115 protein-coding genes, 2 tRNA genes, 1 other RNA gene, 1 pseudogene and 1 riboswitch (2 of these 120 only partly in view) are annotated in these 110666 nt (G+C 70.4%); of the genes and pseudogenes, 54 read left to right on the forward strand and 65 right to left on the reverse strand.

The genetic code is table 11. The features are described from left to right. Positions 1-50 carry the final stretch of a hypothetical protein gene (locus AB1046_RS14695; RefSeq protein ID WP_369370049.1) on the forward strand. 1438 nt of this gene lie to the left of the window's left edge, so only the last 50 of its 1488 coding nucleotides appear in the window; the start codon falls outside the window, past its left edge; its stop codon occupies positions 48-50. A 101-nt stretch (positions 51-151) separates the two neighbouring features. Here AB1046_RS14695 and AB1046_RS14700 read toward each other — a convergent pair whose 3' ends face one another. The 11 genes from AB1046_RS14700 to AB1046_RS14750 all read right to left on the reverse strand — a co-directional run bounded on the left by AB1046_RS14700 (position 152) and on the right by AB1046_RS14750 (position 10399). Then, a complete protein-coding gene (locus AB1046_RS14700) occupies positions 152-1261 on the reverse strand; it encodes a 3-deoxy-7-phosphoheptulonate synthase (RefSeq protein ID WP_369370050.1) in 1110 nt (369 codons plus the stop codon). Positions 1262-1531: 270 nt separating this feature from the next. Further along, positions 1532-2266, reverse strand: coding sequence for a glutamine amidotransferase (locus AB1046_RS14705; RefSeq protein WP_369370052.1), 735 nt, complete (start codon positions 2264-2266; stop codon positions 1532-1534). Between the two features lie 19 nt (positions 2267-2285). Continuing rightward, positions 2286-3050 (reverse strand): ABC transporter permease, encoded by a 765-nt coding sequence (locus AB1046_RS14710; RefSeq protein WP_369370054.1) that lies wholly within the window; start codon positions 3048-3050, stop codon positions 2286-2288. Then, positions 3047-4030: an ABC transporter ATP-binding protein gene (locus AB1046_RS14715; protein WP_369370056.1), complete on the reverse strand. Its 984-nt coding sequence runs from the start codon at positions 4028-4030 to the stop codon at positions 3047-3049. The genes AB1046_RS14710 and AB1046_RS14715 overlap by 4 nt, the downstream gene beginning before the upstream one ends. 27 nt (positions 4031-4057) lie before the next feature. Next, on the reverse strand, positions 4058-4864 hold the full coding sequence (locus AB1046_RS14720; protein WP_369370057.1) for a hypothetical protein: 807 nt from the start codon (positions 4862-4864) through the stop codon (positions 4058-4060). 11 nt (positions 4865-4875) lie between these two features. Beyond that, a complete protein-coding gene (locus AB1046_RS14725) occupies positions 4876-5667 on the reverse strand; it encodes a hypothetical protein (protein WP_369370058.1) in 792 nt (263 codons plus the stop codon). After that, complete coding sequence (locus tag AB1046_RS14730) at positions 5664-6611, reverse strand: ATP-binding cassette domain-containing protein (protein WP_369370059.1); 948 nt, start codon at positions 6609-6611, stop codon at positions 5664-5666. Before AB1046_RS14730 ends, AB1046_RS14725 begins: the two co-directional genes overlap by 4 nt. Beyond that, the gene (locus AB1046_RS14735) at positions 6608-6976 is read right to left on the reverse strand and encodes a GntR family transcriptional regulator (RefSeq protein WP_369370060.1); all 369 of its coding nucleotides are present in this window, start codon (positions 6974-6976) and stop codon (positions 6608-6610) included. Before AB1046_RS14735 ends, AB1046_RS14730 begins: the two co-directional genes overlap by 4 nt. 145 nt (positions 6977-7121) lie before the next feature. Beyond that, on the reverse strand, positions 7122-8222 hold the full coding sequence (locus AB1046_RS14740) for an aspartate-semialdehyde dehydrogenase (protein ID WP_369370061.1): 1101 nt from the start codon (positions 8220-8222) through the stop codon (positions 7122-7124). Position 8223: 1 nt separating this feature from the next. Continuing rightward, positions 8224-9501, reverse strand: coding sequence for an aspartate kinase (locus tag AB1046_RS14745; RefSeq protein ID WP_369370062.1), 1278 nt, complete (start codon positions 9499-9501; stop codon positions 8224-8226). Between the two features lie 124 nt (positions 9502-9625). After that, positions 9626-10399 carry a TSUP family transporter gene (locus AB1046_RS14750; RefSeq protein WP_369370063.1) on the reverse strand — a complete coding sequence of 258 codons (774 nt, stop codon included), beginning with the start codon at positions 10397-10399 and terminating at the stop codon, positions 9626-9628. A gap of 77 nt (positions 10400-10476) precedes the next feature. On the opposite strand from AB1046_RS14750, the gene recR reads away from it, so the two are divergent. Continuing rightward, positions 10477-11100, forward strand: coding sequence for a recombination mediator RecR (gene recR, locus AB1046_RS14755; RefSeq protein ID WP_369370064.1), 624 nt, complete (start codon positions 10477-10479; stop codon positions 11098-11100). An 11-nt stretch (positions 11101-11111) separates the two neighbouring features. Beyond that, entirely contained in the window at positions 11112-11681 is a 570-nt protein-coding gene (locus AB1046_RS14760; RefSeq protein ID WP_369370065.1) for a DUF5063 domain-containing protein, read from the forward strand. A gap of 15 nt (positions 11682-11696) precedes the next feature. On the opposite strand, the gene AB1046_RS14765 is transcribed toward AB1046_RS14760, so the two are convergent. From AB1046_RS14765 to AB1046_RS14775, 3 genes are read right to left on the reverse strand one after another with little or no spacing between them, the layout of a single operon-like run. Further along, the gene (locus tag AB1046_RS14765; protein ID WP_369370066.1) at positions 11697-12845 is read right to left on the reverse strand and encodes an ABC transporter permease; all 1149 of its coding nucleotides are present in this window, start codon (positions 12843-12845) and stop codon (positions 11697-11699) included. Beyond that, on the reverse strand, positions 12842-13762 hold the full coding sequence (locus AB1046_RS14770) for an ABC transporter ATP-binding protein (protein WP_369370067.1): 921 nt from the start codon (positions 13760-13762) through the stop codon (positions 12842-12844). Before AB1046_RS14770 ends, AB1046_RS14765 begins: the two co-directional genes overlap by 4 nt. A gap of 58 nt (positions 13763-13820) precedes the next feature. Next, the gene (locus AB1046_RS14775; RefSeq protein WP_369370068.1) at positions 13821-14951 is read right to left on the reverse strand and encodes a phosphotransferase enzyme family protein; all 1131 of its coding nucleotides are present in this window, start codon (positions 14949-14951) and stop codon (positions 13821-13823) included. 289 nt (positions 14952-15240) lie between these two features. On the opposite strand from AB1046_RS14775, the gene AB1046_RS14780 reads away from it, so the two are divergent. From AB1046_RS14780 to add, 3 genes are read left to right on the forward strand one after another with little or no spacing between them, the layout of a single operon-like run. Then, positions 15241-16587 carry an aspartate aminotransferase family protein gene (locus AB1046_RS14780; RefSeq protein ID WP_369370069.1) on the forward strand — a complete coding sequence of 449 codons (1347 nt, stop codon included), beginning with the start codon at positions 15241-15243 and terminating at the stop codon, positions 16585-16587. A gap of 32 nt (positions 16588-16619) precedes the next feature. Further along, positions 16620-18176 (forward strand): amino acid permease, encoded by a 1557-nt coding sequence (locus AB1046_RS14785; RefSeq protein ID WP_369370070.1) that lies wholly within the window; start codon positions 16620-16622, stop codon positions 18174-18176. Positions 18177-18207: 31 nt separating this feature from the next. Next, entirely contained in the window at positions 18208-19173 is a 966-nt protein-coding gene (gene add / locus AB1046_RS14790; protein ID WP_369370071.1) for an adenosine deaminase, read from the forward strand. A 27-nt stretch (positions 19174-19200) separates the two neighbouring features. On the opposite strand, the gene AB1046_RS14795 is transcribed toward add, so the two are convergent. The 3 genes from AB1046_RS14795 to AB1046_RS14805 all read right to left on the reverse strand — a co-directional run bounded on the left by AB1046_RS14795 (position 19201) and on the right by AB1046_RS14805 (position 20604). Then, positions 19201-19650: a GNAT family N-acetyltransferase gene (locus tag AB1046_RS14795; protein WP_369370072.1), complete on the reverse strand. Its 450-nt coding sequence runs from the start codon at positions 19648-19650 to the stop codon at positions 19201-19203. Positions 19651-19735: 85 nt separating this feature from the next. After that, complete coding sequence (locus tag AB1046_RS14800) at positions 19736-20128, reverse strand: VOC family protein (RefSeq protein WP_369370073.1); 393 nt, start codon at positions 20126-20128, stop codon at positions 19736-19738. Then, complete coding sequence (locus AB1046_RS14805) at positions 20125-20604, reverse strand: MarR family winged helix-turn-helix transcriptional regulator (RefSeq protein ID WP_369370074.1); 480 nt, start codon at positions 20602-20604, stop codon at positions 20125-20127. Before AB1046_RS14805 ends, AB1046_RS14800 begins: the two co-directional genes overlap by 4 nt. Positions 20605-20681: 77 nt before the next feature. Here AB1046_RS14805 and AB1046_RS14810 point away from each other — a divergent pair, with 77 nt between their 5' ends. Then, on the forward strand, positions 20682-20858 hold the full coding sequence (locus AB1046_RS14810; RefSeq protein ID WP_369370075.1) for a hypothetical protein: 177 nt from the start codon (positions 20682-20684) through the stop codon (positions 20856-20858). 22 nt (positions 20859-20880) lie between these two features. On the opposite strand, the gene AB1046_RS14815 is transcribed toward AB1046_RS14810, so the two are convergent. Both AB1046_RS14815 and AB1046_RS14820 read right to left on the reverse strand, forming a co-directional pair. Next, entirely contained in the window at positions 20881-21306 is a 426-nt protein-coding gene (locus AB1046_RS14815; RefSeq protein WP_369370076.1) for an NUDIX domain-containing protein, read from the reverse strand. Further along, entirely contained in the window at positions 21303-23900 is a 2598-nt protein-coding gene (locus tag AB1046_RS14820) for a DNA polymerase III subunit gamma and tau (protein ID WP_369370077.1), read from the reverse strand. Before AB1046_RS14820 ends, AB1046_RS14815 begins: the two co-directional genes overlap by 4 nt. Before the next feature lie 130 nt (positions 23901-24030). Between AB1046_RS14820 and AB1046_RS14825 the strand changes: the two genes are divergently transcribed. Then, entirely contained in the window at positions 24031-25497 is a 1467-nt protein-coding gene (locus AB1046_RS14825; RefSeq protein WP_369370078.1) for a DUF222 domain-containing protein, read from the forward strand. Between the two features lie 402 nt (positions 25498-25899). Here the strand turns inward: AB1046_RS14825 and AB1046_RS14830 are convergent, their stop codons facing one another. From AB1046_RS14830 to ffs, 4 genes are all read right to left on the reverse strand, one after another. Beyond that, positions 25900-26556, reverse strand: a complete 657-nt coding sequence (locus AB1046_RS14830; protein WP_369370079.1) for a methionine ABC transporter permease — start codon at positions 26554-26556, stop codon at positions 25900-25902. Then, the gene (locus tag AB1046_RS14835; RefSeq protein WP_369370080.1) at positions 26553-27680 is read right to left on the reverse strand and encodes a methionine ABC transporter ATP-binding protein; all 1128 of its coding nucleotides are present in this window, start codon (positions 27678-27680) and stop codon (positions 26553-26555) included. The genes AB1046_RS14830 and AB1046_RS14835 overlap by 4 nt, the downstream gene beginning before the upstream one ends. Further along, positions 27680-28564, reverse strand: coding sequence for a MetQ/NlpA family ABC transporter substrate-binding protein (locus AB1046_RS14840; protein WP_369370081.1), 885 nt, complete (start codon positions 28562-28564; stop codon positions 27680-27682). The genes AB1046_RS14835 and AB1046_RS14840 overlap by 1 nt, the downstream gene beginning before the upstream one ends. Positions 28565-28812: 248 nt before the next feature. After that, an RNA gene (gene ffs / locus AB1046_RS14845) (signal recognition particle sRNA small type) lies at positions 28813-28909 on the reverse strand. A 174-nt stretch (positions 28910-29083) separates the two neighbouring features. Here ffs and AB1046_RS14850 point away from each other — a divergent pair. Then, positions 29084-29168, forward strand: a tRNA-Ser gene (locus AB1046_RS14850). Positions 29169-29272: 104 nt separating this feature from the next. Here the strand turns inward: AB1046_RS14850 and AB1046_RS14855 are convergent. From AB1046_RS14855 to AB1046_RS14920, 14 genes are all read right to left on the reverse strand, one after another. After that, positions 29273-29764: an SRPBCC domain-containing protein gene (locus tag AB1046_RS14855; RefSeq protein WP_369370082.1), complete on the reverse strand. Its 492-nt coding sequence runs from the start codon at positions 29762-29764 to the stop codon at positions 29273-29275. Next, entirely contained in the window at positions 29761-30759 is a 999-nt protein-coding gene (locus tag AB1046_RS14860; RefSeq protein ID WP_369370083.1) for an NADP-dependent oxidoreductase, read from the reverse strand. The genes AB1046_RS14855 and AB1046_RS14860 overlap by 4 nt, the downstream gene beginning before the upstream one ends. An 83-nt stretch (positions 30760-30842) precedes the next feature. Continuing rightward, on the reverse strand, positions 30843-31253 hold the full coding sequence (locus AB1046_RS14865; protein ID WP_369370084.1) for a winged helix-turn-helix transcriptional regulator: 411 nt from the start codon (positions 31251-31253) through the stop codon (positions 30843-30845). Between the two features lie 166 nt (positions 31254-31419). Next, positions 31420-32136: a YcnI family protein gene (locus AB1046_RS14870; protein WP_369370085.1), complete on the reverse strand. Its 717-nt coding sequence runs from the start codon at positions 32134-32136 to the stop codon at positions 31420-31422. A 64-nt stretch (positions 32137-32200) separates the two neighbouring features. After that, entirely contained in the window at positions 32201-32836 is a 636-nt protein-coding gene (locus AB1046_RS14875; RefSeq protein ID WP_369370086.1) for a hypothetical protein, read from the reverse strand. Between the two features lie 73 nt (positions 32837-32909). Then, positions 32910-33587 carry a LytR C-terminal domain-containing protein gene (locus tag AB1046_RS14880; protein WP_369370087.1) on the reverse strand — a complete coding sequence of 226 codons (678 nt, stop codon included), beginning with the start codon at positions 33585-33587 and terminating at the stop codon, positions 32910-32912. 19 nt (positions 33588-33606) lie between these two features. Further along, positions 33607-33903: a type II toxin-antitoxin system VapB family antitoxin gene (locus tag AB1046_RS14885; protein ID WP_129786236.1), complete on the reverse strand. Its 297-nt coding sequence runs from the start codon at positions 33901-33903 to the stop codon at positions 33607-33609. A gap of 128 nt (positions 33904-34031) precedes the next feature. Next, positions 34032-35690, reverse strand: a complete 1659-nt coding sequence (locus AB1046_RS14890; protein ID WP_369370088.1) for an ABC transporter permease — start codon at positions 35688-35690, stop codon at positions 34032-34034. Next, positions 35687-36694, reverse strand: a complete 1008-nt coding sequence (locus AB1046_RS14895) for an ATP-binding cassette domain-containing protein (RefSeq protein WP_369370089.1) — start codon at positions 36692-36694, stop codon at positions 35687-35689. The genes AB1046_RS14890 and AB1046_RS14895 overlap by 4 nt, the downstream gene beginning before the upstream one ends. Further along, complete coding sequence (locus AB1046_RS14900) at positions 36691-37389, reverse strand: TetR family transcriptional regulator (RefSeq protein ID WP_369370090.1); 699 nt, start codon at positions 37387-37389, stop codon at positions 36691-36693. The genes AB1046_RS14895 and AB1046_RS14900 overlap by 4 nt, the downstream gene beginning before the upstream one ends. 50 nt (positions 37390-37439) lie before the next feature. Continuing rightward, positions 37440-38702, reverse strand: coding sequence for a uracil-xanthine permease family protein (locus AB1046_RS14905; RefSeq protein WP_369370091.1), 1263 nt, complete (start codon positions 38700-38702; stop codon positions 37440-37442). 51 nt (positions 38703-38753) lie between these two features. Continuing rightward, on the reverse strand, positions 38754-39620 hold the full coding sequence (locus AB1046_RS14910) for an alpha/beta hydrolase (RefSeq protein ID WP_369370092.1): 867 nt from the start codon (positions 39618-39620) through the stop codon (positions 38754-38756). Positions 39621-39710: 90 nt separating this feature from the next. Further along, positions 39711-40637 (reverse strand): LLM class F420-dependent oxidoreductase, encoded by a 927-nt coding sequence (locus tag AB1046_RS14915; RefSeq protein WP_369370093.1) that lies wholly within the window; start codon positions 40635-40637, stop codon positions 39711-39713. 28 nt (positions 40638-40665) lie between these two features. Beyond that, positions 40666-41283 (reverse strand): disulfide bond formation protein DsbA, encoded by a 618-nt coding sequence (locus AB1046_RS14920; protein ID WP_369370094.1) that lies wholly within the window; start codon positions 41281-41283, stop codon positions 40666-40668. A 23-nt stretch (positions 41284-41306) separates the two neighbouring features. Here AB1046_RS14920 and AB1046_RS14925 point away from each other — a divergent pair, with 23 nt between their 5' ends. The 11 genes from AB1046_RS14925 (at position 41307) to AB1046_RS14975 (ending at position 52534) form a co-directional block, all read left to right on the forward strand. Continuing rightward, positions 41307-41561, forward strand: coding sequence for a hypothetical protein (locus AB1046_RS14925; RefSeq protein WP_369370095.1), 255 nt, complete (start codon positions 41307-41309; stop codon positions 41559-41561). A gap of 10 nt (positions 41562-41571) precedes the next feature. Next, positions 41572-42321 (forward strand): helix-turn-helix domain-containing protein, encoded by a 750-nt coding sequence (locus tag AB1046_RS14930; protein ID WP_369370096.1) that lies wholly within the window; start codon positions 41572-41574, stop codon positions 42319-42321. Between the two features lie 62 nt (positions 42322-42383). Then, positions 42384-42522: riboswitch (FMN riboswitch) on the forward strand. 116 nt (positions 42523-42638) lie between these two features. After that, positions 42639-43325: a nicotinamide riboside transporter PnuC gene (pnuC, locus tag AB1046_RS14935; protein WP_369370097.1), complete on the forward strand. Its 687-nt coding sequence runs from the start codon at positions 42639-42641 to the stop codon at positions 43323-43325. 49 nt (positions 43326-43374) lie between these two features. Then, on the forward strand, positions 43375-44607 hold the full coding sequence (locus AB1046_RS14940; protein WP_369370098.1) for an acyl-CoA dehydrogenase family protein: 1233 nt from the start codon (positions 43375-43377) through the stop codon (positions 44605-44607). Positions 44608-44692: 85 nt separating this feature from the next. Next, positions 44693-46093: a sensor histidine kinase gene (locus tag AB1046_RS14945; RefSeq protein WP_369370099.1), complete on the forward strand. Its 1401-nt coding sequence runs from the start codon at positions 44693-44695 to the stop codon at positions 46091-46093. Beyond that, the gene (locus AB1046_RS14950; RefSeq protein WP_369370100.1) at positions 46081-46740 is read left to right on the forward strand and encodes a response regulator; all 660 of its coding nucleotides are present in this window, start codon (positions 46081-46083) and stop codon (positions 46738-46740) included. The genes AB1046_RS14945 and AB1046_RS14950 overlap by 13 nt, the downstream gene beginning before the upstream one ends. Continuing rightward, positions 46740-47609 (forward strand): DUF4097 domain-containing protein, encoded by an 870-nt coding sequence (locus AB1046_RS14955; RefSeq protein ID WP_369370101.1) that lies wholly within the window; start codon positions 46740-46742, stop codon positions 47607-47609. The genes AB1046_RS14950 and AB1046_RS14955 overlap by 1 nt, the downstream gene beginning before the upstream one ends. Positions 47610-47716: 107 nt before the next feature. Further along, positions 47717-48976, forward strand: coding sequence for a hypothetical protein (locus AB1046_RS14960; protein WP_369370102.1), 1260 nt, complete (start codon positions 47717-47719; stop codon positions 48974-48976). A gap of 166 nt (positions 48977-49142) precedes the next feature. Beyond that, entirely contained in the window at positions 49143-50288 is a 1146-nt protein-coding gene (locus AB1046_RS14965) for a glycosyltransferase family 4 protein (protein ID WP_369370103.1), read from the forward strand. A 1-nt stretch (position 50289) separates the two neighbouring features. Next, positions 50290-51507 carry a glycosyltransferase gene (locus AB1046_RS14970; RefSeq protein ID WP_369370104.1) on the forward strand — a complete coding sequence of 406 codons (1218 nt, stop codon included), beginning with the start codon at positions 50290-50292 and terminating at the stop codon, positions 51505-51507. A 1-nt stretch (position 51508) separates the two neighbouring features. Beyond that, the gene (locus AB1046_RS14975) at positions 51509-52534 is read left to right on the forward strand and encodes an SGNH/GDSL hydrolase family protein (RefSeq protein ID WP_369370105.1); all 1026 of its coding nucleotides are present in this window, start codon (positions 51509-51511) and stop codon (positions 52532-52534) included. 24 nt (positions 52535-52558) lie between these two features. Here AB1046_RS14975 and AB1046_RS14980 read toward each other — a convergent pair whose 3' ends face one another. After that, the gene (locus AB1046_RS14980) at positions 52559-52966 is read right to left on the reverse strand and encodes a carboxymuconolactone decarboxylase family protein (RefSeq protein WP_369370106.1); all 408 of its coding nucleotides are present in this window, start codon (positions 52964-52966) and stop codon (positions 52559-52561) included. 246 nt (positions 52967-53212) lie between these two features. Between AB1046_RS14980 and AB1046_RS14985 the strand changes: the two genes are divergently transcribed. Next, positions 53213-53623, forward strand: coding sequence for a hypothetical protein (locus AB1046_RS14985; RefSeq protein ID WP_369370107.1), 411 nt, complete (start codon positions 53213-53215; stop codon positions 53621-53623). A gap of 69 nt (positions 53624-53692) precedes the next feature. On the opposite strand, the gene AB1046_RS14990 is transcribed toward AB1046_RS14985, so the two are convergent. Together AB1046_RS14990 and AB1046_RS14995 are read right to left on the reverse strand one after the other, a co-directional pair. Further along, positions 53693-54004 (reverse strand): type II toxin-antitoxin system PemK/MazF family toxin, encoded by a 312-nt coding sequence (locus AB1046_RS14990; RefSeq protein ID WP_369370108.1) that lies wholly within the window; start codon positions 54002-54004, stop codon positions 53693-53695. Then, positions 54001-54267 (reverse strand): hypothetical protein, encoded by a 267-nt coding sequence (locus AB1046_RS14995; RefSeq protein WP_369370109.1) that lies wholly within the window; start codon positions 54265-54267, stop codon positions 54001-54003. The genes AB1046_RS14990 and AB1046_RS14995 overlap by 4 nt, the downstream gene beginning before the upstream one ends. A 201-nt stretch (positions 54268-54468) precedes the next feature. Between AB1046_RS14995 and AB1046_RS15000 the strand changes: the two genes are divergently transcribed. After that, on the forward strand, positions 54469-54948 hold the full coding sequence (locus tag AB1046_RS15000) for a DUF402 domain-containing protein (protein ID WP_369370110.1): 480 nt from the start codon (positions 54469-54471) through the stop codon (positions 54946-54948). 415 nt (positions 54949-55363) lie between these two features. Here AB1046_RS15000 and AB1046_RS15005 read toward each other — a convergent pair whose 3' ends face one another. After that, on the reverse strand, positions 55364-56260 hold the full coding sequence (locus AB1046_RS15005; protein WP_369370111.1) for an O-methyltransferase: 897 nt from the start codon (positions 56258-56260) through the stop codon (positions 55364-55366). Further along, complete coding sequence (locus AB1046_RS15010; RefSeq protein WP_369370112.1) at positions 56260-57666, reverse strand: ATP-binding protein; 1407 nt, start codon at positions 57664-57666, stop codon at positions 56260-56262. Before AB1046_RS15010 ends, AB1046_RS15005 begins: the two co-directional genes overlap by 1 nt. 6 nt (positions 57667-57672) lie before the next feature. Between AB1046_RS15010 and AB1046_RS15015 the strand changes: the two genes are divergently transcribed. Beyond that, on the forward strand, positions 57673-59112 hold the full coding sequence (locus tag AB1046_RS15015) for a DNA cytosine methyltransferase (RefSeq protein WP_369370113.1): 1440 nt from the start codon (positions 57673-57675) through the stop codon (positions 59110-59112). 27 nt (positions 59113-59139) lie between these two features. Here the strand turns inward: AB1046_RS15015 and AB1046_RS15020 are convergent, their stop codons facing one another. The 3 genes from AB1046_RS15020 to AB1046_RS15030 form a co-directional block, all read right to left on the reverse strand. Then, entirely contained in the window at positions 59140-59616 is a 477-nt protein-coding gene (locus AB1046_RS15020) for a hypothetical protein (protein WP_369370114.1), read from the reverse strand. 202 nt (positions 59617-59818) lie between these two features. Beyond that, positions 59819-60463, reverse strand: a complete 645-nt coding sequence (locus AB1046_RS15025) for a bifunctional 4-hydroxy-2-oxoglutarate aldolase/2-dehydro-3-deoxy-phosphogluconate aldolase (RefSeq protein WP_369370115.1) — start codon at positions 60461-60463, stop codon at positions 59819-59821. Then, a complete protein-coding gene (locus AB1046_RS15030) occupies positions 60460-61305 on the reverse strand; it encodes a GntR family transcriptional regulator (protein WP_369370116.1) in 846 nt (281 codons plus the stop codon). Before AB1046_RS15030 ends, AB1046_RS15025 begins: the two co-directional genes overlap by 4 nt. Positions 61306-61553: 248 nt before the next feature. Between AB1046_RS15030 and AB1046_RS15035 the strand changes: the two genes are divergently transcribed. The 17 genes and pseudogenes from AB1046_RS15035 (at position 61554) to xerC (ending at position 72798) form a co-directional block, all read left to right on the forward strand. Then, the gene (locus AB1046_RS15035; RefSeq protein WP_369370117.1) at positions 61554-61811 is read left to right on the forward strand and encodes a hypothetical protein; all 258 of its coding nucleotides are present in this window, start codon (positions 61554-61556) and stop codon (positions 61809-61811) included. Between the two features lie 67 nt (positions 61812-61878). Beyond that, positions 61879-62202, forward strand: a complete 324-nt coding sequence (locus AB1046_RS15040; protein WP_369370118.1) for a DUF6284 family protein — start codon at positions 61879-61881, stop codon at positions 62200-62202. A 12-nt stretch (positions 62203-62214) separates the two neighbouring features. Then, positions 62215-62424 carry a hypothetical protein gene (locus AB1046_RS15045; RefSeq protein WP_369370119.1) on the forward strand — a complete coding sequence of 70 codons (210 nt, stop codon included), beginning with the start codon at positions 62215-62217 and terminating at the stop codon, positions 62422-62424. 2 nt (positions 62425-62426) lie between these two features. After that, positions 62427-64676 carry a hypothetical protein gene (locus AB1046_RS15050; RefSeq protein WP_369370120.1) on the forward strand — a complete coding sequence of 750 codons (2250 nt, stop codon included), beginning with the start codon at positions 62427-62429 and terminating at the stop codon, positions 64674-64676. Positions 64677-64679: 3 nt separating this feature from the next. Beyond that, positions 64680-64880, forward strand: coding sequence for a hypothetical protein (locus AB1046_RS15055; protein ID WP_369370121.1), 201 nt, complete (start codon positions 64680-64682; stop codon positions 64878-64880). 51 nt (positions 64881-64931) lie between these two features. Then, positions 64932-66062 carry a hypothetical protein gene (locus AB1046_RS15060; RefSeq protein ID WP_369370122.1) on the forward strand — a complete coding sequence of 377 codons (1131 nt, stop codon included), beginning with the start codon at positions 64932-64934 and terminating at the stop codon, positions 66060-66062. Between the two features lie 66 nt (positions 66063-66128). Then, a complete protein-coding gene (locus AB1046_RS15065) occupies positions 66129-66491 on the forward strand; it encodes a hypothetical protein (protein ID WP_369370123.1) in 363 nt (120 codons plus the stop codon). 140 nt (positions 66492-66631) lie between these two features. Next, positions 66632-67201, forward strand: coding sequence for a hypothetical protein (locus AB1046_RS15070; protein WP_369370124.1), 570 nt, complete (start codon positions 66632-66634; stop codon positions 67199-67201). Beyond that, a complete protein-coding gene (locus AB1046_RS15075) occupies positions 67198-67635 on the forward strand; it encodes a hypothetical protein (RefSeq protein WP_369370125.1) in 438 nt (145 codons plus the stop codon). Before AB1046_RS15070 ends, AB1046_RS15075 begins: the two co-directional genes overlap by 4 nt. Before the next feature lie 56 nt (positions 67636-67691). Then, complete coding sequence (locus AB1046_RS15080) at positions 67692-68204, forward strand: hypothetical protein (protein ID WP_369370126.1); 513 nt, start codon at positions 67692-67694, stop codon at positions 68202-68204. Next, a pseudogene (locus tag AB1046_RS15085) lies at positions 68201-68569 on the forward strand (DNA cytosine methyltransferase); the annotation flags it as partial. The gene AB1046_RS15080 and the pseudogene AB1046_RS15085, both read left to right, overlap by 4 nt. An 88-nt stretch (positions 68570-68657) precedes the next feature. Next, positions 68658-69050, forward strand: coding sequence for a hypothetical protein (locus AB1046_RS15090; RefSeq protein ID WP_369375843.1), 393 nt, complete (start codon positions 68658-68660; stop codon positions 69048-69050). A gap of 74 nt (positions 69051-69124) precedes the next feature. Beyond that, the gene (locus tag AB1046_RS15095) at positions 69125-69583 is read left to right on the forward strand and encodes a hypothetical protein (RefSeq protein WP_369375845.1); all 459 of its coding nucleotides are present in this window, start codon (positions 69125-69127) and stop codon (positions 69581-69583) included. A gap of 14 nt (positions 69584-69597) precedes the next feature. Continuing rightward, a complete protein-coding gene (locus tag AB1046_RS15100; RefSeq protein WP_369370127.1) occupies positions 69598-69918 on the forward strand; it encodes a WhiB family transcriptional regulator in 321 nt (106 codons plus the stop codon). Between the two features lie 11 nt (positions 69919-69929). After that, on the forward strand, positions 69930-71120 hold the full coding sequence (locus AB1046_RS15105; protein WP_369370128.1) for a DUF3631 domain-containing protein: 1191 nt from the start codon (positions 69930-69932) through the stop codon (positions 71118-71120). Positions 71121-71326: 206 nt separating this feature from the next. After that, positions 71327-71542 (forward strand): helix-turn-helix transcriptional regulator, encoded by a 216-nt coding sequence (locus AB1046_RS15110; protein ID WP_369370129.1) that lies wholly within the window; start codon positions 71327-71329, stop codon positions 71540-71542. Beyond that, positions 71542-72798 carry a tyrosine recombinase XerC gene (gene xerC / locus AB1046_RS15115; RefSeq protein ID WP_369370130.1) on the forward strand — a complete coding sequence of 419 codons (1257 nt, stop codon included), beginning with the start codon at positions 71542-71544 and terminating at the stop codon, positions 72796-72798. Before AB1046_RS15110 ends, xerC begins: the two co-directional genes overlap by 1 nt. Positions 72799-72875: 77 nt before the next feature. On the opposite strand, the gene AB1046_RS15120 is transcribed toward xerC, so the two are convergent. Next, positions 72876-72962, reverse strand: a tRNA-Ser gene (locus tag AB1046_RS15120). 173 nt (positions 72963-73135) lie between these two features. Between AB1046_RS15120 and AB1046_RS15125 the strand changes: the two genes are divergently transcribed. After that, positions 73136-73897: a GntR family transcriptional regulator gene (locus AB1046_RS15125; protein WP_369370131.1), complete on the forward strand. Its 762-nt coding sequence runs from the start codon at positions 73136-73138 to the stop codon at positions 73895-73897. A gap of 9 nt (positions 73898-73906) precedes the next feature. Here AB1046_RS15125 and AB1046_RS15130 read toward each other — a convergent pair whose 3' ends face one another. Both AB1046_RS15130 and AB1046_RS15135 read right to left on the reverse strand, forming a co-directional pair. Beyond that, positions 73907-74509, reverse strand: coding sequence for a hypothetical protein (locus AB1046_RS15130; protein ID WP_369370132.1), 603 nt, complete (start codon positions 74507-74509; stop codon positions 73907-73909). 2 nt (positions 74510-74511) lie between these two features. Next, complete coding sequence (locus AB1046_RS15135) at positions 74512-74814, reverse strand: hypothetical protein (protein ID WP_369370133.1); 303 nt, start codon at positions 74812-74814, stop codon at positions 74512-74514. 238 nt (positions 74815-75052) lie between these two features. On the opposite strand from AB1046_RS15135, the gene AB1046_RS15140 reads away from it, so the two are divergent. The 4 genes from AB1046_RS15140 (at position 75053) to AB1046_RS15155 (ending at position 79172) form a co-directional block, all read left to right on the forward strand. Beyond that, a complete protein-coding gene (locus tag AB1046_RS15140; RefSeq protein ID WP_369370134.1) occupies positions 75053-75694 on the forward strand; it encodes a DUF4956 domain-containing protein in 642 nt (213 codons plus the stop codon). Continuing rightward, positions 75691-76530, forward strand: coding sequence for a polyphosphate polymerase domain-containing protein (locus AB1046_RS15145; protein ID WP_369370135.1), 840 nt, complete (start codon positions 75691-75693; stop codon positions 76528-76530). The genes AB1046_RS15140 and AB1046_RS15145 overlap by 4 nt, the downstream gene beginning before the upstream one ends. After that, the gene (locus tag AB1046_RS15150; RefSeq protein WP_369370136.1) at positions 76527-78107 is read left to right on the forward strand and encodes a carbohydrate-binding domain-containing protein; all 1581 of its coding nucleotides are present in this window, start codon (positions 76527-76529) and stop codon (positions 78105-78107) included. Before AB1046_RS15145 ends, AB1046_RS15150 begins: the two co-directional genes overlap by 4 nt. Positions 78108-78215: 108 nt before the next feature. Beyond that, positions 78216-79172: a transglutaminase domain-containing protein gene (locus AB1046_RS15155; protein WP_369370137.1), complete on the forward strand. Its 957-nt coding sequence runs from the start codon at positions 78216-78218 to the stop codon at positions 79170-79172. 4 nt (positions 79173-79176) lie between these two features. Here AB1046_RS15155 and AB1046_RS15160 read toward each other — a convergent pair whose 3' ends face one another. Further along, entirely contained in the window at positions 79177-79986 is an 810-nt protein-coding gene (locus AB1046_RS15160; RefSeq protein ID WP_369375724.1) for a Sir2 family NAD-dependent protein deacetylase, read from the reverse strand. A 445-nt stretch (positions 79987-80431) separates the two neighbouring features. Between AB1046_RS15160 and AB1046_RS15165 the strand changes: the two genes are divergently transcribed. Both AB1046_RS15165 and AB1046_RS15170 read left to right on the forward strand, forming a co-directional pair. Continuing rightward, positions 80432-81298, forward strand: coding sequence for an L-histidine N(alpha)-methyltransferase (locus tag AB1046_RS15165; protein WP_369370138.1), 867 nt, complete (start codon positions 80432-80434; stop codon positions 81296-81298). Beyond that, entirely contained in the window at positions 81289-81933 is a 645-nt protein-coding gene (locus tag AB1046_RS15170; protein ID WP_369370139.1) for a hypothetical protein, read from the forward strand. Before AB1046_RS15165 ends, AB1046_RS15170 begins: the two co-directional genes overlap by 10 nt. 25 nt (positions 81934-81958) lie before the next feature. Here the strand turns inward: AB1046_RS15170 and AB1046_RS15175 are convergent, their stop codons facing one another. Then, a complete protein-coding gene (locus AB1046_RS15175) occupies positions 81959-82450 on the reverse strand; it encodes a nucleoside deaminase (RefSeq protein WP_369375726.1) in 492 nt (163 codons plus the stop codon). A 70-nt stretch (positions 82451-82520) separates the two neighbouring features. Between AB1046_RS15175 and upp the strand changes: the two genes are divergently transcribed. Next, positions 82521-83156, forward strand: coding sequence for a uracil phosphoribosyltransferase (gene upp, locus AB1046_RS15180; RefSeq protein WP_369370140.1), 636 nt, complete (start codon positions 82521-82523; stop codon positions 83154-83156). Positions 83157-83205: 49 nt separating this feature from the next. On the opposite strand, the gene AB1046_RS15185 is transcribed toward upp, so the two are convergent. Next, the gene (locus AB1046_RS15185; protein ID WP_369370141.1) at positions 83206-86730 is read right to left on the reverse strand and encodes an RNA polymerase sigma factor; all 3525 of its coding nucleotides are present in this window, start codon (positions 86728-86730) and stop codon (positions 83206-83208) included. A gap of 150 nt (positions 86731-86880) precedes the next feature. Here AB1046_RS15185 and AB1046_RS15190 point away from each other — a divergent pair, with 150 nt between their 5' ends. Then, entirely contained in the window at positions 86881-87678 is a 798-nt protein-coding gene (locus AB1046_RS15190) for a hypothetical protein (protein WP_369370142.1), read from the forward strand. Between the two features lie 107 nt (positions 87679-87785). Here AB1046_RS15190 and AB1046_RS15195 read toward each other — a convergent pair whose 3' ends face one another. The 5 genes from AB1046_RS15195 to dnaK all read right to left on the reverse strand — a co-directional run bounded on the left by AB1046_RS15195 (position 87786) and on the right by dnaK (position 92363). Beyond that, on the reverse strand, positions 87786-88094 hold the full coding sequence (locus AB1046_RS15195; RefSeq protein ID WP_369370143.1) for a DUF1540 domain-containing protein: 309 nt from the start codon (positions 88092-88094) through the stop codon (positions 87786-87788). 167 nt (positions 88095-88261) lie between these two features. Beyond that, positions 88262-88714, reverse strand: a complete 453-nt coding sequence (locus tag AB1046_RS15200) for a MerR family transcriptional regulator (RefSeq protein ID WP_369370144.1) — start codon at positions 88712-88714, stop codon at positions 88262-88264. A 93-nt stretch (positions 88715-88807) separates the two neighbouring features. Beyond that, positions 88808-89827, reverse strand: coding sequence for a DnaJ C-terminal domain-containing protein (locus AB1046_RS15205; protein ID WP_369370145.1), 1020 nt, complete (start codon positions 89825-89827; stop codon positions 88808-88810). Between the two features lie 80 nt (positions 89828-89907). Further along, on the reverse strand, positions 89908-90501 hold the full coding sequence (grpE, locus tag AB1046_RS15210) for a nucleotide exchange factor GrpE (protein WP_369370146.1): 594 nt from the start codon (positions 90499-90501) through the stop codon (positions 89908-89910). Continuing rightward, the gene (gene dnaK / locus AB1046_RS15215; protein ID WP_369370147.1) at positions 90498-92363 is read right to left on the reverse strand and encodes a molecular chaperone DnaK; all 1866 of its coding nucleotides are present in this window, start codon (positions 92361-92363) and stop codon (positions 90498-90500) included. Before dnaK ends, grpE begins: the two co-directional genes overlap by 4 nt. Before the next feature lie 310 nt (positions 92364-92673). On the opposite strand from dnaK, the gene AB1046_RS15220 reads away from it, so the two are divergent. After that, the gene (locus tag AB1046_RS15220) at positions 92674-92949 is read left to right on the forward strand and encodes a hypothetical protein (RefSeq protein WP_369370148.1); all 276 of its coding nucleotides are present in this window, start codon (positions 92674-92676) and stop codon (positions 92947-92949) included. A 1-nt stretch (position 92950) separates the two neighbouring features. Here the strand turns inward: AB1046_RS15220 and AB1046_RS15225 are convergent, their stop codons facing one another. The 8 genes from AB1046_RS15225 to AB1046_RS15260 all read right to left on the reverse strand — a co-directional run bounded on the left by AB1046_RS15225 (position 92951) and on the right by AB1046_RS15260 (position 104830). Then, complete coding sequence (locus AB1046_RS15225; protein ID WP_369370149.1) at positions 92951-94012, reverse strand: dipeptidase; 1062 nt, start codon at positions 94010-94012, stop codon at positions 92951-92953. Positions 94013-94099: 87 nt separating this feature from the next. Further along, positions 94100-97165 carry a S8 family serine peptidase gene (locus AB1046_RS15230; protein ID WP_369370150.1) on the reverse strand — a complete coding sequence of 1022 codons (3066 nt, stop codon included), beginning with the start codon at positions 97163-97165 and terminating at the stop codon, positions 94100-94102. 129 nt (positions 97166-97294) lie between these two features. Next, the gene (locus AB1046_RS15235; protein ID WP_369370151.1) at positions 97295-97657 is read right to left on the reverse strand and encodes an RNA-binding S4 domain-containing protein; all 363 of its coding nucleotides are present in this window, start codon (positions 97655-97657) and stop codon (positions 97295-97297) included. A gap of 16 nt (positions 97658-97673) precedes the next feature. Next, complete coding sequence (locus AB1046_RS15240) at positions 97674-99260, reverse strand: family 43 glycosylhydrolase (RefSeq protein ID WP_369370152.1); 1587 nt, start codon at positions 99258-99260, stop codon at positions 97674-97676. Then, positions 99257-101698, reverse strand: a complete 2442-nt coding sequence (locus AB1046_RS15245; protein ID WP_369370153.1) for a beta-glucosidase — start codon at positions 101696-101698, stop codon at positions 99257-99259. Before AB1046_RS15245 ends, AB1046_RS15240 begins: the two co-directional genes overlap by 4 nt. A 20-nt stretch (positions 101699-101718) precedes the next feature. Then, a complete protein-coding gene (locus tag AB1046_RS15250; protein WP_369370154.1) occupies positions 101719-102594 on the reverse strand; it encodes a carbohydrate ABC transporter permease in 876 nt (291 codons plus the stop codon). Continuing rightward, positions 102594-103529: a carbohydrate ABC transporter permease gene (locus AB1046_RS15255; RefSeq protein WP_369370155.1), complete on the reverse strand. Its 936-nt coding sequence runs from the start codon at positions 103527-103529 to the stop codon at positions 102594-102596. Before AB1046_RS15255 ends, AB1046_RS15250 begins: the two co-directional genes overlap by 1 nt. An 8-nt stretch (positions 103530-103537) precedes the next feature. Further along, positions 103538-104830, reverse strand: a complete 1293-nt coding sequence (locus AB1046_RS15260) for an extracellular solute-binding protein (RefSeq protein ID WP_369370156.1) — start codon at positions 104828-104830, stop codon at positions 103538-103540. 180 nt (positions 104831-105010) lie between these two features. Between AB1046_RS15260 and AB1046_RS15265 the strand changes: the two genes are divergently transcribed. From AB1046_RS15265 to AB1046_RS15275, 3 genes are all read left to right on the forward strand, one after another. After that, entirely contained in the window at positions 105011-106117 is a 1107-nt protein-coding gene (locus AB1046_RS15265) for a LacI family DNA-binding transcriptional regulator (protein ID WP_369370157.1), read from the forward strand. Between the two features lie 110 nt (positions 106118-106227). After that, on the forward strand, positions 106228-106938 hold the full coding sequence (locus AB1046_RS15270; protein ID WP_369370158.1) for a GNAT family N-acetyltransferase: 711 nt from the start codon (positions 106228-106230) through the stop codon (positions 106936-106938). Continuing rightward, a complete protein-coding gene (locus tag AB1046_RS15275; protein ID WP_369370159.1) occupies positions 106935-107354 on the forward strand; it encodes a hypothetical protein in 420 nt (139 codons plus the stop codon). The genes AB1046_RS15270 and AB1046_RS15275 overlap by 4 nt, the downstream gene beginning before the upstream one ends. Positions 107355-107356: 2 nt before the next feature. On the opposite strand, the gene AB1046_RS15280 is transcribed toward AB1046_RS15275, so the two are convergent. Next, entirely contained in the window at positions 107357-109807 is a 2451-nt protein-coding gene (locus tag AB1046_RS15280) for a glycoside hydrolase family 3 C-terminal domain-containing protein (RefSeq protein WP_369370160.1), read from the reverse strand. A 66-nt stretch (positions 109808-109873) separates the two neighbouring features. Between AB1046_RS15280 and AB1046_RS15285 the strand changes: the two genes are divergently transcribed. Next, positions 109874-110666, forward strand: the 5' portion of a protein-coding gene (locus tag AB1046_RS15285; protein ID WP_369370161.1) for a GNAT family N-acetyltransferase. It continues 332 nt past the right edge of the window; the window shows 793 of its 1125 coding nt (coding positions 1-793); the start codon lies at positions 109874-109876; the stop codon falls past the right edge of the window.

The raw sequence follows: 110666 nt of genomic DNA on the forward strand, positions 1-110666 counted from the left end.
CCGAGCCTGAGCCCGAGCCTGAGGCGGAGCTGGAGCCGGCGGTGGCCTGAGCCGTACTCCGGGTCAGCCGCGCCGGCGGAGCGCTGACCCGGAGGCTCAGCCCCGACCGTCCACGAAAGGACGGGGTGAAACAGAGACGGGCCGGGTCGCGTCAGCCGCGGCGCTCGCGCACGGCCTTCGCCAGCTCGCGCAGGAGGTCCTCGGTCGTGTCCCAGTCCATGCACTTGTCGGTGACCGACTGGCCGTAGGTGAGCTCGGACAGCGGGCCCGGCTGCTGCGCGCCGGCCTCGATGAAGCTCTCCATCATCAGGCCCGTGATCCCGCGCTCGCCGTCCGCGAGGCGGTTGGCGATCTCGTGCACCACGCCGGCCTGGCGCACGTGGTCCTTGCCCGAGTTGCCGTGGCTCGCGTCCACGATCACGCCGTTCACGACGGCGCCGCTCAGCCCGGAGTTGCGGGCCACGCGCAGCGCGGCGGCGACGTCCTCGGCCGAGTAGTTGGGACCGGAGCGTCCGCCGCGCAGGATCACGTGGCAGTCGGGGTTACCGGTGGTCTCGACGGCGGCGGCCCGCCCCTGACCGTCGGCTCCGAAGAAGGTGTGCTCGCTCGCGGCGGTGATGCAGCCGTCGACGGCGGTCTGGACGTCACCGTCGGTCGCGTTCTTGAACCCGACGGGCATCGAGAGGCCGGAGGCGAGCTGCCGGTGCACCTGCGACTCCACGTTGCGGGCCCCGATGGCACCCCAGGTCACGGCGTCGGCGATGTACTGCGGGCTGGTCGGCTCCAGGAACTCGGCCGCGGCGGGCACGCCGGCGTCGAGCACCCCGAGCAGCACCTCGCGGGCCAGGTTCAGGCCGTGCCGCACGTCGTGCGAACCGTCCAGGTGCGGGTCGTTGATCAGACCCTTCCAACCCACGGTGGTGCGCGGCTTCTCGAAGTACACGCGCATGACGACGACGAGGTCGTCGGACAGCTCACGCCGGAGCGTGGCGAGCCGTGCGGCGTAGTCGAGCGCGGCCGCCGGGTCGTGCACCGAGCACGGGCCGACAATCGTCAGCAGGCGGTCGTCCTCGCCGGTCAGGACGTCACGCACCTCGCGGCGGGACGTGGTGACGAGGTCGCTGCGCGCGGTGCCGAGCGGCATCGCCTCAAGCAGGCTGTTGGGGGCCGGCAGCGGGTCGAGGGCGCGAATGCGCAGGTCGGAGGTGCGAGTACCGAGGTCGGAGGCCTCGGTGCTGGGTTCCGCGGGGGTGATGCTCATCGGGATCGGGGCTCCTGGTAGGCGGATCTGGTTCGAGGAACCGGACGGCCCGCCACCGACTCCTGGTCCGGAGCGGCCCGTCTCGGTCAAGACGAAGGGCCTGGACGCGATCTGCGTCCCAGGCCCTGGCTCCGGGTGGAAGGTTGGTCAGGCGTGCGCCCGCCGGGCTCCACCAGGAGCCGACGTAAAGCGCCAATACCAACGAATGTCCACATGAAAAAGGTAGCCCCCGCCCCGCGGGCTGTCCACCGGATCCCGGGATGCGGTTGGTCACTCTCTTGCGTAGCGCACCACGAACGCCCGCAGGATGCGCATGGGCTCGACGATCGGCACGGCGACGCAGCGCTCCCGCACCAGCTCCGCCTCCTCTGGCGGAAAGTAGCCGTAGTCCCGGTAGACGGCGATCCGCTGCACGATGCCCTCGACGTCCAGCTCGGGGTGGAACTGGGTGGCGTACAGGTTCTGCTTGATCCGGAACATCTGCACCGGGCACTCGGCCGACGAGGCGAGCAGCACTGCGCCGTCGGGCAGCTTGCGTACCGCCTCCTTGTGCCCCACGTAGGCCGCGAAGGTCTGCGGCAGGCCCGCGAGCAGCGGGTCCGCCGCCGCGTCCGGCGTGAGCTCGACCTCGATGGGTCCCACCGGCTCCCCGAACGTCCCGTCGATCACCGCGCCCTGGTGCGCGCCCAATGTGCCGACGCCGTAGCAGGCGCCGAGGAACGGGAAGTCGCGGGCGACTATCTGATCGAGCAGCCCCGCGAGCTCCGACTCGACGCGTCGCTGCACCGGGCTCTTCTGCTCCGCGGGGTCGGAGGAGTTGAACGGGCCCCCGCCCACGAGCACACCCGAGTAGTCGTCGAGGTCAACCGCCGGCAGGGGGCCTTGCTCCAGGCGCACCCGGTGGAGCTGCTCCGGTTCCAGGCCCCCGTACCGGCAGAACGCCGCGTACTCGGCGTCCGCAGCGACGTCCTCGGCGCGCGTCGCCACCAGGAGAAACGGCTTCATGACAAGAGGGTAGGTGAGATCAGGTCCAGCGGAAGAGCCGTACGCCGAGGGGGAACAGAACGGCGGTCCACGCGACCAGCACGAGCACCTGCGCGAGCGGAAAACCTTCGTTGCCGAACCAGCCGATCGTCAGCCCCTGGGCCGCCGCACCGAGCGGCAGGTAGAGGCCGATCTGCTCCATCCAGTCGGGCATGATCGGCAGCGGCACCCACACCCCGGAGAACATCAGGGACGGGAAGTAGATCAGCATGCCCAGGCCCGACGCCGTAGTCCCCTTCTCGGCGCGCGCGGCAACGAGCAGCCCGAGGGAGAACATGGCGGTGGTCGAGAGCACGAGGACGAGCAGGACGATCAGCGGGTCGGCCGCGAACGGGACGCCCAGGATCAGCATGCCGCCCACCACCGCTGCGCTGGCCGACACGATCAGCGCCAGCACGTTGATCACCATGTGCGCGCCGATCAGGTTCTGCGGCGGCATCGGCGTGGTCGCAAGCCGCTTCAGGATGCCCTTCTCCCGGAACGTGGCGAACTGCACGGGCATGGTGGTCAGCGCGATCGTCCCGACGGCCAGGGCGATGACCGTGGGCAGGTAGCTGGTGATGCCCGGAGCCTCGTTCCACGGCGGCGGGGCGTCGATCATCGGCTCCTGGAAGCCGGGGATGGCGAGCCCGAGGCCGAGCAGCAGCACGCTCGGGAAGATCAGCGCGAAGAACACGGCGCTCGGCTCCCGCAGCCACACCTTGAGCTCGGTGCCAAGCAGCGTGCCGAATCCACGGGACCTCATGCCGCCACCTCCTCGTTCTCCGTTGCGCGGTACTGGCGGCCGGTAACCTGCACGAACACGTCTTCCAGGGTCCGTTCGACGGTGCGTACGTCGTCTGGCACGAGGTCGGCGGCGGCGAGCGCCTGCACAACGGCGAACAGGACCTTGGCCGTGCCCGTCACCTCGATCTCGTCCCCTGCCTGCACGACGGCGGTGACGTTGTCGTCGGTGGCGGCGAGGGCGGTGAGCAGCTGGGTGGCCCGCCCGCGGGCGCCGGCGTCGGCGAACCGGAGACGGACGCCGCGGTCGTCGTCGAGCCCCGCGATCAGGGCGGACGGCGTTCCCTCGGCGACCACGTAGCCGCCGTCGATCACGACGAGCCGGTCGCAGAGCCGTTCGGCCTCGTCCATGAAGTGGGTGACCAGCAGCACGGTGACCCCGGAGTCCCGGACCCGCTCCACGAGGTCCCAGGTCGCACGCCGGGCGGCCGGGTCGAGGCCCGTGGTCAGCTCGTCGAGGATCGCGACCTGCGGTTTGCCGACCAGCGCGAGCGCGATGGACAGCCGCTGCTTCTGCCCGCCGGACAGCTTGCCGAACTGCTGGTTGCGGTGCGGGGTCAGGTCGAGCAGGTCCAGGAGCTCTTTCGCGTCCGCGCGGCGGGCGTAGAACGAGCCGAAGACGTCGAGCGCCTCGGCGACGGTGATCCTGTCGTGCAGCGCGGCTTCCTGGAGCTGCACGCCGATGTCCTCGCGGACGGAGGTGGGGTCGGCCTGCGGGTCGTGTCCGAGGACGCGGACCGAGCCGCCGTCGGCGTGCCGCAGCCCCGCGAGGCACTCGACGGTGGTGGTCTTGCCGGCCCCGTTGGGGCCGAGGATCCCGAAGATCTCACCGGCCGCGATCTGGAAGGACACGTCGGCTACCGCGTTCTTGGGGGGTGCGCCGCGACCGGCGCCGGGGTAGGTCTTGCGGAGGTGGCTCACCTCCACGACTGGGGAAGTCATGGGTGCTCCTTCTGGGGGTAGGTCGGGTCAGGTGGGACGCACGGGGGCGTTGCGCAGCAGGGCATGAAGCACTACGGCGGCCAGGAGGACGGCAAGCGCCGCTCCGCCGACGCCGAGGAGTGTGGTCATGAGCCCCTCGGACGGGGGCACTTCCGCGTGGTCGATGTCGGGGCGGAGCTCGACGTTGGCGAGGGCGCCCAGCACGCCGGTACGGGTAGCGACGTCGACGAGCGCGGCGGGCAGCAGGAGCGGGATCATCAGGAGCGTGCCCCAGGCCCTGGTTCGCAGGTACCCGGCGGCGACACATGCCCCGACCAGGATGTACGTGGTGATCACGAGGGACTCGGCGACCGCCGTGCCGAGCACGGCCACGGGCGAGTCGAACGGGAGGGCGCCCAGCCTGCGCCAGGTCATCCCGAGCGCCGTGCTCAGCTCGCGCTCGCCCAGCAGGGCGAGCGTGGTCACGACGCCGAAACCCGCGCCGACGACGAGCGAGCCGCGCAGCGTCCCCTCGAACAGGGAGCGGCGGCTGCCGCCGGCCGCCACATGGAGCGCCAGGATCGCGACCGACGCGGCGACGCCGAGCCAGATCACGGGCCAGCGCGACGAGCCGATGGTGGCGTCGAAGGCGCTGATCTCCAGGTCGTTGCCCGTGGCGGCGTTCCCGACGGTGATCGCGACGGCGTACACCGCGTAGACGGCCCAGAACCAGACCCCGACGACGACGCCGGCCCGGCGCAGCCTCCGGTCCACGGCGGCGACGCCGCGCAGGTGTCTGGTCCGGACGTGCTCGGCGCGGCTCATCGCTGTCTCCTCGACGGTCGGTGTTGTCATCGTCATCACCCTCAGACCGCCGGCCGCAGCGGGATCGAGCGCAGCGGCGTGCCGAACAGCCAGCCCGCCAGCGCTACCGTCGCGAGCCCGCCGGCCAGGCCCAGCACGATGCCCAGGGCGCCGCCGGGCAGGTTCTCAGGCCCTACGACCGCGGCCGTGACGCCGGAGTGCATCACCAGGTCGACCAGCGCCGCCGGGACCAGCGCGACGACGACGTACGCCGTGCCCCGCAGCGTGCCGAGGCGGTAGTAGCCGGCCGCGATCGCAGCGCCCACCAGGTAGTAGGTGGCCACGACCAGCGTGTCGGTCACGACCCCCAGCGCGATACCCGCGAAGCCGTCCACCGGCAGCCCGAAAGCACGCGACCAGGACAGGCCGAGCGCACCGAACAGGGCACGCTCACCGACCAGGTAGACCGCGGACACCAGGGCCATCAGCACGCCACCAACCAGGGCGCCGCGCACCGTGCCGATCGCGAACGCCCTGCGTGTGCCGCCCGCGGCGACGTGCAGCCGCAGGTACGTGGCCGGGACGACGATGCCCAGCACCAGCACGAACCAGCGTGAGCTTCCGCCCATCTGCGCGTCGAGCACACCCTCGTCCATCCCGGAGCCGAACCGCACCTGGGCCAGGATGATCGTCACGGCCACGACCGTGAAGATCACCCAGTACCAGACGCCGATCGTGCGGACGACCCGGATCGTGACCCCGGCCGCCCGCCGGACGGCACGCGCATCGGCCTCACGGACCAGGTTCTCCCGGCCGGCGACCGCGGCGACCGCACTGGTGGTCGTGGCACTCATGACTGCACGCTCCGCGGGCCGGTCAGTCGAACGAAGAGGTCCTGTACCGGCACGGAGCCCACCTCGACGCCGGCCCCTCGAGCCGCGGCCAGCTCGTCGTCGTCGAGCGCGCCCTCCAGCGTGACCTGGACGGTCGCGCCGAGCTGCTGGCGGTGCAGCACCCGGCGGCCGGCCGCGATCTGCTCCACGGCGTCCTTCGGCCCGGTGAGGCTGAAACCGCGGGCCCGCATCTCGTCGGCGGGCTCCGCCAGGAGCACCCGGCCGCGGTCGATGACGATGACGTCCTCGAAGAGCCGCTCGACCTCCTCGACCAGGTGGCTGGAGAGCAGGATCGTGCGCGGGTGCTCGGCGTAGTCGGCGAGAAGCTCGTCGTAGAACGCGTACCGCGTGGGTGCGTCCATGCCGAGGTACACCTCGTCGAAGATGGTCAGCGGCGCACGCGTGGCCAGGCCGATGGTGGCCCCGACCGCTGACCGCTTGCCGCGCGACAGCGCCGACGGGTTCTTGCGGACGTCGACCTCGAACAGGTCCAGCAGGCGCTCCGCCGTCTCGGCGCTCCAGTCGGGCCGCATGTCGGCGTAGTACTTGAGCGAGGTGGAGACCTTCTCGTCGTTCATCAGGTCGCCGCTCTCCCGCACGAGCTGGGTGCCCGAGGTGATCCACGGGTTCTCCCACGGATCCTCCTGCGCGCCCTCCGGCCCGACGACGACGGTTCCGCTCGTTGGGCGCGTGAACGCCGCGAGCAGCGAGAGCATCGTCGTCTTGCCCGCGCCGTTGCGGCCGAGCACCCCGGTGATGGCTCCGGGCCGGATAGCGACCGTGGCACCGTCGAGCGCGGTGCTGGCGTCGTCCTTGACCAGGGTGCCGTTGGGCAGCATCCTGCGGCCCTTGCCGAAGCGGACTACGACGTCGTCCAGCCGGGCTCCGAATGGTGCGGTCGTCATGACTCCTCCTCGGTTCTCGTGCCCACGACGTAGGCGATGACCTCGTCGGTGGAGATGCCGAGGATGTCCGCCTGCTGCAGAGCCGGGGCCAGGACCTCCTCGAAGTAGCTCTTGCGGTGTTCGTCCAGGAGACGTTCCCTGGCGCCCGGTGCCACGAACATCCCCAGACCGCGGCGCTTGTAGAGCACGCCCTCGTCGACCAGCCCCGCGAACGCCTTCTGCGCGGTGGCCGGGTTGATGCGGAACGTCGTCGCGAACTGCGTGGTGGACATGACCTGCTCCTCCTCCTTCAGCTCACCGGCGAGCACCTGCGCGCGGATCATCTGCGCGATCTGGAGGTAGATCGGCTCGGGTCCGTCGAACACAGGCTCACCCCCTTCGTTGGTTCGTTACTTGACTAATGAACCATACCAAGGACCGGATGCGCAAGCACTTTGTCGAGACAGAACGAGGGGCGGGGCAGCGTGCGTGATGCGCACACTCCCCCGCCCCTCGTGGCGGACGGCCAGGTCAGGCGTCGTCGGCCGCCTCCAGGGTGGCCAGCTCCGCCAGGTCAGCCGCTATCAGCTCCGCGATCTGGATCGTGTTCAGGGCTGCGCCCTTGCGGAGGTTGTCGTTGCTGACGAACAGGACGAGGCCGCGGCCGTCCGGGACCGACTGGTCCTGCCGGATCCGGCCCACCAGCGACGGGTCGATGCCCGCCGCCGCGAGCGGGGTCGGCACATCCGCGAGCTGGACGCCGGGAGCGTCGGCCAGGAGCTTGCGGGCCTCGTCCGGGGAGATGGGCCGCGCGAACTCCGCGTGGATCGACAGGGAGTGGCCCGTGAACACGGGCACCCGTACGCAGGTGCCGGCCACGGCCAGGTCAGGTAGACCAAGGATCTTGCGGGACTCGTTGCGGAGCTTCTGCTCCTCGTCGGTCTCGCCCGAGCCGTCGTCGACCAGGTTGCCGGCCAGCGGCAGCACGTTGAACGCGATGGGGGCCACATACACCTTGGGATCGGGCAGGTCGACGGCTCCGCCGTCGTGCACCAGGCCTTCCAGGTCCTGCCCGACGGCGGAGCGCGCCTGCCCGGCCAGCTCCGCCACCCCGGCCAGGCCGGAACCGGACACCGCCTGGTACGTGGCCACCTTCAGCCGCTCCAGCCCGGCCGCCTGCGCCAGCGGCGAGAGCACCGGCATCGCGGCCATCGTGGTGCAGTTCGGGTTGGCCACGATGCCCTTGGCCGCCTCCCCGATCGCCTCCGGGTTCACCTCGGACACCACGAGCGGCACCTCGGGGTCGAGCCGCCAGGCCGACGAGTTGTCGACGACGACGGCGCCCGCCTCCGCGAACCGCGGCGCGTGCTCGCGCGACGTGCCACCACCCGCGGAGAAGAGCGCGATGTCGATGTCGGCGAGGTCCTCGACCGGGGTCGCGGCCAGGTCCTCCACCGGGACGTCCACCCCGGCAAACGGCAGCGTGCTGCCCGCCGAACGGGCGGACGCGAAGAACCGCACCGCCGCCACGGGGAACTCCCGTTCCTCCAGCAGACGGCGCAGCACCGCACCCACCTGGCCGGTCGCGCCGACGACGGCTACGTGCACACCGTGCTCTGCGATCTCGACCATGTCAGCGCCCCGTTCCCGCGTAGACGACTGCCTCGCCGTCGACGCCGTCGAGCTCAAAAGCGGTGTGCACGGCGCGCACGGCGTCGTCCAGGGTGTCCGCGCGGGTGACCACCGAGATCCGGATCTCCGACGTGGAGATCATCTCGATGTTGATGCCCGCGTCGCGAAGCGCGCCGAAGAGCCGCGCCGAGACCCCCGGGTGCGACTTCATGCCCGCGCCCACGAGCGACAGCTTGCCGATCTGGTCGTCGAACTGCAGGGAGCTGAAGCCGATCTCGGTCTGCACCGCGGTGAGGGCCGCCATGGTGGCGGGGCCGTCGCCGTCGGGCAGCGTGAACGAGATGTCGGTGAGGCCCGTGGCCGCTGCCGACACGTTCTGCACGATCATGTCGATGTTCGCGCCCGCGCCGGCCACCACCTCGAAGATGCGGGCGGCCATACCGGGGACGTCCGGCACGCCGATCACGGTGATCTTCGACTCGGAACGGTCGTGCGCGACACCGGAGATGATCGGGGCTTCCATGGGGTTCTCCTTCGACTTCTTGTCTGCCGCGACCACGCGTGTTCCGTCGTGGGCGCTGAACGAGCTGCGTACGTGCACCTGCACGTTGTACCGGCGCGCGTACTCGACGCTGCGCAGCGCGAGCACCTTGGCACCGCAGGCCGCGAGCTCCAGCATCTCCTCGTAGGAGACCCGGTCGATCTTCCGGGCGGCGGGGACGATCCGCGGGTCGGCCGTGAACACGCCGTCGACGTCGGTATAGATCTCGCAGACGTCGGCGTCCAGGCCCGCCGCGAGCGCCACCGCGGTGGTGTCGGAGCCGCCGCGACCGAGGGTGGTGACGTCGTTGGTGACCCGGGTGACGCCCTGGAAACCGGCCACGATCGCGACCTGTCCCTTGTTGAGCGTCTCGCGGATGCGGTGCGGCACGACGTCGACGATGCGCGCCCGCCCGTGCACCGCGTCCGTGATGACGCCCGCCTGCTGACCCGTGTAGGACTTGGCCTTCACGCCCAGGTTGGTGATCGCCATCGCCAGGAGCGACATGGAGATGCGCTCGCCTGCGGTCAGGAGGATGTCGAGCTCCCGCTGCGGCGGGAGCGGGGTGATCTGCTGGGCGAGGTCGAGGAGCTCGTCGGTGGTGTCGCCCATGGCGCTCACCACGACCACTACGTCGTTGCCCGCTCGCTTTGCTTCGGCGATCCGCTTGGCGACGCGCTTTACGCTGCGCGCGTCGCTGACCGATGATCCGCCGTACTTCTGCACGACAAGTGCCATGCGCCTGCCTTCCGTTGCCGGCCTCCGTCTGTCTCAACGGCCCGCCGGATGGTTGGGTTTGCGGCTCGATCGTACGCCGGGGCCTGGCCGCTCCCCAGGGCGTTCCGCGGAGTGAGAGTGAGGGTCAGGCGAAGAACACGTCCCAGGCCAGGCGGGCGATCAGGGCGCCGACCACGATCACGAAGACCACGCGGACGAACTTCGAGCCCTTGGCCACCGCCATCCGTGCGCCGATGTAGGCGCCGATCAGGTTGGCGACGCCCAGACCGAGGCCGAGCGTCCAGATGACGGCGCCGCTCGGGACGAAGAAGATGAGCGCGCCCAGGTTGGTCGCGAAGTTGACGATCTTCGCTATGGCCGACGCCGGGAGGAACGAGTACCCGAGGGCGCTCACCAGGCTGATCACCAGGAACGTGCCCGTGCCGGGGCCGAGCAGCCCGTCGTACGCGCCGATGAGCAGGCCGATCACGGCGGCGATCCGCTTGTGCCCGTTGCCGACCCAGCGCAGGTTGTCGTGGCTGCCGACGTTGGGCTTGAGCAGCGTCCAGGTCAGCACACCGACGAGCACCAGAAGGATGATCGGCCTGAAAAGCTGGTCCGGAATGTGTGATGCGCCTATCGCGCCGCCGAACGCGCCGCCCAGGGCGGCGAGCGCCATCCAGCCCGCGGTGCGCAGGTCCGGCTGGACCCGCCGGTAGTAGGTGATGGCGCTGGTGGAGGTGCCCATGATGCTGCCGAGCTTGTTCGTGGCCAGGGCCTGCACGGGGCTGATCCCGGGGACGAGCAGCAGTGCGGGCAGCTGGATCAGGCCTCCGCCGCCGACGACGGCGTCGACCCACCCTGCCGCGAGACCGGCGAGCAGGAGCAGAACGATGGTGAGCAGATCAAGTTCGGGCACTGGTGCATTGTGCTTGAACCGCGCGAGCGTGCTGGCGCCCGCCCGGATGTCGGTGTCGACCCGTAGGGTGATCTCTTGTGTACGAAGGCGCTGTCCAAGACCTGATCGACGAGCTCGGCCGGCTTCCCGGCGTCGGGCCCAAGAGCGCGCAACGCATCGCGTTCCACCTGCTCGCGACCGACAACCATGAGGTCAAGCGGCTGGTCGACGCGCTCACCGAGGTGAAGCTGCGCGTGCGGTTCTGCGACCTCTGCGGCAACGTGGCCGAGGCCGAGCGCTGCCGCATCTGCCTCGACCCGCGGCGTAGCGACGACGTGATCTGTGTGGTGGAGGAGCCCAAGGACGTGGTCGCCATCGAGCGCACCCGGGAGTTCCGCGGTCGGTATCACGTGCTCGGCGGGGCCATCAATCCCATCGAGAACATCGGCCCGGACGACCTGCGCATCAGCGAGCTCCTGGCCCGCCTCGCGGACGGGAGGGTGCAGGAGGTCATCCTCGCTACCGACCCCAACGTCGAGGGAGAGGCCACGGCGACCTATCTTTCCCGACTGATGGGTCACATGGAAATTACTGTCTCGCGGCTGGCCTCGGGTCTCCCCGTTGGGGGAGACTTGGAGTACGCGGACGAGGTGACGCTCGGTCGCGCGTTCGAAGGCCGCCGCGTCGTCGCCAACAACAAGAGCCTCGGCAACAACAAGTAGGTGGGATCACGATGAGTGAGATAGCCCCCGGTTCGGACCTCAGCGAGGTCGCAGACCAGGTGTCCGCACAGGCACGGACGTTCCTGTCGACGGTGACCCAGGTGGCGTCCGGAGGGATGCCGGGAGCGGAGCTGTCGCTGCTGGTCCTCGCGTCGTCCGACCTGCTCGCCGCGGGGGCGCGGCTCGCCGCGATCGTGGATGTGGTGCCGAAGGAGCGCTACGAGCCCGACGCCGGCCCCGACACCGACCTGGACCCGCTGCGCGAGGCCCTGTCCAAGATGTTCGACGGGTTCGACGACTACACCGAGGTAGTGGACCCGGTGCTGGGCGAGGATGTGGGCTCGGCGTCGCTGTCGGGTGACCTCGCGTGTGTCGCCGAAGCGCTGGCCAAGGGCCTGCAGCACTACGACAGCGGCCACGAGGTCGAGGCCCTGTGGTGGTGGCAGTTCTCCTACTTCTCGCTGTGGGGCGAGCGCGCGGCGTCGGCCCTGCGCGTGCTGCAGGTGCTGCTGGCGCACGTACGCCTGGACGTGGAGGACGACGTCGCCGCCGAGGCGGAGTACGACGCCCTCCACTCCTGACCGGACCGACCCGGGTCAGGCGACCCGGGTGCCCTGCGCGAGGTCCCGGGTCGGGACCCGCAGGCGGTTCACCGCGATGACCACGCCGGCCGCACCGAGCAGCAGGTCGAACCCGAGGCCCCAGGGCCACACGAGCTGGTCGGTGACGACCACGGGTTCCACCGGGGACTCGGCGGCGGCGCTGCCGTCACCCATGACGTACCCGCTGCACCAGTCCTGCGGACCGGTGTCGCCCGTCCGGGCGTACCGGACGCCGTACTGCAGCATCGCGAGCATGTTGCCGTCGTCGGCGAGCAGCTCCGGGTCCCCGGTGAGCGGCTGGGCATCAGCCACCACCACGAACGGGTTCGGGGCCAGGAGCCACCAGGTGCGCTCGCTATGCCAGACCTCGATCTCCTGGGTCTGCCACTCGCACTCGGGCGCCGTCGTCTCCTCCCAGGTGTACCCCGGCTCGACGTCCCAGACCCGCACGCTCTCCAGCGTGGAGGTGACCGGCACGAGGAGGCCGAACAGGATCGGCAGCACCGCGGTGATCCCGCCGATGGTGAGGTAGGTCAGCACTGCCGACCCCGACGTCTTGCCCACCAGAGCCGAGAAGCCGAGCCCGATGGCGCAGACGACGCCGAGCACCAGGGCCAGCATGAGCACGGTGGTGAGCAGCGCCAGCCAGTGCACACCGCCGCCGACCAGCGCCCGTGCGAGGAACGGGATGCTCACCACGAGGAATCCGAGCGCCGCGATCCAGGCCGCGGCAAGCTTGCCGAGCACTATCTCCGCGGGCGAGAGCAGCGTGACCTGCAGCGTCGCGAGCGTGCCTGCGTTCCGGTCACCGTTGATGGCCCCCGAGGACAGGGTGGGCGCCACCAGCAGCCCGAGGAATAGCACAAAGCCGACGACGATGCTGTAGACGGTCCCGCCGAACGACGTGTCGGGGCTGCTGCCCGCCAGAAGGCTGAACGCCCCGGTCGTCAGCAGGGTGATCAGGCCGACCATCAGGAACCACACGATCAGCGCGGTCTTCCACCGCGTGGACCGGACCCGCTGCCGCAGCTCCAGCACCGCTACCGTGCGCAGGCCGTGCCAGGACAGGGACCACGCGCCGCGCTCGGCGGGCACACTGCCGGCGGACGGCGCGGGCTCGACGACTTCCACGTCCATGCTCATCGTCGCTCCTCCTCAAGGGCCAGGTAGGCCTGCTCCAGCACTCCGCCCGCGGGGGCGAGGCTGGAGACGTCGATGCCCGCCTCGATCGCGGACCTCAGCAGCGCCGCTGCTGCGGTGTCACCGGTCAGCTCGACAAGCACGCCGGAGCCCTCGGCCTCCTTGCGGTAGGCAGAGCCGTTGTTGTCCAGCCAGGCGGCGAGCGCCTCGGGGTCCAGGCCGGTCAGGCGCCACTCGCGCGGCCGGTCGGCGTCGAGGACCGACTGCGTGGCGACCGTGCGCCCGCGCGAGATGAACACCGCGTCGTCGGCCATCTCGTCGAGCTCGGTGAGCACGTGCGAGGAGACCAGGACGGTCTTGCCCTCGGCCGCGAGCCGACGGACGAGCACCCGCAGGTCCACCCGGGAGCGCGGGTCCAGGCCGGAGGCGGGCTCGTCGAGGAGCAGGACGTCGGGGTCGTGCACCAGGGCGCGGGCCAGCCCGAGGCGCTGCTTCTGACCGCGGGACAGGACGTGCGCAGGCTGGTCGGCGAGCTCGGAGAGGTGCACGAGCTCAAGCAGCTCGCCCGCGCGGGCGGCGCCGGCCGCGGCATCGAGCCGGTACGCGGCCGCGACCGTGGTCAAGACCTCGCGCGCCGTCAGCGAGTCCCACGTGCCGAAGACGTCGGGCATCCAGCCGGTCCGGGAGCGCGTCACGTAGTTCTGGGTCACCGGGTCGGCCCCGGCGATGCGGATCGTGCCCGCGTCGGGCGCCAGCAGCCCCGCAAGCATGAGCAGGAGGGTCGTCTTGCCGGACCCGTTGGGGCCGATGAGGGCGGTGACCCGGCCTGGCGCGGCGACCAGGTCGACGTCGGCCACGGCGTGCACCGGACCGAACGAACGCCGCACGCCCTGGGCGTGAATACCACCGTCTGGTGTCATGCGGGGACAGTAGCGTGCCGCGCGGGCCTGCGCCGTCGCCCCCCGGGATGACGTTTGCTCAGTCCAGCAGCCAGGTCGGGTTGCGGAGGTACGCCTGGGCCACGGCGATCGTCCCGGGCACCTGCGCCGACCAGAGGTCGGGCGGCAGGGCGTCTGCGCGGTGGGTGGTGGTCCAGCCGAGCATCTGCAGGCGGCGCACCATGGACAGGGCGCACCCGAGCTCGACGGCGTCCCGCGCCAGCGGCCGCACCGACGTGTACCCGGCCAGCCACTCCAGGGCCATCGTGGGCGCCTCCGGCGTGTGCTCCAGGAAGGTCAGCGCGGCCGCGAAGTCGTACTGGAACCAGGTGTGGCCGCAGTCGTCGAAGTCGATGACGGTGAGCTGGTCCCCATTGATCATGATGTTCGACGGCCGCAGGTCCGCGTGCACCAGCCCCCAGGCTGCATCGTCGCGCGGGGCCTGGCCGACAACCGCGAGGGCCGCCGCCTGAGCCTCCTCCAGCAGTCCGCGCTCCGCGCCGTCGACCGCGTCCTCCCAGCGTCCCCAGCGCGCCGTCGGCCCGAGCATGTCCGGGACGTCCCAGGAGTGGCGGGCGAACCCTGCCGGCGGGGTCCAGCTCAGGGCGTGCTCGTGCAGCCGGGCGTTGATGGCGCCGATCTCGCGGTAGTACGACGTCGGGTCGACGGCGTCGCCAGCGTCTGCCTCGCTGAAGATGTCCTCCAGGATGCGCCCGGCGACGAAACCGTAGGCCACGCACCACCAGACCGTGCCCGCCTCGTCGGTCAACGCCGCGCAGAACGTGTCTGACCTGGTCCGTAGTGCGTCGGGCACCTGGCAGACGCCGTCCGCGGCGAGCGCCGCCACCCAGGCGACCTCGGACTCGAACGCGTCCGCCCCGGCCAGATACCCAGGGCGAGCGACCCGCACGACGGCGACCGGGACGCCGTCGGCCGTCACCAGGAACGTCGCGTTCTCCGAGACGGTGATGAGGCGCATCGCGACGTCGCCGGTGGCTGATTGTGTGGCCGCCTGTGTGACCGAGCCGAGCGGCCAGGACGCGGCGACGCCGTCGCGGAGCCAGCCGGGCGCCTGGTCCCCGGGGACGAGCGCGTCGAAGGCCGCGAGCGACGCCGACGAGGTGGGCGGCTGCGGACCGGACGCGGACTGCGCTGCGGCAGTGACGGGCATGTCGATGCTCCTCATGACTGGGAGTCAGGGCTGGGAGCGGAGGCGGGCGGCCGCTGCCATGGTGCGTCGCACGTCAGGGGCACACAAGGGGCGCAACGGGAAATTCACGCAAGTCACCGGACGGAAATAACCCGAGCCCGCAGCGCACCGAACGGTTACCCGACCGTCATCGCCAGGCTGCTCCAGGGGATACACGCCGCCTCCACTATGGGACCGTCCTGCGGACGGCCGGGCGGCCGTGGATCCCTCCCGGGACGCAAGGTGGACGCGAGCGTGAGGAGCACTGCCCATGGTTACCCGGTCGACGATCATGGACACCAACGCCTTCCGGCCCGGTGACCCCACCGGCGGCCTGCCACCCCGGACCGCGGAGCTGGTGGACCGCCGGTCGGGCGTCCTGGGCTCCGCCTACCGGCTCTTCTACCGCGAGCCCGTGCACCTGGTGCGCGGTAGCGGCGCCCACGTCTTCGACGCCGACGGCAACGACTACCTCGACGTGTACAACAACGTGGCCTCGGTGGGCCACGCTCACCCGCGCGTGGTGGCGGCGATCGCCGAGCAGGCAGCCGCCCTCAACACGCACACCCGGTACCTGCACGAGCGGATCGTCGACTACTCCGAGGCGCTGCTGCGCACCATGCCGGACGAGATCGACCGCGTCATGTACCTGTGCACCGGGTCGGAAGCCAACGACCTGGCCGTCCGCGTCGCCCGCGCGCACACGGGCGGCACCGGCGTCATCGTCAGCGCCGAGGCCTACCACGGCAACACCGAGCTGACGTCGGCGCTGTCGCCCGCCCTCGGCTCCGCGCAAGACCTGGCGCTCGACGTACGCACGGTCGCGGCCCCGGACCCGTACCGGGCGCCCGTTCCCGCCGAGGACCTGGGCCGCTGGTTCGCCGACCAGGTCGCCCGTCAGGTGGCCGACCTGGAGCGGCACGGCGTGCGCCTGGCCGCGTTCCTCGCCGACTCGATCTTCTCGTCCGACGGCGTCTACCCCGACCCGGCAGGCTTTCTCGCGCCCGCGATCGAGGTGGTGCGGCGGGCCGGCGGTGTGTTCATCGCCGACGAGGTGCAGCCGGGCTTCGGCCGCACGGGCGACGCGATGTGGGGGTTCGCCCGCCACGGCGTCGTGCCCGAGCTCGTCACCCTGGGCAAGCCGATGGCCGCCGGCATCCCGGTCAGCGCGGTGGCCGCCCAGGCGGACGTGCTGGCCGCGTTCGGCGACCACATCCCGTACTTCAACACCTACGGCGGCAACCCTGTGTCGATGGCGGCCGCGCAGGCCGTGCTCGACATCCTCCAGGAGGACAGGCTCCAGGAGCAGGCCGCCGACGTCGGGGCGCGAATGCTCGCCGCGCTGCGCGACGTCGCCGCCGACCACCCACGGGTGGGCGACGTGCGCGGCGCCGGGCTCTATGTCGGCGTCGACATGGTGGCCGACCCCAAGACCAAGGCGCCCGACGTCGCCGCGGCCCTCGACGTCGTCGAGGCGCTGCGCGAGCGCCGGATCCTCACCTCGGTGTGCGGGCCCGGAAACGTGCTCAAGCTGCGCCCGCCCCTCGTGTTCGACGACCAGGACCTCGACCGCCTGATCGACGGCTTCACCGACGCGCTCACGGCGCTCGGCCACTGACTCATCGGCCACTGACTTACTTGGAGGACGGTATGGCAACTACCGAAACGGCGTCCGGCACGGCGCCCGGCACGCCGCCCGGCACCGCGGGCGTCACCTACACGCAGGCCGACGGCCAGTACTTCGAGAAGCGACAGCTGCGGCGGAGCGCCGGTTTCTGGGGCCTGTGGGGCATCGGGATCGCCGCGGTGATCTCCGGCCAGTTCTCCGGCTGGAACGTTGGCCTGGGCACCACGGGCTGGGTCCCGATGCTGATCGCCATGGTCTTCGTCACGATCATGTACTTCACGATGATCTTCTCGATCGGCGAGATGTCCGCGGCCATGCCGCACACCGGCGGCGCCTACTCGTTCGCGCGAGCCTCGATGGGGCCGTGGGGCGGGTTCGTCACCGGGCTCGCCGAGACCATCGAGTACGTGGTGACCACCGCCGTCATCGTCTGGTTCTCCGGCGTCTACGCGGACTCCGCGCTGGGTGCGTTCACCGGGCAGTCGCTGCCGCAGTGGGTGTGGTGGATCGTGCTGTACGTGGCCTTCGTGGCGATCAACACGCTCGGGGCGCACGTGGGCTTCCGCCTGGCCCTGGTGGTTGCGGTGATCTCGCTCGTGGTGCTGGCGTTCTTCGCGGTGGCCGCCGTCGCGTTCGGGGCCGTCGACTTCTCGCGCCTCAACGACATCGTGCCCGCCGACGGCGGTACCGAGCTCATGCCGTTCGGGCCGGTCGGCATCCTCTACGCCCTGCCGTTCGCGATCTGGTTCTTCCTCGGCATCGAGGAGCTGCCGCTCGCCGCCGAGGAGGCGCACAACCCCGCCCGCGACATCCCCCGGGCCGCGGTGTGGGGCGTCGTCACGCTCGCGATCTTCGGGCTGGCCGTGCTGTTCCTCAACCCCGCGGTGACGGGCACCGCCGCCATCACCGTGTCGCCCGGCGACGGCGACGAGCCGCTGCTGGCCGGGTTCCGCGCGTTCCTCCCCGAGGAAGCGGCCGGTGTGCTGGCCCTGCTCGCCCTCGTGGCGCTGCTCGCCTCGCTCCAGGGCATCCTGTTCGCCGCCGGCCGCAACATGTACTCGCTCTCCCGGGCGGGCTACTACCCCACGTTCCTGTCACTCACCGGCGCCAAGCACAAGACGCCGTGGGTGGCGCTGGTCGCGACCGCGGTGCTCGGGCTCGTGATCCTCACCCTCGTGCTCCTCGTGGTCCCGGCGGTCAGCCCGGACGCGGCGGGGGCGGCGGCGGGCGTGATCCTCTTCATCGCGGTGTTCGGCGCGGTGATCTCGTACGTGATGCAGATGGTGTCGTTCGTGCTGTTGCGCCGAAAGTTCCCCGACGCCGTGCGGCCCTATCGGAGCCCGACCGGCGTCTGGGGCGCGGTGGTGGCCGGCGTGATCTCCGTAGCGGCCTTCCTCGGGATCGTCCTGAACACCGCGTTCCAGGTGGCGGTGGTGACGTTCCTGGTCGTCTTCGTGGTGGGGCTGGCGCTGTTCGCCCTGATTGGCCGCAACCGCCTGGTGATGTCCCCGGAGGAGGAGTACGCCCAGTCGGGCGGCCTCTCAACCGAGGCGGGCGCCGACGCCGACGCCGACGCATGAGATGACCACTCTCGCGTGCCAGACTCCTGGCATGCCCCGCGACCTGCGCGCGCTGCCCAAGGCCAACCTGCACCTGCACCTGACGGGATCGATGCGGCCGTCGACCGCGGCCGAGCTCGCCGCGCACTACGACCTGCCGCCGCTCCCCGCCGTACCGATCGAGCCCGGCGTCGTCCACGGCTGGGACGCGTTCCAGGCGCGGTACGACACGGCCCGCGCGGCGGTGCGTTCTTCCGACGACATCGCGCGGGTGGTCCGGGAGGCAGTGGAACAGGACGGCGCCGACGGCGTCGGCTGGACCGAGCTGCAGGTGGACCCGACGGCGTACGCGGGGTGGCTCGGGTCGCTCGAAGCCGTGGTCGAGGCGCTGCTCGACGCCGCACGCGACCTGCCGGTGGGAGTGATCCTCGCGGCGAGCTGGGGCGCCGACCCGGAGCACGCGGAGCGGATCGCCCGGATCGCGGTGAAGTACGCGCCGGAGGGTGTGCTGGGGTTCGGGCTGTCCAACGACGAGCGGCGCGGGCAGGTCCGCGCCTTCGTCCCGGCTTTCCGGCTCGTGGCCGAAGCCGGGCTGGCGCGGGTACCGCACGCCGGGTTCTACGCGGGCGCCTGGCACGTCCGCGAGTGCGTCGAGCTGCTGGGCGCCACACGCATCGGGCATGGGCTGACGGCGATCCAGGACCCGTCGGTGGTGGCGCTCCTGGCGGAGCGCCAGGTAGCGCTCGAGGTATGCCCGACGTCGTACCCGCCGTTCGGCGTCACGCCCGCTCCGGAGGTGCTGCCGGCGCTGCTGGCCGACGGTGTGCCCGTGGCCCTCGCGACCGACGATCCGCTGCTGTTCGGCGTCGGGATGGTGGGGCAGTACGAGGTCGCGCGGCAGGTCTGCTCTGACGCTGGGCTTGCCGCGATCGCGGCGACGTCGGTCCGGGCTTCGAACGCGCCGGACCTGCTGAAACGGCGGCTGCTCGATGGGATCCAGAGCTGGCTGGGTGAGTAGCTCACTCGCCCCTCGACCGGCCTCGCGTCACAGGAGCAGCTCGCCCACCAACTCGTCGAACAGTAGATTCCCCGTCTTGCGGAAGCCGCAGCGCAGGTAGAACTCCTCGGGTCCATCAGGTCCGGGGACCCACAGGGCCGTGATGCGGTCGACCCCGCGCCGCCGGGCCTCCTCGGCCGCCTGCTCCACGGCGAACCGGCCGATCCCGCGCCTACGCACATCGCGGGCCACGTTGAGGCGCCAGATCCCGGCGCGGAACTCCGGGATCTCCTCGTCCGGGTCCCAGTTCGCCATGACGAAGCCGACCACCTCATCGCCGTCGAGAACCACTCGTGGCCACGCGGTGGGATTGACGTAGGCCTCAGCGATCGACCAGGCGACCGGGGCTACCGGTTCCTTGTCGTCTGCCTGCGGGGGCAGGCGGAGGGCCCCGAAGAGATTGTCCGTGGTGAGCTCTGCCAGCTGCAGGTTGGCCATGGACCCGACTCTTCCACGAGGCACTGACATCTGCCGCCGAGCGCTCAATCCGGGGAAGACGCCAGCAGCCACCGACCAACGCCCATCAGTCTGCGATGACCTCGGTCTCGTAGCCGTCCTCGTTCTCCAGGTAGGCCGCGTAGTGGTCGGGCCCGCCCGCGTGCGGGTGCTTGTCGGGGAAGAGAAGCGCCCAGCCGTGCGCAGGTGCGGCCTCGACGAGCCGATCCACCTCGTCGCTCGTGCCACCGTGGAACGCCAGGTGGTTGAGCCCGGGCGCAAGGCGGTCGTGGGCGCCGTCGGCCAGCGCTGGGCTCTGCTCGACGACGACGTAGGTGCCGTCGAGGATCCAGCTCACCCCGGCGCTCCAGCGCTGGTGCTCGGTGTAACCGAGCGTGGTGAGGAGCCAGCCCCACGACTCTTCGGCGCGATCGAGGGCCGGGACCCACAGCTCGACGTGGTGGAGGCGCCCGCGGGTCACGGGGCGGCCGCCGCGATGACGCGGGTGAGGCTGCGATGGAGCACTTCGAGCTCCTCGACGGACATACCCAGGCGCTCCATGATGGCGGGCGGAACCCGCAGCGCCTGCTCGCGCAGCGCGCGGCCGTCCTTGGTGAGCTCGACGGCGAGGGCCCGCTCGTCGCGCGGGTCGCGGCGCCGCGTCACGTACCCGATCGCCTCCAGCCGCTTGAGCAGCGGGGACAGCGTGCCGGGGTCGAGCTGCAGCAGCCCGCTGAGCTGCTTGACCGAGAGCGGCGACTGCTCCCACAGGGCGAGCAGCACGAGGTACTGCGGGTGCGTGATGCCCATTGCGTCGAGCAGCGGCCGGTACAGCGCGATGACGCTGCGCGAGGCGACGGCCAGGGCGAAGCACACCTGACGGTCGAGGGCCAGGAGGTCCTCGGGGTCGGTAACGACGGGGTCGGGCGCGGCGCCGTCGCGCGAAGTGGCAGTCATGCGACTCCTCTCGGATCTTGACCAGACTAACAGTTGGTGTGCAAACTATTGGTACACCAACTAAATGGAGGTAGGGCATGCGAAACCGCGACGGCCTGACCTTGGGCTACCGCATCCTGTGGCGGCTCAACTGGCTGCTCCTGCACGTGGCCGGACCCGCCGAGCAGTCGGACGACCGGGACCCGCGCCGCCGGATGGAGCGCGAGCGCGCCGAACGGGTAGCGCGGTACCGGGCGGAGCACGCCGAGCACTAACGCCTTCAATGCCCGGCCGCGCTCAGTGCCCGGCCGCGACCAGCAGGTCCCGGGACAACGGAGCGAGCGGGTAGTTCGCGACCGGGTCCGCCGGGTCGATCCACACGAGCTCCTCCAGCTCGGCACGAACCGCGATGTCCGTGCCGGGCCGCAACCGCACCCGGTAGGCGTGCGCATCGACGATGTGGTCGGGCTCGTTCGCGGCGGGCGCCCCGAACCGGCCAAGGCTCTCGACGTCGGACGGGTCGAGCCGCACCCCGATCTCCTCTTCGAACTCGCGCAGGAGTGCCGCCAGCGGCTCCTCGCCGGGCTCGATCTTGCCGCCGACCTGCATGAACGACCTTGTGCCTCGCTTGCGGACAAGCAGGTGCCGGCCGTCCGCACGCTCCACGACGGCAGCGACGATCCGCAGTGTCGTGATCGGGCCGATGGCGCCGTCCGCGCTCATGACTGCTCCACGATCTCGTCGATCACCGTGCCGCCCAGCACCTGCACCACGAGCTGCACCCCGACCAGCCCGGCCGCCGCGATGTCCGGGTCGTCGGCGGACTGCTCGTCGTAGAACTCGGTCCCGTCGCCCGACGGCGCCGCCCCGGGGGCCCGGGCCGCCGAGGCCGCTGCCCGCGGCTCGTCGGAGGCGGCGGCCGCCTTTGCGCGGCGCTCGTTCGCCTGCCGCAGTGCCTCGCGAGCGCCGACGGCCCCCGACATCGGGGGCGTTGCCGGGGCGGCGGCCTCCTCCTCGTAGACGGGCTCGGGCTCAGGCAGGTCGTAGTCCGACGGCGGCTCGCTCGCGCTGGCGCCCGACAGCCAGGCCTCGTCCGCCGCGCTCGCGACTGACGGTGGCCGGGCGGTGGACCTCGACGGGTCCGGGCGGCCGACCTCGGGGCCGGTCGGTTCGGGACGTGATGGTTCGGGGCGCTCGGCGACCGCCACGCTCCCCTGGGCCACCACGCCCAGCCTGGCGGCATCCGCGGTGGACGCCGTGGCCGCTGTGCCCACCGCGGATGCCGTAGCCACGGGAACCGACGGCGCGGACACCGTGGCGCCGCCACCCGGCGGAGCCACGTCAGGCCAGTCCGGCTCGGGAGCGTCGGCGGGTGCAGGTGCCTCATGCCGTGGCTCGCCCGCAGACGCCGCCGGCCCGGCGCCGCCACCCAACGGGCCGCCACCCGGGGCGCCACCGCCGCCGGACGGGCCCTCGTCGAGGGTTGCCTCGACCCGTACGCGGATGCCGAGCGTCTGGTAGACCGCCTCTTCAACAGCGCTCGTGTGCCGCGCGTTCGAGAACGCACGGGCCAGGCCAGGGGCCGCGAAGCCGAGCTTCAGCGTGCCCCCCTCGAGTGCTGAGACCTGTGCGTTCGGGCTGACGAGCGACCACGTCACACGAGCGGCGGCGAGGGCCCCGAGCACCTCCGGCCAGCGCCGTCGGACGGTCTCGGTGGTGATCTCGGCCTCGGCGCCCTGCGCGGCGACCGGGACGGCCGGAGCGGATGCCTCGGTCGCGGATGATGCAGCAGCCGCGTCGGGCCCTGACGGGGCGGCCGCTGATTTCGGCTCGACGGGCGCAGACTCGACCCGCGCGGCCGGCGCGGGTTCGCTCCGTACGGCAGGCGCAGCTCCAGCCGACGCGCCGGGAGCTGGCTCGTCGGCCGGCGCCTCGACCTCGGGTCCGCCCGGCGCCTCGGCCGCGGCAGACTCAGGAGCAACCTCCGCCGTCGGCCCGGACTCCCCGGCTGTCTTTCGCGCGCCGAGCGCCGCGCGCGCCGCGGCAGCCCCGGCGCGGCCACCCGTAGCCGACTCCTGAGCCGGCGCACGGCTCGGCGCACCGCCGCCGCCGCCCGCCCCGGACGCCACCGGCGCTCCGGACGCGACGATGCCGCCCCGTTCGAGGCGGTCGATACGCGCGGCGAAGCCAGCGACGCCGTCGTCGGCCCCGGGCAGGAGCAGGCGGGCACAGAGCAGCTCCAGGTGCAGGCGCGGTGACGTGGCGCCGGTCATCTCGGTGAGGGCCGCGTTCACGAGGTCCGCCGCACGGGACAGCTCCGCCACCCCGAGCCGCCCGGCCTGGGCGCGCATGCGTTCGAGCTGGTCGGTGGGTATGCCCCGCAGCACGGCGCTGGCGGCATCACCCGAGACGCCGATGACGATGAGGTCGCGCAACCGCTCCAGGACGTCCTCGACGAACCGGCGCGGCTCGTGGCCCGTCGCGATGATCTGGTCGACCACCCGGAAGATCGAGCCGCCGTCGCGCGCGGCGAGCGCGTCCACGACGTCGTCCAGCAGGGTCGCGTGGGTGAAGCCGAGCAGACCCACGGAGAGGTCGTAGTCCACGACGCCGCCCGTGGCGCCGGCGATGAGCTGGTCCAGCACGGACAGGGAATCGCGCACCGAACCGCCGCCCGCGCGCGTGACCAGCGGGAGCACACCCCCGCCCACCTCGATCCCCTCGGCGCTGGAGAGCTGCTCGAGGTAGGGCGACAGCACGTCCGGCGGCACGAGCCGGAACGGGTAGTGGTGCGTCCGGGACCGGATGGTGCCGATCACCTTCTCCGGCTCCGTCGTCGCGAAGATGAACTTGATGTGCGGCGGCGGCTCCTCGACGATCTTCAGCAGCGCGTTGAAGCCCTGCGGCGTCACCATGTGCGCCTCGTCGAGGATGAAGATCTTGTACCGGTCGCGGGCCGGGGCGAACGTGGCGCGTTCGCGCAGGTCACGCGCGTCGTCGACACCGTTGTGCGACGCCGCGTCGATCTCCACCACGTCGAGCGACCCGCTACCCCCGCGGGCCAGCTCGACGCACGAGTGGCACTCGCCGCACGGGGTGTCGATCGGCGACTCGGGTGTGTTCTTCGCGCAGTTCAACGTCCGCGCGAGGATGCGCGCCGACGTCGTCTTGCCACAGCCCCTAGGACCGCTGAAGAGATAGGCGTGATTCACCCGCCCGCTGCGCAGGGCCTGCATGAGGGGGCCCGTGACGTGGTCTTGGCCGATCACCTCGGCGAACGTCTCGGGCCGGTAGCGGCGGTACAGGGCGGTGGTCACGCCAGCAACGATAGACGGCCTCACCGACACTCGGGAGACGACCATCCACAGGTTAGGATTCGACTCGCAAATAGAACACATGTGCCATACGATGGATGCAGATCCCGAACCGAAGGAGAGGCGGCCAGACATGCAGAACAGCAACCTTGCCCTGCGCTCCGTGCCGAGCCTGCCACCCGCCACCGACACCACCCACGACGACTCGGCATTGGCCCTCGGGGACGTCAGCGCGGAGCGGATCGCAGCCCTGCACGGCTGGCTCCTCGCAGCGGCGAAGCCAGGGGACAACGCGGCTCGGGTCGACGCTCTGCGCGCCCTGGAAGAGGTCAAGGCCGCCTGCGTGGCGGTGCAGGCCCAGGTCCTGATCGAGCTGCAAGACGACGCCCTGCGAGCCGCGCGCGAGCACGCCGCGGACCCGTCAGGGCATCACGACTCGGCCGGGCGGCAGATCCCGGTCACTGTCAGGTCCGCCGAACGTGAGGCCACTGCCAGTGCGGCACAGCAGGCAGCCCGCGCACTGCGCCTGTCACCCAATCGCACCCGAACCTTGCTCGGTGCAGCCCGCGTCTGGCACGAGGAGATGCCGCACACGCTGGCGGCACTGCGGGCGGGCCGGCTTTCCGAAGAGCGGGCGTTGCTGCTGGTCAAGGAGACTGCGTGCCTCACCCTGGAGGACCGCAGGCAGATCGACGCCGACCTGTGCGCAGACCCGGACACCCTGCGAGGGGTGGGCACTCGGCGGCTGGTTGGCCTGATCACCGACCGCGCCAACCAGATCGACCCTGCGGCACTGGTCAAGCGGGCCGCGAAGGCCACCAGCGAACGTTGCGTGACGATCCGGCCCGCCCCGGACACCATGTCGTACGTGACGGCGCTACTGCCCGTCGCACAAGGGGTGCAGGTCTACGCGGCGCTGAAGCTCGTCGCAGAGTCCGCTCGGTACACGGGCGGCGACGAACGGTCCACCGGCCAGATCATGGCCGACACCCTTGTCGAACGGGTCACGGGCCAAGAACACGCCGCGGACGTGCCGGTCACGGTGAACCTCGTCGTGTCCGACGCGGCCCTGCTGGGCGGCGGGCACGAGCCCGCACTCATCCTGGACGCGACCGGCGCCGGACACGGCACAATTCCCGCAGCCATCGCACGCAACCTCACCGCCGGCGCCCTGGACCTCGGCGCCGCCTGGCTGCGAACCGTCTACGCGACCACTCAGGGCGACCTGATCGGCGCGACCAGCAAACGCCGGCTCTTCGCCGACGGGCTGGCCGACCTGCTGCGGATCAGGGACCAGGGCATCTGCCGCACCTCCTGGTGCGACGCCCCGATCCGCCACCTCGACCACATCCAGCCAGCAGCCAACGGCGGCGACACCAGCCTGGCCAACGGGCAAGGCCTCTGCGCTGCCTGCAACCAGGCCAAGGAGGCCCCAGGCTGGCGATCGGCCCCCGGAACCGACCCCGCCACCAGGCGGCACGTCGTCGTCACCACCACACCAACCGGGCACACGTACCGGTCGGTCGCTCCGCAACCCCCGACGCCGGCCCACCCGAAATACAGCAACAGGGTCGCCTGGTTCGACCAGTACGCCGCGTGACCGCGACGACCTCGCCTCGGTACCGCCACCGAACGCCTGAGCCTGCCGCTGCTGCAGCCGCACGCGCTGCTTCATGACAAGACCGGGGATGCCCACGGCGAGCAGGACCGGGATCGCCGCGACGATCCCGAACCAGATGAAGATTGCGAGGTAGCCGAGGGCACCGCTGCCTCCGCTACCTCCGCCCGCGTCCGCCTGCGCGAGGAGGACAAGGCTCGCCACGAACCCGACCACCACGAGGACAGCGATGGCCGCCGCGACCCAGACGAGGATGTTTGCCCATCGCCGGTATCCGGCGCCGACCGCGAGGGCCTGCGGCGGCACGTACGCCTGGGGCGCACCGAGCGGCTGGACGGGGTACTGGGTTGGCTGCTGGTCCGTCATGCGACCCACCCTTGCACCTCATCGCCGCAGCGCCCGCCTCGCCAAGCCGTTGCCCAGCCACTGCACCGCCTGGACGATCACCACGATCAGCACCACGACGACGGCGGTAACCGCCCAGTCGTACTGCCGGTAGCCCTGCACGATCGCGAAGTCACCCAGCCCGCCCGCGCCCAGGTACCCGCCGATCGCGGACATGTCGAGCACACCGACGAACAGGAACGTGTAGCCCAGGATCAGGGGCGCGAGCGCCTCGGGAACCAGCACGGTGCGCACGATCCGGAACGGTGACGCACCCATGGCTCGGGCCGCCTCGACCACACCGGGGTCGATCGAGACGAGGTTCTGCTCCACGAGCCGCGCGAAGACGAACGTCGCCATGAAGCACATCGCGAACGTGAACGCCTCGATGCCGATCGTCGAGCCGATGACGGCACGGGTCAGCGGGCCGAGCGCCACCAGGAAGATGATGAACGGTATGGGCCGCACCACGTTCACGGCGAGGTTCAGCACGGCGAACACAACCCGGTTCGCCAGCAGGTTTCCCGGCCGCGCCAGGTAGAGCCCGAGCCCGAGCGCGAGGCCCAGGAAGCCGCCCACCAGCAGGGTGATCAGCACCATGTACGCCGTCTGGCCCGCGGCTTCCCAGAGCAGCGGCGTCAGCAGGTCCCAGCTCATAGCTCGTTCCCTTCCGTGTATCCGGTCGGTCCGCCGAACAGTCCCCCACCCAGCCGGAGGCTCACCTCGCGCGGGCGGGCTGCAGTCCCGTGGTCGTCCACCGCCGTGACGTCACGCAGTGCCGCCACCGCCGCCTCGACCGCAGCCGGATCGCCGACCAGCTCGACGGTCAGCGACCCGTACGGCCGCTCGGCGACCTCGGTGATCCCGCCGAAGACGACGGTCCCGTCGACGCCGTGCTCGCGCAGGGTGCGCGTCAGCACCGCTGACGATCCGGCCACCTCGTCCACGCCCACCGTCACGATGTGCCCGGCGTGCCGGGCCCGCAGTCGCTTCAGCACCTCGGGCGAGGGACGGTCGCGCAGCGCGGTGGCGACGAACCGCCGGGTGATGTCGTGCGCTGGCGCGCTGAACACCTGATACGCCTCGCCCACCTCGACGACGCGCCCCCGGTCCATCACGGCGACCCGATGACAGATCGAGCGCACCACGTCCATCTCGTGCGTGATCACTACGACGGTGACGCCGAGCTCCCGGTTGACCCGCTGCAGCAGGTTCAGCACGTCGCGCGTGGTCTCGGGATCAAGGGCCGACGTCGCCTCGTCCGCCAGCAGGATGCGCGGGTTCGTAGCAAGCGCCCGGGCGATGCCGACGCGCTGCTTCTGCCCGCCGGACAGCGCGGAGGGATGCACGCCCGCCTTGTCCGCGAGCCCGACGAAGTCGAGCAGCTCCGCTACCCGCGCCTCACGACGCGCACGGGTCCAGCCCGCGACTTCGAGCGGGTAGGCGACGTTCCCGGTCACGGTCCGGGAGGCAAGCAGGTTGAACTGCTGGAACACCATCCCGATCCCGGCTCGGACCGGCCGCAGCCGCGCCTCGGTCAGGGCGCCGAGGGCGACGCCGTCGACCACCACGTCGCCGCCAGTGGTGCGCTCGAGCGCGTTGATCAGGCGCACCAGGGTGGACTTGCCGGCACCCGACTGCCCGATCACGCCAAAGATCTCGCCCTCGCGGATGTCGAGGGTGACGTTGTCGACGGCGCGCACCTCGGCGCCTTTCCCGCGGCTCGGGAAGACCTTCGAGGCGCCGTCGAACCGGATGATGCTGCTGGTCGCCGCAGACATCAGGAGGCGTCCTCCTGGATGCCCGCCAGGATCTCCTGCAGCTCGGCAGCCGAGTTGTCCTTGATGACGCCGGTGCCGCCTGAGGCCTCGATCACGCCCTCCTCGACCTCCGGGGTGTGGTAGATCTCGACGAGCTGCTGAAACACCTCGTTGTCCGCATCGGCCGCACGGGCGACCCACACGTTGATGTACGGCGCGGCGGCATCGGAGTCCGGGTCGTCCGAGAAGATCGCGTCCTCGGAGGTCAGGCCGGCGTCGCCCACGAAGTCGTTGTTGATGATCGAGGCGTCGACGTCCTGCAGGGCCAGTGCCGTCTGGGTGGCGTCGACCGGGGTAACGGTCACGCGAGACTCGTCCTCGAGCACGTCGGCGAGCGTCGAGAACGCGCTGCCGCCGTCGCGCAGCGTGACCAGACCGGCGTCCTGCAGCACGAGCAGCGCGCGGGCCTGGTTGGTGTCGTCGTTGGGGATGGCGATCTCGCCGCCGTCGGGGATGTCCTCGACGCTGTCGTGCGTCTGGGAGTAGAGGCCCAGCGGGTAGACGGCGGTGGCCGCGATCGGGGTGAGGTCCGACTCCGTGGCCGTGTTGTAGTTCGCGAGGAACTGCAGGTGCTGGAACTGGTTCAGGTCGAGGTCGCCGTCGGTCAGGCCCTGGTTGGGCAGCTGGTAGTCGCTGAAGTTCACCAGCTCGACCGTGATGCCCTCCTCCTCGGCCAGGTCGCTGAACGTGGTCCAGTAGTCGTCGCCGGAGTTGACGACGCCGATGCGTACCGGGTCCTCGGCGGAACCGGTGGCCGGCGTGATCTCCTCGGCGCCGCAGGCGCTCAGGGCGAGCGTGGTGACGATCGCGAGGCCAGTGGCCAGGACAGGGGAGAAACGAGACATGGGTGGTCCTCTCAGGGGCGCACGGGCGCGGGTATACCTGTGCTCAGGATGCGGGGAGCCGGCGTCTGGCGCAGGCCGGAGTACAACGGCTACAACGGCGGCGGGCCACGGCCATCAGCAACGTGGCGAGCTCGGGACTTCCGACATCGTGCGGCACTGCACGGCGTCGAGGCCAATCCCTTCGGGGAAATCCCACGATGCGGACGAAAATCCGTCCACATGGTGGCGGACCCGCGGAATCCCGGGAACTAAAGGACCCCTCGCACACCCACCAGAGCTCACTTACCCTTGCTGCCTTCCGGCCCTGGGGGAGTTCGGCGAGGTGGTGCCGCACGAGGGGTCTGCCTTCAGCCTAACCGATCTCGGCGGCCCGGCCGAACCGCGTGGCGCCCGCTGTACGCGACCTCACAGCCCAGCCTCGGATTCCGATTCGTTGTCCGAGCACGGCGTCCGGTATCCTCGTCAGGCCGCGCCAGACTCCGGTCCGTGGTCGCGCGCCTGCCCTGTTGCAGGGCGCGAGGAGGATTCGCCTAGTGGCCTATGGCGCACGCTTGGAAAGCGTGTTGGGTTAACGCCCTCGGGGGTTCGAATCCCCCATCCTCCGCAGTGTGATGACGCGGGACATCGTTGATAGATTTCCCGCGTCATCGTTTACATCTGGGAGCCCGGCCATCGGCCGGGTTCTCGTTCGGCAGCTCAACGACTTCGTCAGCCGGACAGCCTCTCCACGCGTGCGTTCAGAGCGGCGCCGTGCCGGGAGTACTGCTTGCTGAGCTGGCCGAGTATCGGAATGAGTTCGGCAGCAGCAGCGCCGAAGAACTCCTCGGAGTCGGTGAGCTCGGTGGTGCCGTCCGGCTGAGGGGTGAGCACGAACGAGTGCCTGCCGAGGATCGCGTCAAGCGATCCGCCTTCCCAGACCAGCCGACGGGGAGCCTGCACATCGACGATCCTCATCGTGACGTCCTGCCCGGCGGCGTCGTCGCCCGAGATGTGGCCCGGAACTTCCGCCCCGACCACGACCTGCTCGGGTTTCGCGTCGAGGGACAGAACCGGGTGCCACTGCGCGTACTGGTCGAACGCAACGAGCACGCGCCACACGTCTTGCGCCGGAGCGGAGATCCTGGTCACCGCGGTGACGACAGGGGCCTCGTTCATGATCGGCTCGTTTGTGGTGCCCTCGGTGCCGGTCTCGACGTTCACGGCACAAGTACGATCCGGCCGCGTTGGCCGCCTCGGGCAAGCTGGGCGTGGGCTTCAGCTGCCTGCGACAGGTGGTAGATCTGAGCAACCCGCGGGGTCAGTACGCCAACCTCGGCGAGCGCTGAGAGATACGACAGACGGGTCGCTTCGGGACCGGCAGTGGTGAGCCGCACCACCACGCCTCGCTGCGACGGCGGCAGGATGTCACCCCGCACGCTCACGAAGATCCCGCCGTCGCGGACAGCCGCCAGCGAAGGGGCGCCCAGCGCCGCCGCGTCGAGGACGCCGTCCACGCCCTGCGGCACGAACCGGCGCACCGCCTCGCTCAGTTCCTCGTCACGTGACACGAACCAGGTGGCGCCCAGACTGCGGAGAAACTCCTCGTCCTCAGGCCGTCCCTGCGCGACGATCCGCACCCCGCGTGTCCGGGCCAACTCGACGGCGTAACCGCCAACGGCCCCGGCGGCGCCCGTAACAAGCAAGCTGTCGCGGGGGCGTAGCGGGAGGTGGTCCAGGGCCAGCGAGGCGGTCATCGCGTTGAGCGGGATCGTCGCCGCGAGCGTCAGATCCATCCCCTCCGGCGCGGGGGCTATGGAGTTGAGGTTGGTCACAAGGTATTCGGCCTGGGCCTTCGTCGGACGGAACACGGGGGCATCGAACGCGATCACCGGTGTTCCGACCGTCAGGTCGACACCAGGGCCGACCGCGTCGATCGTCCCCGCAGCGTCCAGGCCGAGACCGGTGTAGTCGACCTCCTCCAAGGGTGTGAAGGCCCCCGTCCACACCGCGGCGTCGGCGGGATTGAGCGCGGAGGCCGCGACCTTGATGCGGACCTCGAAGGGACCCGGTTGCGGGAGGGGAACCTCCACGACCTCGACGGCCTCGGGTCCACCGATCTTCCTCACGACTGCTGCGCGCATGATTTTCACTCTTCCCGTTGCGTACTTGAACGATACGAACGCTAGGAGAGTTACGATCGATTCGTAAGTAGGCACTTTGAAGTGCGTTACACCCTGATCGGCGGCGGTCGTCCTGGTCGAGCGAAGGCAGGCAGCCCGCGCGGGCACTTCCGTTGTCGTTACCGGTCGGTCGCCCCGGTGTCGTAACGTGCACGCGCCTCGTCGACCTCATCGGTCTTGTCGACGGCCCAGTCGCGTACTTGGGACAGCAGGCCGTACAAGCCTTGCCCGAGCTGGGTCAGCTCGTAGTCGACACGCAAGGGCACAGTCGGCGTGACCGTACGTCTTACGATGCCGTCGCGCTCGAGCATGCGCAGGGTTTGGGTGAGCATCTTCTGGCTGACACCGGGGATCTCTCGGCTGATGTGGCTGTATCGCATCACATCGCCGTGTGACCCGAGGGTGCACATCGTCAGGCTGACCCACCGATTGCTGATCGTCGAGAGCAACGCCACCGCGGGACAGTCACGCATGTACGCCTCGTAGGTGCCGGGCTCGATCTGACGTGCCTGCTTCGCTGTGGTGGCCATCCGTCCATCCCGTCGGGAGTGCAACGCACTAGAGAGTACCTACTTCCGAATCGATCGTAACCCACCTGTGGTTCGCGGCTCTGCTGAAGATCTGACGACGAGCGGGTCTCGACCGAACCGGTCAAGACCCGCTCTGGATCAGCCTGACGGCAGGGCTAGCGGAACGTCACGCCTTGCGACGAGTGACGAACACCGCGCCGAGCGCCGCGGCCCCGAGCACCAGCCCGGCGCCCCCGAGCCAGCGGCCCACGGTGTCGACGGCGGGTCCGTCGTCGGCCACCGCACCCTCCTCGGCTGCCGCCTCCGCAGGTGCGGCGCCGTGCGCGCCCTCGGCCGAGGCCGCGGTCGTCGTGAACGCGGGCGCGGGAGCCTCCGGCTCCCCGCCGTCGTCCGTGGCGAGGTCGTCCCAGTCGACGACGGCTCCGTCGCTGTACGTCTGGTGGGCGGGGAGCACCACCTCGGTGCCTTCCTCGGGCAGCGCGCCGGCATAGATGGTGAAGTCCTGGTACTCGTCCGGCGGGACCTCGTAGCCCTCCTGGGCCGTCCAGGTCACCCGCGCGGGCGCCTCGTCGACCGTCGCGCCCTCGACCTCGAACGGCTCGTCGAGGTCCTCGATCTCGACCTCGACGTCCCAGCCGGGCAGGCTGCGCGGCATCACGAAGAGGAGCGGGGTGTCGGTGGGCAGGTCCACGACGAGCTGCGTGGTGGACTCGGTGTCGGACTCCGTCGGTACCCGGAACGTCAGTGGGGTGTAGCTCTCGGCGGCGGTCGAGTCGGGGGTCACGCTGACGTGGGCGTACGCCACGGTGGGCAGCAGTACCAGGACTGCGGTTGCGGGGACTGCCGCGAGAAGGCGGCGGGCGGGCAGGCTGAAGCGAGTCATGTGTGCTCGGTCCTTTGATTCGAGGGGTGGTGGGCGTACGACGACGCACCCCCGCCCAAATCCGTCAGGCCGCGAGGCGCATCACCAGGGCCGACGACGGCGGCCCGCGCTCCGGCGCGACGTGCACGTCCACGGAGACCACCGGCACGTCGAGTGCCGCCGACGCCGGGACGCGGCCAATCACGGGGAGCCACAGCGGCGCAACCGCGAAGGTCCGGACCAGCCACGCCGCGAGCAGCCAGACCCCACGCTCGACCCCGACTAGCAGCGCCACGGTCACCACGGTCGCCAGGACGTGCCAAGCGAGCATGCCCAGGTCGATCGCAGCAGCCTCGGCCCCGGCGCACGTCTCGTACGCGAGCGGCCCGGCGGCGGGATAGCCCAGGTGCGCGTGCGCCCCGGTGCGCGCCCCGCCGTCGGACAGGAGCGGTGCGGCACAGCCGCCACCCAAGAATGAGAATGCCCGGTGCAGGGCGTACTGGCCGAGGCCGACGAGGGCGAGGCCGCCCGGCCAGCGGATCTGCCGCCGCACGGCGACCGCGGTGACCACGAGCAGCAGGGCGCCGAGCAGCGCTACCGCCTCGGCCGGCGGTACGTGCCCGCCCGCCTCGAGGTGCGCGCCCAGGGCGAGCCCGAGCACGACCGCCGCCCAGAGGAGCGCGCGGCCGAAGCCCACAGCTCCCGAGGACGGCGTCAGCACAGGACAGACCCTAGCGCCGCAGGCACCCGAACGGACCACCCCTGCGCCCCTTGCACTGAGGGCCGAGCCAGTTCTATCCGGACGCTTCCTCGGACGCGACCGAGGGCGACTCCACCGGCTGCGGCGTCACGTCGGCGACGGGAACGCACCCCTCACGGTTCTGAAGCGGCTGGTCCTCGCTGAGGACCACCTGGTCCGCCGGGTAGGGCGCCTCGTAGTCCTCGCCCACGAGCAGGTCGACAGACGTGCCGGTGCGCGCGTCCAGCACGAACCGCACGTTCGGAAGATGCTGGGCGAGCGTGTACGCCGCGACGACACCCCGCGTACCGAACCGCAGCTCCGAGACGACCACCTGCGCGCCCTCGAAGTTGTCAAGGTCGATCACCACGAACCCGCGCTCGGTCAGGTCCGTCGCGAAGGCGGCCGCGGCGCCGACCTCGCCGCCCACCGTGGACACCGCGCTGGCGTTGAACACTCGTACCTGGATGTCCGAGTAGGCGATCGGGAGGGCGCCGTCGGGCTGCCCCTCGACCTCTGGCAGGCAGGGCACCGGGTAGGTCTCCTGCTCGGCCGCACCCACCGTGGTGAACGGCCGGTTGAACGGGGAGCTGATCGCGCCGGAGTAGACCGCCAGCGCGAAGATCCCGCAGACCGCCAGGAACGCGATGAGCACACCGAAGACCACGGCCTGGCGCTCGTGCTCGCGGCGCCGGCGCTCTACGCGCGCCTGGTCGTATCCGGGGGATGTCACGCGACGAACCTACCTGAGGTCAACGGATGATGAGCACGCGTGCGTGCAGGACTGGACGTTGCTGGAGGGCGGCGCGCACAGCGCGGTGCAGCCCGTCCTCAAGGTAAAGAGTGCCCTCGTACTCGACGACGTGTGCGAATAAGTCACCGTAGAACGTGGAGTCTTCCGCCAGGAGCGTATCGAGGTCGAGCGTGCGCTTTGTTGTCACCAGCTCGTCGAGCCGTACCTGGCGGGGCGGCACGTCGACCCAGTCGCGCGTGCGCGACCGTCCGTGCTCGGGGTACGGGCGGCCGTCCCCTACGGCCTTGAAGATCATCGGTCCATCCTCACTGGACTCGGCGGTGCACGGCCCGGGAGCGGCGGTGAGAACCCTGCCTGCTGACACCGGACGGCGTCCCGAACCCTACCGGAACGCGCGGATGGAAGACAGTCGGGACAAACGGGTCAGACGCCCGGTACGTCCCGCCGCCGGAACCCCACAAAGGCGAGCGCGAACAGCACGACGGCAACCCCGCCCAGGCCCCACATGTGTGACACCTCGACCGACTCAAGCATTGGGTTGCCGACCCACCAGAACGGCGAGATGCCGCGCGCCCAGTCCGGCAGGTCGAACAGGTCGGCGAACATGCCCACGACGAACATGTAGCCGAACAGCACCCAGGTGATTCCGGTAGCCCTCGGCACCCAGGCATAGAGCGCGGCCGCTACCGCGACGACCACCGCGAGCGCCGGCAGGTACGCGAGGCTCAGCTCGAGATACTCGCGGAACGCGATGTCGTCGTATCCGGTCGACGCCGCGCCGAGCCACAGCGCGAGCGGACCGCTGACCTGGACCAGCAGGGTCCCCAGCAGCGTGATGGCCAGGGAGGATCCGAGCCAGCGCCGCCGGGACACCGGTGCCGCCAGTGCGAGCTCGGTCAGCCCGGCCTCCTCCTCGCCCTTGACCCGGAGCGACGACGCGATCGCGTAGGCCGCGGCGCCCGCCGCGATGTACAGGCCGAAGATCCCGAGGAAGGTCCGCACCAGGTCCTCGCCGCTGCCGAGGAGAGCGGCGTACATGGGGTTGCTCTCGACTGCCTCCAGCATGTTCGGCACCTCCCGGATGATGGTGCCGGAGGCGAGCCACATCACGCCGAGGCCGAACCCGGTCCAGAGCAGGGCGCTCCGCTGCTGCACCAGGGCGAGCGAGACGGGGCCGGTGAGCGTGGGCCGGGCGTCTGCGCGACCCTTGCGCACCGCTACCAGCCCGGAGGCGTAGTCGCGGCGAGACCCCAGGAAGGCCGCCAGGAGGATCAGCAGGATCACCGCCGCCAGGCACAGGCCGAGCGGCCATAGCCGCAGGTCGACGAAGACCCGTGTCTGCTGGACCCATGCGATCGGCGAGAGCCAGGACAGGGCGCTGCCGTGCAGTTCCTGGATGTCGCCCAGGGCGCGCAGCAGGAAGGCTGCGCCGAGCACGGCGAACGAGAGACCGATGGCGCCCCGCCCGTGCTCGTAGGCCTGCGCGGCGACGAGTGCCACGGCCCCGAAGACGAGCGCCCCGAGCGCGATCGAGAACGTCATCGCGAAGGACTGGGTGGCGTCGAGGTCCTGCGCGGCGAGCACGGCCCCGGTCGTCAGGGCGATCACGACGTTCATGATCAGGACGAGGAGCAGCGCCGCCACGGACGGCGCGTGCCGGCCCACGATGCCGGCCCGGACCAGCTCGGACCGGCTGCTCTCCTCCTCGGACCGCGTGTGGCGCACGATCTGCAGGATGCTCATCACGGCCAGGGTGAGCACTATCCAGAGGCTGAGCTCGTTGGCCACCGCCGGACCGGGCTGGTAGTTGTCGAGGCCGTATCCCGGCCCCGACATCGAGATCATGGCGGGCGACGAGAGGAGGACGGACCGCGCCTCGCGCGCCTGGGCGTCGTCGGCGAGCACGAGGTACTCACCGAGCCCGCCCGCGTAGAGCAGCGTGACGCCGACGGTCCACCAGAGGATCCGCATGCGGTCCCGGCGGAGCATGAACCGCAGCAGCTTTCCTGTCCCGGCGAGGGTTGAGCCGAACGCCGGACGAGCCAGGACCGGGTCCGACGGCGTCGCGACGGCCGCGCTCATCGCGCACCGGCCTTCTTGGCCGGCGCGCCGTTCGCCGACGACGACGCGGCCTCGGCGGCCACGACGTCGGCGTCGAGCACGTCGCCGTAGTGGCGCATGAACAGCTCCTCCAGCGACGGCGGGGTCGCGGTGAAGCTGCGCACGTCCAGCACGGTGACGGCGGACAGCACGGCGCCGATCTGCGCGTTGTCGGCGTCGAACGTGATCCGCGTGCCGCCGTCGGAAGCCGTGGTGACCAGGTCGTGGACGCCGGGCAGGGCCGCGACCGCCGACGGGTCGCCGCCCACCAGCGCCGTCACGTTCGTGCGGGTGAGGTGCCGCAGCTCGTCGAGCGTGCCCGACTCGACGTCGGTCCCGTTGCGGATGATGGTCACGGTGTCGCACACCTTCTCGACCTCGGACAGGATGTGGCTGCTCAGCAGCACGGACTTGCCGGCGTCCTTGGCCTCGCGGATGTACTCCGTGAACACCGCCTCCATGAGGGGGTCCAGGCCGGAGGTGGGCTCATCGAGGATGTACAGCTCGGCATCGGACAGGAATGCCGCGACCAGCGCAACCTTCTGCCGGTTGCCCTTGGAGTAGGTGCGTGCCTTCTTGCGCGGGTCCAGCTCGAACCGCTCCAGCAGCTCGGCCTTGCGCGCCCTGAGCCGCGCCTTGTCGCTGCCGTCGTTCAGCCGGATCAGATAGTCGATGCACTCGCCGCCGGTCAGGTTGGGCCACAGGCTCACGTCGCCGGGGACGTAGGTGATCCGTCCGTGCAGCGCGACGGCGTCCCGCCACACGTCGCCGCCGAACAGTCGCGCAGAGCCCGAGCTTGCGCGCAGCAGCCCGAGCAGCACGCGGATGGCCGTGGACTTGCCGGCTCCGTTCGGGCCCAGGAAGCCGCGGACCTCGCCCGGCTGGACGGTCAGGTTCAGGCCGTCGAGCGCCTTGACGGTGCCGAACGACTTGTGCAGGTCACGGATCTCGATCGCGGGTACCGCGGTCGGCGTAGTGCTGGTCATGGGTCGGTTCGCTCTCTGGCGTCGGGGTCCGGCACGTACGTGAGGTATTCGTCGAGCATGCGTCGGGACGTGAGGTATCCCTCGGTGAACAGCTCCATCATTGGCAGGTAGGCGTTTGTGAAGTAGCCGCGGACGATCCCCACGAGGTCGGCGGGGTCCGACGGCGGGCTGAGGGTCACCTCGAGCAGCAGCGCACCGAGCGAGGAGAGCGTGAGGTAGCGCGCCCGCGCGGCCTCGTCGCGGCTGGGCACGATCAGGCCCGCGGCGACGCCGTCCCGGCTGTAGCCCTCCGCGTCGGCGAGCATGTGGCTGATGAACTCCCGGGCCAGCGGGCCGCCGTCCTGCATGGACCGCAGGATGTACCCGACCAGCGGTGCGTTCTCCTCGACGGCCGCGAACCGGTGGAAGAAGCTCTGGTCCGCCGCGGCGGCAGCGATGTTCTCCTGCTTGAGCCGGCGGATCGTGGCCAGCAGGTACTCGTCGCACTCGGCACGGAGCTTGTCCTTGGAGCCGAAGTGGTGCATCACCAGGCCGGCGCTCACCCCGGCGTCGGACGCGATGGCGCGCACCGGGGCGCCGAAGCCGTCTACCGCGAACCGGCGCACCGCGGCGTCGCGGATCCGGGCGCGCGCGGTGCGGTCGGCATCCTCGTCGCCGGCAGTGCCGGCACTGCCTGGACCCCGGGCTGAACGCATGTTCAACATGCTAACCACGTGTTCAGCCCGGCGTCCACACCTGTGTGGGGTCAGCCCTCCGCGGTGCCGCGCCAGCGGCCGATAGTGCCCATGACGTGGTAGATCACCAGCGCCGCGGCCGTACCCAGGGCGATGCCGCCGAACTGCAGGTCGCCGGCGGTCCAGGTGAAGTTCGCGATGCCGATGACGAGCGGCACGGCCGCCGTCGTCAGGTTCACCGGGTCGGAGAAGTTGACCTTGCCCTGCACCCAGATGCGCGCGCCGAGAATGCCGATCATCCCGTAGAGCAGGGTCGTGACGCCGCCGAGCACACCCGCCGGAACGGTGTTGATCAGCGCGCCGAACTTGGGCGAGAGGCTGAGCACCAGCGCGCCGAAGGCGGCCACCCAGTACGCCGCCGTCGAGTACACGCGGGATGCCGCCATGACGCCGATGTTCTCCGCGTACGTCGTCGTGCCGGAACCGCCGCCCAGACCGGCGAGGGTGGTCGCGACGCCGTCGGCCAGGAGGGCACGGCCCGTCAGCGGGTCGTAGTTGCGCCCCGTCATCGCGGCGACGGACTTCACGTGGCCCACGTTCTCCGCGATGAGCACCAGCACCACCGGGAGGAACAGCCCGAGCACCGCCGGGTCGAACGTGGGCGTGGTGAACTGCGGCAGGCCCACCCAGTCGGCCTGCTCGACGGCGGTGAGGTCGATCTCGCCGCGCAGGCTCGCGAACGCGTACCCGACAACAACCCCGAGCAGGATCGCCAGCCGGCCCACGATGCCCCGGAACAGGACCTGGATCAGGATGATCGAGGCGAGGGTGACCACCGCCGTCAGCGGGGACTCCTGGAAGTTGGTCCACGCCACCGGCGCCAGGTTGAGGCCGATCAGCGCCACGATCACACCCGTGACCACGGGCGGCATGACGATCTCGATCCAGCGCGACCCCGCGAAGTGCACCACCGCGCCGACGATCGCCAGCAGCACGCCCGTGGCGAGGATTCCGCCCAGGGCAACGGACTGCCCGCCCGACGCCGTGGCCGCGAGGATCGGCGCGATGAACGCGAAGCTCGACCCCAGGTAGCTAGGCAGCCGGTTGCCCGTGATGAGCAGGAAGGCGACGGTGCCGATCGCCGAGAAGAACAGCGTGGTACTGGGGTCGAAGTCCGTGAGGACCGGCACCAGGAACGTGGCGCTGAACATCGCGACGATGTGCTGCAGGCCGATCCCGATCGTGCGCGGCCAGCTCAACCGCTCGTCGGGGGCGACCACCTCACCGGGAGTGATCCGCGCACCATTGCCGTGCAGCTTCCAGCCGAGTCGCATGTGCTTTCCTTCAGATCGCAACGGGACCGAGTGTCGCGCGGATCATAGCGGTCAGCAGGTGCTGCGGTACTCGCTGATCTCGGGGCTCGCGACCGGCGGCGGGCAGAGGAACTGCGCGTACCGCACGTCGTCGTCCACGTAGAGCTTCAGCCAGGAGAGGCTGTACCGGGCGACCGTCGTGCTGGCCAGGGTCGGCGCGGAGTGCGAGGCGCCACGGAGCTCCAGGTACGCCTTGTCGCCGTCCGCCGGGAGCGACTCGTAGAACCGCTCGGAGTGCGACCGCACGGGTGCGATGTAGTCGTCCTCCGCCCCGATGATCAGGGCCGGCGTCGTCACCTCGGGGAAGGTCTTGTCCGTGTTCCACCCGGTCAGCGGGATGATCGCCTGGAGCGCCGGATCGTCCTTGGCCGCCTCCAGGCTGCCGCCGCCGCCCATCGAGTGGCCCATCACGGCGAGCCGCTCAGGGTCGATCCGGCTCGCGACGTCAGTGGTCAGGAGAAAGTCCAGCGCGGCGAGGAGCTGGTCACCGCGGCGGTCAGGCGAGTCGCCGGTCCGGATCGTGTCGATGGTGAAGACCACAAAGCCCTGGGAGGCCAGCCGCGGCCCGAACCAGGCGATGCTGCTCTGCGTGCCCGAGTAGCCCGGAACGATGGCGACGGCGCCGAAGGTGCCCTGGGAGGTGTCGGTCGGGTAGTAGACGGTGCCGCCGCCGAACCCTACGGCGTTGGCACGCGGGACGATGGCGGTCGCGATGGCGAAGGACCCCAGGGGCGCCTCGATGCTCGCCACGGTCGGATCGGGGCCGCGCTGATAGCTGTCGGCTGCGGCGGCGGCGGCGGCCGGCACGACGACGAGGGCTCCGGCGGCGAGCACCGAAGCCGCCAGGGAGGCAAGGGCGGCACGAGAAAAACTCTTCATGGTCTTCTCCTGTGGTGCGACGCGACGAGCGGCCACCACGACCATAAGAAGGTTTCCCGGTTCCGGCCCGCCGAAACCGGGAAACTTGCGTCAGCCGAGCTGCGGGCGCACCTCGCGGGCAATCAGGTCCAGGTGGTCCAGGTCCGAAAGGTCCAGGACCTGCAGGTAGACCCGCTGGACGCCGTCTGCCTCCAGGGCCTTCAGGCGGTCCACCACCTCGGGAACGGTTCCGGCGATGCCGTGCCCGCGCAGCTCGGCAGGCTCGCGGCCGATCGCCGCGGCTCGCCTGGCGAGCTCCGCCTCGTCCTGCCCGACGGCGGCCACCAGCGCCACCGACTGCACCAGCGACTCGGGCGCGCGCCCGGCGTCGGCCAGCGCCTTGTTGATGACCCCGATCCGCGGGCCGATCGCGTCGAGAGCCGGGAAGGACTGGTTGTACTCGTCGCCGTACTTCGCCGCCAGGGCGGGCGTGCGGCGTGCGCCGCTGCCACCGACGAGCACGGGGATCCTCGCCTGCGTGGGCTTGGGCAGGGCCGGCGAGTCGACGACCTGGTAGTGCTCGCCCGAGAAGGAGAACGTCTCCCCCACCGGGGTTTCCCACAGGCCGGTGACGACCGCGAGCTGCTCCTCGAGGATGCCGAACCGCTTGTCGGGGAACGGGATGCCGTAGGCACGGTGCTCGGCGGCAAACCAGCCGGTGCCGAGGCCGAGCTCGACGCGGCCGCCCGACATCTGGTCCACCTGCGCCACCTGGATGGCGAGCACCCCGGGGTGCCGGAACGTCGCCGAGGACACGAGCGTGCCGAGCCGGACGGTCGAGGTCTCGCGGGCGAGGCCCGCGAGCGTGATCCAGGAGTCGGTGGGGCCGGGCAGCCCGTCACGGCCCATGGCGAGGTAGTGGTCGGAGCGGAAGAACGCGCTGAACCCGAGCTTCTCGGTCGCCTGGGCGACGGCGAGCTGGTCGTCGTACGTCGCGCCCTGCTGGGGCTCGGTGAAGATACGCAGGTCGAGAGTCATGTTTCCTCTGGTGCTAGTGCGTGGTCGATCAGTCGAACTGGGGCGAGGTGGTGCGCGACCGTTTGATCTCGTAGAAGTACGGGTACCGCGCGAGCGCCACGGAGGCGTCGAACAGGGCGCCCGCCTCCTCGCCGCGCGGGATGCGCGTGAGCACGGGGCCGAAGAATCCGACACCGTCGACGTGGATGATCGGCGTGCCGACGTCGTCCCCGACGGGCTTCATGCCCGCCTCGTGGGAGGCCGCGAGCGCCGCGTCGTAGTCCTCGGACGTCGCCGCCTGGGCGAGGCTGGCGGGCAGCCCGGCCTCGGCGAGCGCCGCGACCGCCACGGCGCCGAAGTCCTTGTCGCGCTGGTTGTGGATCCGGGTGCCGGCCGCGGTGTAGAACGCGGAGAACGCCTCGGGGCCGTGGTCCGTCTGGACGGCGGCGGCGACCCGGCCGATCCCGCGCGACTTCTCGATGTCCGCTCGGTAGTCGCCGTCGATGTCCCGGTCCTTGTTCAGCAGGTACAGGCTCAGGAGCTTGAAGGTGAGCTCGACGTCGCGGACCTGGACGACCTCGAGGGCCCAGCGGGACGTGATCCAGGCGAAGGGGCACATGGGGTCGACGTAGACGTCGACGACGGGCTTGGCGGCGGGGTCGGTCACGCGCAGCAGACTACGCTCACTGCGTGACCGGGATCCGCTGGGGAAGTCTCGCCGCCGTCGTCGCCGGCGGGGTGATCTTTCTGGTGTGTCTCGTGGGCGTTGTGCTCGGTCATCCGTGGTCTGCGGTGCCTGGTGTGCTCGGCCTGCTCACGGCCGTGCGCGAGGTGCGATATCTGCGCAGGCTGCACTCAGGCAAGATCTCCGCACGGGAAAATTGGCATCGTGAACCCCACGCTCCGCCCAAGGACTCTTCACGCGGTCATGGGGGCACGCGGTAACCTGCCTGGCATGACCGCCGTTCGTACCCACACGCACGCGCAGGCAGTAGACGCTGCGGTGGACCTGTTCACCCGGCAGGGGTACGAGGGAACCACCGTCGAGGAGATCGCCGACGCCGCGCAGGTCAGTCGCGCCACGTTCTTCCGCCGGTTCCGCTCGAAGGAGGACGTGGTCTTCGCCGATCACGAGCTGCTGCTCGAGGAGGTGGTGGTCATGCTGGCCGCCACCCGCCCCGACGCCCGGTCCAGCGAGGAGTCCGGGCACGACCTCGGCCGCGCCTGGGACCCCGACATCGACCCGTACCTCGAGGTGTGCCGCGCCGCACGCATGGTGTTCGACCACCACGTGGGCCAGCGCGACACCTCGCTGGCCCGGTACGCCCTGCTGCAGCAGGTCCCTGCCCTGCGGGACCGGGAGCTGATCACCACGCACCGCTACGAGCGGGCGTTCACGCACTACCTGCGCGACACCCTGCCGCCGGAGCGGTCGGTGTCCACGGCGTCGATCGCGTTCGCGGCGTCGGTGGTCGCGGTGCACAACGCGATCCTGCGCCGCTGGCTGCGCACGCCGTCGCGCGAGCTGCGGCCGGAGCTTGAGGAGGCGTTCGCCGACCTGCGCCGCGCCGCGGTCCTGGGTACGGCGGGCCACCCGCTGTCCGACGACGGCGCCCCTGCCTCCCGCCGCGTGATCGTCACCGTCGTGGAGGGACTGGCGGGGCCCGACGAGGTGGCTCGCGCCGTCCGGGACGCGCTCGTCTAGCTTTCCCGCGGGAACAAGGCCGTGGCATCCTGGGTTCCGCTAAACAAATGTGCAGCAGATGCACACGTGCTCCGGGGTCGGTGAAATTCCGAGCCGGCGGTGATAGTCCGCGACCCGGGTCGCTCCTTGTAGGAGAGTCCCGGTTGACCTGGTGAAACTCCAGGACCGACGGTTAAAGTCCGGATGGGAGGAAGCACGTGCGGCGCGCGCCGTCGACCCCTCGGGGCCGCGGCGGAGCGCCGTCGTCGGCGCCCTCGTGGCGCGTCGGCCCTCACCCCGGAGTCCCCGTGTGCGGACTTTCGAAAGAGGGCAGAGACATGGACTGGTTCCGCGCGGCGTACGAGGCGACGTTCCTGTTGGGCGACCAGCAGATCTACTGGCGCGAGGTCATCGGCAACCTGTTCGGGCTGGCGTCCGCGCTGGGCGGGCTGCGCCGCAAGGTGTGGGCGTGGCCGGTCGGCGTTGTCGGGAACATCGTGCTCTTCACGGTCTTCATGGGCTCGTGGTTCGGGGAGACCGGGCGCGCCGACATGCTGGGCCAGGCCGCCCGGCAGATCATGTTCATCGCGGTCTCGATCTACGGCTGGTACCGCTGGCGGCAGACCCAGCGTCTGGGCGGCATCGGCACGGTGGCCGTGCACCCCACCTGGGCGTCGTGGCGGGCTCGCCTGGGTCTGGTCGTCGCGATGATCGTCGGCACGCTGGCCCTGACCCCGCTCTTCCGCGCCCTGGGCTCGTTCGAGCCGGTGTGGGCCGACGCCTGGATCTTCATGGGCTCCGTGCTCGCCACCTACGGCATGGCCAAGGGCTGGGTCGAGTTCTGGCTGATCTGGGTGGCGGTCGACCTGGTGGGTGTGCCCCTGCTGTTCTCCGCCGGGTACTGGGCCACCGCCCTGATGTACGTGATCTACGGGGCGTTCACGCTGTTCGGGTTCTTCGCGTGGTGGCGGATCAGCCGGCGCGAGCGCGCCTCCGCCGGTCCCGCCGCCGCCGTCGCGCAATGAGACCTAGTCTCGCTTGACCTGATATCCGGTACCAGCGCACCATGGATGCATGACTCAGACCCCAGGAGTGACGGCGCCCGCATACGACCTCACCCAACCGCTCGACATCGACTTCGCGGGCGCGTTCGCCGACGTACCTGAGGACGCGCGAGCGCACCAGCTCGCGGTCCGCCAGTTCGTGCAGGACGAGGTTCTCCCCGTGATCGACGGCTACTGGGAGCGGTACGAGGTCCCCATGGACCTGGTCAAGCGCATGGCCGAGCTCGACTTCCTGCGCGACGGCGTGGATGTGCCCGGCTTCCCGAAGGTCTCCAAGCTGGCCGAGGGCCTGGCCGCGATGGAGATGGCCCGCGGTGATGCCTCGGTCTCGACCATCTGCGGCGTGCAGGGCGGCCTCGCACTGCGCTCGATCGTGATGCTGGGCTCGGACGAGCAGATCGAGAAGTACGCCGGGCCCATGGCCCGCGGCGAGATCCTCGGTGCGTTCGCGCTCACCGAGCCCACACACGGCTCGGACTCCGTGGGCCTGGAGACCACCGCGGTACGCGAGACGCGCGACGGCGTCGAGGGCTACGTCATCAACGGCGAGAAGAAGTGGATCGGCTTCGGCTCGATGGGCGACATCTCGGTGGTGTGGGCCAGACACGTCGGGGACGGCGGCGACAACGCGGTCCACGGCTACATCGTGCCGCAGGATGCCCCCGGCTACGCCGCGACGACCATCCAGGGCAAGATCTCGCTGCGCGCCATCCACCAGGCGCACATCGTGCTGACCGACGTCTTTGTCCCGGCCGAGAACCTCCTGCCGAAGTCCCGCTCCTTCAAGGACACGGGCCGGGTCCTGTTCGCGACCCGGCTCGGCGTCGCCTGGGAGGCCGTCGGCCAGGCCGTCGCCTGCTACGAGGCCGCCGTCGCGTACTCCAAGCAGCGGGTGCAGTTCGGCCGGCCGCTCGCAGCGAGCCAGATGGTGCAGGAGCGCCTGACGAAGATGCTGTCGATCCTGACGCAGCTGCAGCTCCTGGTGAAGCAGATGACCCTCCTGGACGAGCAGGACAAGCTCACCGGCCCCCAGGCCTCGCTCGCCAAGTACACGTGCACGCGCGGTGCGCGCGAGATCGCCGCGATCGCCCGCGACCTGCTCGGGGGCAACGGCATCCTGCTGGAGAACCGCGTGGCTCGGCACTTCGCCGACATCGAGGCCCTGCACACCTACGAGGGCACCGAGAGCGTCCAGGCGCTGATCATCGGTCGCGAGATCACGGGCACCAGCGCGTTCGCCTGATCGCTCAGGGGTGGGGGAAACCCCACCCCGGTCCGGTGGGGCCACCTCATTTCCGTGGGGCACCTGCCCGCCTAGGGTCGTGTCCATGACCAGCGATGACGGCCCGACGACGGCGCCCCGGCCCCGCAGCATCGAGGACGGCGTGGCACCCGCGCTCACCTCGGGTGCGGGTTTTCTCCGCGCGCCGTACGACCCGGCGACCGGACGCGCCTTCGCTGCGCTGGCCGTCGGGTGGATCTGGCACCTGACGGGCGGGCTGGTCCTGTGGATCCTCGTGCTGGTGTCGGCCGCCCTGGTGCCGGCGCTCGGCATCGGGGTGCCGCTCCTGGCCGGCTGCCTGATCGCCGCCCGCTGGTTCGGCGCCGCCGAGCGTTCCCGCATCAACACCCAGACCGGGGTCACGATCCCCGCGCCGCACGCTCCCGCGCACACTCCCGGAGGCTTCTGGTCGCGGCTGTGGGCACCGGTCCGGGACGGCCGCGCCTGGGCCGCCGCGCTCTACGCCTTCCTCGCGATGCTGGTGAGCACCGTGTTCTTCCCGGTCGCGGCGGCCCTGGCGGCGGCCGCAGCCGCGGCGGTGGTGTTCGCGCTGGTGGGTAGGGACAGCGCCCTGGCCCAGTGGCCCGGCCTGCCGTGGCCGGCTACGGCAGCCGGCGCGGTCGCCGGTGCGGTTGTGCTCGTGTGGGTGGCATCTAGCTTTGCGCAGTACGGATCGTTCCTCGTGGTGCGGCTCGCGCACAACCTGCTGGGTCCGTCCGAGACCGAGGTGGCGCGTGCGCGCGCCGTCGTCGCCGAGCAGGGGACGCGCCTCGCCGAGGCCGAGGCGCACATCGCCCGCGAGCGGGCGGTGGTCCTCACCGAGTCGCGCACGGCAGCGGTCTCCGCGGCCGACACCGAGCGCCGCCGGATCGAGCGCGACCTGCACGACGGCGCCCAGCAGCGCCTCGTCGCCCTCGGGGTCGAGCTCGGCGTGGCCCGCCGGCTGGCCGACCGGAATCCCGAGCACGCGGTGGCAGCCCTGGAGCTCGCCCACCGCGAGATCAAGGAGACCCTCGCCGAGCTGCGCGACCTGGTGCGGGGCATCCACCCCGCCGTGCTGGCCGACCGCGGGCTGGACGCCGCGCTCTCGGCCCTTGCGGGACGCAGCCCGATCCCGGTCCGGGTGGAGGTAGTGGGCGACCTCGCGCCCGCGAGCTCCGCTGCGCAGGCGGCCGCCTACTTCGTGGTGGCCGAGGCGCTGACCAACGCCGCCAAGCACGCCGGCGCTCAGTCGATCCGGGTGCGGGCCAGCCTGGTCCCCGACGACCACCCGCTCCGGCTGCGCATCGTGGTGTCCGACGACGGCCGCGGCGGCGCGCAGCCCTACCCCGGCAGCGGGCTGGACGGCCTGCGTGGCCGCGTCGCCGCCCTGGACGGAACCTTCGAGCTCGACAGCCCGCCCAGCGAGGGCACCAGTCTGACCGTGGAGGTCCCGTGCGCATCGTGATCGCTGAGGACTCCGTCCTCCTCCTGGACGGCCTCACCCGGTTGCTCGCCGCGGAGGGGCACACCGTGACGGGCCACGGCACGGCGGACGACCTGGTCCGGGCACTCTCGACCCCCGGCGCCGAGCTGCCCGACCTGCTCGTCACGGACGTCCGGATGCCGCCGTCGCACACCGACGAGGGGCTGCGCGCCGCGGTGCACCTGCGCAGCCTGCACCCGGACCTGCCGGTCCTCGTGCTGTCCCAGTACGTGGAGCAGAGCTACGCGAGCGAGCTGTTCGCGCGCGGCGCGCGCGGCCTGGGCTACGTGCTCAAGGACCGCGTGGCCGACGTCGACGAGTTCCTCGACGCCGTCGCCCGGGTGTCCTCTGGCGGAACCGTCGTGGACCCAGAGGTGGTCACCCAGATCATCGCCCGCCACCCCGGGTCCGGCCTCGACGTCCTGACCCGGCGCGAGCGCGAGGTGCTCGCGCTCATGGCCGAGGGGCGGTCCAACGCCGCCATCGCGGACCGCCTCGTCGTGGGGCTGGCCGCCGTCGAGAAGCACGTCACCAACATCCTGACCAAGCTCGGCCTACCGCCCGCCACCGACGACCACCGCCGGGTGCTCGCCGTGCTGCGCTGGCTCGACCAGAACGGATCCCGCTGATGAACCAGTCCCATCCCCGCGGCCCCACCGCCCGCGTGCTGACGACCGTCGGCGTCGTGCTGGCTGCCGCGGTCGTCGCCCTCGGCGCGCTGTTCCTCGTCGACCTGATGATGTCCGAGACCACCACCTCCCACGAGTCGTACGACGCCGTCGAGACGGTGGAGCTCGTGTCCGACGGCGACGTCACCGTCCAGGCCGCCGAGGGTGACGTCGAGGTGGACGCCATCGCCCACAGCGGCCTGCGAGGGCCCACCTACACGGCGGACGAGTCGGCGAGCCGGCTGGTGGTCACGCACCTGTGCGGGTGGACCCTCGGCCTGCCCCGCTGCTCGGGCGAGCTCGACGTGACCCTGCCCGCCGGCACCCAGGTGGTGGTCCGCACGGACAACGGCGACGTCGTCGCGAGCGGCCTGGCCGGCGAGGTCTCGCTGACCTCGAGCAACGGCCAGATCGAGGCCACCGACATCGGCGGGCCGCTGGCAGCGCACACCAGCAACGGCGACGTCGACGTCCGGGATGTCCGGGCCGACGTCGAGACCACCACCTCCAACGGCGAGATCGGCGTCGTCGACGTGGCGGGCTCGGTCACCGCGGACTCCAGCAACGGCGACATCACCATCAACGCGGTGACCGGCGACGCGTGGGCCAGCACCAGCAACGGGACGGTCGAGGTCTCGGCGGGCGGCGGTAACGTCTTTGCCGAGTCCAGCAACGGCGAGGTCACCGTGGTCGGTGACGGCGAGGCGGTGGCCCTGACGATCGAGACCTCGAACGGCGACGAGATCATCGAGGGCCCGACCGACCCGGATGCCGAGCGCACCGTTGAGATCCGCAGCTCGAACGGGGACGTCGCGTACCTCGGCGAGTAGCGACCCGAAGGGCCATATGTCACGAACGTGCAAGGATGTGGCCCGTGCCGAGCGCGTCAGACATTTCGACAACGCCCAGGACCGTAGGCAAAGACGTCCTGGGGTCCGTGACCCGTGTGCTCTCGTCCTGGCCGGCCCTGTGGGTCGCGTTCGCCCTGGTGCACGGCTGGATCATCCTGCAGGCCTGGGTCTTCGACGGGCAGATCCTCGGCGACGTCAACCTGTACGAGTGGTGGGTCCGCAACGGCATGAACGCTGGGTCGTGGCCAGTCTTCGACTACGACTGGGTTTACCCGCTCGGCGCCCTGGCGCCGATGTGGGTCCCGGCCCTGTTCACCGAGTCGACGCACGCCTACTACTGGGTGTGGATGGGCATGGTGACGGCCGCGAACGCCTGCGCCGTGATCGTGCTCGGCCAGGCCCGCCCGCGTGGCCGCGTCGCCGTCTGGTACTGGCTCGCCTTCCTCGTGGCGCTCGGCCCCATCTGGATCGGCCGGCTCGACGGCCTGCTCGCGCCGATCATCCTCGTTGCTCTCCTCGTGGCGGCCAAGCGGCCGGCCCTCGCGATGGCGCTGGCCACCGTGGGCGCGTGGATCAAGATCGCCCCGGGCGCGGTGGCCCTCGCCCTGGCCGCGACGGCGTCGAGCGCCAAGGGATTCCTCCGGAACGTGGTGCTGCCCGGCGCAGCGGTGTGCGCCGTCGTGATCGGCGTGGCCTTCGCGGGCGGGGCCCAGGACAACGTGCTCGACGTGTTCGGCGAGCAGGGCGAGCGCCAGCTGCAGGTAGAGGCCGTCGCCGCCACGCCGTTCACCGTGGCGCGGCTCTGGGACTCCTCGATCCAGGTCGAGTACGACGACGTCATCTACACCTACGAGGTGCTCGGCGAGAGGGCCGACGCCGTCGCACAAGCGCTCGACGTCGCCCTCCCCATCGCCGCGATCGGGATCGCGCTGCTCATGTGGTGGGCGGCCCGACCTCGTCCAGACCGCGTCGGGGACATCCTGCTGATCGGCGCGGCCGCGGAGCTGCTGGCCCTCATGGTCTTCAACAAGGTGGGCTCGCCGCAGTTCATCGCGTGGATCGGCCCGCCGATCGCGGCGGCGATCGCGCTCGGCACTCGCAGCCAGGGCACGCGCCGCACGTGGTTCCTGCCCGCGCTCGGCACCGTGATCGTCGCGCGGCTGACCATGGAGATCTACCCGCTGCAGTACCCCGAGTTCCTCGGCGGCTGGCCGCTGGCCACCAGCATCGGCGCCCTGCGCAACGCGCTGCTCGTGGCGCTCCTGGTCGGCGCGATCGTCCGGCTCGTCCAGGTCGCCCGCTCTCGGATGCACACCCCCAAGCGCGTCGAGGGCCCGCACAGCTAGTTGAAGGCTGTTGCCGCACGTTCTTCCCCGAGCCAGGTGCCTGATGGCTCCGATACGGTCAGGAACGTGACATCGTGCGCAGCGGTTACCGTCTCGACGCCACCCGTTCCCCGACTCGCCGCACGGAAGACGTCGTCTGGACATCGACGACCGGCAGGTTCGTAGGGTGCGAGTAGCCATCGTTGCGGAGAGTTTCCTCCCGCAGGTCAACGGAGTCACCAACTCCGTCCTGCGGGTCCTTGAGCACCTCCACGAACGGGGGGACCAGGCAATGGTCCTCGCGCCGGACGCCGACGCCTCCATCGGTCACGTCCCGCCGTTCGTCAGCGGTGCCCCGGTGGTCGAGCTCGGCTCGATCGGCTTTCCCGGGTACCCGGACGTGCGGGTCGTCGTCGGCAAGAAGTGGCGCACCGAGCGCACGCTGGCGACCTTCGCGCCCGACGTCGTCCATCTCGCGTCGCCGTTCATCCTCGGCTGGCGCGGCATCCTCGCCGCCGAGCGCCTGCGCCTGCCGAGCGTCGCCGTCTACCAGACCGAGGTGCCCGGTTATGCGGCGCGCTACGGCCTGGGCGGCTTCGAGCCGCTGCTCTGGAAGCGGGTCAAGGACATCCACGAGCGCGCGACGATGACGCTCGCGCCGTCGAGCGCGACCATGCGCCAGCTGGAGAACCACGGCATCCCCAACCTGCGCCTGTGGGGGCGGGGCGTCGACACGAAGGTGTTCCACCCGAGGTTCCGGGACGAGGCCTGGCGCCGCAGGATCGGCGCCGGCCGGGACATCCTTGTGGGCTACGTGGGCCGCCTGGCCGCGGAGAAGCAGGTCGAGGCGCTGCGTGTGCTGCAGGACGTGCCGAACGTGCGCCTGGTGATCGTCGGTGACGGGCCCGAGCGGGAGGACCTGCAGCACGACCTGCCCGGCGCCTACTTCACGGGCCTGCTGCGCGGGGCCGAGCTGTCCCGGGCCATGGCGAGCCTCGACGTTTTTGTGCACCCGGGCGAGCTGGAGACCTTCGGCCAGACGCTGCAGGAGGCGCACGCCAGCGGCGTCCCGGTCGTGGCGCCGGCCGCTGGTGGCCCGCTGGACATCGTCCGGCACTCCCATGACGGCTGGCTGTACCCTCCAGGTGATCACAAGGCGCTCCGCGCTCACGTCGTCGACCTGGTGGGCGACGAACGCAAGCGGCGCGCCTTCGGGACTGCGGCCCGAGAGCGCGCCGAGGGCCGCACGTGGCACGACATCTGCTCCGAGCTCGTGGGGCACTACGACGACGCGATCCGGGTGCACGCGAGAGCCGGCTCAGCGGAGGTATAACTTGCGAATCGTCCACGTCGCGAACTTCTACAGCCCTCGTTCCGGGGGCATCCGAACTGCGATGCACGCGATGGCCGGGCAGTATCTGTCCCGGGGGCACGAACCCGTGCTCGTCGTGCCGGGCAAGCGGGACGGGGTTTCCGTAGTGGACGGTGTCAGGCTCGTCAGCCTCGCGGCGCCGCGCGTGCCGTTCTCGGGCGGGTACCGCGCCGTGGTGCAGCCCGGCAAGATGCGGGGCCTGCTCGAGACGATCGCGCCGGACCGGCTCGAGGTCAGCGACCGCACCACGCTCGCGGGGCTCGGCGACTGGGCCCGGGAGGCCGGCGTCCCGTCCCTGATGATGCTCCACGAGCGGGTCGACGGCGTGCTGCGCTCCTGGATTCCCGGCGCAGCCGAGGGCGGTCACGTGGCGGCGTTCGGCGCGACGGTGACACCCGCTCTGGCCGACCGGTACAACCGCGCCACGCTCACCCGGTTCGACCGGCTCGTGGCCACCACCCAGTTCGCCGCCGGCGAGGTGGAACGCCTGGCCGCCCGCACCCGGGGCGCCGCGCTCCCGCCCCTGTACCGCGTGCCGCTGGGTGTGGACCTGGAGCAGTTCCGGCCCGACCGGTACTCCGACGAGGCGCGCGCCGAGTACGCGCCGCCCGGGACCGCGCTGATCGTGCTCGCGAGCCGCCAGTCCGCGGAGAAGCGGCCGGACCTCGCGGTCGACGCCGCCGCGCAGCTCCTGCGGGACGGCCGCCCAGTGCGACTCGTCGTCGCGGGCTCCGGGCCGCTCCTGCCGAAGATGCGGAACCGGGCCGAGGCCGCCGGTCTGCCGCACCGGTTCCTCTCGTTCGTCCCCGACCGCGACCGGCTCGCAACCCTGCTCAGCTGCGCCGACGTCGTCATCGCGCCCGGACCGATCGAGACCTTCGGGCTCGCGGCGCTGGAGGCGCTGGCGTCCGGGACGCCGGTGGTCTGCAGCTCGTCGAGCGCGCTGCCCGAGGTGGTCGGCACCGCCGGCGCCTCGGCGGCGCCGGACGCGGCTGCGCTCGCCCTGGCTCTGCACGACGTGCTGGACCGCGATCCGATCCGGCGGCGCAAGGACGCCCGCGCGCGCGCCGAGCTGTTCCCGTGGAGCGCCACCGGGGACGCAATGCTCGAGCTGCACTCTCGCAGGGCCTTCGACCTGACGGCGGACCCGATCCAGGTAGGCACCGTGGAGCGTCGGTGAGATGACGGCACCGGCGGGACGTGAGCGCTGCTCTCGACTGCTCGCCCTCGGTGACTCGATCACCGTGGGTGTGGGCGACACCGTCGGCCCCGACGCCGAGTACGGCCCGGGCTGGGCCGCCCATCTCGCCACCGTGCTCGGCATGGAGGCGTTCACGAACCTCGCCTCCAACGGCGCACGCTCCCACGACGTCGCGCGCACGCAGCTCGACGCCGCACTGGCGCTGCGGCCTCGGGTCGCCACGGTGCTGGTGGGTGGCAACGACGTGCTGCGCAGCGACTTCGACGCGCGGCTCACGCTCACGGACCTGCACCGGAGCGTCAGCGAGCTGGTTCGCGGCGGCGCCGACGTCGTGCTGGTGCGCCTGCCCGTGATCGGCCTCTTCGAGCTCAGCCCCCGACTGGTGCGGCACGTGATGCGGCGCCGGGTCGCGGCGATCAACGCGGCGGTCGATGAGGTCGCGGTGGCGGTGGGCGCGGCGGAGGCGTCAGCGCCGGGACCGGGCAACGGACCGAAGTCGGCGCGCGGCCGGGTCGTCGTAGTGGATGCGACGCAGGCGATCGCTTCCGCCGGCGCCAAGGCCTGGCACGTGGACCGGGTGCACCCGTCACCTGCCGGACACCGCCGGCTGGCGCTGGCCGCCGCGACCGCCCTGGCCGACCTGGACCCGGCGTACCTGGCCGCCCTGGTCCCGCCCTCCGAGAACGGCGCTGTGTCACCGGCGTCGACCGCCAGGAAGGCAACGCAATTCTCGCCCGCCGAGGTCGGCACCGGCACGCCCCGGGCAGCGGCCCTCGCGGCCCTGCTGCCCGAGGCGCCCGACCCGCCGTCCGTGTGGCAACGAGTGGTCTGGCTCCTGCGGGCTGGGCTGCCCTGGTGCCTACGGCGGGGCCGGGACTTCCTGCCCGGCCTGCTCCGCGCGGTTGTGCACGACCTACGGGCGGAACGGGCGTTTACGCCCGGCGGCATGCTGACGAGCTTCGCCGACTCCGGCCTGGACCCGCGCCGGCGCATCGGCCGGGGCTGACTCGCGGCCGGTCGAGCGGCACGATCAGGCCAGCGGCATCAGCCCGCGCTCCGCGAATACCTTCCTGGCGGCGCCGACAGCGTTCAGCGCGCGCGGGAACCCGCAGTAGACGGCGCTGTGCAGAAAGACCTCGATGATCTGCTCAGGGGTCAGCCCGACGTTGAGCGACGCATCGATGTGCACCTCGAGCTGTGCCTCGCTGCCACCGAGCGCGGTGAGTATGCCGAGGGTGACGAGCTGACGCTGCTGCGGCTCCAGCTCAGACCGGGCGTAGATGTCCCCGTAGCCCCACGCGACGATCTGGTGCCCGAGCTCGGGAGCGATGTCCGCCAGAGAGTCGATGACGCTGTGGCCGGGGTCGTCGTGGATGGAGTCCAGGACCGCCTTGCCGGATGCGAACCGCTCTGCGCGCAACGCCTCGTTCTCGGACATCGTTTTCTCCCTCTGAGCCGCCGTCAGGGTGCTGCAGGCTCGTTCGATGGACACCGGAGCTAGCGCCGGGTGGGCGCGCCCCAAGTCCAGCCCATGATCACGCATGGACGCAAGAGCATCTGCGCAGGTCACGATCACTTTTTACAGTCGGCTGCCCGACGGCGATCACCACCGCTCCTGGCGTCCACCGCTGAGCGGGTCGACACTAAGCGGATCACGGCGCCGGACGGGAAGGAAGGCCGAGCGATGAGGAACGTGCCGCGGCACGCCCGGAGCGGTTCTGCCCGGTCTCGCCGACCTGCCCGGCCAGTGAACCAGCAGGGCACGAGCACACCGCTCCGGCGTGCTGCCCAGGCCGCCTACACCCGCTCGGACCGGACCATCCCGTTCGAGCGACGCGCGCCGGCCCGGCAGACCTACTGGGTCCAGGCCACGCGGCGTGCGCTGGAGGCAGCCCTCGACCCGAGCGAGCTGTCCGGGGTGATCGCTGCACACAGCCAGTACGACTACGACGCCTCCAGCGGCATGTACCGGTGCGTCTGCGGCTGGTACCTGACCCGGGACTGGCAGGAGCACACGGCCGCCGTGATCCGCTCCCACCTCCTGGGCGGCAGCCGGTCAGGGTCGTTGCCGTGGCTGCGCTACCGGGTTCCGTAGGGCGATCGGCTGTACGTGTCCATCTGACGACGAGCGCTCCCAGGCCCAGACCGGCGTGAAAGCGGACCGCTACGCGGGATCGATCAGCGTGCGGATGACGGTGACGACGGCGGTCGTGTCGTGTCCGGTCGCGTCGTGGCGGGTCACGCGTTCCAGGGAGACAGTGCGGGGCTGCTCGCAGATCGCGTAGGAGCTCGGTGCTACCTGGACGCGAGTGGGCCACGGCTTGTCGGTGCTCGTCAGGGGAACAACGATCGCCAGCCGCATGGCTCGGTGCTGGCGGGCGCTGGACAGCACCAGGTGCGGCCGGCGCTTCGCCTGCTCTCGGCCGACCGTGGGGTCCATGGACAGCCAGATGACATCGCCGCGCTGAACGTTCACGCGGTGGACTCCTGGGCACGGATCATCTGCTCTTCGGCGGCGTACTCACCCTCGGCGGGCCATGCGCCCTCTTCGCGGGCCTGGGCCTCGTACTCGTCAGGGTCGATGGCGTCCATCGCTTCCCAGAACTGGCGGCGCTCGTGCTCCTCGATGAGGGCGGTGACGGTCTCGTCGGCCGTCTTGAGCGGCTTGCCATGGAACGTGACGTGCGCAAGCCGCTGCCGCGTGGTGCGGGCAATGGTGATGGTCGTTGTCTCGTTCATGAGATCTACAATGACAGGTTCCATGACACGTGTGAACCCCATCTGGACCACAACGCTGTCCATACGGACCACACAGCCGTCCATGCGGACACCACAGCTGCTGACACTCGCGAGGCTCGTCGGCATACTGTGAGCCGCTTGGGCGTCGAAAGTTTGGACGGACTGGATCCCATGTTGAGGATGTCTAAGGAAAAGATCTCCGTGGTCGACGGGACCTGCGCGGAACGGTTCAGCTGGCCGGTCGAACACCTCGGGCAGGATGAGCACGGCACATGGCTGGGCGCGCGGCGCGGGAACCCGGTCCGTCAGCCCGACGGCCGCCGCGAAGAAGCTCAGGAACACGATGCCGTCTGGCTTGTCGCGGAGGGCGCATGGTGCCTGCCCGCCTTCTGGTTCACCGACTCGACCGACCTCACTATCGACATCTGCACACCGCCGAGGCTCGATGGAGGCGTGTGGACCTTCGTCGATCTGGAGCTGGACCTGTTTCGCAACGCCGATGGTTGCGCCGGCATCGTCGACCAGGACGAGTTCGACGAGCTGGCTCTGTCCGGACACCTCACCGACAGCCAGGTAGCGACCGCAACCGAGGTCGCACAATCGTTGCTGCCTCTCGTGCAGATGGAGGCAGAACCCTTCGGCGGAGCAGCGAGAGCATGGCTGCGGTCACTTCGCTCATAGCGGTTCTCGTCGATCCCCACCGAGCTGACGAAGAACTGCGATTCGGACGGTAAATGGACGGCACGGCATGACGAAGGCCCCCAGATCCGCATAGTTCTGCGGTTGGGGGCCTTCAGTGTGCGGTAGCGGTGGGGTTATGCCGCGACCTTGTATGGGTTCGCACGCGTCAGTACGCAGCCCCTCTGACCTGCAAGAACACAGGCTCGTGTTGATACTGGGCAGGATCGAGTGGGACGCGTCAGGATCAGAAAGACGGGGGTAAGACGGGTCCTGCGGCCACCTGAAACCAAGCCGCCGCCGACCTGGCGATGAACACCCAACCCGCGAACCGGCGCTCGACCGCGCACTGAGGCTAGCTCGGTCTTCCGACAGGATGCCGTGAGGGAGCCGCACGCCACTCCGTCACGCCCTTCGCTCAGCGGTCACCTGCTCGCCATCGGTAAACCCGCGCAAAGGCCTTAATGTCACCCGCCTCGACGCCCTTGATTTTGGGAAGAGCGCCGTCATGAAGGCCCGCCAACCCTTCTTCCAGAAATGCGATCTCGCGCACGGTGAACACAGGAACGCTGATCTCAAACGCATCCTCATCGGCTCGGATAAATTCGAGATCCTCGAACCGGCAAGTGTCAATTGTGCGATCCATGACCGGACTCGTCACGATGCCGCCCCATGTCTGCATCTTTGCGCCGTCCGCGTAATGGAAATTGAAGAGTTGTCGCATTGGGAGACCGTGGGCTTCTCGACTGGCCGTGTGAGCACGAGCCTGAAGAATGCCTCGTTGGACCTTAGCTGGACCCCATCCCGCCATGTCCTTTTCTGACAGATCATCATCGACCAGATCGCCTAGATTATTGCGTACATTATCCAGGCGGTCCCCTGGCCTGACGCCCGAGGATGCTCCATTTATCGTCACAATGACGACGCTGCCGGGACAGCACGATCGAATCACGAAATCCACGTCGTGCAAGACCCCGGTTGTAAGCACATCAGTATAATCTAGCCAGACAATGCTCGGAATCGTCCAGTCGACCTCAGGTAGTTGGTCACGCGCTTCACCCATCAGCAGACGAATGCTCCGGTACGGCTTATTGAACTCCAGGCGATGTTGCATCTGGGTATCGCGTTCGATGCTCGTCATCTTTGGAATTCCAAGAGCCCGGTGAAATTCAACAAAGTCAATAAACTCCAGGCCGCCAAAACCAACGTACTGATAGCTATCAAAAGGAGCGATCTGCGTCAATCGTCGACTGGCGTCCACGATCATCTTCCGCTGCGCAGCCTTGGCCGGCCGGAACTCGTAAGTTTGCGCCATTAGTCAATCTCTTGGTCATAGAAGTAGTCGAACGTCAAGCGACCGACTTCTGACCCACTACTTGCACCCAGTAGATCCGCGACCTCTTTGAACTTGTCAAGGTCCACGGTGTACTGGACGCGCTGAATTCGTGGCGCTGGAGACCTTGGCTTTGCTGGCGGGGAAGCTGGTGCGACCATCTGAGCCGAAACAGCGAGGGACGCAATTGGCTGCTCTGGCGCCGCATCGAATGCAGCAACAATCTCCGGCTTCTCGTCCTCATCTTCGATCCGCGCGCGAACCTGCTTCTCACGGTTGAGCACCGCCTGTACAGCAACAAGTGTGGTCTTCATCTCGGACTGGACCGCGCGAAAGACAGGCGAGTCCCTGTCCACCGCTGTCTTTGTAGTGTTCCAAGGCAGAAGGCCAGCATCGTCCGATGACAGGTACACGAACCCCCGAAAGCGGCGATACTGTGGGTGATACGCAGCCGCAGGGTTTCCCCACCCTGTTATGGGGCTTCGGTCCGCCACGAGAAGCAAGCGGTCGTTGCAGAACAGGTACCAACCAGCGTCTCCCGGATCCTGGAAGTTCTCTGCCTGGCCGTCGTCCTCAAAACCTCGGTCCTTCTCGCGCCGTGTCGCGACGGTGCCAGCGTAAAGCTTGACATCGACGACACCTTCTCCTGATCTGACCTGAAACTCCTTAAATACAGGCTTGACCACATCGGAGACCTGAAGCGCCGGCCGAGATGCCGCGAGGGGCTCACCCCCGTTTAGATAGATCTTCAGACCGTGCTGAATCGACTCCTGATGACGGACGCGAAGTTCCGTTCGCAACAGTTTTTGCACGGAAGGATCACAGAGATCATCCTGCACACTCTGGTGGAGATCCGTGATTGCGATCGTGGTCCCCCGAACTTCATCGGGAGGAAGTGAAATACCTTCTTGGACGGTATCGAACTCGAACGTCCAGTCCTGCTGTTGCGCCCATTCTTCAACATCGACGGCCAGCTTGAACTGCGAGTCCTGACCCCTAGCATTAGGATCACGATAGGCAGATTCAACCTCGAAAGCGCTCCCAATCTTGAAGATCGCACGTTTCATCCCGACACCGAATTGGCCCACCGATCGCTTCACTCCGGCGAAGTCGCGTGAGCGGCCGAACCGGAACGCATAGTGCCTAGCGATGCTCGCAGAGATGCCACCAGAGTTGTCGGAGATGGTGAAGGCCTCCTCCGAGAGGTCGATTTTCACCCATTGGCCGGCGAGATCACCGTCTGGATGGAGGTCACGCGCACCGTCGACACTGTTGTCCACTAGGTCGACGACTGCTGGCAGCAGCTCGATGTCCTTCGTCAACATCTCGATGAAGAAGCGTTTTTCAGCGCCTGCGTCCACGGTCGTGTCAGTGTCGGATGTCACCATGGAGTCATGATGCCCGAAACCTACCCCTTGGGTCGATGGCTCCCTGCGGTGGGGCTGGCGTTCGGGCGACCGATGTGCGATCGTCCTCAGGTGCATGCAACCCCCGCTCGTGACCGCCTCACCAGGCCGATCGCCGTCGACCTGTTCTCCGGAGCCGGTGGCATGAGCCTGGGCTTCGAGCAGGCGGGGTTCGACGTCGTAGCAGCAGTCGAATACGATCCCGTCCACGCAGCGACGCACGCATTCAATTTCCCGCAGAGCGAGGTTCTGTGCCGAGATATATCCCGCATTTCTGCAACGGACGTGATGGGTGCTGCCGCACGTGGATTCAGGCGTTCTCGGCCGGGCATACCTTGGCCAGGACGCATTGACGCACTCATAGGCGGCCCACCGTGTCAGGGGTTTTCATCGGGCGGGAAGCGCGAAGAAGGCGATGAGCGCAATAATCTTCTGCTCCACTTTGTTCGCCTGGTTGAAGAGTTGAGGCCTCAGACCTTTTGCCTTGAGAACGTTGCAGGCCTCCTTGAATCCAAATTTGATTCAATCCGGACTGCAGCATTCGCCCGCCTGGTCTCTGCGGGGTACACGTTGTCCGGCACCGATGCGCCGGTGAACAGTCTGAATTTCGCCGTGCCGCAGACACGGCGCCGCGTGATAGTGCTGGGCTCGCTCGGCGGCATCGCCCCGATTCGACCAATTCCGGTGCAGGGAGAGATCACGGTGAAGGAGGCTTTCGAGGGGCTTCCGTCGCCTTTCAACTATGACGAGCTGCTTGGGGCGGACGAAGTGGAGCTGCGTGTCGAAGATGCTCTCCTTAGAACTTCCATCAAGAGTTCGTATGCGCGCCAGCTTGCTGGCATCGATCCGTTGCCGGGGGATAAGTCGAGGCCGCGATTGTGGGAGAGCCAGCGGTTGACTGGTTCGCGCCGCACGACGCACACCGCAGAGACCATCGAGCGCTTCGGAGCTACCGCGCAGGGGGCCGTCGAACAGAAGAGTCGTCTGTATCGGCTGCCTCTGAAAGGACCATCCAGGACGCTGCGAGCCGGCACCGGATCTGAGCGCGGAGCCCATACCTCACCGCGACCGATCCATCCGTTGGAGAATCGAGTCATCACGGTTCGTGAGGCCGCCCGGCTGCATGGGTACCCCGATTGGTTCCGGTTTCACACGACAAACTGGCACGGTCATCGCCAAGTCGGAAATAGCGTCCCCCCGCCGCTTGCCCGTGCGGCGGCGAAGTCTCTACTCAAGACGCTTCGCTATGCTCCCAGTGCGCTGCGGACTGCAGTGTCGCTCGGCGACGCGAGCCTGCTCATGCTCTCTAGGACTCTCGCGCAGGCGGTCATGGACGCGCGGACCGATGAGATCCCTGCCTCAAGAGATCGCGGATTCCGATCAGTCGTTAGCGATCACCTGTTAGACGAGACGGCCGAGGCTGGCTGATGCTTGAGCATCGGTTGCTGGGAGCGCTCAGTGTCCCGCTGGCCGTACGGGGTAGATCAGAGGGTCACCCGCCAGTAGCCGGCGTTCTAGGAGGCCGACGGCGTCGCTGACCCACTCGATATGGGCCACATCGGTACGCGAGTTGGTTGTCACGTCCACAAGCTCTGTGTTTAGCCATCTGAGCCAAGCGACGAACTCACTGTCATCGGGACGGGCAAACTCGGCTGTCTTGAGCGCAAGGTGCGCGGCCTGCATGAGCTCGTTGACCAGGTCCTCCGGCAACTCGACGTAATCCGGGGTGCCGGCCGCCACCTTCGTAAATTCGGTGGCGAACTCGTGGATCCTCAGCGCCGCAGTCAACGCCCGGTCCCGATCCTGTGCTGCGGCATTGGCCTCGATAGCCGTTTTGGTGGTGCGTAGTGCGATCACTGCGGCGACTGCACCACCGATGATCGCGCCGAGAAATCCATCGAACAGGCTCAGCGTCACGGTCTCCCACGTCATCGGCCGACCGTAGCTTGGCCAGGGGGGCCACGGCGCCGAAGCGCTGGCAGTTGCAGGACGGTTCACCCTCCCAAGCCGTCGTGCACCTGCTAGCAGCTCGGCGTTAGCAGCGCTAGACATCGTCAAGAACAGAGGCGCCGACCTCCATCAAGTGGGGGCCTCTCGCTTGACCGAAGGGCGTGCAAGTAGGCCATCGACGCAATTACGAGAGCGCGCCGACAATCGCCAACCACTCGCGTGCCGAGGTTCGGACCGTGGCGTAGTCACCGGTTGCCATGCTGTCGCCGACGAGGTCGGAGCCGACGCCGAGGGCGACCGCTCCGGCGTCGAGCCAGGAGCGGGCATCCTCTCGGGTGATCGTTCCGGTGGGCATAATCCCGGCGTCGGGCAGTGGCGGCAGGAGCTGCCATAGGAACTTCGGGCTGTGCGAGCTAGCGGGGAAGAGCTTGACCACCTCGGCACCTGCCTGAGTGGCGGCGTCGATCTCGCTGGGTGTGAACACGCCGGGCACGAACGCGATATCGCGTTCCCGGGCGTATTCGACCACGGGCATGGACATGCTCGGCGCAACGAGGAAGTTCGCGCCAGCGTCGATGGCTCGCTGCGCGTCGGCGACGTTCCGCACTGTGCCAGCGCCGATGTACGCGGTGTCGCCGAGGCGGGCTGCGACCTTGGTGACCACGGATAGAACCTCTGGCCCGGCGATCGGGAACTCAAGTGCTCGGATGCCCTCGGACACCAACACTTCGGCGACGTCGGCAAGGCGATCGACGTCTTCGCCGCGCAGGATCGCGAGGAGACGGGCTTCTCGGATGGCTTCGGCCGCGCTCGACGGACGCGCGGTCATGCTGCCGCCGTCACGGTGGCGAGCATCTTGGTTGCCTGGCTCTGCAGCGGCTCACTGGATGCGGAGTTGTCGATGATGACGTGGTCTGCCACTGGCAGGAAGTCGAGGTTGATTCCCGCGACGTAGTGGTTCCAGTCCGCGAGCTTGCCCGTGTCGCGGGCGGCTCCGCGGCGCTTGAGGTAGGTGTGCATCGTGCTGGCGTCGCAGCGGACCCAGACCAGAGTCAGGCCGACCCCTGCGGCGTTCAGGCGGGTGTTGACCCGCTCGATCCAAGCCGCGTCCTGGAACTCTCGGATGAATGGCGCCGTGACGACCAGCCCGACGCCGACATCCGCGTTCTCCTGAATGGTCGCCAGCACCGCTTCGTACTCGTGCGGGCGAACCTGCTCAAGGTAGGTCTGTGACTCGCGATCGTGCGCTGGTTGCCCGAGCTCTTCGAGAAGTCGCTCGACCACGGCCCTCGTGGTCGTGTCCTTATCGATGATGGCGGTGCCGGTGAGGCGTGACAGCACGCGGCTCAGCTCCGACTTACCCGAGCCCGCGTAGCCACCGATCAGGAACGTGTGCGGCTGGTGCGGCTCACCGTTCGCGGTTGGCGAGGTGATACCGCTCCGGACGATCCGGCGTGAGCGGGAAACGGCCTCGACGAGGCCGTCTTTGACGAGGTGCTCCATCGCCTTGTTGACGGCCCAGGTGCTTACACCCATCTGGTCGGCGAGATCGCGGGACGAGGCAAGTGCCTCCCCGTCGCGGAGCCTGCCCGCCTCGATGTCATTCCGGATGATTCGTTCCACCCGTTCGACCTTCTTACCGCCCACGTCCTCGGCGCTGTACTGCGGCATGTGACCTACCTCACATTAATGAACTCTCAACTGGATGGTTCCAGCCTAACAACTGGGTTGGTGAGGATCATCCACTGGCTGCGCGCGTCCGCCAAACCGGCTTGTTCGAGCCAACCAGTTGACATGGTGAACAACCCAACTGCTAGTTTTCCTCTCAACAGGTCTGTGACCGGCGACATAGAGCCACGTCACAGACAGGGTTCTCGGGCCGATGGACGGTCCGAGGTCACGGCATCGAGGAGAACGTCATGTCGAGGTACCGCATCGGGGCGCTGGACTCAGCGCGTCAGTACTTGTTCGAGGCCGGTCACGCACTGGGTGCGGCCGCCCGGGCCCTGGTCACGCACGGTCACGGCCGAGAGGACGACGGCACCGCCGAGGTCGGCCGTGAGGCGCTGGCCATGTCGGTCCGCACCGAGGAACTGAAGGCCACCGTCCGCGAGGCACACGAGGCGGCTCGCGCCGCTGAGGTACAGGACGACGAGAGCACTGGGGGCAATCGATGATCCCGGCCGCTCTCGTCGTCCTGTACGCCGTTGTGGCGGTAGTCCTGCTCGGAGCGGCGGTGATCGCATGGGCTCGCTGAACACATTCACGGCCTACGACGCGTTCGCCGCCGAGCCGTCGTTGACCGCCCTCGCCGCCATTGCCGCCGAGGAGCCCGTCATCGCTGCCGAGGTCGCCGTAGTCGATGCCGAGTGCCGCCTTGCGGCCTCGCCCGACGAGGTCGCAGTCAAGGCCCACCGCCGCGCGGTGGTCGCCCTGAACGTCGCCATGCGGACCGCTGTCGAGACCCGCACCAACCGCGCCACGTCTACGGCCCCGGTGTTCGCGCCGGGTGACCCGCTCCGGACGGCCCGCCGGGTCGTCATCCTTCCTGCTGTCCGTACCGCCTGAGAGGAAAATCCCATGGCTGTTCAGATGTCACTGTTCGCGTTCCTGCTGCTCATCACGGCGGCTCTGTTCTGGAAGAACAAGCTCAAGGTGTCGACCGCGCTGTGGATCATGCTCGTCATGTCGGCCGCGCCCCTGAGCATGACCGGCGCAATCCAGAACGGCACCGGCACCGCGGTGGGCTGGATCTTCGAGACCATCGCCGCCATGTTCGCGGGTGCCTGAGCATGACGACCCCCAACGAGTCCATGCCTGGCACCCCCGATGACGGGCTGCCCGGTGCTGACGAGCTGCAGGCGTGGGTGTTCGGCCCCGGTCACGAGGTCGAGGCCTACGGGCTGGACCAGGGCACCGCTCTGGTCCAGCCGGACGGCACCGAGCCTGAGGACGACAACGTGCTGACGGGCGAGGTGATCGACGCCCCGACCGAGCCCGAGGCGGCGCCTGCCCCCAAGGGGCCCCGGGTGATCGAGCAGCGCCCGGCCGACCGGCGCGAGGTGCTGCCGGACTGGCTCAAGTCGCGTGAGGCGTTCCTGGCCACCGCCCGGTGGGCCGTGGGCTACTCCAGCCACGTGTGCGCCTACCACGCGGTGCGCCTGCCGCTGTATGCGCTGCGGCTGGCCGGTCGTGCCCCGATCGGTGCGGGCCGCATCACCTCCACCGTATGGCGGTGGGCGGCCGACTCGGAGAACGTCGAGGTCCGCCGTGCTCTGCTGGCCGCGACCAAGTCCGACCCGGCGGCGTACCTCAAGGTTCGTGGCGACGCCCGTTCCGTGACCCGCCGTCGTGGCGCTCTGGCGGTGTTCGGCCTCGCTACGGCGTCGGCCGCTGTCGCTGGTGTCGCGGTGGCGGCCGACCCGATCTGGCAGGCCGCCACCGCCGCCGTAGCGCTCGGGGTGCTGGGCGTCGTCGGCCGTAACCGTGAGGCCACGATCGCGGGCAACGCGACGTCGTCCGCGAAGATCCCGCCGCTCACCGGTGACCTCATCAAGGAAGCGCTGGTGTCTCTGCGCCTGGGGTCGGTCAACTCCGGGGTGCGGCAGGACGAGCGCGCTATCCGGTTCCTGTCGATCGTGCGGGACGGTGCCGGGTTCCGTGCCGACATCGACCTGCCGCCGGGCGCGACCGCCGGTGAGGTCATGGAGAAGCGTTCCCAGCTCGCGTCCGGGCTGCGCCGCCCGATCGGGTGCGTGTGGCCCGAGGGCGACCCCGAGGTCCACGAGGGCCGCCTGATCCTCTACGTCGGCGACAAGTCGCTCTCGCAGTCCGACCCCACCCCGTGGCCGCTGGCGCGCAAAGGCACGGTGAACGTGTTCGAGCCGTTCCGGGTCGGGGTGGACCAGCGCGGCCGCAAGGTGGACATGACCCTCATGTACGCCTCCGGCATCGTCGGCAGCATCCCGCGTATGGGCAAGACGTTCACGCTGCGCCTGCTGCTGCTCGCGGCCGCGCTGGACCCGCGGGTGGAGATCCACGCGCACGACCTGCGCGGCGGCGCCGACCTCGACCCCCTGGCCAAGGTCGCGCACTACTACCGCTCCGGTGACGACCCCGAGGACATCGCCGCCCTGCTGGCCGGGCTCAAGGCTGTGCAGAAGGAGATGCGCCGCCGGTACAAGCTCATCCGTACCCTGCCCAAGGACATCTGCCCCGAGGGCAAGGTCACCGACGCCCTGGCCAGTGACAAGCGGCTGGGCATGCACCCGATCTTCATGGCCTACGACGAGACCCAGGTCATGTATGAGCACCCCACCCACGGCGCCGAGATCCGGGCCGTGGCGGAGGACATCGTCCGTCGTGGTCCGGCCGCCGGGATCATGCTGTGGCACGCCACCCAGCGCCCCGACGACAAGTCCATCCCGACCGCCGTGTCTGCCAACGCCGTGCTGCGCATCTGCCTCAAGGTCATGGGGTGGCGCGAGAACGACATGGTGCTCGGGACCGGGGCGTACAAGGCCGGGATCAACGCCACGATGTTCAACCGCACCGACCGGGGCGTGGCCTACCTCGCCGGTGAGGGCAACGACCCCGTCATCCTGCGCGGCGACTACATCGACGCCCCCACCGCCGAGACCATCGCCGACCGCGCTCGCGCCATCCGGGAGGCCGAGGGCCGCCTCACGGGTATGGCCGCCGGCGACGAGCCCGCCGACACCGACCACTCCACGATCCTGGACCACCTGCTGGCCGTCTGGCCCGCCGATGACCCCAAGTGGCCCAACGGCAAGGTCTGGGGCGACGAGCTCGCCGCCCGCCTGGCCGAGCACAAGCCCACCTTCTACGAGGGCTGGGACGCCGCGCAGGTCCACGCCGCCGCCAAGCGCCACGGCGTGATGTCCAAGTCCGTCAAGCACGGCACCGGCGCGAACAACGTCCGACGCGGCCTGGTCCGCGCCGACGTCGTCGCCGCCCTGCCGGACGCCCTGCCCGACTTCACCGCACTGATCCCCGAGCACGACGAGACCACGGAGGACTGACCCATGGCCAAGGACAAGAGCAGCAAGGACAGCAAGAGCGGCAAGAGCTGGCAGGAGACGAAGCAGTGGGGCGACACCGCCTCCACCTGGTCTGGCTTCGGCAAGAAGGTCGCCGGGAAGCGCGGCGAGCAGTGGGGCCGCAAGGCAGACGACTCGATCCGCAAGTCCGCCGAGGATCGCGCCAAGCGCGACGGCTGGTGGTAACCGCACGTCCCCCGCACGACCTGACCCGTTCAACCTGAGAGGAGCACCACCATGAGCACAACCGACCACACCACCACCCGCCCCAGCGGCTCCCGCCGCCTGGTCCTGACCGGCGCCGTCTCCGTCGCCCTCATCTCCACCTTCTCGGCCTACCTCGCGATGGTTGCGTTCGGCATCGACGTCCTGAGCATGGACCCCGTCACCGCCTACACCACCGTCGGAGTCTTCGAGCTCTCGCTGGTCACGGTCGCTCTGCTGGCTCGTGAGGCTGCCCGGGACAACAGGCCCGGCGGCGTGCTGCTGTCGCTCACCTGGATCCTGTCCACGGCGTCGGGTGTGTTCGCCGCGATCCACGAGGTCTACATGGGCCACCCCGGCGGCGCGACAGCGTTCCGGTTCATCGTGCCCCTGCTGGCCGCGCTCATGTGGCACCTCGCCCTCATCGGTGACCGCCACCTCGCGTCCGGCGCGTCCTGGTCCGGCATGCGGCAGTCCATGCGGATGCACGCACTGTTCCTCACCACCGAGGACGCTGTCCGGGCACACGCCGCCGACGACGGCACCCCCGCCGCCCGCCGCGCGATCGCCAAGGCCGAGGCCCGGCGCCGACAGGCCCGCGCCATCGCGCTCAAGTCGGTGCCGCCCGCCCAGATGCGCACCCAGACCGGCGCCTGGCTGGACTCGCTGGGCGCCGTCGCGGACGCCGTGACCGACGTAGCCCGCCTGCACGTCGAGGCCAACAACCGCGTCGCCGGACACCTCACCACCCCCACGCCGTCCGGGCACGTGTCCGGGCCGGACTACACCGACCGGACCGCCGAGTCTGTCCGGGCTGAACTCGCAGACCTGGCCGGACTGTCCGCGACCCCGGCAGCCGGACAGGACACACCCCGTGTCCGGGCCGCTGTCCGAACCACTGTCCGACCCACGCCGCGCCGGACCGTCCGCCCGGCCGGACCCACCAACGCCGACCGGACTGTCCGCCTGGGCATCGTGTCCGGGCTGCTGGACACCAACCCGGACGCCACCGCGACCGACGCCCTGTCCGCCCTCGCTGGGGCCGGACACCACGTGACCGACCGCACTGCACGCCGCCTGCTGGCCGACGCCCGCCCCCACACCGACCCGATCCCGGACTGGTCGGTGGACCCGGCCGTGCTGCTCGCCACGGTCAAGGCCTGACCTGCCGCCCCGTCGACCCCACCGCCACCTGACCAGCGCCACCCCGTCACCGACACAGGAGGAACCGTGAACCCGAACGACACCATGAGCCCGACCCGCGTGATCGAGACGCTGCGGCCCGTCAACCGGGCACTGACCTGGGGCCTGTTCGCCTCCCTGGCCGTGACCACCGCAGGGCTGGCCACCGGCACGAACTGGCTGGTCGACCTCGGCTGCGCCGGGATCGTCCTCAACGGCCCGGCCGGAGTCCTGACGATGCTGACCATGCTCGTCGCCCAGGTCATCGCCGACGCCCTCGCCACCGAGGCCGACGAGGTAGCCCGCACCACCCCCGCCGGCCCCATCGAGGCCACGGCGAACGGTAGCGAGAGCCCCGCTACCGGTAGCGGCCCCGCTACCCCCGAAAACCGCAGGATCCTGCGGAAGTAGCGGGGTAGCAGCCCCGACGCTGCACCCCCGAAACACCCCCTGAACCCACCGCCAAGGGCACGGCGGGCCGCGACCGCTACCGCCGTGCCCCTACCCCACCCATGCCAAAAACAGGCCGCTGAACAGGAAGGACAACCGCCATGACCACCACCACCGCTCCACCGCTCGCCGCCGGTCGGGCCTACGACCCGCAGGTGTTCGCCGCATGGCTGAACGGCTACGAAACAGGCGAGCACGTCGGAACCACCCTCGGCACCCGGGACGCCTGGAAGCAGGGCTACGACGCCGGGCACACCGACGGGATCCAGGCCGGGCGACGTCAGCTGGACGCCGAGCTGGAGGCTGCCGCCGACGCGCATAGTGCGCGGTGGCGGGCAGACCTCCAGGCCAGCGCGAACCGGCCCGCGTACGACGAGCTGTGCGACCGCCGCGCCGCGTCGGACGACGAACGTGCCCGCGAGGCCAAGAGCGCCGCTGTCCAGCGCGGCCTTGCCGAGGGCGCCGTCGTCGAACGTGCCCGCGCAGCCCGGCAACGCCAGATCCTGCGGCGCAACGGCGTCGTGCCCATGCACACCGCGACCGGGCACGTCTACCCGCCGAACTGGCCCGAGTCGGAGCGGTACTGCGCGCACGCCGTCGCCGTCGTGGCCGCCACCGGCTCACCCACCCGGCCCGCCATCACCTCCGGCTCTGCCGCTGCTGCGGCATGAGCGACCCCGTCGAGCACGACCACGTCACCGAGGGAGACACCACCATGAGCACCCGCTACCGGCACCCGACCGCTGTCCCGTCCGCTGATCTTGGCCCGTGGTTCGTGGTCGAGGTCCCTGCGGACTTCACCAGCCGCAGCGTCCATCGGCGCACGGTCACGACCTGGGTCTACCTGTCCGGGACCTACCTCGTGCGTCCCGTCACCGACCTGCTGGGCAACGACCTCGCGGTGACCGAGCTGGACGTCATCATCACCACCCGCAACGAGCCCGCCTACGGCTGGACCTGGCCGTTCGGGCGGCGCACCACCCACCCCGGCACACCCACCGTCGTCACCGCCGTCTGGCCGATCGACAACCTGATCCACGGGGCCCCGGCCGTCCTGGAGGACGACGCCCACACCGTGGCCGGCACGTTCCGCCGCGTCGCATGAACACCGTGCCCACCACCACACCCGCACCCGCCGCACCCGCACCTCAGGAGAGCGTCATGACCACGAACACCACCGCCCTGCCGTCACTGCCGGGCAACCCGTACGAGGCGGCCGACTGGCTCGTCGCCCGCCACGACTGGCCCCGCAGCCTGGTCGCCCGCGTGATCCTGCGCGGCGCGGAGCACCCGCACTGGCTGGACCAGCTCGCCGACGCGGTCACCGACCTGGACACCTACACCGCTGCGTGGCGCCGGTACGAGGACACCCACCCCGCGCCGTCGACCACCTACGCGACCGACGCGGACTGGGAGGCCTGGGAGGCCTCCGGCCCGACCCCGAGCGAGGCCGCCCGAGCGCTGAACGTGATGTCCGGTGGTGAGGCACGCATGTGCCGCCTGGTCGCCACCCTGCACCCCACTCGCCGCGTGAACTGGCACCTGGCCGATCTGGAGTTCGACGAACGGGGCGCGGCGTTCTTTCTGGACTGGGCCGCCGTCGCCCTGACGGGGCTCGCGTGGGACGGCGCATCGGCCCGTGCCCTTAACGCGCTGCTGGCGGTGGCCCGATGACCTCGATCACGTACGGACCGTTGCGTGTGGGCGGGTTGTTCGCCGGGTACGGCGGGCTGGAGCTGGCCCTGCGGCAAGTGTTCGGCACCGTGCGCCTGGTGTGGGTCTCAGAGGTCGATCCCGCTGCGTGCCGCATCCTCGAGACGCGGTTTCCCGGCGTGCCGAACCTCGGCGACGTCACCACCGTCAACTGGGCCGCCGCGGCGCCGATCGATGTGCTGACGGGCGGGTCGCCGTGTCAGGACCTTTCCCAGGCCGGCAAGCGCCTCGGGATGACCGAGGGCACCCGCTCGAACCTGTGGGTCGCGATGCGTGAGGCCATCGCGATTACCCGCCCCCGACTCGTCGTATGGGAGAACGTCCGTGGAGCCTATTCAGCCTGCGCACAGTCAGAGGTCGATAGCGAGCTGGGACCCTGCCCGCGATGCCTGGATCCGGACACCACTGCAGGACATGCTCCCCATCTTCGAGCCCTCGGACGTGTACTCGGAGACCTTTCCAGTCTCGGGTATGACGCTGCATGGGTCGGCCTACGCGCTGCCGACGTCGGCGCCCCGCACGGCCGGTTCCGCGTCTTCGTCGTCGCCTGGGACACCCGCACCGAGGACACCGCCGGTCCCGCCTGGGTGGGCGGGGGAGCCGCTGCTGCCGACGCCGAAGACCACCGACGCGAAGGGAGCCTCGCCGGGCGACCTGCGCCGCTCCGAGCCGGGGTTGCGGGCGTTGCCGCTGCTGCTGGCGACGCCGACCGCGCAGCTCGCGACGAACGGCGGGAGCCAGGAACCGGCGAAGCGCCGGCGGGGTGGGCATCAGCCGACGCTGGCCGACCAGATGGAGCACCTGTAGCACTGCTGCCCACGCCGAGGGCCACGGACGGCACCAAGGGTGGCCCGAACCAGCGCGGGTCCTCCGGTGACCTGATGCTGCCCAGCGCGGTCACGCTGCTGCCGACACCGAAGGCGAGCAACAACGAGAACCGGCAGAGCGCCGACCGGTACGGCCCGAACCTCGGCATGGCCCTCGGGACAACCCCGGGATGGGACGACCGGCCCGAGTTCGGGACCTACACCCCGGCCATCGAACGGTGGGAGCCGATCCTCGGACGACTCGCGCCGGCGCCCACCGAGCCGACCGGTCGCGGTGGTGCGCAGCGCCTGGGACCGCGGTTCGTCGAGTGGATGCAGGGCCTGCCCGAGGGGTGGGTCACCGACACCGACACCAGCCGCAACGAACAGCTCCAAGCCCTGGGCAACGGCGTCGTCCCACAGCAAGCCGCCCAGGCACTGCACCGCCTCCTAGAAATCCGTGCCGCCGCGCTCAACGGTCAGCACGAACTCACTGAGCGCAAAGCCAGCGTCCGCACCAACCTCGCAGCCTGACGGAAGGAACCCGCATGTCCCTCACCCCGCTCTTGACCTCACGGCTCGATGCTCGCGCCCTGACCCCTGCTGAGGCAGCAAGGGCGCTATGCGCGCAGACCGACCCTGAGGTGTGGTTCCCAGAGGCCGGGACCAGCGCCCGCGGCGCCCAAGCGATATGCGCCCGGTGCCTGATTGCGGCCCGGTGCCTGATTGCGGCCCGGTGCCTGGCTGTGGCGTTGGCCCGCAACGAGCGGGACGGCGTCTGGGGCGGCACCACCCCCAACCAGCGCCGAGCCCTCCGCCGTCGCACCCGGACCACCCAGCCCGACGCTGCCGCCGCTGCGGCCGCCTGAAAGGACACACGATGACTGCCACCACGAGCCATGTGCAGCCCGAGCTGCCCGACGACGCCGCGACCGAGAACGGTGCTGTCCTGCTGGACCAGGTCCGTTCTGCCCTGTCCCGGTACGTGATCCTCCCGGACGAGCACGCCATGACCGGTGTCGTCCTGTGGATCGCCGCTACGCACGCCATGCCGGCATGGACCCACGCCACCCGCCTGGTCATCTGGGCGCCGGAGAAGGCGTGCGGCAAGTCCCGCCTGATGCAGCTCATCCGGGCCATGTGCCACCGCGAGCTGATGGCGATCAACGTCTCGTCGTCGGCGATGTACCGGGCGATCTCCGGTGCTGAGTCCGACCCGCCCACCGTGCTGCTGGACGAGGCAGACACCGTGTTCGGCGCCAAGGCCGCCGGAGACGAGGACCTGCGCGGTCTGCTGAACGGCGGGTTCGAGCGCGGCGCGTACACGCTGCGCTACAACGCCGCCCGCGACGACGTCGACAAGCTCTCCACGTTCGCCATGGCCGCCCTGGCAGGCATCGGCCGGATGCCCGACACCATCGAGGACCGGGCCGTGCTGATCAGCATGCGCCGCCGCAAGCCCGGCGAGGAAGTCGCCCCCTACCGCAAGCGCCGCGACGGCGCACCCCTCGACCGGCTCCGTGTGCGACTGAACCGGTGGGTCCGGGCCAACATGCAGACCCTGGAGCTGGCCGTTCCCCCGATGCCGGTCGAGGACCGTCCCGCCGACCTGTGGGAACCCCTGGTCGCTGTCGCGGACCTCGCCGGCGGTGACTGGCCCGAGAAGGCACGCCGGGCCGCCGTCAAGCTCACCCAGGCCCGCGACGACTCCGCCAAGGCATCCCTGACCACACAACTCCTAAGGGACATCCGTACCGCGTTCGGCGACGCGGACGCCCTGCCGTCCGTCGCGCTGCTGGGCCGCCTCACCGCCAACGAGGAAGCGCCGTGGGCGACCTACGGACCCAAGGGCCTGTCCACGCACAAACTCGGCGCCCTGCTGCGCGAGTACGCCATCGGGGCCGGCGTCCTGAACCTGCCCACAGGGCAGGCCCGGGGCTACCTGCGGTCCGACTTCGAGGACGCCTGGGGCCGCTACTGCCCCGAGACGCCGGTACCCGATCAGGGGACCCAAGTGTCAGAAGTGTCAAAGCGTCAACCGACCAACGAAAGCGCAGGTCAGACCCCATAAATCAGCCTGACACTTCGCCTCGACCTATGTGTCAGCGAAGTGTCAGCGCCCGACCGCTGACACTTCGCTGACACTTCAAAATCTCAAAGTGTCAGCCCAAAAAACACCGCCTGACCTGGGCGGACACCTGCCCGCTGACACTTTGACACTTCTGACACTTACCCCTGCCCAAAGTCGCTAGTGCAGTGCCGCGAAAGGAACCAACGATGAGCACCGACACGCTCCCGACGCCCCTCAAGAAGAGACTGATGACGCCCGAGGAACTCGCCGACTATCTCAGCGTGACGCTCCACTGCGTCTACGCCTGGTCCAGCCGCGGGGGCGGTCCCCGCGTGCTGCGCGTCGGCGGTCGACTGCGGTATCGCGAGACCGACGTCGAGGCCTGGCTAGACAGCGTCGGCGACGAGCGGAAGGCCGGCTGATGGGCCGGGGCCGTCCGCCACTGGAGCCCGGACGCTGGGGCGAGATCAACCCGAAAGAGGTCCGTCCCGGCGTGTGGCGCGCACGCACCAAGTACCGCGCGTTTACTGGCGCCACCAGCGAGCCCGAAGCGTTCGGTAAGTCCAGGGGCGCCGCGAAGCGAAAGCTGGAAGACAAGCTGCACGCGATGTCCGGCACCGGCGCCGCCGATGGCGTTGTGCCCATCACGAGCACGACGAAAATGACCGACGCAATCGATGAATGGGTTCGTGAGCGCAAACAGGAGGGGGAAGACGGCATCACGTCTCAGTCGCTCATCACGTACGGGAGCACGATCAAGAACCACGTACGCCCCGGGCTCGGAAAACTGCGGGTGCGCGAGGTCACCCCGGTAGCCGTGAACCGACTACTCGCAGCGCTCCACGCCGCCGGGAAGTACGACACTGCACGCCAGGCAAACAACGTCCTGACACAGATCATGGGTATGTGCGTGCGGTATGGCGCCATCGCAACGAACCCTGTCCGCGACGCCGCGCCGGTACGCAAACCTCGCCGGCGCAAAGAGATCCGCACACTGTCGCTGGATGAGGTCGCCATCCTCAGGAAGGCGGTGCGCGTCTGGGAGGATCGTCCAGCGAAGCGGGGCGTACGGAACGTCACGCTCCTACCCGAAATCGTGGACACGATGCTCGGCACCGGGCTCCGGATCGGTGAGGTTCTCGCTCTCCGCGAGGAAGACCTGGACCTCCACAGCGAGGCTCCAACGCTGACCGTCAACGGGACCGTCGTTCGCGCCGAGGTGCCCGACGCAAACGGGGATCCCAAGAGGCGACTCATTCGGCAGACGAAGCCCAAGACCGATTCCTCGGTTCACACGGTGACCCTTCCCGGGTTCGTCGTCGCCGCAATACGGACCGCTCTGGACCTCGCGCTCGACGGCGGCCCGGACGGTCTGCTGTTCCCGTCGACTGCGGGGACGGTGCGCTCGCCAGGCCGGGTGCGCGAGCAACTGAAGCAAGCGCTGCACGGTACGGGCGTGACCGTGCGTCCGCATGACTTCCGCCGGACGGTCGCTGACCACCTTGACGAGGAAGTCGACACGAAGACCGCCGCCGCCCAGCTCGGGCACTCATCGGAGGCGACGACGCTGCGGCACTACGTGCGGCGGAAGAACATCGCACCCGATGTTCGGACGGTTCTCGACATGCTCATCGCGGGTACGACGGACAGCCCTGCCGAGGAAAAAAGCGGGAATTAGGCGGGAGCAGCGGTAGAAAAACTGAGCCCCTGACCAGCGTTTGCGCTGGTCAGGGGCTCAGTTTGTCACTCTGGGTGCGGTAGCGGTGGGATTTGAACCCACGGTGGACTTTCACCCACACACGCTTTCGAGGCGTGCTCCTTAGGCCGCTCGGACACGCTACCTATGCCCGCCGCATCAGCAGCGGGCCGTAGCAGGATACCTGGTCGAAGCCAGGTTCCACGAATCGGTTGCGCCGCGCCTGCCACGCCGCGGCGGGCGTCTCACTCGGCCCGTTATTGTCCGACGACGTGACCGGCGTCGTCGGGCGTCCAGGGCGCAACCGTAGAGTAGGTACATGCCGACGCCCGCTCACAAAGAGCCCCTTCTCGAGGTCGCGGCAGAGCCGCCGGGGGCCGGACCGTCAGAGCCGTCAGCGCCGTCAGAGGCCGAACCGGCGGAGGCCAGGGCCGGCGACCTTGTCGAGCGCACGGCGGCCGCGATCCGCTCGTGGATCATCACGGGGACGGCGCAGCCCGGCGAACGACTCTCGGAGAAGGCGGTCGCCGAAACCCTCGACGTCTCGCGCAACACGCTTCGCGAGGCGTTTCGCGTGCTGACGCACGAGAACCTGCTCGTGCGGCGCCCGCATGCCGGGGTCATGGTCGCCGTGCCCACGCTCGCGTCCATCCTCGACATCTATCGTGTGCGCCGGATGATCGAGGGGCAGGCCCTCCGGGGAGCACTGCCGGGCCACCCGGCGACCGCGATCATGGGCGAGGCGGTCGCGAGCGCGGAGCGGGCACGCGACAAGAAGGACTGGCGCGCGGCCGGAACGGCCAACATGGAGTTCCATCGCGGCATCGTCGCGCTCTGCGACAGCGCGCACCTGGACCGGCTCTACGCCACGGTCTCGGCCGAGCTTCGCCTCGCGTTCGGCCTGCTCGCGAACCCGGAGTACCTGCACGCCCCCTATGTGGCGCGCAACGCCCGAATCCTGGAGATGACCCTCGCCGGGGAGAGCGCGGCGGCCGCGGCGGAGCTGGACGACTACCTCGTCCAGTCGGAGCGTACGGTCGCTGCCGCCTACTCCCGGCGCGCCTCGCACGAACAAGCCTGACGCACCGGCTCACCGCACCGGCAGCGTCGTCAGCAGCTCGTCGAGCTGCGCCCTCGTGGTGGCGACGTACCCGCCGCGCAGGCGCATGGCCGCGTCCCAGACCTCCCGCTCCCCCGACGACTGCCGCTCCAGCACGCTCATGTTCTCGGTGAGGTCGAGGCGCCGGTTGAATCCCTGGACCGTGTCGCGCCACCGGTGCAGCCCCGTCACGAGCACGGTGTCCCGGCGCCGGTCCAGCGCGCCCGAGACGAGCGCGGCGTCGACCGCCGAGACCGCGAGCCGCGCGAAGACGGCGCGCGGGCGGTCGTCCGCGGTCCGCGCAAACTCGTTGTCCGCGAGGACCGCGCGGTTCCGCTCCAGCTCGCGCCGGACCGCGGCCAGCACCTGGGCATGCCGCTCCGCCTCGCTGCTCAAGCGCTCGACGATGAGCCCGGTCATCCCCGCCACGAGCGTCAGCGAGTTGACCGCCGGCTCCCAGCGCGGCTCGCCGGGAAGCACAAACCAGAGGACGCCGAGCACGAACGCGGTGGCCAGCAGCACATAGGTGACTGTGGCCACAGTGGCACGCGCGACTGTGACGTGGCGCTCCACCACCCAGCCCAGGCCGGGCACGTTCAGGCCCAGATCGTGAACGGCCGGTCGTCCACCCGCGGGTCGGCGGCCTCCGGGCGGTCCACGAGGTAGGCGTGATCGCCCGGCCGGAGCACACCGGCGACGCGGTCCAGGGCGGCCGCGGCGTCGTCGGCGTCCGTGACCACGAGGTCCAGTTGCACCGAGATGATGCCGGGCCGAACCGGCTCCCGTGCCTGGTCAGACGACCCGGCGCCCCCTCGCGCCTTCCGCAGGAACAGGGGCACGGCCCGGGCCAGCACGCCGATCCGGCGCCCCACGGGCTGCTGCACTGTCGGTTCGGCCATGTCGGTTCATCCTCCGGCGCGGGCGGGCAGGCTATCGCTGCACAACCAGGCTAGCGGCGTCCGACATAAGTATCTAGGTTGTTCAACAATTTGGCGAAGAGTCGCGCTGGACCGGTCGACTTGCAGCCAGCCCGTCCAGGCGACTCCCAGCCAGTTCCAGGCTTGTCCCAGCGTCATCGCAGGGAGCAATCGGGTCCGTGCGTTTACCTCGTGTTCACCCGAAAACCCCGGAGCACCGATGAACCAGCTCATGCTCTACGCGGTCGACCTCGTCGCCGTCACCATCCTGACCTTCGCCCTGTACTTCCCCCGGCACCGCCGTCGCGACCTCGTCGTTGCGCTCCTCGGCGTCAACGTGGGCGTGCTCGCCGTGTCCGCCACGCTCTCCGCGAGCGCCGTCGCGGCCGGCCTGGGGCTCGGCCTGTTCGGCGTGCTGTCGATCATCCGGCTGCGCTCCTCGGAGCTGTCGCAGACCGAGGTCGCCTACTACTTCGCGTCGCTCGCACTCGGCCTGCTGGGTGGGCTCGGGACGAGCACCGGCTGGGTCGGGATCGCGGGCAGCGGCCTGATCCTGCTGGTCATGGCGCTGGGTGATCACTCGCGCTTGTTCGCCCGGCACCACAGCCAGCTGGTGGTGCTGGACCGTGCCATCACCGACCGGGACGATCTGGTCGGGCATCTGGAGCAGCTGCTGGGGGCGCGCGTTCACGCGGTCTCCGTGCAGCGCCTGGACCTTGTGAACGACTCGACCGTGGTGGACGTCCGCTACTCCGAGGCGCGCCGCCTGCCCATCGTGACCGACGACGGCACCGGTGCGCCGACCACCCTGCACGAGGGGACCGTGGCCGGCGGACGCCCGGAGCTGGCGGCAGCACGATGATCGATGCCCTCGACCCCGTCACGCTCGACGAGCTGAACGAAGTCGCCGCCCTGCAGACGCGCCGCGACCGCAAGTACGTGCTGACCCCGGACGAGCTCGACGACCTGCTGGCCGTGCTCCCGCCGGCCCGGGTGCTGGAGATCGACGGTGCCCGCTCGTTCGCCTACGACTCCACCTACTTCGACACCCCTGACCTCGACGCCTATCGCCTTTCGGCGACGCGCCGCCGTCGTCGGTTCAAGGTCCGCACGCGGACCTATGTCGACACCGGGTCCTGCTTTGTCGAGGTGAAGACCCGTGCGGGCCGTGGCACCACGGTCAAGGAGCGGCAGCCGCACGACGACGCCGACCACCTCGGCGTCGCCTCCACCTTCGTCTCGGCCCGTCTGGCCGACGCCGGCGCGCCGCCGGCGCCCACGCTCACCCCGACCCTGCGGTCGCGCTACCGCCGCACCACCCTCCTGCTCGACGACGCCCGCGTCACCCTCGACACCGGCCTCGTCTGGGACCTGCTCATGCCGGGCAGCGCCGGGCCGCAGACCGGGCCGCACGCCGACCCGCACACCGCGTCGACCGTGCGCCGCAGCGCCGCGATCGGCGACCTCGTGGTGGTCGAGACCAAGACCGCGGACGGCTCCGGACCCTCGTCCGTGGACCGCCTGCTCTGGCGGGCCGGGCATCGGCCCGACCGCATCTCCAAGTACGCGACCGGGCTGGCCGTCCTGCTGCCCGAGCTGCCGGACGCGCCCTGGCGGCGCCTCGTCCGACGGCGGCTCGCGATGAGCCTGCCCATCCCCACGACCACTGACCTGACCAGCGAGAGGACTCCCTCATGAAGATTCGCCGACCCCACCCCGTCCTGACCGCAACACTCTCCGGCGCCCTCGTGCTCGGCGTCCTCGCCGGGTGCAGCACGGCCGCCACCGAGTCCACGAGCGGAACGAGCACGACCACCACCACGACCACCTCCGACGTCGCGAGCACCGTTTCCGACGCCCTCGTCGGCAACGAGGACTACACCGCCCTCGCCGCCCTCGCCGACGAGACCTGGGACACCTCCACCGAGACCACCGTCTCGCTCGACGGCGACAGCGCTGCCGTCTCGGGGGACGGCGCCACCGCCGACGGCTCCACCGTCACCATCACCGCCCCCGGCACGTACCGGATCAGCGGCACCCTGGACGACGGCCAGGTGGTCGTGAGCTCCGAAGCCGACGGCGTGGTGCGGCTCGTGCTCGACGGCGCCGACATCACCAGCTCGACCGGCTCCGCGATCGCGGTCACCCAGGCGGACGACGTGTCGGTCGTCCTGGCGGACGGATCGTCGAACAACCTCACCGACGCCACGACGTACGCGGACACCGGCGAGGATGCGCCCAATGCGGCCCTGTTCTCGTCCGACGCCATGGTGATCTCCGGCACGGGCTCGCTGAACGTCACCGGCCGTTCGAACGACGGCATCGCCTCCAAGGACGGCCTCGTGATCGCGGACGGCGACATCACCGTCACCGCGGTGGACGACGGCGTGCGCGGCAAGGACTACCTGGTCCTGACCGGCGGCACGGTCGACGTCGACGCGGAAGGCGACGGCCTGAAGGCGGACAACGAGGACGGGACCAACGAGGACGGCGAGACCGTCGGCTACGCGGCGCTCCTCGGCGGAGAGGTGACCGTCGCGTCCGGCGACGACGGTGTGCACGCCGAGAGCGAGCTTGTGGTGGACGGCGCCGCGGTCACGGTCTCCGAGGCCGTCGAGGGCCTGGAGGCCGCGCACATCCTGGTCGCGGGCGGCACGGTAGACGTCACTTCGTCCGACGACGGCTTCAACGCGGCGGGCGGCACGAGCACGACGTCGGACGAGGCCGCGACGTCGGACGCCACCGACGAGGCTCCCACCGAGGCCGAGGCGCCGCAGGGCGGCGGTATGCCGGGCGAAGCCGCGGGCGACTTCTCGCTCGTGATCACGGGTGGCGACGTGACGGTCGACGCCGGGGGCGACGGCCTGGACTCGAACGGGACGCTGACCGTCTCGGGCGGTGACGTGACGGTGTTCGGCCCGACAAGCGCGGGCAACGGCACCCTCGACAGCGCTGGCGCGCTCACGGTGGACGGCGGCACGCTGCTCGCGATCGGGACGTCGAGCATGCTGCAGACGCCGGGCGACGGCTCAGAGGGCTGGGTCGCGGCGACCTTCGACACGCTGAGCGCGGGCACCGAGCTGACCGTGGTCGACGCGTCCGGGACCGCGGTCGCCACGGTGACGCTGGCCAAGGACACCCAGTCGGTGGTCCTGGCTTCGCCCGACGTGACCGCGGGCGAGGAGTACACCATCCAGGCGGGCGGCGCAGACGTCGCGACCGTGACGGCGGGCGAGGCGCCGGCGAGCACCGGTATGGGTGGCGGGCGGCCCTGACCTGACCGTCTGACACTGCCCCGCCGAACCACCGACGTGGTCCCAATTGGCTGTTCGGCGGGGCGAAATGCGGGGTAATGTTCCGGGCACCGCTGAGGGAGGACACCGATGCCCGCGCCCACGCTCTTCGACTACTCGGACCACAGTCCGTACTCGAACCCCGGAAATCACGCAGGGTTTTTCGGCGAGCTGAGCACCGATCCGGAAGACCTGCACCGGTTCGTCTGCTCCGCCGTCGTGCACTACCGGGCCGGAGGCCCGCAGCTGACCGCAGCACAAAAGCCCGACCCGGACCGGCGCTGGGTGATGTCGATCCTCGATGCGGCCGAGGCACGCGCGCCGCTCGACGGGCCGCGCGCACCCGCGCAACAGGTGGCCGGCTGCTGCCGCGACCACACCCTGCTGACCCTCGGCGTGCTGCGCACGCACGGCATCCCCGCGCGGTCCCGGATCGGGTTCGCCAAGTACTTCACGCCCGGCTGGCACGCTGACCACGTGGTGGGCGAGCGCTGGGACGGCGAGCGCTGGGTGCGGTTCGACTCGGAGCTGGACAACCAGGACTTCGACTTCGACGTGCACGACATGCCCACGGGCCCGGGGGCGCCGTACATCACGGCCGCCGAGGCGTGGCTGGCGATCCGCGCCGGGGCGGCCGATCCGGCGACGTTCGGGGTGGGTCCGGACCTGCCGCACCTGAGCGGCAAGGACTTCGTCCGCTACTACGTGCTGTACGAGGTGGCGCACCGGCACCGCGACGAGCTGCTGCTCTGGGACCTGTGGGGGCCGGAGCTGGGTACGCGCTACGTCCGCGAGGCCGCGGGCGGCCAGGCGGCGACCTGGGTCCAGGAGGCGGGCCTGCCGGGCACCGATGTGTCCGACGCCGAGTTCGACGCCGTCGCCGACGAGCTTGCCCACCTGCTCGTCGCGGCCGACGGCGGCGACGGTGAGGCCGCCGACCAGCTCGCCGAGCTCTATCGCGAGGACACCCGGCTGCACCCGGGCGAGCAGGTGCTCACGCTCTCCCCCACGGGCCACGCCGGCATCACGGACCTCTCGGCCCACTGACCTGTCAGAGGCGGTTGGCGAGGTCTTCTAGGATCTCGCTGGTGCCTGCATCGATCTTTACCGTCGCGTACTTGTCGCCCCGGGTGATCCCGCGGTTCACGATGACGACGGGCTTGCCCGCCTCGGCCGCGTGCCGCACGAACCGGAGCCCGCTCATCACGGTCAATGACGAGCCGGCGACGAGCAGCGCCCCGGCGCCGTCGACCAGCGCGAACGCCCGCTGCACTCGCTCGCGCGGCACGTTCTCGCCGAAGTAGACGATCTCCGGCTTGAGCATTCCCCCGCAGAACTCGCAGGGCGCGGGCTGGAAGTGCGCGGTGGACTCGATGACGGCGTCGGCGTCGGGCGCGATCTCGATGTCCGCGACGTCACCGACCGACTCCAGGAAACCCGGGTTGAGGGCGTCGAGCCGCTCGGCGAGGTGCGCGCGCGAGATGACCCGGCCGCAGCTCAGGCAGATCACGCGGTCGTAGCGTCCGTGCAGGTCGATGACGTTGCGGGAGCCCGCGTCCTCGTGGAGCAGGTCCACGTTCTGGGTGATGATCCCGGCGAGGATCTCGCGCTCCTCGAGCCGCACGAGCGCCCGGTGCCCGGCGTTCGGCGAGGTGCGGTCCACGTGCGCCCAGCCCACGTGGTTGCGAGCCCAGTAGTGCCGGCGGAACTCCTCGTCGCCGACGAACTGCTGGTAGGTCATGGGGCTGCGCGGCGGGGAGTCAGGGCCGCGGTAGTCGGGGATGCCGGAGTCGGTCGAGACCCCGGCGCCCGTGAGCGCGGTGATCCGCAGGCCGGCGAGCACCTCGACGGCGTCGTCCACGGTGGTGCGGGCGACGTCGACGGCCTCCGGCTGCCAGGTGGTGGGTCGGGCTCGTGGGATCACGCTTACGAGGGTATGCCGAGAGCGGGGGTCCGCCACCGCCGTGTGTTTCATTTCGCACTCGACCGCATCCCGCTAGCCTGGGGTTTCGCTGCACTGGAGCAAGAGGGGACCGCGTGGGCGACTCAGCGATATCCAGGATCGACGCCACCCTTGCCGGTGACGACTTCGCGTGGTCCGTGACGCTGGTCGGCGAGGACCAGTCGGACAAGCTCGCCACCCTGGCCCAGCACCTCGACGACGGCCACTCGACCACCGGGGACGGCAAGCGCGTCCCGTCGGGGTACGCCTACTGGGGGATCGGCCCCACGATCGCCTGGTTCAACGCGTCGAACGACCCGACCTACATGGTGATCAAGGTGGGCACCGAGATGTTCCGCCGGCAGTGGCGCAGCATCTCCCCCTCGTCACGGACGAGTGCGTGCACCTGGTCAGCCTCGGCGTCGGGACCGGGGCCAAGGACGGGATGTTCCTGGAGACGATGCGGCGGGCCAACCCGTCGATGCTCTACATCCCGATAGACATGAGCGCCGAGATGCTCCGCACCGGCTCCCGCACCGCCGTCCGGGAGGCGCACTTCCCCCTGGACCGGTCCCTCGGCCTGCAGATCGATCTCTCCCTGGACGGCAACCTCGAGGAGCTGAAGCTGTTCCTCGACCGCCTCGTCGGCGACGAGGCGATCCTCTACTCGCTCGTCGGCAACACGGTGGCCAACTTCGACGACGACGGCGAGTTCCTGAACGGTCTTGCCCAGGTGCTCCGCCCGCAGGACCGGATGCTCGTCGAGTTCGCCAGCACGGAGAACCTGTCCCAGGAGGCCGTGCGCGCCGCCGAGGCCGAGTACCGCCAGACCCGTGGGTTCGTGGAGTTCGTCGCGAGCGCCGTCCGCTACAACACCGACCTCAAGATCGACCTCGACCAGATCCGGTTCGCCGGGTCGGTCGAGAACGAGAGCATCCTGCTCAAGGTGTACTGGCAGAACGTCGGCGGGGAGGCCCTCCGCATGCTCATCCCCGGCAGCCGCCCGATCCACCTCGAACCGCAGGACACGATCCGGCTGTACACGACCAGGAAGTACACGTCCGAGCGGATCGACCAGCTCGTCGCCGGTGCGGGCCTGCGGACCACGCACATGCAGCGCGAACGCTTCCGGCACACGCAGCGGCCCAGCCCGTTCGGCCTGGAGCTGCGTCTCGTTGCCCGCGACGAGAACGCCCGGGTCACCCTGCCGACGTTCGACGTGTGGAAGTGAGCCGAGCGCGGCTGCGCGCGCTGTGGCAGCGGTTCGTGGCGGCCTGGTCGAACCGCCGCTGGGCCCGACGGCGGCGCGTCACCGTCGCCGTGACCACCTACGCCCTGCTCGGCGTCGCATTTGTGCTCGGCATCCTGTGGATACTCGGCGTCGGACCCGAGTGGGAACCCTGGGTCAACTCCCTGACGCTGCTGGCGGGGGTCACCGGACTGATCGTGGAGCGGCAGAACGCCGAGACGGAACGTCGCTCGGAGGTGGTCGCCTCCGTGGTCTTCGAGCTGCAGCAGAACCGCGCAATCGTCGAGCGGCGCCTCGCCGGGCTCCGCACCGGGGGCGAGCGCGCGCTCTCCGTCAGCCCGCGGCTGGCGCTGTCGGCCGTCGACGCCGCGCTCGCCTCGGGGGTCCTGAGCCGGGCGCCGGACAGCGCGCTCGTCGGACAGCTGCACCGCTGGCGGGAACAGCTGCAGGGGTACAACTGGCGCCGGGACCTGACCGAGTTCGAGCTCATGCTCATCAAGTACCAGGACGGCGCGGACACCCGGTCGAGCCTGTCCAGCCTCGCGAACGAGCGGCTGTACCTGCTGCGCCTGCGCACGCTGCTCGACCAGCTGCACTCCGCGCTGCCCCAGGTCTGACCCGGCGCTCAGCCCCGCCGGACAGTCAGCCCCGCCGAGCCTCGAAGAACTCCCGGAGCAGCGCCCCGCACTCGTCCTCGCGGACGCCGCCGAGCACCTCGACCTCGTGCAGCGCGCGCTGGTCGCGCACCAGGTCCCAGACGGAGCCGGTGGCGCCGGCCTTCGGGTCCCACGCGCCGAGGACCAGTCGCTCTACCCGCGCCTGGACGAGCGCGCCCGCGCACATCGGGCAGGGTTCCAGCGTCACCACGAGCGTGCAGCCGGTCAGGCGCCACTCGCCGCGTACGGCGGCCGCGGCCCGCATCGCGAGCACCTCGGCATGGGCGGTCGGGTCGCCTGTCGCTTCCCGTTCGTTGTGCCCGACGCCGATCACCCGCCCCGCGCCGTCGAGCACCAGGGCACCGACCGGCACGTCGCCGGTGTCGAGGGCGCGGCGGGCCTCGTCGAGCGCGGCACCGACCCAGCGCTCCCAGTACGCGCGGCGCTCCACGACGCTCAGCGCGCTCAGCCCTTCGATGTCAGACACACAGGTCACCTTAATGACCTGAGCGTCTGACATCGAAGGAAGGGCCGGTAGCGTTGGCCCCATGCGCCTCCACGTCGTTGACCACCCCCTGGTCGCCCACAAGCTGACCGTCCTGCGGGACGAGACCACCGACTCGCCCACCTTCCGCCTGCTCGTCGACGAGCTCGTCACGCTCCTGGCCTACGAGGCCACCCGGGAGATCGCCACCGAGCCGCACGAGGTACGGACGCCCATCACCACCATGACCGGCACGCGGCTCGCGTCCCCGCCGCCGCTCGTGGTGCCGATCCTGCGCGCCGGTCTGGGCATGCTGGACGGGATGAGCCGCCTGCTCCCGACCGCCGAGGTCGGTTTCCTCGGTCTGGTGCGCGACGAGGAGACGTTCAAGGCCGTCACGTACGCGAACCGCCTGCCCGACGACCTCACGGGCCGGCACGTGTTCCTCATCGACCCGATGCTCGCCACCGGCGGCACGCTGGTCGCCGCCATCGACTACGTGCTGGAGCGGGGCGCCCGCGAGGTGACCGCGGTCTGCCTGCTGGCCGCCCCGGAGGGCATCCAGGCCCTGGAGGAGCACGTGGGTGACCGCGCAAACCTGTCCGTCGTGGTGGCGGCCGTGGACGAGCGCCTCAACGAGAAGGCCTACATCGTGCCGGGTCTGGGAGACGCCGGCGACCGGCTGTACGGCATCGTCTGACGGGCCCGGCAGGGCGCGCCGGCCCTGCCGGGGCCAAGCCTCCGGCGGACTACGCCTGCTCGGTGTCGCCGTCGTCGTCGGGCTGGTCGCCCTCGCCGACCTCGGCGCAGCTCTCCGGCCTGGTCCACGACCAGTTCAGGGCGCTCACGGATGACGCGGTCTCGAACGACGGCTCGCACTCCACGCCACCGCACACGGCGGCAGGAACCCAGAACGATTGCTCCACGGTGTGCGCCTCGCCCTCGAGCTGGCGGGTCAGCCGCACGGAGACCTGCCCCGCTGTGCTGATCGGCAGCGGTCGGGTGAGCCCAAGCTCCGTCGTCGCACCGGCAGGGACCACCGTCTCCGGTCCGGTCTCGCCGGTGTCCACACGGACGAGCACGCCCGCCCAGTCGCGGCCGGTCCGGTTGTCCACCGCGGCCGCGAAGTGTGTTGACCAGTCGGCCTCGACACACTCCGAGGTGGCGCTGACCCCCATGTTCTCGCTGGGCCACGAAAGCTCGGCGCACGACTTGAACGAGACGTCCATCTCGCCCAGGGTCTGCTCGCCGGCCGTCAGGGTGGCGGTCTCGGTACCCCAGACGACGGGGTACTCGATCTTCATGGCCTGGCCGGCGGGCACGGTCTTCGTCACGTCGCCCACGTGGAACCGCACGGGCAGGCTCGACTGGCGGTTGTCGGCAGTGACGGAGAACGTCTGCACCGAGTGGTCCGCCGCCGCGTCGAAGGTGCAGATCCCCGCGTCCACCGGCTTGTCGCCGCCGAACGCCGGGGCGATCAGCGCGCCGTTGTGGTGCGCCGTGGGGTTGTCCTTCGGCACGATCGGGCCGTCGGGCAGGTCGCCGTCGGCGTCCGCGCCGTCCCGCGAGAGGCGGAAGGTGACGTCGCCCGGGGGCACGTGCATGCGGCCCGTGTCCACGGTGAACTTCTGGTCGCTACCCGCCGAGACCGGGAGGCGCACGGACTCGATGGTGCCGTCGCCCACCGGCACGGACATCACGGCGGACAGGGTCTCGCCCGACTTGTTGGTCAGCGTGCCCTCCACGCCCACGGTGCCGCCCAGGTTGACGGTCTGCACGGTCGTGTCAGCGGTCCAGTCCGGCCGGTAGCAGTCCGCCCGCGTATGGTCGCCGGCCGCCACGCGGGTCTCGTACATTTGGCCGTCCACTGCGGTGGCCAGGACAAAGACCGCCTGTCCCGCCGGGAGCCGGAGGCCGTCGGACACCGACAGCCGGGTGCTCTCACCCGGTGCGATGTCGTCGCTGGAGGACGCCCTGCCGCCCGCGGCTTCGAGCGCGACACGCAGGCTGCGCTGCGTCGTGTTGGTGTACGTACCGCCGACGGCGGCATCCGCCACGCCCGCGCCGCCCTGCGCGAGGCAGGAGGCGGTGACGCCGCTCACGCCGTCCGCGGCGTTGACCCAGGCGGAGGTGGCGACCAGCGTCGCGGAGGACGAGTGCGCGTAGCCCTCGAGGACGGGACGGACGTTCGCGACGCCGAGCGTGGTGGGGGCCGCACCCGAAGACGCAGCGGCGGTCGTGATGCTCAGCGCGACCTCCACCGTGCGGCCCGGGTCGAGCTGCACGGCCGCCGCGTCCGTACCGGTGAGCGGCGCGCACAACCAGGCGTTCGGCATGGCGGCGGCCCCACACGACAGCTCCGGCTGCGCGGAGGCGGGGGTGACGCCGTCGGGCAGCGTCACCTCGACCGCCCAGTCGGCGGGCACTGTCTGGTCACCGGTGCTGACGACGCGGACCGGCAGCACGGCGGTGCCGGGGCTCGACAGCGAGACGTCGTCGGTCGACGCGGAGAGCTCAGCACCGAACGGTGCCACCGTGCGGTCCGGCAGGTTGGCGCCGATGTGCTCGATGCCGTCGGCCCAGACCTCGGCGCCAACTGGGTAGTCGCCCCCGGAGTTGGCCCGCACCGGCAGGTCGACGTACTGCGCCTGACCCGGGCCGAGGTCGCCGAGCGAGCAGAGCAGCACGTTCTGCTGCTCCGTCGGCAGGCACCTGGCCGGTACGTCGGCGGTGATCGGCCCCACCGTGGCCGGCGAGCTGGGCGAAGAGCTCGGCTCGGCCTGGGTCTCGCCGTCCGCCGAGACGTCGGACCCGGCGCTCGCACCCGGCGTGGCCTCCGGGCTCGACGCCGGGTCGCTGTCGTCGGTCGTCGACGAGGTCGACACCACGCGGCCGACGCCGGTGCCGAACGGCCCGTTCTGCGTCGTGAGCGTGAGGCCATCGGGGAGGGTGACCTTGAGCTGCGTACCCGAGGCCACGGCGTCACCGGAGTTCTGGACGGTGAGTGCCAGGCTCTGGGTCTCGCGCGCGAGCAGCGGCTGCGAGGCATCGGTGTAGTCGACGACGAGGTAAGTGCTCGTCTCGTCGCGCGGCTCGGTGTCCGTGGGCAGGACGGGCTTGCCCTGGACCTCCTCGGCGGCCGGCAGGTCGTCCCCGGTAGCTGTGTCGGTGACCACCGAGTCGGCCACCGGCTCGGCGTCCGCGGGCGACGCGATCTGCAGCGCCGCCACCACACCGACCGCGGCGACGGCTATCGCGCCGGCTGCCAGGCTGCCGCCCGCGGCCGAGGCGAGGGCGCCTGCGGTCACGGAGACCGCCGACGACACGGCCCCGGAGAATGTGCCGGTCGACGCCGCGCCCACCGTCACGGAGGCGGCGGGCACGGAAGCCGCGGGCACGGAGGCCGCAGGCGCGCTGGTGGCCGCAGCGCCCGCGCCGGCCCCTGCCTTTGCCACGAGGGCCAGGCCGCCGATCGGCGCACCGGCGCCGACGAGCGCGAGGCCACCCGCGCCGAGCACCAGCGGGGCGATGACGGTCTTCATGGCGTGCGCGATGTCGTGCAGCTCGAGCACGAGGGCGCTGCAGGTACCGCAGGTGGCGAGGTGGCCCTCGATCTTCGTCGTCTCGCGCTTGGACAGGCTCTCGCGCACGTAGCCGCCGAGCAGCGGGTTGACGGTGCGGCACATGTCGGAGGGCGCATGCGTCAGGTGCTGCTGCAGGTAACCGGCGCGCAGGGCTTCCTTCGCCCGGTAGAGCAGCGCGGAGACACCGTTGGGGCTGAGGCCGAGCACCGGCGCGACCTGGGCGGGCTTCAGGTCGTCGACCAGGACGTACCAGAGCACCTCGCGCCAGCGCTCCGGCAGGTCGACGTAGGCCTTGGCGATCACGCTGCGCTCGAAGCCGAGGAGCGCGGGATCCTCGTTCGAGGCCACGCGGCCCAGCACGGACTCGATCTCGTCGTCGGTGCTGGGGCGGGTGCGGGCAGCACCACGGGAGACGTCGAACGCACGGTGGCGGACCACGGTGTACAGGTAGGGGCGGAAGCCGGCGTCGGGCCCGGCACCGCGCCGGAGCATCTCGAACAGGGTGCTGAAGGCGTCCGCGACGACGTCCTCGGCGTCAGCGGGCGAGACATACTGGCGAGCGAGGGCCCGTGCAGCGCCGGCGTGCCGCTCGTAGAGCACGCCAAAAGCGTCGCGGTCACCTGACCTGACCTGCAGGATCAGTTCCGCGTCGCTCGGGGTCTCCCCGGTGCTGCTCTCGGCTTGCTTCACATTCACCCAGACTCTCGCGGTCGTCGCGCTCCCATGTCTGTCGCCGTCCTGCCAAGACTATAGAGCCACGCCGACGATTTAGGGGGTGGAAAAGTACATTCTGGGGTGATGCCCGGGTGAAGTCTGATATATCTGCTTCGAAGGTGCGTCATGATGTATCCCCGTGAGGGTCCTTACATCATGAGCGAGTCGCAGCAGGAGGCGCCGGTGCGTGTGCACGACCTGCGCGAGCGGTGGCGCGCTACGAGCCTTGCGTCGGTCTGGATCCGGCCGAACGACTGGGAGCACCCCGCCGCTGAGGCACTGGCCGAGGCACTGGCCGAGGACCGCGGTGTGATCGCGCCCGCTGAGCGCCTGGGAGCAGCTCGAGCCGCGGTGGGCGCCGGCATCACCGAGGCACTCGACGACGTCGCGTGCCTCTACGCCGCGTTCGGCCGCCCCACGGACGTCGGGGCGCTGCGCGCCGCGGCGATCGGCTGGGTCGGGGAGCACGAGCGCATGCCGTACCAGGTCGCCACGCACGACCCGTCGACCGGCCTGCCGACCGGCGAGTACCTGGGCGAGCGGCTGCGCGAGACCTACGGCACGGCGCAGCGCACGGGTACCACCGCGGGCGCCACCCACTGCCTGCTTGTGCTCGACGTCGGCCTCGACAACCTCGACACGTGGCAGCGGCTCGCCCGCTCCGCCGCGATCGGCCGCACCCTGCAGCAGGTCTTCGGAGAGGGCCACCCGATGGCGGCCGTCTGTGACGGCACCTTCGTGGTGCTCTGCGAGCGCGGCCCCGCGACCGCGGAGCTGGGGCAGTCGCTCCGCCGCGTCGTCGAGCGCAACGCCGAGGTGCTCGGCCTGACGACCGAGGTCCGCCGACCGACCCGGGTGTGGGTGGAGCGCCTGCCGGGGACGCACGACGACGCCCTGCTGCTGCTGGACCACCTGGCTCGCTGAACTTCCGCCCCGCAAGGGCCAAAGACCGAAGAGCGCCCGCTCAGCGTCGAGCGGGCGCTCTTCCTTTTGCGCGATGTGGCCCGCGGTGTGGCCTTTGCGCAGTGTCCTCAGGCCTGCTGGAAGGTCAGGCAGTCGGCGTGGCCCGGGTCCTCGGGGCCCGCACCCACGCGGATGGACGAGGCGCCGCACTCGAGGTTGTCGTTGTGCGTGCACTCGCTGCGCTGGCACGCGCCGACGTGAGCGATGACCTTCTCCAGACCGCCCTTGGTGCTCAGCGGGATGAACGTGGCGCAGGTGGCGTCGCCCGCGTGGCCCGCGATGGTGACGGCCCCGGCGTGGCAGCCGTGGTCGTGGTTGTAACCGCAGCCGTCGATCGAGCACTCGGCGACCTCGGGCATCTCCATCAGTGTGCTCATGAACTCTCTCCTCAGCGTGGTGCAGTGCCATCCAGAATATCTAGATCATATTCCGGAAACGCAGAACGCGTAGAGGAAGGAATGCCTTACCTACCTTTTTGGCGGCATTCTCGATTAACGAAAGAATTGCATTACCAAAATCAGCAGAAGGGCAAAAGAGGGGCTGATCAGCCCTCACGTCGCGGCGCCGGCCGCCAGAGCACAACTGCGCCACCCCCGCCGGCGCGATGCTCGAGGTCCACCCGTATCGCCGCGCTGCGGACCCGCTGCCCGCGCTGCACAACCACGACGTCGCCCGCGTCGGGTCCGGCGGCGAACACCCGGCCCTCCTCCTGCACCCGCATCAGCAGGTCACCGAGGCGTTCCTCCAGGACAGAGACGTGCGCTTCCAGGGCGAGGATGCGCTTGATCCCGGCGAGATTGATGCCCTCGACCTGGGCGAGCCGCTGCACCTGCAGGAGGCGCGCCACGTCGCGGCGCGAGTAGCGGCGCCCCCGGCCGCGCGTGCGCCGGGGCACCACCAGGCCGAGGCGGTCGTACTGCCGCAGCGTCTGCGGATGCATACCCGCGAGCTCGGCGGCCTTGGACACGGTGAGCACAGGTGCGTCGTCGTCGACCATGTGCCCTCCTAAATGTCTCTTCCGTTTGCCTTTGCGTCCGGGCAGATTAGCCGACGCCGGCGCGGCGGGACACCCGCCCCACCGCGCCGAGAATCATTCCGCCGCGCGTTCGGCCAGCCCGGCGCGCACGTCATCGCCGTCGTTCTCGGCGGCAAACGTCTCGAGCGCCTGCTTTGCCTTCTTGCTGAGCTTCTGCGGCACTACCACCTGGACGCTCACCAGCAGGTCTCCGGTCGCGTTCGCCGTCCGCACGCCGCGGCCCTTGACGCGGAGCACCCGGCCCGACGGCGTCCCCGCGGGCACCTTCAGCCGCACGGTCGAGCCGTCCAGGGTCGGCACCGTCAGCGTGGTGCCGAGTGCGGCCTCCGCGAACGTGACGGGCACGCTCATCCGCAGGTCGAGCCCGTCCAGCGTCCAGACCGGGTGGGGTGTCAGGTGCACCGTGACGACCAGGTCGCCGGCCGGGCCGCCGCCGGCACCCGGCTTGCCCTTGCCGCGCAGGCGGATCTTCTTGCCGTCGTTGACCCCCGCTGGGATCCGGGTAGTGACGGTGCGGCCGTTGACCTGGAGCTCGGCGGTCGTACCCTCCACAGCGGCCCGGAACGGGAGCGTGACCTGTGCTGCCACGTCGGCACCGGCGATCGGCGCGGAGAACCCGGTCGGACCCGCCGAACCGTAGGCGGACCTGGCGCCCCCACCGAACATCGAGCCCAGGATGTCCTCGAAGCCCGCGCCGCCGTTGCCACCCTGCGAGTAGCGGACCCGTGGCCCGCCACGGCCGGCCGCGGGTCCCTGGCCGCCGCCGAACATGGCGCCCATGATGTCCTCGAAGCCGCCGGCCCCGGCACCACCGGGACCCGCGGAGAACCGGGCGCCACCCGCCATCGCGCGCACGGCGTCGTACTGGCGGCGCTGCTCGGCGTCGGACAGGACCGAGTAGGCCTCGCCGATCTCCTTGAACTTGGTCTCGGCGGACGCGTCCCCCTGGTTCTGGTCGGGGTGGTACTGGCGCGCGAGCTTGCGGTAGGCCTTCTTGATCGCCGCGTCGTCGGCGTCCTTGGCCACACCCAGCACGGCGTAGAAGTCCTTCTCCATCCAGTCCTGACCGGTCACGGCCCCTCCTTCCACACACTGTGCTCCCGGTGGCCGGGCCCACGCCCCGAGGGGCGGGCCCGGCCACCGGGAGCCCGGGACTACTCCGGCCCGACGACGCCTACGCGCGCCGCCCGGACCACCTTCTCGCCGATCTTGTACCCGGGCTCCACCACGAGGTTCACCGTGGTGGCCGTCGCTTCTGCATCGGTCGAGTGCATGAGCGCCTCGTGCACGGTGGGGTCGAACTCCTCCCCCACCTTGCCGAACCGCTCGACGCCGAACTTCTGCAGGCTCTGGTCGAGCTTCTCCGCGATCGCGGCCATGGGGCCGCTGAGCTCGCCGTGCTGCTTCGCGCGCTCGACGTCGTCGAGCACGGGCAGCAGGGCGGCCAGCACGTCCTGCACGCCCCGGTCCCGCGCGGCCTCCTGGTCGCGCAGGGCCCGGTTGCGGTAGTTCGTGAAGCTGGCCCGCTCACGCTGCAGCGCGTCCAGGTGCTCCGCCGCCTCGGCCTTCGCCGTCAGGACGGCGGCGTCCTCGGCCGCGTCACCGGACGGCTCGAAGTCGAGCCCCTCCAGCGGGTCGCCCGAGGCGTCCTGCTGTGCGGGGGTCTCGACGGGCTCTGCCGCCGGCGTCGGCTCGTGGTCCCCCGAGCCGTCCGGCTCGGGGGTCCCCTGCGGGTTCTCCTCGGTCACTTGCGCTCGTCCTCGTCGTCCACGATCTCGGCGTCGACGACGTCCTCCTCGGGGGCGGACTGGGCGTTCGCCGTCTGCGGTGCACCCTCAGCACCCTGCGCTGCGGGCTGCTCGGCGGCGTACAGCGCCTCGCCGATCTTCTGCGACGACGCGCCGAGCTTCTCGTACGAGGTCTTCACGGCCTCGGCGTCCTCGCCCTCGAGCGCGGCCTTCACCGCGGCGATGTCGGTCTCGACCTCGGTCACGACCTCCGCCGGGAGCTTGTCGCGGTTGTCGGCGATCTGCTTCTCCATGGAGTACGCGAAGGACTCGGCCTGGTTGCGGGTGTCCGCCTCCTCGCGCCGCTTCTTGTCCTCCTCGGCGTGCGCCTCGGCGTCCTTGACCATGCGGTCGATGTCCTCCTTGGGGAGGGCCGAGCCGCCGGTGATCTTCATCGACTGCTCCACGCCCGTGCCGCGGTCCTTGGCGGACACGTGCACGATGCCGTTCGCGTCGATGTCGAACGTGACCTCGATCTGCGGCACGCCGCGCGGGGCCGGTGCGATGCCGGTGAGCTCGAAGACGCCCAGCGGCTTGTTGTCCCGCGTGAACTCGCGCTCGCCCTGGAAGACCTGGATCGCGACGGACGGCTGGTTGTCGTCGGCCGTGGAGAAGACCTCGCTGCGCTTGGTCGGGATCGCGGTGTTGCGCTCGATGAGCTTGGTCATCACGCCACCCTTGGTCTCGATACCGAGGGACAGCGGGGTGACGTCGATGAGCAGGACGTCCTTGCGGTCACCGGAGATGACGCCCGCCTGCAGGGCGGCGCCGACGGCGACCACCTCATCCGGGTTCACGCCCTTGTTGGGCTCTCGGCCGCCGGTGAGCTCCTTGATGACGTCGCTCACGGCGGGCATGCGGGTGGAGCCACCCACGAGCACGACGTGGTCGATGTCCGCCACCGAGATGCCGGCGTCACGGATGACGGCGTGGAACGGGGCCTTGGTCCGGTCGATGAGGTCCTGCGTCATCTGCTGGAACTGGGCGCGCGTGAGCTTCTCGTCCAGGTGGATGGGGCCGTTCTCGCTCATCGACAGGTACTGCATCGAGATGTTGGTGCTCGTCGAGGACGAGAGCTCCTTCTTGGCCTGCTCGGACGCCTCGCGGAGGCGCTGCAGCGCGATCTTGTCCTTCGACAGGTCCACGCCCGAGGAGTTCTTCACCTGCTTGATGAGGTACTCGACGACGCGCTGGTCCCAGTCGTCACCGCCGAGGCGGTTGTCACCGGAGGTGGCGCGCACCTGGATGGTCGAGAAGTCGTCCTCGTCCTTGCCCACCTCGAGCAGGGACACGTCGAACGTGCCGCCACCGAGGTCGAAGACCAGGATGAGCTCGTCCTCCTTACCCTTCTCCAGGCCGTACGCGAGCGCGGCCGCGGTGGGCTCGTTGACGATGCGCTTGACGTCGAGGCCGGCGATCTGGCCCGCGTCCTTCGTCGCCTGACGCTCTGCGTCGTTGAAGTACGCCGGGACCGTGATCACGGCCTCCGTGACGGGCTCGCCCAGGTACTCCTCGGCGTCGCGCTTGAGCTTGCCCAGGATGCGGGCCGAGATCTCCTGCGCGTTGTACTTCTTGTCGTCGATGTCGACGGACCAGTCGGTGCCCATGTGGCGCTTGACCGAGGAGATGGTGCGGTCCACGTTGGTGACCGCCTGACGCTTGGCGACCTCACCAACCAGGACCTCGCCGGTCTTGGAGAACGCGACCACTGACGGAGTGGTCCGCGAGCCCTCCGCGTTGGCGATGACGGTGGGCTCCCCGCCTTCGAGGACTGTCACCACCGAGTTCGTGGTTCCGAGGTCGATACCTACTGCGCGTGCCATGTTGCTGCCTTCCTTCGACAGATTGAGTCTGCTGCACTCAACTTAGGCCGGGGATCGCGAGGAAGCAAACCCGGACCGCAAACTTGAGTCCACTTCACTCAACTACGAGCGGGGCGGATTAGTTCCCGGCGACACGCCGCTACCTGGTCCCTATTCACCCCGGTCAACAGGCGCGACGCTCTGACCTGCGGTACACAAGGGTTTGCACGACCGGGGCCACAGGGGGTGGGGCGTCGGACGAGTACCCCGCGGGCTTGCTCGCGGGTGCCTGATGCCCGGGGACCCCGGGCCCCGACGGGGGGAGACCACCATGGCAAGCATTCACGGAAGCTCGTTATCGATAGCGCTCCTGACAGCCCTGCTCGATCCCGAAGAAGAGGGTCTCAGATCGCCGCACGTCCAGGAGCTCCTCCAGGAGGCGCTCGAGACGCGCGAGGACGCGCGCGACGTGATCGTCGCGCTGCTCGCCTCGTCCGGCTCGATGCTGCGGCAGATCAGCTACCACAACGAGCAGGAGCCGCTCGAGTCACTGCAGAAGGTGGCCCTGGGCTTCCAGCGCAAGGTGGTCCAGCTCCCGACAAGCTGAGTCAGGACTCCGTCCGGGCCGCTACCGACTCCGCGTCCCGGAGCACACGCAGCACGTTCCCGCTGGTCAGCTTGCCGAGGTCGGCATCGGACCAGCCGTTGTCCGCGAGCGCCGCGAGCAGGCGCGGGTAGCCCGTCACGTCCTCCAGGCCTTCCGGCAGGGCGGGCGTGCCGTCGTAGTCGCCGCCCAGCCCGACGTGGTCGACGCCGGCGACCTCGCGGACGTGCTCGACGTGCGCGACGACGTCGGCCAGCGTGGCGCGCGGTTCCGGACCGTCGCCCCCACCGGCCCGCCACTCGACGACTGCGGGCGAGATGAACTGCGGCACGAAGGTCACCATGCAGACGCCGCGATTGCCGGCGAGGGCGGCCAGGACGTCGTCGGGCACGTTGCGGGGGACGTCGCAGACGGCACGGGCGCTGGAGTGGCTGAAGATCACCGGGGCCGTGGTGACGCGCAGGGTGTGGCGCATGGTGCCGGCCGAGGTGTGCGAGAGGTCGACGAGCATGCCGATGCGGTTCATCTCGCGCACGACGTCCTCGCCGAAGGGCGAGAGGCCGCCCAGCACCTCGGTGTCGGTGCCGGAGTCGGCCCACGGCACGTTGTCGTTGTGCGTGAGGGTCATGTAGCGCACGCCGAGCGCGTAGAGCATGCGCAGCACGGCCAGGGACTCGTTGATGGAGTGGCCGCCCTCGGCGCCCATGAGGCTCGCGATCCGGCCGTCGCTCCACGCCTGCTCGACGTCGGCGGCGGTCCGGGCGAGCTGAAGCGTCCCCGGGTACTTGTTGACCATGCGGTGCACGCAGTCGATCTGTTCGAGCGTGGCCGTGACCGCTTCCCCGCCCGCCAGCCGCGAGGGCACGTAGACGGACCAGAACTGGGCGCCGACGCCGCCCTCGCGCAGCCGGGGCAGGTCCGTGTGGGTGGTGGTGAGCCGCTGCGCGATGTCGACCGCGTCGAGGTCGTAGGCCGCCTGCTCGCGCAGCTCCCACGGGAGGTCGTTGTGCCCGTCCCAGACGGGGTGCTTCTCGAGGAGCGCGGTGAGGCGGGCGGCTGTCGTCATGCAGGCGACGCTACCGCGCCGCCCACCTGCAGACGGGTCGGGCGGTCAGGTCACCCGGGTGACCTGACCGCCCGACCCGTCGAGAGGTCAGCTCACCCGGCGCCAGGTGCAGTTGGACGTCTCGAAGCCCTTCGCGGCTGCCGGCGTCGTGATCGTCGTCGGCTCGGTCACGGTGCCGTGCGCCAACAGGTTGGCGCCGCCCGCCAGGCCGGTGAACTCGGTGCCGATGATCGCGTAGTAGCAGGAACCGGCCGCCGGGTCCGCCGGCCCGGTGGTCACGTAGCTACCGCGCTGGAGCTGGTCACCGAGCATGTACACCCCGTTGACGGACGTGCTGGTCCTCGGCTCCATCGTGCCCGAGTAGTACTTGACCCAGGGGCCGCAGCTGGCGGACCGGAAGCCGTAGTCGGTGGACTTCACGGTGGCGATCCGCTGCCCGTACCCGAAGTCCTGGCCAAGGTAGGCCGTCCGGGACTCGCGCGACCAGGAGCAGAACCGCGAGCCCGCCGCGGCCACGTAGGTGCCCGCGGGGACGCTGTCGCTGCCCACCAGGTAGCCGCCGTCCGCGGGGATCGCGGTGGCTGCCCGGCCGACGGCAGCGGTGGGCCCGCCCGAGCGGACGGCGGTGGCGTACCCGAACTTGCGGGCGGTGACCACCACGGAGATCCGCTTGCCTTGCTGCGCGCCCTTGAGCGTGTACGTCGAAGCGGTGGCGCCCGAGATCGGCACGCTGTCGGCGAGCCACTGGTAGGTGAAAGACGGCGCGGGCCGCCAGGTACCCACCCTGGCGGTGAGCTTCGCGCCGACCCGGGCGGTGCCGGAGATCGTGGGCGAGGGGGACGCCGAGAACTTGGTGTCGACGGTCGAGTGGGCCGAGGTCACGGACTTCGTGGTGATGCCGGGGCGCTGGCCCGTCACCGTCACCGTGAGCTTGCGGCCCTCGTACGACGCCGGGATCGTGAACGTCGAGCGCGTCGCGCCGGAGATGTTCGTGCCGTCGATCTTCCACTGGTAGGTAGTGGTGGTCCGCGCCGGGGTGGCCGGCGGGGCGATCGCCGACACCGTGGCGCCTGGGTTGGACATGCCGGAGATCCGCGGTGCGGCCATGGCGAACGTGCCGTAGTCCACCGGGACGGCGGGGCTGGTGCGGCTCTCGGGGCTGTAGCCCGCGCGCGATCCCGTGAGGGTCACGGTGAGCTGCTTGCCGCGCTGCAGGCTGGTGGGCACAAACGTGAAGCCGGTGGCGCCCGAGATCGGCGCGCCGCCCGCGAGCCACTGGTAGGTGAACGTGGTGCCGGAGGTCCACGCGCCCGACTTGGCGTAGAGCGTTGTGCCCACCTGCGCGGCCGGGCTGATGGTCGGCTCGCTGGAGGCGAGGTCGCCGGGCCCGATCGGCTCGCTCGGCTCGCTGGTCACGGCGGTGGGGATGTAGCCGTCGGCCGAGCCGACGACGGTCACCGTGAGCTCCGCGTCGAGGTCCGCCGGCTGCGTCAGGTACAGGAAGCTGGTGGCGCCCGAGATCATCTTGCCGTCGCGGCGCCACTGGTAGGTGAAGGTGGCCTCGGGGTCCCAGACCGGGGCCGGGTCGACGACCATCGCGCCCCCCACCACCGGGTCGAGAGCCTGGATCACCGGCGCGGGCTTGCTGGTGAACTGCTGCCCCTGGGCCGTCCGGTACGCAGCAAGGACGTCGAGCTTGCCCTCGCCCCAGACGTTGTTGTCGTCGGCGTTGCCGCCGCAGGAGGTGTTGTTCACGTCCGCCGCGGAGTCGTCCAGGATGGCGCGGGTCGCCGGGACGTTGCCGATGAGCTCAGGCACGGCGTCCCACAGGAGCGCGACGGCGCCCGCGACGTGCGGGGCGGCCATCGACGTGCCGGACCACTGCTCGAAGCCGCCGCCGGGCACCGCGGACCGGACGGTCTGGCCGGGTGCGGCGATGTCGGGCTTCACGGTGCCGCTCTGCCCGGGGCCGCGCGACGAGAACGCGGCAATGGTGCCGGACGGCGTGAACGCGCCCACCGAGTAGGACGCCTGACGCGACCCGGGGCTGCCGGACGACTCGCAGCCGAGCTCGCCGTCGTTCCCGTTGGACCAGGTGCTGAAGATGCCCGCCGCCTCCCAGGCGGCAATGACGTCCTCCATGAACGGGTCGGTCGACAGGGACAGGCCCCACGAGTTGTTGATGATGTTCGGACGCAGGGCGGGGTTCACGTCGGTGCCGTCCCAGCGGGTCGGGGCCAGCAGCCACTGGCCGGACGCGATGAGGGTCGAGTCCAGGCAGTTCCCGGCGCAGCCGTTGGTCGCGATCCACTGCGCGCCGGGCGCGACGCCGATGTTCATCTGACCGTCGTCGGTGCCCACCATGGTGCCCATGGTGTGGGTGCCGTGCCCGTTGTTGTCAGATGGGGAGTTGGCGCCTGGGTCCAGCGAGTTGTACCAGTTGTAGTCGCTGTCACCCGATTCGTAACCTCGCCACTGCGGAGCCAGAGCCACATGGTCGCTCACGCCCGTGTCCAGGCCCGCGACGACTACCCCGTCGCCGGTGTAGCCCAGGCCCCACATGTCGTCGGCGTTGATCGCCTCGATGCCGTACGTCGAGTCGGCGGCCGCGTTGGGCACGGCGCCCTCCGTCGTCTCCGGCTCCTCGAGCGCATGGCGCGTCGTCGGACGGACCTCCAGGACCTCCGCGTCCGCCGCGAGGTCCGTGGCCAGGTCGAGCGAGCCGTCCTCGACCAGGATCGCGTTGGTGGCCCAGTACGAGGTGTACTCGGTGCCGGACTCCTCCAGCGCGGCGATCGCCTGCTTCTGCGACGACTCGGCCGCGGCCAGCAGCGTCTCGTACACGTACTCCCCGCGCTCCGACCAGCTGGTGATCCCGCCGGCGGCCGTCAGGTCGGTCTCCCCGGCGAACCGGAGCCAGAAGTCGGTGGTGTCCTCGGCCTGGAAGGCCCGGGTCGCACCAGCGGTGAACTTGTCAGCCGGGTCGACGACGCCGGGCAGCACCATCGGGGCGACGTCGCCACCGGTGCCGGCCTCCGCGAGCGGGCCGCGGTCGGGGTCGGGAGCTGCGAGAGCCGTTGCCGGTGTTGCCAGGAGTGCCAGGACGGTGGCCGAGGCCAGAGCTCTGGCACGACGTCGAGTGCGTGGGTGCATGGGTTCTCCAGGCTGGGGCGCCCGGTTACCGAGGCGCACTGGACCTGCGCGGGGCAGGGATACGCCGCGAAAGTACCGTCCGTTGTCAGGAAATAACCCACAATTGCCGAGAAGTCACCCGGGTGAAACTCAGATCTCGTTGCGCCCGCGCAGCTTGTCGATCTCGCGCCGCTCGCGCTTGGTGGGGCGACCGGCGCCGCGGTCGCGCAGCCCCACGGCCTCCCGCTCGACCCTCGTCGGCAGGGCCGGGCTGTGGTCCAGGTACGCCTTGGCGGCGATGGGCGCCCCCACCCGCTTGAGCAGCAGCTCCACCACCTCGATCTCGCGGTCCCGGAGCGGGTCCCGCCAGGTCACCCGATCACCCACCGCGACCGACGCCGACGCCTTGGCGACCTTGTCGTTGATCCGGACCCGGCCGCTACGGCACAGGGTGGCGGCGACCGACCGACTCTTGGTCAGTCGCACTGCCCACAGCCAGACGTCGATACGCATCGGCCCATCCTCCCACTCAACGCGGCAGGTACTCGAAGCGCTCCACGACCACCACTGTGTCCGACGGCGAGCCGTTGCTCGTCGCGATCAGCCCGAGCCACAGGCCCAGGAAGCCTCCGGTTGCGACGCTGTCCAGGGTGCGCCCGTCGGCAACGCCGACCGCCGTCGGCGGAGCGTCCCCGACCGCCGCGAGCAACACATAGTCCTGCCCCCGAGCCTGCACGGCCAGCGTGACCGGGTGGTCGCCGTCCGGCAGCAGACGATCGCCGAGCACCGTTGCCGTACCCGCCCGGCGGTGCACGGCCAGGACCCGGCGTCCGACGCCGTCGGGAGTCCTCGTCACCACCAGCAGCACGTGGTCCCGCTCGGACTGCCGCACCACAAGGCCCGCCTGCTCGTCCGGACCGGCCGGGTCGAACCGCAGCACAGCCCGGACGGTGACGTCCTGGTGCTGCTGGCGTACTCCGAGGAACGCCGGCGTCGTCGCGTCCGTGAGGTTGTCGGGGCGCATGTGGAGCAGCCAGCCCTCGCCGTGCGGCTCGGCGAAGTCGGCGGGGCCACGCAGACCGGTCCACCGCAGGTCGCCGGGCAGCACAGGCCCCGCAGGCGGCCAGGGATCGGCCGGCGGCGTATCGGCCAGGCGGCCGGCCCCGCCGTCCGCCCGGACGCCGTCCGGCACCTCCACCACCAGCGGCACCCGCCCCTGCCCGGGCGCGAAGACCGGCCAGCCGTCCTCCCACGTCACCGGGACGAGGAACGTCTCGCGGCCGAGGTTGTAGTGGTAGCCGCCGTAGGTGCGCATGGCGAGCAGCACGGCCCACCAGGTGCCGTCGGGTGCCTCCACCAGGTCGGCATGCCCCACACCGACGATGTCCGTCCCCCGCCCCAGGTGCCGGTGCGTCAGCACCGGGTTGGCCCGGTTGCCGACGTACGGCCCGGTCACCGACTCGGACCGCGCCACGGAGATCGCGTGGTGGAACTCCGTGCCACCCTCCGCGGCCAGCAGGTAGTACGTGCCGTCCACCCGGTACAGGTGCGGCCCCTCGGCCCACACAGCGCCCAGGACGGCACCCCGCCAGAGCACGTGCTCAGGCCCGATGAGCCGCATCGTGGCCGGGTCGAGCTCGCGCAGCCACACCTCGGTCTGGTCGTGCCACTCCGGCTCGCGGGCGAGCCGGGTGCCGTGCAGCCAGACACGGCCGTCGTCGTCGAAGAACAGGGACGGGTCGATGCCGTCCTCGTCGAGCCACACCGGGTCGGACCACGGCCCCGCGGGGTCGGTAGCGGTCAGCACGAAGTTGCCGCCGCGCGCCGGGTCGCCCTGGTCCACGAGCGTGCAGACCAGCCAGAACACGCCGTCGTGGTGCCGCAGCGTCGGTGCGTACAGGCCGCCGGACGACGCGATGCCGCGCAGGTCGAGCTGCCCCGCCCGGTCCAGCGCGTGCCCGAGCTGCTCCCAGTGCACCAGGTCGCGGCTGCGGAACACCGGCAGGCCGGGGAAGTACTCGAACGTCGAGGTGACGAGGTAGTAGTCCGCCCCGACCCGACAGATCGTCGGGTCGGGGTAGCAGCCCGGCAGGATCGGGTTGTGGACCGCGGTCACGGTGCCACCGTGGCGCGGACCCACCGCTCGTCCGCGATCGTCACGTCGTGCACCTCGCCCGTGATCGCGACGACCCTGCGGGCCGCCGCCGGAACGAGGACCGGTGCGTCGCCCGGTACGTCGTTCGGCTCGTCGAGGTCGGCGATCCCCTCGGCCACTACCCGGACAACACTGTCGGCGGCGTGCGCGCCGACCCACACCTCGACGTCGCCGGGCTCGACGATCCGCACCATCCTGCGGTCGGTGAATCCGAACCGCGTGGTCGGCACGTCGAACACAACGGTCGTCGACTCGCCCGGCTCCAGGCTGACCCGGTGATATCCGAGCAGCGCGGCCGTTGGCCGCGCTACGGAGCCCAGCACGTCGTGCCCGTACAGCTGCACGACGTCGGACCCGGCCGCCGCACCCGTGTTCGTCACCGTCACGACGGCGCGGAAGGTGCCGCCCGCCTCGACCGACCGGTCCATGGATACGAGCTCGCGCGCGAACGTCGTGTACGACAGGCCGAACCCGAAGGCGCGCACCGGCGTCGAGTCGGTCGACGTCACCTCGGAAGACCCGCCGAGGATCGGATGCAGGTACGAGTACGGCTGCGAGCCCGTGGACCGCGGGAGCGACACGGGCAGGCGCCCGGAGGGGTTCACCCGGCCCGAGATCACGCCCGCAAGAGCGGCGCCGCCCTCCTCACCCGGGAAGAACGCCTGGAGCACCGCGCCGGGCTTCCGGCCGCCGCCCGCCGCGCCAGGGGCGTCGAGCGCCCAGCCGATCGCGTACGGCCGACCGGTGAGCAGCACCAGGACGACGGGCTTGCCTGCCGCGAGCACTGCCTCGACGAGCTCGCGCTGCACGCCGGGCAGCTCAAGCGACTCGCTGTCGTTCCCCTCCCCCACGGTGCCGCGGCCGAACAGCCCGGCCTGGTCGCCCACCACGACTATCGCCACGTCGGCGGCCGCCGCCATGGCGACCGCCTCGGGGAACCCGGACCTGTCGTCCCCCTCGACGTCGCAGCCGTGCGCGAACGTCAGCTCAGGCGCGGGCAGGCCCGCGCGATCGAGCTCTACGGCCAGGGCCTCGGCCACCGACGGGATCTCGAACCCGGCCGGGACCCCCGGGAAGTGTGCGAGCACGTGGTTCGCGAAGGAGTAACAACCCATCAGCGCCTCGGGGCGTCCGGCGTTCGGCCCGATGACGGCGACCCGGGCCGGCTTGTCATGCCAAGCGCCGAGCGGCAGCACACCGTCGTTCGAGAGCAGCACCACCGACTCCTCGGCCAGCCGCCGGGCGACGTCGCGGTGCGCCGGCGAATCCAGGTCGACGACGGCGGGCGGGTCGCCCTCGTACGCCTCCGGGTCGAGCAGCCCGAGCTCCTCCTTCTGCCGGAGCGCGCGCAGCACCGCCCGGTCCACGATCTCGACCGGCACCGTGCCGGCCGCCACCAGCGCGGCGAGCGGTTCGAGGTAGGCGTCACCGGACGGCAGCTCGATGTCGACGCCGGCCTCCAGGGCGGCCGCGGCGGCCGTACCCCGGTCGGCCGCGGCCGCGTGCATGACAGCCAGGAACGCGACGCCGAAGTAGTCGGCGACCACAACGCCGTCGAACCCCCACTGCTCACGGAGCAGCTCCGTGAGGTACTCAACCGACGAGTGCATCGGCACGCCGTCGACGTCGTTGTACGACGCCATGACGGAGCGCGCCCCGCCGTCGAGCACCGCCATCTCGAAGGGCGGCAGGAAGACGTCGGCGATCTCGCGCGGGCCGGCGCTCACCGGGGCGTGGTTGCGCCCCGCCCGGGACCCGGAGTAGGCCAGGAAGTGCTTGAGCGTGGCGTGCACACCCGCCCCCTGCAGCCCGCGGACGTACGAGGTGCCGACGGTGCCGACGAGGTACGGGTCCTCGCCGATGCACTCGTCGACGCGCCCCCACCGGGGGTCGCGGACGACGTCGAGCACCGGCGCCAAGCCCTGGTGGATCCCCAGCTCCCGCATCGACGACCCGATGAGCCGGCCCATCTCCTCGACCAGCGCGGGGTCGAACGACGCGCCCCACGCGAGCGGCGTCGGGAAGGTCGCCGCCTGCCAGGCCGCCAGGCCCGTCAGGCACTCCTCGTGGACCAGCGCCGGGATGCCGAGCCGGGTCTCGCGCTTCAGCCGCCGCTGCTCGGTCCAGAGCCAGGCCGCACGCTCGGCCGGGTCCACCGGCCGCGTGCCGTACACGCGGGTGTAGTGCCCGATGCCGTGCTTGGTGATCTCCGGGAGCGCGGCGGAACCCTGGCCGTCGGCCATCTCGCCCTGCATCGGGGCGACCACGTTGCCGCCCTGGTCCAGCCAGTACCCGACGAGCTGTGCCAGCTTCTCCTCGAGAGTCATCTGTGCGTGCAGCGCGCGCACACGCTCCGACACCTCGGGCATCGCCCGAACCGCCACCGGCAGCTCCGTCATCAAGTTCCTCTCTTGACTCATCAGCCCTTCACCGCTCCCGTAAGGCCGCCGACGATGCGCCGCTCGAACAGCGCGAAGAAGATCAGCGCGGGGATCATCGACAGCGACGTGAACGCCAGCACCCGCGCCGTGTCGACCGAGTACTGGGAGGCGAACGCCTGGACACCCAGCGGCAGCGTGTACGACAGCTCGTCGTTCAGGATGAACAGCGGCAGCATGTACGAGTTCCACGACGCGACGAACGCCAGGATCCCGGTAGTGATGACGCCGGGCAGCGACAGCGGAACGACCATCCGGAAGAAGAACCCGATGCGGCCCGCGCCGTCGATCGAGGCGGCCTCCTCGATCTCCTTCGGGATGGCGCGCAGGAACGGCACCAGGATGATGATCGTGGTCGGGAGCGCAAACGCGATCTGCGGCAGCACGATGCCCCCGAGGGTGTTCATCAGGCCGAGGTCGCGGATCAGGATGTACAGCGGGGTGATCGCCACCGTCATGGGGAACATGAGGCCTGCCGCGAACAGCGAGTACATCGCCCCGTTGAGCCGGAAGTCGTACCGTGCGAGCACGTAGCTCACCATGAGCCCGAGCGACACCACGCCGAGCGTGGTGAGGATGCCGGCGATCGCGGAGTTGCCGACCTGGCGCCAGAACACCCCGCTCGCGAGCACGCTGAGGTAGTTGTCGACCACCCACGGGTTCGGCAGACCTGACGGGTCGACGGTGATCTGCGCGTTCGTCCGGAATCCACCCACGACGATGTAGAGCACCGGTGCGATGCAGATGCCGACGAAGAGGAACGCGATGACATAGGTCATCGGGTTGCCCCAGGCGACCTTCGGTATCCGGCGCAGCTTTTGCCTGGCCGTCGTGGGGGCTTCGAGCAGCGTCGCCATCAGTTCTTCCCTTCCGTGAGCGCGCCCTCGGTGTCCCGGCGCAGCACGTAGCGCTGATAGACCAGGGCGATGACGAGCGAGATCAGGAACAGCACGACGGCGACGGCGTTGCCATAGCCGAAGTTCCCGGCCAGCCGCCCGTTCAGGACCATGTAGGTCGCCATCGTGGAGGTGCCCGCCGTCGCGGAGACGTACTGGCCCCAGATGATGTAGACGAGGTCGAAGAGCTGGAGCGAACCGATGATCGACAGGAACGCCCAGATGCGGATCGTCGGGCCGAGCAGGGGCAGCGTGATGGTGCGCTGGATCTGCCAGTACGAGGCGCCGTCGATCGAGGCCGCCTCGGAAAGCTCCTCGGGAATGCTCTGCAGGCCCGCCAGGAACAGGATCACGGCAAAGCCGATGTACTTCCAGCTGATGATGATCATCAGCGACCAGAGGGCGATCCTGGGGTCCGACAGCCAGTCGACGGCGAGGAACCCCAGGCCCATCTTGTCGAGCAGGTCGTTCACGGCGCCGGAGGTCTGGAGCAGCAGGCTCCAGCCCGTGCCCACGATGACCTCCGAGATCACGTACGGCACGAAGATCAGGACGCGGATGACGGACCGGCCGCGGATCTTCTGGTTCAGCAGGAGCGCCAGAGCGATCGCGGCCGGCCCCTGGATGATCAGGGACAGCACCACTATGTAGCCGTTGTGCAGGAGAGCCTCGTGGAAGGCCGAGTCCCGGAAGATGACGAGGTAGTTGTCGAGCCCGACGAACTCCGTCGGCGGCCCGTAGCCCTTCCAGCTGAAGAAGCCGTAGTACGCCGCCAGGAAGACGGGGAAGATGACGAACGCGAGAAACACGACGACGGCGGGGCCGGAGAGCAGGGTGATCTCGAGCGTCTTGCGCCAGTCGGCCCTCCTGCCCCTATCACCCAGGGTGTGAGTCATCTGGGCCGTTACTCCATCGCCGCCGCGGCGTTCACGGCGTCGACGATGCTCTGCGGGTCGCCGTCGCCGGCCAGCAGCTCCACGACGCTGCCGTTGAGCGCATTGCCCACGTTCTGGCCGTAGAGGGTGTCCAGCCAGACCGAGACGTACGGGGCCTCGTTGTAGGCCTCAAGGACGGACTGCAGCGCGGGGTCCGTCACGACGCCCTGCGCGTCCTTGCTGGCAGGCAGGGTGACGAACGCCTCGGCGTAGTTCTCCTGGTACTCCTGCTGCATGAAGAAGTTCAGGAAGTCGGCGCACTCCGGCGGAGCTTCGACGAAGCAGGAGTAGCCGTCGACGCCGCCCATGAACGCGGCCGGGTCACCGTCGCCACCGTCAGTGGCGGGGAACGGGAACCAGCCGAGATCCGCCAGCGGCTGCTGGTCCGGGGTCAGGCCCGCGATGACGCCCGGGTCCCACGCGCCCATGAGCTCCATGGCGGCCTTGTGGTTCGCGATGAGACCCGCCGAGGAGCCGGCGCCCTGCTGGGCCGTCGCGGTGAGGTAACCGTCCTGGAACGGCTCGGTCTCGCTGAGGGCCTGCAGATCCTCGCCTGCCGCCAGCCAGCACTCGTCGTCGAAGCTGCGGGACACGGCGGCGGCCTCGAGGGTTTCCTGCGAGCACTCGCGCAGCGCGAAGAAGTAGAACCAGTGCGCGGCGGGCCAGGCGTCCTTGCCGCCGAGCGCGATCGGGGCGATGTCAGCGGCCTTGAGGTCGGACACCACGTCGTCCAGCTCGGCCACGGTGGTGGGCGTCTCGGTGATGCCGGCCTCGTCGAAGAGGTCCTGGCTGTAGTAGATGCCGCCGGGGAGGATGGAGGTCGGCATGCCGTAGATCGCGCCGTCCACGGAGAGGGCGCTGAACCCGGCGTCACCCACCGCGGTCCTGGTGGCATCGTCGATCGTGTCGGTGAGGTCCATGATCTGGCCGGCCTCGACGACGTCGGCCAGCTTGCCGCCGCCGCGCGCCATGAAGATGTCCGGTGCGTCGCCCGAGTTCAGGGCGGTCTGCAGCTTGCCGTCCATGTCCTCGTTCTGGATGGACTGGACCTCGATCGTCACGCCGGGGTTGGCCGCCTCGAAGGCGGCGACCGTGTCCTCCCAGTACGCCCGGCCGGGGCCGGTGGTCGAGTTGTGCCAGAAGGTCATCGTGACGTCACCGTCCGAGCCTCCTTCTGCGCTGCCGCCGGAACAGCCGGCGGCCAGCAGGGCAACGGTGGCCCCCAGGGCGACAGTGCCCGCGGCCCGCGTCTTCCTCATCATCGTGGAACCCCTTGTAGGTCGTCGTCGACGTCGGCAGGAGCCTGCCGTGGGACGGACCCGGGGTCCGTCGTCCAACCGAGCGTGCCAGGCAGCCCACATTTTCGTCAATCGTTTTCGATATCGATTTCGAAACGGCGTGGCCTGACGATCGCACCGGGCTCCCGGAGGTACTGTTCGTTCGTGCAGAGAGCTACCGGCTCAACCGGGTCCACCGCCGGACCGGATGACAGCGGGACCGACGGCCCGGTGCCGCCGGAGCCGTCCGCCACCCCGGAGCGCGCGACCGGCCGCGCCACCATCACCGACGTCGCACGGGCCGCGGGCGTCTCCGTGGCCACCGTCTCCAAGGTCGTCAACGGCCGGTACGGCGTGGCGGCGGCCACCGCCGAGCGGGTGCTCGGCATCGTCGCGGACCTCGGGTACGAGTCGTCCCTCGTCGCGCGCAGCCTGCGCCGTCGCCAGACGAACGTGATCGGCGTGCTCGTCGCCGAGTTCGAGCCGTTCAGCACCGAGCTGCTCAAGGGCATCTCCACGGCCACGGCCGGCACCGGCTACGAGCTGCTCGCCTACTGCGGCGACGCCGGACGCGCGGACCACATGGGCTGGGAGCGCCGCTCGCTGTCCCGCCTCGCCGGCACGCTGATCGACGGCGTCGTCATCGTCACGCCTACCCTCGCTCTGCCCGTGCACGACGGCGTCCCCGTCGTCGCCATCGATCCGCACACCGGGCCGACAGGCCCGGCCACCATCGACTCCGACAACCTGGGCGGCGCCCGCGCCGCCACCGAGCACCTCATCGGCCTGGGCCACACCCGCATCGGCTACCTGGGCGGCCGCTCGGACCTGGAGTCCGCGCGACTGCGCGAGCTGGGCTTCCGCGAGGCGATGAAGGCGGCCGGACTCACCCCCGACCCGAGCCTGATGCTCGAGGGCGGCTACCGCCCCGACCGGGCCGACCGGCCAGCACACGACCTGCTCGAACGCACCGACCGGCCGACCGCCGTCTTCGCCGCGAACGACCTGTCGGCCCTCCACGTCATCCAGGTGGCCCAGGAGCTGGGCCTGCGCGTCCCGGAGGACCTGTCGGTGATCGGGTTCGACGACGTCCCGGAGGCAGCCGGGTCGACCCCGCCGCTGACGACCATCGCGCAGTCGCTGCACGAGATGGGCGCAGAGGCGCTCCGGATGGTCATCGCGATGCTCGAGTCCGGCCCCGCCGTGGGCCACCACGTCCGCCTGCCCACGCGCCTGGTGGAGCGCGCGAGCACCGCTCCGCCCAGCGCTTAGTCACTTAGGGACCGCCGTCGGGCAGGCGATCTCCGTCGCGGCCCGACCGGGCGGGCTCGGCCCGCCGAAATAAGGTCGCCGCCCGACGGCGGGCCGGGCACTCTGGTTTCATGAGCTCCCCCACCAGCCACCTGACGTGGCGCATCCTCGAGGTGCCGGCAGTGCCCTCTGCCGAGCATCCGGACGCCTGGGCGTACCACGGCATCGTCGCCGTCGACCAGGCCGTGGAGCTCGCGACCCGCGGCTACGACGACCTCGCCAACACCCTGCAGCAGACCGTCAGCGGGATGCTGCACCAGGAGTACTCGGACAAGCAGCGGTTCGTCGCGGTGCTCGACCGCGCGGACGGCGGCGCCCCGACCGCCGACGACGTCGTCGGGTACGGATTCCTCGCGATGACGCGCGAGCACAACACGCACACCGCCGACGTCTACGTCGGGGTGCATCCGGACCACCAGCGCCAGGGCATCGGGACGGCTCTCGCCGACCGGGCGGAGCAGGCGGCCGCCGATGCCGGCCGGACCACGTTCTTCGCCTGGTCGCCGTCACCCCGCGAGGCGGCCGACGGCGAGGAGGCGCTGGTGCCGGCGACCGGCGTCGGCCGGCTCCCGCCTCCGCAGCGGGTGGCGCTCAGTTCGCGCTTCGCCGCGGGTACACGATCGAGCAGGTGGAGCGCATGTCGCGGCTCGACCTGCCGGTGGACCCCGAGAGGCTGGCGGCGTTCGAGGCCGAGGCGCGGGCGAAGGCCGGCGACGACTACCGGACACACACGTGGGAAGGCATCCCGGAGGACTGGCACGCGGGCTACGCGCAGCTCATGACCCGGATGTCCACGGACGTGCCGCAGGGTGAGCTCGACTTCGGCGAGGAGACCTGGGACGCCGAGCGCGTGCGGGTCTACCTCGCCGACCGTGCCGACAGCGGCCAGCGGCTCCTGGTCACCGTGGTGGAGCACGTCCCGTCCGGCGAGGTCGCGGCCGGCACGTCGTTCCTGCTGGTGGACGGCAAGCCGGCGTTCGTGTTCCAGGAGGAGACGATCGCGCTGAAGGCCCACCGCGGGCACCGGCTCGGGATGCTCGTCAAGGCCGTGAACCTGCGCGAGCTCGCCGGCCGGTACCCGCAGACCGAGCGTGTGCACACGTTCAACGCGGAGGAGAACGCGCACATGCTGGGCATCAACGTGGCCCTGGGCTTCCGCCCCTCGGGCGCAGAAGCGGCCTTGCAGAAAAAGCTCTGACCTCAACGACGCCGGCGGAGGCGGGCCGTCAGGGTCAGGAGCTTGTTCGCCGTGCGGGTGGTCAGGCCGCCAGTGCCGTTCGCGACGTCGAGCAGCTGCTTGAGCTGCTTGTGCGTGACGCCGGAGCCCGGCTGGTACGGGAGCCGCTCCAGGGGCATCGCTCTGGTCATGACCATCACGTCGTCCGACAGGCCGGCCGCCTGCAGCATTCCCGTGACGGTCGGCCCGATGACGGGATGCACCATCGCCTCCCCCAGCGAGGACTGCCCGGTGAGCGGTACGACGACGGAGTCCGGCGGCACCGCCACCTCTGCCGTGGCCCGGAGGTCGCGGCTCGACGCGCCCACCTCGACGCGGTAGGCGCCGCCCTCCACCAGCCACCGGTCGGCGCGAACGTCCCAGTAGGCGAGGTCGTCCCGGGCCACGGCCAGCTCGACCTGCCGCGACTCCCCCGGCGCGAGGTCGACGATCGCGAACGCGGCCAGGGCGCGCGGGGCCCGCGGGACCGTCGAGCCGGGCAGGGAGACGTAGCACTGCACCACCTCGCGGCCGGCGACGCCGCCGGTGTTCGTGACGGTCACGGTCGCGGTGAGGTCGCCCCCACCAGTCGAGCCCTTCCCGTCCGCGGAACCCACCGAACCCGTCGAGACCGCCAGCCCCGAGTAGGCGAACGTCGTGTACGAGAGGCCGTGGCCGAACGGGAACTGGACGGCCATGTCGCGGGCGTCGTACCAGCGATAGCCCACGAAGATGCCCTCGCCGTAGGTGACATGCAGGCCCGTGCCAGGAAAGCTCGTCCAGGCGGGCGTGTCCTCGATGCGCAGCGGGATCGTCTCGGTGAGGCGGCCGGATGGGTTGACCCGGCCGAACAGCACGTCGGCCACCGCGCCACCGCCCGCCTGGCCCAGCAGCCAGCCCTCGACGATCGCCGGCACCCGGTCGGCGAAGCCCGACAGGCGCACCACCGAGCCGTTGGACAGCACCACGACCACCCGCGGGTTGACCTCCAGCACGCGGTCGAGCAGGGCGAGCTGGCTCGCAGGGAGCTCGATGTGCTCGCGGTCGCGGCCCTCGGCCTCGGCGGACTGCGGCAGGCCCGCGAAGAACAGCACCACGCCGGCGTCCCGGGCCGCGGCGACGGCGTCGGCTGCGAGTGCTGCGGCGAGTGCTGCGGCGGCGTCCGCGGCTGCCGCCTTGGCCGGCCTCCTCCCGCTGGCCGAGCCGGCCCTGTCGCCAGCGCCAGCCCCGCCCGCCGCACCCAGCTCGTACCCCGGCGCGAAGACGACGTCGGTCGCGGAGTCCTGGATCGCGGCCAGCGCGTCGTCGAGTCGCGTCGGGACGATCTGCGACGAACCAGCGCCCTGGTAGCGGGGTGTCCGGGCGAGCTCGCCGATCACGGCCAGGCGGGTCTGCGGCGCCAGCGGCAGCAGGCCGCCGTCGTTCTTGAGCAGCACTATCGCGCGGCCCGCGGCCTCCCGGGCCAGGACGTGGTGGGCGTCGTCGTGCCAGGTCTCGGCGTCGTGGCCAGGTTCCGCGGGCGGGCCAGCCGCGCCGCGCGCCCCCTGGGCCGCGAGCGCCAGGGTGGCCACCCGGGTGGCCGAGCGGTCGACGTCGGCCAGGTCCAGGGTCCCGGACTTCACGGCCGCGACGATCTCCTTGACCCGGCCCTCGCCGCCGCCGGGCATCTCCAGGTCCAGGCCCGCGCGGATGCCGGCGATGCGGTTGTGCACTGCGCCCCAGTCGGACATGACGAGGCCCTTGAAGCCCCACTCGCCGCGCAGGATGTCAGTGGTGATCCGGCGGTCCTCGCCGGTGTAGGTGCCGTTGATGCGGTTGTACGACGACATGAGGGTGGCGGGCTGCGCCTTGGTGACCACACGCTGGAAGCCGCGCAGGTAGATCTCGCGCAGGGTGCGCTCGTCGATGTCGGCGGAGACGCGCATCCGTTCCGTCTCCTGGTTGTTCGCGGCGAAGTGCTTGAGGCTCGTGGCCACACCCTTGCCCTGGATCCCGGTGACGAGCGCCGCGCCGATCTCACCGGCGAGCAGCGGGTCCTCCGCCACGTACTCGAAGTTGCGCCCGCACAGCGGGCTGCGCTTGATGTTGATGCCGGGGCCGAGAACGACGTCGACGCCGCGCCGCTGCGCCTCGGCCGCTACGGCCTCCCCCACCCGTTCGACGAGGCCGACGTCGAACGTGCTGCCCAGCGCCACGGCGGGCGGGAAGCAGGTGGCCGGGACGGCTCCCTCGATGTCGCCGACGTCGGCGTCTAGCCGGCGCACGCCGTGCGGGCCGTCCGCGAGGTAGGCCGACGGGACGCCCGGCGCCTCGGCGGTGGTCCAGAAGGAGGCACCGGACAGCAGCCGCGCCTTCTGCTCGAGGGTGAGGTTCCGGACGATCGTCGCGGGTTCCGTCGCGGCGGAGAAGGTGGCGGCGGGCGGCTTCTTCGTCATGTGAGCACGCTATCGGTGACGCATAAAAGCCGTGCGCCCCGGGGCCGCCGGGAGCACTCTGGATCCATGACCTCAACCTCTGCAGTACCCGCCGCGACGACGGCGGAGTGGCGGCTCCTCGACCCCCCGCACCCGGCCACGATCGACGACCCCGACGCGTGGGCGTACCGGGGCATCGCGGACCTGCACGCCGCGGTGGAAACCGCCGACCTCGGCAATGGCGACGGCGCCCCGACCCCGCTCGGGATCCTGGTGTCGATGAACAACCAGGACTACCGGCGCAGGCTGCGCCAGGTCGCCGTGGTGGACTCTCCCGACGGGCCGCGGGTGGTGGGCAGCGCCCTCCTGAGCCTCTTTGTCCAGTCGAACCCGGAGCTGGCGATCGGTGTCTTGGTCGTGCACCCGGAGTACCGGGGGCAGGGAATCGGCAGCGCACTGACCGACTGGCTGCGCAGCACCGGGCGCGCGGAGGGCCGTACGTCGGTCCTGGCCCCCGTCGACTTCGGGCCCGGCGAGACCGCAGGTGAGGCCCTGACTCCCGCATCGGGCTCCGGCCAGATCGCCGCCGACCTGCCGGGTGTGCGCCTGGCCCAGAAGCTGGGCCTGACCCTGCAGCTCGTGGAGCGCCGTTCCCGGATCGACCTGCCGGTCCTGCCGGAGGCTACGTCGCGCTTCGAGGCGGAGGCGGCCGCTGCCGCGGGCGACGGGTACCGCGTGCGCACGTGGACCTCGCCGACGCCGGAGGAATTGGTCGAGCAGCATGCTGCCCTCATGCAGGCCCTGGCCGACGACGAGCCGCGTGGCGGCCTCGACCTTGCGTCCGACGTCTGGGACGCCGACCGCATCCGGAGCGAGGATG

Origin of the sequence: Promicromonospora sp. Populi, assembly GCF_041081105.1 — a bacterium.
Classification (GTDB): domain Bacteria; phylum Actinomycetota; class Actinomycetes; order Actinomycetales; family Cellulomonadaceae; genus Promicromonospora.

Bases quoted from the DNA above. Each gene is read 5' to 3' on its own strand.
- AB1046_RS14700 (WP_369370050.1), bottom strand. From the start codon at position 1,261: ATGAGCATCACCCCCGCGGAACCCAGCACCGAGGCCTCCGACCTCGGT.
- AB1046_RS14705 (WP_369370052.1), bottom strand. From the start codon at position 2,266: ATGAAGCCGTTTCTCCTGGTGGCGACGCGCGCCGAGGACGTCGCTGCG.
- AB1046_RS14710 (WP_369370054.1), bottom strand. From the start codon at position 3,050: ATGAGGTCCCGTGGATTCGGCACGCTGCTTGGCACCGAGCTCAAGGTG.
- AB1046_RS14715 (WP_369370056.1), bottom strand. From the start codon at position 4,030: ATGACTTCCCCAGTCGTGGAGGTGAGCCACCTCCGCAAGACCTACCCC.
- AB1046_RS14720 (WP_369370057.1), bottom strand. From the start codon at position 4,864: ATGACAACACCGACCGTCGAGGAGACAGCGATGAGCCGCGCCGAGCAC.
- AB1046_RS14725 (WP_369370058.1), bottom strand. From the start codon at position 5,667: ATGAGTGCCACGACCACCAGTGCGGTCGCCGCGGTCGCCGGCCGGGAG.
- AB1046_RS14730 (WP_369370059.1), bottom strand. From the start codon at position 6,611: ATGACGACCGCACCATTCGGAGCCCGGCTGGACGACGTCGTAGTCCGC.
- AB1046_RS14740 (WP_369370061.1), bottom strand. From the start codon at position 8,222: ATGGTCGAGATCGCAGAGCACGGTGTGCACGTAGCCGTCGTCGGCGCG.
- AB1046_RS14745 (WP_369370062.1), bottom strand. From the start codon at position 9,501: ATGGCACTTGTCGTGCAGAAGTACGGCGGATCATCGGTCAGCGACGCG.
- AB1046_RS14760 (WP_369370065.1), top strand. From the start codon at position 11,112: ATGAGTGAGATAGCCCCCGGTTCGGACCTCAGCGAGGTCGCAGACCAG.
- AB1046_RS14765 (WP_369370066.1), bottom strand. From the start codon at position 12,845: ATGAGCATGGACGTGGAAGTCGTCGAGCCCGCGCCGTCCGCCGGCAGT.
- AB1046_RS14770 (WP_369370067.1), bottom strand. From the start codon at position 13,762: ATGACACCAGACGGTGGTATTCACGCCCAGGGCGTGCGGCGTTCGTTC.
- AB1046_RS14775 (WP_369370068.1), bottom strand. From the start codon at position 14,951: ATGCCCGTCACTGCCGCAGCGCAGTCCGCGTCCGGTCCGCAGCCGCCC.
- AB1046_RS14780 (WP_369370069.1), top strand. From the start codon at position 15,241: ATGGTTACCCGGTCGACGATCATGGACACCAACGCCTTCCGGCCCGGT.
- AB1046_RS14785 (WP_369370070.1), top strand. From the start codon at position 16,620: ATGGCAACTACCGAAACGGCGTCCGGCACGGCGCCCGGCACGCCGCCC.
- add (WP_369370071.1), top strand. From the start codon at position 18,208: ATGCCCCGCGACCTGCGCGCGCTGCCCAAGGCCAACCTGCACCTGCAC.
- AB1046_RS14795 (WP_369370072.1), bottom strand. From the start codon at position 19,650: ATGGCCAACCTGCAGCTGGCAGAGCTCACCACGGACAATCTCTTCGGG.
- AB1046_RS14805 (WP_369370074.1), bottom strand. From the start codon at position 20,604: ATGACTGCCACTTCGCGCGACGGCGCCGCGCCCGACCCCGTCGTTACC.
- AB1046_RS14810 (WP_369370075.1), top strand. From the start codon at position 20,682: ATGCGAAACCGCGACGGCCTGACCTTGGGCTACCGCATCCTGTGGCGG.
- AB1046_RS14815 (WP_369370076.1), bottom strand. From the start codon at position 21,306: ATGAGCGCGGACGGCGCCATCGGCCCGATCACGACACTGCGGATCGTC.
- AB1046_RS14825 (WP_369370078.1), top strand. From the start codon at position 24,031: ATGCAGAACAGCAACCTTGCCCTGCGCTCCGTGCCGAGCCTGCCACCC.
- AB1046_RS14830 (WP_369370079.1), bottom strand. From the start codon at position 26,556: ATGAGCTGGGACCTGCTGACGCCGCTGCTCTGGGAAGCCGCGGGCCAG.
- AB1046_RS14835 (WP_369370080.1), bottom strand. From the start codon at position 27,680: ATGTCTGCGGCGACCAGCAGCATCATCCGGTTCGACGGCGCCTCGAAG.
- AB1046_RS14840 (WP_369370081.1), bottom strand. From the start codon at position 28,564: ATGTCTCGTTTCTCCCCTGTCCTGGCCACTGGCCTCGCGATCGTCACC.
- AB1046_RS14865 (WP_369370084.1), bottom strand. From the start codon at position 31,253: ATGGCCACCACAGCGAAGCAGGCACGTCAGATCGAGCCCGGCACCTAC.
- AB1046_RS14870 (WP_369370085.1), bottom strand. From the start codon at position 32,136: ATGACTCGCTTCAGCCTGCCCGCCCGCCGCCTTCTCGCGGCAGTCCCC.
- AB1046_RS14885 (WP_129786236.1), bottom strand. From the start codon at position 33,903: ATGATCTTCAAGGCCGTAGGGGACGGCCGCCCGTACCCCGAGCACGGA.
- AB1046_RS14890 (WP_369370088.1), bottom strand. From the start codon at position 35,690: ATGAGCGCGGCCGTCGCGACGCCGTCGGACCCGGTCCTGGCTCGTCCG.
- AB1046_RS14895 (WP_369370089.1), bottom strand. From the start codon at position 36,694: ATGACCAGCACTACGCCGACCGCGGTACCCGCGATCGAGATCCGTGAC.
- AB1046_RS14900 (WP_369370090.1), bottom strand. From the start codon at position 37,389: ATGCGTTCAGCCCGGGGTCCAGGCAGTGCCGGCACTGCCGGCGACGAG.
- AB1046_RS14905 (WP_369370091.1), bottom strand. From the start codon at position 38,702: ATGCGACTCGGCTGGAAGCTGCACGGCAATGGTGCGCGGATCACTCCC.
- AB1046_RS14910 (WP_369370092.1), bottom strand. From the start codon at position 39,620: ATGAAGAGTTTTTCTCGTGCCGCCCTTGCCTCCCTGGCGGCTTCGGTG.
- AB1046_RS14915 (WP_369370093.1), bottom strand. From the start codon at position 40,637: ATGACTCTCGACCTGCGTATCTTCACCGAGCCCCAGCAGGGCGCGACG.
- AB1046_RS14930 (WP_369370096.1), top strand. From the start codon at position 41,572: ATGACCGCCGTTCGTACCCACACGCACGCGCAGGCAGTAGACGCTGCG.
- pnuC (WP_369370097.1), top strand. From the start codon at position 42,639: ATGGACTGGTTCCGCGCGGCGTACGAGGCGACGTTCCTGTTGGGCGAC.
- AB1046_RS14940 (WP_369370098.1), top strand. From the start codon at position 43,375: ATGACTCAGACCCCAGGAGTGACGGCGCCCGCATACGACCTCACCCAA.
- AB1046_RS14945 (WP_369370099.1), top strand. From the start codon at position 44,693: ATGACCAGCGATGACGGCCCGACGACGGCGCCCCGGCCCCGCAGCATC.
- AB1046_RS14955 (WP_369370101.1), top strand. From the start codon at position 46,740: ATGAACCAGTCCCATCCCCGCGGCCCCACCGCCCGCGTGCTGACGACC.
- AB1046_RS14975 (WP_369370105.1), top strand. From the start codon at position 51,509: ATGACGGCACCGGCGGGACGTGAGCGCTGCTCTCGACTGCTCGCCCTC.
- AB1046_RS14980 (WP_369370106.1), bottom strand. From the start codon at position 52,966: ATGTCCGAGAACGAGGCGTTGCGCGCAGAGCGGTTCGCATCCGGCAAG.
- AB1046_RS14985 (WP_369370107.1), top strand. From the start codon at position 53,213: ATGAGGAACGTGCCGCGGCACGCCCGGAGCGGTTCTGCCCGGTCTCGC.
- AB1046_RS14995 (WP_369370109.1), bottom strand. From the start codon at position 54,267: ATGAACGAGACAACGACCATCACCATTGCCCGCACCACGCGGCAGCGG.
- AB1046_RS15005 (WP_369370111.1), bottom strand. From the start codon at position 56,260: ATGGCGCAAACTTACGAGTTCCGGCCGGCCAAGGCTGCGCAGCGGAAG.
- AB1046_RS15010 (WP_369370112.1), bottom strand. From the start codon at position 57,666: ATGGTGACATCCGACACTGACACGACCGTGGACGCAGGCGCTGAAAAA.
- AB1046_RS15015 (WP_369370113.1), top strand. From the start codon at position 57,673: ATGATGCCCGAAACCTACCCCTTGGGTCGATGGCTCCCTGCGGTGGGG.
- AB1046_RS15020 (WP_369370114.1), bottom strand. From the start codon at position 59,616: ATGACGTGGGAGACCGTGACGCTGAGCCTGTTCGATGGATTTCTCGGC.
- AB1046_RS15025 (WP_369370115.1), bottom strand. From the start codon at position 60,463: ATGACCGCGCGTCCGTCGAGCGCGGCCGAAGCCATCCGAGAAGCCCGT.
- AB1046_RS15030 (WP_369370116.1), bottom strand. From the start codon at position 61,305: ATGCCGCAGTACAGCGCCGAGGACGTGGGCGGTAAGAAGGTCGAACGG.
- AB1046_RS15035 (WP_369370117.1), top strand. From the start codon at position 61,554: ATGTCGAGGTACCGCATCGGGGCGCTGGACTCAGCGCGTCAGTACTTG.
- AB1046_RS15040 (WP_369370118.1), top strand. From the start codon at position 61,879: ATGGGCTCGCTGAACACATTCACGGCCTACGACGCGTTCGCCGCCGAG.
- AB1046_RS15045 (WP_369370119.1), top strand. From the start codon at position 62,215: ATGGCTGTTCAGATGTCACTGTTCGCGTTCCTGCTGCTCATCACGGCG.
- AB1046_RS15050 (WP_369370120.1), top strand. From the start codon at position 62,427: ATGACGACCCCCAACGAGTCCATGCCTGGCACCCCCGATGACGGGCTG.
- AB1046_RS15055 (WP_369370121.1), top strand. From the start codon at position 64,680: ATGGCCAAGGACAAGAGCAGCAAGGACAGCAAGAGCGGCAAGAGCTGG.
- AB1046_RS15060 (WP_369370122.1), top strand. From the start codon at position 64,932: ATGAGCACAACCGACCACACCACCACCCGCCCCAGCGGCTCCCGCCGC.
- AB1046_RS15070 (WP_369370124.1), top strand. From the start codon at position 66,632: ATGACCACCACCACCGCTCCACCGCTCGCCGCCGGTCGGGCCTACGAC.
- AB1046_RS15075 (WP_369370125.1), top strand. From the start codon at position 67,198: ATGAGCGACCCCGTCGAGCACGACCACGTCACCGAGGGAGACACCACC.
- AB1046_RS15080 (WP_369370126.1), top strand. From the start codon at position 67,692: ATGACCACGAACACCACCGCCCTGCCGTCACTGCCGGGCAACCCGTAC.
- AB1046_RS15090 (WP_369375843.1), top strand. From the start codon at position 68,658: ATGCTCCCCATCTTCGAGCCCTCGGACGTGTACTCGGAGACCTTTCCA.
- AB1046_RS15095 (WP_369375845.1), top strand. From the start codon at position 69,125: ATGCTGCCCAGCGCGGTCACGCTGCTGCCGACACCGAAGGCGAGCAAC.
- AB1046_RS15100 (WP_369370127.1), top strand. From the start codon at position 69,598: ATGTCCCTCACCCCGCTCTTGACCTCACGGCTCGATGCTCGCGCCCTG.
- AB1046_RS15105 (WP_369370128.1), top strand. From the start codon at position 69,930: ATGACTGCCACCACGAGCCATGTGCAGCCCGAGCTGCCCGACGACGCC.
- AB1046_RS15110 (WP_369370129.1), top strand. From the start codon at position 71,327: ATGAGCACCGACACGCTCCCGACGCCCCTCAAGAAGAGACTGATGACG.
- xerC (WP_369370130.1), top strand. From the start codon at position 71,542: ATGGGCCGGGGCCGTCCGCCACTGGAGCCCGGACGCTGGGGCGAGATC.
- AB1046_RS15125 (WP_369370131.1), top strand. From the start codon at position 73,136: ATGCCGACGCCCGCTCACAAAGAGCCCCTTCTCGAGGTCGCGGCAGAG.
- AB1046_RS15135 (WP_369370133.1), bottom strand. From the start codon at position 74,814: ATGGCCGAACCGACAGTGCAGCAGCCCGTGGGGCGCCGGATCGGCGTG.
- AB1046_RS15140 (WP_369370134.1), top strand. From the start codon at position 75,053: ATGAACCAGCTCATGCTCTACGCGGTCGACCTCGTCGCCGTCACCATC.
- AB1046_RS15145 (WP_369370135.1), top strand. From the start codon at position 75,691: ATGATCGATGCCCTCGACCCCGTCACGCTCGACGAGCTGAACGAAGTC.
- AB1046_RS15150 (WP_369370136.1), top strand. From the start codon at position 76,527: ATGAAGATTCGCCGACCCCACCCCGTCCTGACCGCAACACTCTCCGGC.
- AB1046_RS15155 (WP_369370137.1), top strand. From the start codon at position 78,216: ATGCCCGCGCCCACGCTCTTCGACTACTCGGACCACAGTCCGTACTCG.
- upp (WP_369370140.1), top strand. From the start codon at position 82,521: ATGCGCCTCCACGTCGTTGACCACCCCCTGGTCGCCCACAAGCTGACC.
- AB1046_RS15190 (WP_369370142.1), top strand. From the start codon at position 86,881: ATGATGTATCCCCGTGAGGGTCCTTACATCATGAGCGAGTCGCAGCAG.
- AB1046_RS15195 (WP_369370143.1), bottom strand. From the start codon at position 88,094: ATGAGCACACTGATGGAGATGCCCGAGGTCGCCGAGTGCTCGATCGAC.
- AB1046_RS15200 (WP_369370144.1), bottom strand. From the start codon at position 88,714: ATGGTCGACGACGACGCACCTGTGCTCACCGTGTCCAAGGCCGCCGAG.
- dnaK (WP_369370147.1), bottom strand. From the start codon at position 92,363: ATGGCACGCGCAGTAGGTATCGACCTCGGAACCACGAACTCGGTGGTG.
- AB1046_RS15220 (WP_369370148.1), top strand. From the start codon at position 92,674: ATGGCAAGCATTCACGGAAGCTCGTTATCGATAGCGCTCCTGACAGCC.
- AB1046_RS15225 (WP_369370149.1), bottom strand. From the start codon at position 94,012: ATGACGACAGCCGCCCGCCTCACCGCGCTCCTCGAGAAGCACCCCGTC.
- AB1046_RS15230 (WP_369370150.1), bottom strand. From the start codon at position 97,165: ATGCACCCACGCACTCGACGTCGTGCCAGAGCTCTGGCCTCGGCCACC.
- AB1046_RS15235 (WP_369370151.1), bottom strand. From the start codon at position 97,657: ATGCGTATCGACGTCTGGCTGTGGGCAGTGCGACTGACCAAGAGTCGG.
- AB1046_RS15245 (WP_369370153.1), bottom strand. From the start codon at position 101,698: ATGACGGAGCTGCCGGTGGCGGTTCGGGCGATGCCCGAGGTGTCGGAG.
- AB1046_RS15250 (WP_369370154.1), bottom strand. From the start codon at position 102,594: ATGGCGACGCTGCTCGAAGCCCCCACGACGGCCAGGCAAAAGCTGCGC.
- AB1046_RS15255 (WP_369370155.1), bottom strand. From the start codon at position 103,529: ATGACTCACACCCTGGGTGATAGGGGCAGGAGGGCCGACTGGCGCAAG.
- AB1046_RS15260 (WP_369370156.1), bottom strand. From the start codon at position 104,830: ATGATGAGGAAGACGCGGGCCGCGGGCACTGTCGCCCTGGGGGCCACC.
- AB1046_RS15270 (WP_369370158.1), top strand. From the start codon at position 106,228: ATGAGCTCCCCCACCAGCCACCTGACGTGGCGCATCCTCGAGGTGCCG.
- AB1046_RS15275 (WP_369370159.1), top strand. From the start codon at position 106,935: ATGACCCGGATGTCCACGGACGTGCCGCAGGGTGAGCTCGACTTCGGC.
- AB1046_RS15280 (WP_369370160.1), bottom strand. From the start codon at position 109,807: ATGACGAAGAAGCCGCCCGCCGCCACCTTCTCCGCCGCGACGGAACCC.